The sequence below is a fragment of the Bittarella sp. HCP28S3_D9 genome (assembly GCF_052065655.1).
Classification (GTDB): Bacteria; Bacillota; Clostridia; order Oscillospirales; family Ruminococcaceae; genus Bittarella; species Bittarella massiliensis.
This window is the reverse complement of sequence record NZ_JBQHTP010000005.1, coordinates 1-111,019: the sequence shown is the minus strand read 5'-3', so window position 1 is coordinate 111,019 and position 111,019 is coordinate 1. Positions and strand designations below refer to the sequence as shown.

Here is a 111,019-nt window from a genome sequence, read left to right as displayed (position 1 = left end):
CCCCCCCCAAAACAAACACCCCCCCCCCCCCCCCCCCCCGCCCCCCCCCCCCCCCCCGGGGGGGCGCGGGGGCCCCCTCTTTTGTGGCGGAGAGAAGTCATAAAATATTCAGAAAAAAGGGCGCTGGATGGCGGGGGGATCGTGTATACTGGTAAGCAGAGAAGAGAGAGGGGGAAGAGAGGATGGAGCACAGAGAGGCAAGGCGGATGGTCCGCAAGGCGCTGCCCAACCTGCTCATCGTGTTGGCGGGGGTGCTGCTCTACGCCTTTTTCTCCCACTTTGGGGAGATCTCGCGGGCCGCTGGGGCGGCGCTGGGGCTGCTGGCCCCCTTTTTGGCGGCCTTTGGCATCGCCTATTTGCTGGCCAAGCCCCTCGGGTGGATCGAGCGGCGCTGGCTCTGCGGCGTCAAGAGCCCCCGCGCCCGCCGCATTGCGGCGGTGGGGATCGTCTACCTGCTCTTTCTGGGGCTGATCGCCGCCCTGGTCGCCCTGCTCATCCCCCAGCTCGTCGCCAGCATCCGCAGCCTCATCGCCCAGAGCGGCGGCCTCATCGACCAGGGGAGCGCCTTTTTGCAGCGGGCGCTGGCCGAATACGGCATCGGCCCGGACCGGATCGCCGGCGTCCTCCAGTCCTGGGAGGGGATCTGGGACAAGGCCATCGCCTTTTTGCAGGCCGCCCTGCCCAAACTGGTGGGCTGGTCGATGTCGGTGGGGGGCTTTTTGGTCAAGGCCCTGCTGGCGCTGGTGGCCTCGGTCTACCTGCTCTACAACAAAGAGCGGTTTTGCTCCCAGTGCAAGCGGGTCCTCTACGCCCTCTTTTCGCGGCGGCGGGTGGACGGCGCGCTGCGGGTGGGGGCGCTGGCCCACCGCACCTTCGGCGGCTTTCTCACCGGGCAGATCGCCGACTCGCTGCTGGTGGGGGTGCTCTGCTTCATCGGCACCTCCCTGCTCAAAATCCCCTACGCGCCGCTGGTGAGCGCGGTGGTGGGCTGCACCAACGTCATCCCGGTGTTCGGCCCCTTTTTGGGTGGGGTGCCCTCGGGGCTCATCATCCTCATCGCCGACCCGGTCAAGTGCCTGTGGTTTGTCCTCTTCATCCTCTGCCTGCAGCAGATCGACGGCAACTTCATCTGCCCCCGCATCCTGGGCCAGTCCATCGGCCTCTCCCCCTTCTGGGTGATGCTGTCCATCGTGGTGGGCGGCGGCCTCTTCGGCCCCCTGGGGATGTTTCTGGCCGTGCCCACCTTCTCGGTGCTCTACACCCTCTTTGGCGAGTTTGTCGGCCGGCGGCTGCGGCGCCGGGGCCTCGCCCCCGCGGGGGAGGGGGGCATGCCGCCCCCTCTCGAGGGAAGGGCCGAGTGACCGTCCCCGCCGTGCGGGTCGCCCCCTTGCAGAGGGGCGGCCCGCTTTTTTTGCGCCGGTTGACAGGGGGGCGGGCAGCTTGTAAACTAACAGAGAAAGGGGCGCGTTCGGCCGGTGCGGGCCGCGCCGAAAGCGCCTTGACAAAAGGGCCGTGCGGGCCCGGTACAGAAGGGGCGTTTTGCAGTGGAGAGAGAGCGGGTCTGGCTGTTGGATTCCACCATGCGCGACGGCGCGCAGGGGAAGAACATCTCCTTTTCGGTGGAGGACAAGGTGGAGATCTTGCGGGCCTTGGACCGGCAGGGGATCCCCTATATCGAGGCGGGGAACCCCTCCTCCGGGCCCAAGGACCTGCTCTTTTTTGAGCGGGCGCGGCAGGTCCCCCTGGAGCACAGCAAGCTGGTGGCCTTTGGCGCCACCTGCCGCAAATTCCTCGCCCCGCAGGAGGACCGGGGGATCGCCGCCCTCTGCGAGGCGGGGACTCCGGCGGTCTGCATCTTCGGCAAGAGCTGGGACCTCCACGTGAAGGACGTGCTCAAGACCACCCTGGAGGAAAACCTGCGGATGATCGGGGAGACCGTCGCCTACCTAAAGGGGCAGGGGAAAGAGGTCCTCTACGACGCCGAGCACTTCTTCGACGGCTACCGCCAAAACCCCCGCTACGCCATGGAGACCGTCCGCGCCGCCCGGGACGCCGGGGCCGACTGGGTCGTCCTCTGCGACACCAACGGGGCCACCCTCCCCAGCGAGGTCCGCCGGGCGACCCAGCAGGTCTGCCGGGAGCTGGGCTGCCCGGTGGGCATCCACTGCCACAACGACATCGGCTGCGCCGTGGCGGCCAGCCTGGCGGCGGTGGAGGGCGGGGCGCGGATGGTGCAGGGCACCTATGTGGGCTTTGGCGAGCGCTGCGGCAACGCCAACCTCTCGACGGTGCTCCCCACCCTGCAACTGAAGATGGGCTACCCCTGCGTGGAGAGGGAGCAGATGGCCCGCCTGACCAAGACCGCCCGCATCATCTCCGACGTGGCCAACCTCACCCTGCCCGACAGCATGCCCTATGTGGGGGGCGGCGCCTTCTCCCACAAGGCGGGGATGCACGTGGACGCCGTGCACAAGAACAGTCGTACCTTTGAGCACATCTCCCCCGACCTGGTGGGAAACAAGCGCCACATCCTCATCAGCGAGGTGGGGGGGAAGGCGGTGCTCTACCACAGCATCCGCAAGGTCGACCCCACCATGCCCCCCGACGCCCCCGAGATCACCGAGGTGCTGGAGGACGTGAAGGCCAGGGAGCTGCGGGGCTACCAGTACGAGTCGGCCGAGGCCAGCTTGCAGGTGCTGATCCTCAAGCACCTGGGGATGCACCGCCCCCACTTCAAGTTGGAGCTCTACCGCATCTTCAGCGAACAGGAGTCGGGGGTGTTCAGCACCTCCTCGGCCATCTGCAAGGTGCGGGTGGGGGACCAGTACGAGATGACCGCCGACGAGGGGCGGGGCCCGGTCAACGCCCTGGACAACGCCGTGCGCAAGGCGGTGACCCGGTTTTACCCCGCCATCGCCCGGGTGCGGCTGACCGACTACAAGGTGCGGGTGGTGGAGCAGAGCGCCAACTCGGCCTCCCGGGTGCGGGTGCTCATCGAGTCCACCGACGGCGAAAACGTCTGGACCACGGTGGGGGTCTCCCACGACATCATCCGCGCCTCCCTGCGCGCCCAGGTGGATTCGCTGGAGTACAAGCTCCTCCGGGACGACGGCATCCTGTGACCCCCCATCCGCCCCCTAAAACTGGAAAAAATGCACAGAATTTGAGCGATTGTTTGCGCCCTCTGGTGGAATTGCCAAAAACAGAGGGCGCCTCTGTTTTTCTGTTGACTTTAGCGTGCTACTATGCTACTATGATGAAGCAACAAGGCGGAGACGCCGACACGATGAAAACCAATAGGGGGAATCACAGATGAAACAGATGGATCGAGTGAAGCAAATTTTGGGCATCGCCCTGGCGGCGCTGATGGCGCTGGCCACCTTTACCGGCTGCGGCGCAGCGGCAGCCGACGCCTCTTCCAATGGAGAGGGGCAGGATCTGCTGGCCCAGATCAAAGCCAAGGGCAAGATCGTTGTGGGAATGAACGCGGAATTCGCCCCCTATGAATTCCACGCCATCGTGGACGGCAAGGACACGGTCTCCGGGTTTGACGTCGAGCTGGCAAAGGCCATCGCCAGCGACCTGGGCGTCGAGCTGGAAATCAAGGAGATGGAGTTTGAGGGGCTCATCAGCGCCCTCAACGCCGGGCAGTGCGACGTGCTGATCTCCGGCCTCGCCACCACCGAGAAGCGCCGCCAGCAGGTGGACTTCTCCGACCCCTACTACACCGGCAAAAACCTCCTCTTGATGAACAAGAAAAACACCGCGGGGATGGACAGCGTGGCCGAGTTGGCCGACAACAAGATCGGCATTCAGATGTCCTCCACCCAGCAGGTGTACGCCCAGAACAACTTGGAGCCCCAGGGCACCCAGGTGACCTACATCGGCAGCATGAACACCCTGCTCATGTCCCTCAAGGCCGGGCAGATCGACGGCATCGTCACCGACGACACGGTCTGCCGCACCATGGTCATCTCCAACCCGGACCTGGTCATCAACCAGAACTGCACCTTCCCCAGCGAAAACCCCGGCGAGGACTCCACCGCCGTGGCCATCCCCAAGGGGGAGAGCAGCCTGACAGCCGAAATCAACAAGACCATCGCCCGCCTGAAAGCCGACGGACAGATGGAGAAGCTGGTGGACGAGGCCTGTGCCCTGGCGGCGCAGAACGCCGGCAGCGAGGAATAGCACCCCACACCGCAGAGCAAAAACGGGCGAGCAAAGCCGCCCGTTTTCCTTTGCCGGGATCCCGGCCGGCCCGGCCGGATGCAAACGGGCCAGCGACCGGCCCCCGCCCCGGCGGGAGGGGGCCAGAGAGGAAGATGTCACCGTGAATTTCAGTTTTTGGAGCGGGTACAAGGCCAGCTACTTTTCCAGCCTCTGGATGACTTTGAAGCTCTCCCTTGTCTCGATCCTCTTCGCCACCCTGCTGGGGGTGCTGCTCTATTTTCTCAAGACCTCCCGGCTGGGGTATAAAAAACTTCGCCCCCTGTCCCTTCTCGCCTCGGCCTTTATCGAGGTGATGCGCTGCGTGCCCATGCTGCTTTTGATGATCATCGTCTACTCGGGCAGCAAAATCGCCCTGGGCTTCAACTTCACCTCCTTTCAGGCGGCGGTGATCGCCATTGTCATGAACGCCAGCGTCTACATCTGCGAGGTGGTCCGCGCCGGGATCGAGGCGGTGGACCGGGGCCAGATGGAGGCCGCCCGCAGCCTGGGGATGAGCCGCCGCAAGGCCATGTGGCTGGTGGTGATGCCCCAGGCGGTCAAGAACATCCTGCCGGCCATCGGCAACGAGTTCGTGGGGGTCATCAAAAACTCCTCCATGGCCTCGGTCATCGGGGTGGCGGAGCTGCTCTTCACCTCGAAAAACATCTCCGGCGCCACCTTCCTGCCCCTGGAACCCCTGCTGGTGGCCGCCGCCTTCTACTTCGTTTTGACCTTTACCCTGGGGCGGCTGATGCTCTGGGTGGAGAGGAGGTACAAAGTCAGTGATAACCGTTAAAGATCTGTACAAATCCTTCGGCGAAAACGGGGTGCTCAAGGGCATCTCGGAAACGGTGGAAAAGGGCGAGGTGGTGGTGGTCATCGGCCCCTCTGGCTCGGGCAAATCCACCTTTCTGCGCTGCCTCAACCTGTTGGAGCGGCCCACCTCGGGGACCATTGTCTTTGAGGGGCAGGAGATCACCGGCAAGCGCTTTGACGAGGACAAACTGCGGGAGAAGATGGGGATGGTCTTTCAGCAGTTCAACCTCTTCCCCCACAAGACGGTGCTGCAAAACGTGACCATGGCCCCCATCAAGGTCAAGGGCCAGAAGCCGGAAGCCGCCCGGAAGCGGGGGCTGGAACTGCTGGAGATGGTGGGCCTTTCGGACAAGGCCGACAGCTACCCGAACTCCCTCTCGGGCGGGCAGAAACAGCGGGTGGCCATCGCCCGCGCCCTGGCCATGGACCCGGACGTGATGCTCTTTGACGAGCCCACCTCGGCCCTGGACCCCGAGATGGTGGGGGAGGTGCTGGCGGTGATGAAGCAGCTGGCCCAGGGGGGGATGACCATGGTGGTGGTCACCCACGAGATGGGCTTTGCCCGGGAGATGGGGGACCGCATCCTCTTCATGGACGACGGGGTCATCGTGGAGCAGGGCAGCCCGGAGGAGCTCTTCGGCAACCCCCAAAACCCCCGCACCGTCGACTTCCTCTCCAAGGTGCTTTGAGCGGGGGAGGGGCAAAAAAGAAATTGACAAACCCCAACCGGTGGGGTATGATGAAGTCGCTATCAAAAACAAATAGTCAAACGGGGGGCTGGCGTAAACCGGCTGAGATTGGGCAGTGACCTGCCCTGACCCGCGAACCTGTACGGATAATGCCGGCGTAGGGATTTGTCAGCAAGGGAACAGACTGCCAAGGCTGTACGGGTGCGCGCCCGTGCAGCCTTTTTTGCGCTGCGATGAGAGAAGGAGGAAGAAAAAATGAGTGAAAAACAGCCGGAGTGCAGCATTGCCATCCAGGTCCTGCCCAAGGTGGAGGGCGAGGAGGTCATCCGCGTGGTGGACGAGGTCATCGCCTACCTGAAATCCAGCGGTCTGCCGGTCTTTGTGGGCCCCTTTGAGACCACGGTGGAGGGCCCCTTTGACCAGTTGATGGAGATGGTCAAGGAGTGCCAGAAGATCTGTATCCGCGCCGGCGCGCCGGGGGTCAGCTCCTACGTGAAGATCGCCTACAATCCGAGTGTGGGGGTGTGGTCCATTGACAAAAAGGTCACGAAGCATCACCAGTAAACTCTACCCCTTTGCCCTCATCGCCCTGCTGCTGGCGATCTGGAGCGGCATCTCCTACTTCGGCGTCCTGCCGGGGTATATGCTGCCCTCCCCCTGGGCGGTGGCGCGGGCCTTTGTCAAGGACTTCGGGCTCTTGATGGACCACGCCCGCATCTCCCTCTGGGAGTCCTTTCTGGGGCTGTTTTGCAGCACCGCCCTGGCCTTTGTGCTGGCGGTGCTGATGGACCGCTTCCTCTTTTTGCACCGCTCGGTCTACCCGCTGCTGGTGCTCACCCAGACGGTGCCCTCCATCGCCATCGCCCCGCTGCTGGTGCTCTGGTTTGGCTACGGCCTCACCCCCAAGGTGCTGCTGATCGTCATCGTCTGCTTTTTCCCCACGGTCATCGGGCTGCTCTCGGGCTTTGCCGCGGTGGACCGGGACGTGATCCGCCTCTTCACCTCCATGGGGGCCTCCAAGTGGCAGATCCTGTGGCAGGTGAAGATCCCCTCGGCGCTGCCCCACTTCTTCTCGGGCTTTCGCATCGCCGCCTCCTACTCCATTGTGGGCGCGGTGGTGGCCGAGTGGCTGGGGGGCGAAGGGGGCCTGGGCGTCTACATGACCCGGGTGCGCAAGTCCTATGCCTTTGACAAGATGTTCGCCGTCATCTTTTTGGTGAGCATCATCAGCCTGCTGCTGCTCAAGCTTGTGGGCTGGGCGGAGAAGAAGGCAATGCCCTACAACCAAAAACAGAAGTCTTGAAAATCGAGGAGAAAAGAAGAGATGAAGATGAAAAAGTGCTTGGCTGTCCTGCTGGCCCTCACCCTGTGCGCCCTGCCCCTGAGCGGGTGCAAAAAGGGCGACTCCGGCGAAAAAGACGGCCTGACCGACATCACCGTGGTGCTGGACTGGGTGCCCAACACCAACCACACCGGCATGTACGTGGCCCTGGAAAAGGGCTATTATGAGGAGGCGGGGCTCAAGGTGCACATCCAGCAGCCCCCCGAGGACGGCGCCCTCTCCCTGCTGGCCGGCGGCAAGGCCCAGTTCGCCGTCAGCGTGCAGGAGCAGATCGCCGCCGCCCTCGCCTCGGACAGCCCGCTGCCGGTGACCGCCGTGGCCTCTATCATCGACCACAACACCTCCGGCATCATCTCCCTGAAGGAGACCGGCATCCGCTCCCCCAAAGACCTGGAGGGCAAGCGCTACGCCGCCTGGGACAGCCCCTTTGAAAAGGCCACCCTCACCGACATCATGTCCGCCGACGGGGGGGACTACGACAAGGTGAAGATGATCCCCAACAGCGCCACCGACCTGATCACCGCCCTGAACACCGACATCGACGCCGCCTGGATCTTTTACGCCTGGGACGGGGTCGCCTGCAAGGTCAAGGGGATGGACTTTGACTACATGAACATGAAGGACCTGAACCCTGTCTTTGACGAGTACACCCCCCTCCTGGCCTCCAGCAACGCCTTTTTGCAGGAGCACCCCGACCAGGCCCGGGCCTTCTTGGCCGCCACCGCCAAGGGGTACCAGTACGCCATGGAAAACCCGGAGGACGCCGCCAAGATCCTGGTCAAGCACGCCCCCGAGATCGACGAGGCGATCGCCGTCGAGAGCCAGAAGTGGCTGGCCGACCAGTACCAGGGCGACAAGCCCCACTGGGGCACCTTTGACCCAACGCGCTGGGGGAACTTCTTCAAGTGGATGGAGGAGAAGGGCCTGGTGGACAGGGACATCAGCACCGAGGGCTTTACCAACGACTACCTGCCCGCCCAGTGAGGGGAAACGCCATGTCTTTTTTTACCGCCGAAAAAATCACCAAGTCCTATGACGGGCGCACTATCATCCGCGACATCGACCTGCGGGTGGAGGAGGGGGAGATCGTCTGCCTGCTGGGGGTCAGCGGGATCGGCAAGACCACCCTCTTCAACGTCCTCTCCGGGCTGGAGCCGGCCGACAGCGGCCGGGTGACCCTGGACGGGGCCGACATCACCGGCCGCACCGGGGTGGTCAGCTACATGCAGCAAAAGGACCTGCTGCTCCCCTTCAAGACGGTGCTGCAAAACGTCTGCGTCCCCCTGCGGCTGCAGGGGGTGGGGCGCAAGGAGGCCCGGGAGCGGGTGCGCCCCTACTTTGCGCAGTTCGGCCTGGCGGGGTGCGAGGACCAGTACCCCAACCAGCTTTCGGGGGGGATGCGGCAGCGGGCCGCCTTCCTGCGCGCCTACCTCTTTTCCAGCAAGATGATGCTGCTGGACGAGCCCTTTGGCGCCCTGGACGCCATCACCAAGTCGCAGATCCACAGCTGGTACCTGCAGGTGATGGAGGCCGTTCGCTCCTCCACCCTCTTCATCACCCACGACATCGACGAGGCGATCCTCCTCTCCAACCGCATCTACATCCTCACCGGCGCCCCCGGGGAGATCGGGCTGGAGCTGCCGGTGCACTGCAGCGGCAGGCGGGACGCCGACTTTCCCCTCACCGACGAGTTCCGGGAGACCAAGCTGCGCATCCTCCACTTCATCCGCCAGTCGGTGGAGGTGGAGTAAAGGGCAGCCCGTTCGCCTTCCCACATCGACAGCCCGCCCGGATGGCGGGCTGTTTTTGGTTGCAATTTTGGCGGCCCCTTTCCGGGGAGGGCCAGAGGACCTTTGCACCAGGCTTCCCGAGAGGGAAGGGCGCGAAAGGCGCAACGAGCAAGGCGATTTTGGAGATGGATGGCAAAAAATAGTCGCCCAGACGACCGGTTTGCCGATGGCGGTGCGGGTCGTCCGGTCCTGAAATTTCGGTGTCCCTTGCGGAACGAAACCCGCATGATGTCCTTTTAGGGCCGGCGCATCCCCCCGTTCAACGGGCGGCTTTGATTGCCCGCGCCGCCCTCCACTCCCCTTTTATGGGCCCTTTTCCCGGCGGCAGGGAGGGGGCCCCGCGGAGAGCGCCTTTCACCGGTTGGGAAAAAGTGAAAATTTTACCGCTTTCCACCTTTAAAATCCATCGGGAATGGAGTATAATAGGCCCATCGAAAAAGGAAAGAAAAGGAGGATCTTGCAAGTGAAACAGACCTTTATCACCGGCGGCAACATCGTGGATGTGGAGGCCGGAACGGTTCTCACCGGCAGCAGCATTTTGGTGGAGGACGGGCTCATCAAAGAGGTGGGTGTCCTACAGGCCCCCGAGGGGGCGGAGGTGATCGACCTCAAGGGCGCCACCGTCCTGCCGGGGCTCTTCAACTGCCATACCCACATGAACCTGGCGCCGGTGGCCAACCCCACCTACACCGAGACCGACGCCCAGGTCACCATGTTCTCCCTGGAGCAGCTGAAGATGCACATCCAGTCGGGGGTGACCTTCATCCGAGATGTGGGCGGCATCCACTACATCGACGTGGACATCCGCGACGAGGCCAAGGCCGGCAAGATCCTCGCCCCGGACATGCAGGTCTCGGGCAAGTGCATCTGCATGACCGGCGGGCACGGCTGGTCCATGGGGCGGGAGGCCGACGGTCCCGACGACTGCCGCAAGGCCGCCAGAGAGCAGCTCAAGGCGGGGGCCGACTGGGTCAAGGTGATGGCCACCGGCGGCGTCATGACCAAAGGGGTGGAGCCGGGGTCCCCCCAGCTGGGCGAGGACGAGCTGCGGGCCGCCATTGAGGAGGCCCACAAGGTGGGGGCCAAGACCTGTACCCACGCCCAGGGGATGACCGGCATCAAAAACGCCCTGCGGGCGGGGGTCGACTCCATCGAGCACGGCTTTTTTATGGACGACTGGTGCTTTGACTACATGAAGGAGCACGGCGTCTACTACGTGCCCACCCTGGCGGCGGTGCACTGGATCGTGGTCAAGGGCACCGAGGCGGGCATTGCCGACTACGTGGTGCGCAAGGCCGAAAACGCGGTGGAGGCCCACCTGGACACCTTCCGCCGCGCCCACGAGGCCGGGGTCAAGATCGCCCTGGGCACCGATGCGGGCACCCCCTTCAACAGCCACGCCATGACCGCCTACGAGATGGTGCTGATGGTGAAGGCGGGCATGACCCCCATGGAGGCCATCCGCACCGGCACCATCAACGCCGCCGAGCTCTGCTCGGTGGAGGACAGCTTGGGCAGCATCGCCCCGGGCAAAAAGGCCCACCTGGCGGTCTTTGCCGAGAACCCGGTGGAAAACATCGAGGCCGCCCTCAACTGTGTGATGACCATCAAAAACGGCGAGGTCGTCTACCGGGCGTAGGACCCTCTTGTAAAGAGCGCCAAAAGGCCTGGAAAACCAAACGGTTTTCCAGGCCTTTTTTGCCCGTTTTGCCCGCCGCGGGAGAGGGGGGCGGTTACAGCCACTCGCCCCAGTGCCTGACATAGAGCCGCTTGACCAGCTGGGAGGCCACGCAGTAGCCGCCCAGCAGCAGGGCCAGACAGGGGAGGAAGGCCAGGGGCAGGGGGCGCAGGTCGATGGCTGCAGCCGCCGGCCCAAAGCCCAGAAAGAGGGCCACGGCCCCCACCACCCCGGTGGAGAGGGCCAGGGGCAGGGCGGCCCTGCTCTGCACAAAGGGGATGCGGGCGGTGCGGATCATGTGCACCACCGCGATCTGCGACAGGGTGCCGAAGACAAAGCAGCCGCACTGAAAGAGGGGGGCCAAACCCGCTGTATTCGCCCCCAGCCAGAACCAGAGCATCAGGTAGAGGGCGATGTCGAATAGCGAGCTGAGGGGCCCCATGATCAGCATGAAGCGCTGGATGGTGCCGGTCTCCCAGCGGCGGGGGGAGCGGAGGTAGGCGGCGTCCACCCGGTCGAAGGGGATGCCCAGCTGGGCGAAGTCGCAGAGGAGGTTTTGGATGAGGATGTGCACCGGCAACAGGGGGAGGAAGGGGAGAAAGAGGCTGGCCACCATCACCGAAATCATGTTGCCGAAGTTGCCGCTGGCGGCCATCTTGATGTATTTGACGATGTTGCCGAAGGTGCGACGCCCCTCCAGCACCCCCTCTTCCAAGACCATCAGGTCCTTTTTCAGCAGGATGATGTCGGCGGTCTCCTTGGCGATGTCCACGGCGCTGTCCACCGAGATGCCCACGTCCGCCTGGCGCATGGCCGGGGCGTCGTTGATGCCGTCGCCCATGTAGCCCACCGTGTGCCCGGCGCGCTGAAAGGCCTCCACCACCCGGCTCTTCTGCAGGGGGGAGAGCTTGGAGAAGAGCTGGCAGCGCTGCACGGCCTCGCCCAGGGCGCTGTCGTCCATCTCCTCCACCTGGGCGCCGGTGAGCCGGTGACCGGTGTCGATGCCCACCTTGCCGCAGACCTTGACGGCCACCCCCTCGCTGTCCCCGGTGAGGACCACCGTGCGCACCCCGTGTTGGCGCAGGGCGGCGACAGCGGCCCCGCTGCTCTCCTTGGGCGGGTCGAGAAAGCCGATGAAGCCCAGCAGCACCATCTCCCGCTCGTCGGCCACCGAGAAGTTTTCGGCCGCCGGGAGCTCGTTTTTCTGGGCGACGGCGATCATCCGCAGCCCCTCGGCGCTGTGGGCGGCGCAGAGGGCGAGGGCCGCCTGCCGCACGTCGGGGGTCAGGGGCAAAATGGCCCCGTCCAGCTCGGCGAAGGCGCAAATCGAGAGCACCTCCTCCACCGCCCCCTTGGTGATGAGCTGCCGCTTGCCGCTGCCGTCGGACAGCACCACGCTCATCCGCCGGCGGCTGAAGTCAAAGGGAATCTCGTCCACCCGGGTGTAGCCCTCCAGCAGCGGGGGGAGGCCGTTTTCCCCGGCGCGGCCGATGATGGCCAGGTCGATGAGGTTTTTGAGCCCGGTCTGAAAGGCGCTGTTGAGGTAGGCGTGGCGGAGGATGCGCAGGTCGTCCCCGCCCCGCACGTCCATGTACTTTTCCAGCACGATCCGGTCCTCGGTGAGGGTGCCGGTCTTGTCGGTGCAGAGCACATCCATCTCGCCGAAGGTCTGGATCGAGCTGAGGGTCTTGACGATGGTCTGGTGTTTGGACATGGCCACCGCCCCCTTGGCCAGGGTGGAGGTCATGATCATGGGCAGCATTTCGGGGGTGAGACCCACGGCGATGGTGACGGCGAAGAGGAGGGCGCCGCCCCAGTCCCCCTTGGTGAAGCCGTTGACCAGAAAGATGACCGGCACCATCGCCAACATGAAGCGGATGAGCAGCCGGCTGACCCCGTCCACCCCCCGCTCAAAGCTGTTTTTGGCCCGGTCGCCCGACAGGCTCTGGGCCATGGAGCCGAAGTAGGTGTCGTTCCCGGTGGCCACCACCAGGGCGGTGGCGCTGCCGCTGATCATGTTGGAGCCCATAAAGCCCAGGTCCCCCAGATCGGTGAGGGCCCCCTCTTCGCCCCCGGGCAGCTGGGCGAACTTCTCCACCGGGGCCGATTCCCCGGTGAGGGCCGCCTGGGAGAGAAAGGCGTCCTTGGCGGCGAGGAAGCGGACGTCCCCGGGGATGATGTCCCCCGCCGAGAGGCGGACCACGTCCCCCGGCACCACCTGGTCGATGGGGATGGAGCGGGTCTCGCCCTCCCGCACCACGTCGACTTGGTTGGAGATCATCGACTGCAGGGCGGCCGCGGCCTTGCCCGAGCGCTCGCCCTGCACAAAGGAGACCAGGCCCGACAGCCCCACCAGGGCCAGCACGATGACGACGGTGGTGACGTCGCCGCTCTGGGAGAGAAGGACGTCGGTGACAAAGGTGATGGCCGCCACCAGCAGTAAAACCAGGTTAAAGGGGTTGACAAAGGCCTGCCCCAGCCGGTAGAGAAGGCCGTGGCGCGCCTCGCTGCGAATGCGGTTGGGGCCGCACTCCTCCAATCTCTCGGCGGCGGCAGCGGCCGAGAGGCCGCGGGGGCCGCTGCCCTGCAATTGCAGGGCCTCCTCCCCGGTGCAGCGGGCGTAGGGGCGCAGCAGCTCCTCGCTGGCCCGGCGTTTTTGAATGGCGCGGTTGGAACCGGCGCCGCTGTGTCTTTGCAGAAACATCTTGCATCATCCTCTCCATTCCAGTGTTGCCAAAAATGCAGAGCTGGATGAACAGGACCGGACGAAACTGTCTCTTTTTTTCGCCGCCTGGGCGACGGACTGCGCGCCCCCTACCGAAAGCGAGAGGGGAGAGGCCGCGCAGCGGCGCACAGGGCGATCCACCCCGGAGGGCAGTCGGGTCCGGCCGATTTGTCCCTCCACCTTCGAACGCGCATCCTCTCACCTCCCGATGTACACAGTGTATGGGGGCGCCTGTCTCTGCGCCCCCGTTTGGCCCTCCCATTATACGGCCGTCAGGGGGTGGGAACAAGGGCCAATTGCCACGAAGATAGGGGTGTGCCCGGGCGAAATTTTGGGCATTTGGGGCAGGAAAGCGCCCTCTGCCTTGGGGCGGCTGCGGGAAAAAAGACGGTTGACAACCGCTGTCGGGAAGGGTAAACTAAAAACAAAGTTACACAATGCTAACCGTTGGGCGCGGCGCGCTGCAAAGGGGAGAGAGGGTGGCCGCAAAGACCCGGGCAAAGGGGCTGTGCGGGGCGCAGCTGACGGCGGCAAGGCTGCGCTACCCACTCATTTTTAAAAAGAGGGCGGGCGGCTGCGCTCGGCCGACCGGGCGCGGCGGCTGGGGGTTACTCGGGCCAGCGTCGAACGGATGCTGCCGGCCCTGACGGCAGACGATCTGGTGACCCAGCGGGAGGGGTGGCCGTGCCTGACCCCCGCCGGAGGGCAGGCGGCCCGGGCACAGGCGGCGCGCTACTGACAGGTGGGGGAGTGCCTCTGCCGCCTCCCCGACCTCCTGCCCCAGGCGGTGCTGGCCCTCGGGCTGGACAGCCGCTGAAGCCCAGCTGTTGACTGGCACGCGCCGCCGACCTGTGGTACACTAGAAGAAAATTGGGAGAGAGGAGGGGAGAGCGATGCGGGCTTTTTTGTCCCCCGCCAAGCAGATGCGCCCCTACACCCGCCCCGACGCGGTCCTGCGCGCCCCCCGCTTTGCCGCCGACGCTGCGCAGCTGGCGGGGCAGCTGCGGGAGTTGGCCCCCTGGCAGCTGGAGAGTTTGATGAAGATCAGCCCCAAGCTGGGGCTGCAGGCCTTTTCCCTCTACCAGGAGTTTGGGGTGGAGCGGCCCCTGGCCCCCGCCCTCTACGCCTATGTGGGGCTGCAGTACAAGTACCTGGCCCCCGAGGACTTTACGGGCGAGGAGCTGGCCTTTGCCGACGCCTGCCTGCGCATCGGCAGCGGCCTCTACGGCCTGCTGGCCCCCTGTGACGGGGTGTCCCCCTACCGGCTAGAGATGGGCTGCAAGCTGGCGGTGGGGGAGAGCCGCGACCTCTACGCCCACTGGGGCGACCGGCTGGCAAAGGCCCTCTTTGAGGGGGGCGAGCCGGTGCTCAACCTGGCATCGGGGGAGTACGCCCGCGCTATTGCCCCCCACCTGGGCGGCGGGGAGGAGTGGATCACCTGCCGGTTTTTGGTGCGCCGGGGGCGGGCGCTCAAGTGCCTCCCCACCGAGGCGAAGATGGCCCGGGGGCGGATGGCGCGCTACCTGGTCAAGCACCGGGTGACAGACCCGCGCGCCGTCCGGGATTTCTGCGAGGACGGCTACCAGTTCTTGCCCCGTCTGTCGGGGGAGAGGACCTACACCTTTGCCAAGGGGCTGTAAAAAAGGGCTGGACCCGCATGGGTCCAGTCCTTTTTCTCATTTCTCGCCGGCCATCCCCTCGTCGGGGGAGGGCTCCTCCTGGGGGAGGAGGCGGCGCAGGGTGGCCAGATAGGTGGGGATGATCAGGGCGCAGGAGCCCAGCCAGGCCAGGGGGGAGGCCAGGCAGACGCCGGCGTAGCCGATGAACCGGGCCAGCACCAGGGCGGCGGCCACCCGCATCACCAGCTCAAAAACGCCGGCCACCATGGGGACCATGGCCCGCCCCATCCCCTGGATGGTGTTGCGGTAGACAAAGACGCAGCCCAGCAAAAAGTAGAAGACGGAGACCAAGTTGAGATAGGTCTGGGCCTGGGTGAAGACGGTGGGGTCGGCCTCCCCCACAAACAGCCGCACCAGCGGGTGCCCCAGGCCGATGACCAGCCCCGCCCCGGCCAGGGAGAACGCCAGGGAGAGAAGGGTGGACTTGCGCACCCCATCCCGGATGCGGCGGTACTTTCCGGCGCCGTAGTTCTGGGCGGAAAAGGTGGCGATGGCCACCCCGATGGAGGCCAGGGGCTGGGTGGCCAGCTGGTCGATCTTCGAGGCGGCGGTAAAGGCCGCCACTGTAGTGGAGCCAAATCCGTTGAGCACCCCCTGCACCACGATGCTGCCCACGGCGATGATGCAAAACTGAAAGGCCATGGGGGTGGCGATGCGCAGGTGCTCCCAGGCAAAGCGGCCGCGCCAGGCCCAGTCCTCCCGGTGCAGCCGCAGGATGGCAAAGCGCCGAAAGATGTAGAGCAGGCAGAGCAGCCCGGAGAGGACCTGGGCGATGACGGTGGCCCAGGCGGCCCCGGACACCCCCATGCCGAAGTTGACGATGAAGACGATGTCCAGCACCACGTTGCAGACCGAGGCGATGATGAGGAAGAACAGCGGGGTGCGGCTGTCCCCCAGGGCCCGGATGACGCTGGAGAGGAGGTTGAAAAAGAGGGAGGCGAAGATGCCAGCGAAGATCACCGACAGGTAGCGGTAGGCGTCGTCGATGATGTCGGCGGGGGTGTTCATCCCCTCCAGCAGGGGGCGGGCGGCCAGCAGGCTGACGGCGGTGAGCAGCAGGGTGAACCCGGCGCTGAGGAGGATGGAGGTGGTGAAGGAGCGGCGGACCCCCGCGGCGTCCTGCGCGCCGAAGCGCTGGGCGGTGATGACCGCCAGCCCCCCGGCCAGGCCCTGGGCAAACCCCAGCACCAAGAACATGATGGAGCCGGTGGCCCCCACCGCGGCCAGCGCGTTCACCCCCAGGGTGCGCCCCACGATGATGGTGTCGGCCATGTTGTAAAACTGTTGAAACAAGTTTCCGATGAGGAGGGGAAAAGAGAAGGTGAGCAGCAGGCGGATGGGGCTGCCCTGGGTCATGTCGCGGGTCACGGCGATCATCCTTTCTTGACGGTTCCGGGGGAACCGGTTTTTTAATAACTCTTCTATCGTATTCCTTTTTAGCGCCAGGTCAAGGCGACAGAGAGATTTTGGGAAAAACTGTGCATCTGTCCAATTGTGGGGGGAGAGGTACAGAGTTTTTGGGGAAGAGTTGGAGAAAGCCAACCCCTATCGACGGGCTTCGTCCCCCTTTGCGCCCGGGGAACCGGACGCAAAGGGGGAAAAACCGCTTTACAAAGCGAAAAATTTGCCTTTTTTTCAAAAAATGGTATACTGAATACACGATATCACCGGCAGTCTTGCCTTTATACATAGTATTGTTTTGTCGACGATCCCTGCCGCCGGTTTATAAATGAGACGACTATTTGGAGAGAAGGAGCCAACACCATGCCTGCAAAAGAGACAAGCTTGAAACTGACCGCCACCAAGGTCTACACCATTTCCGCCAAGGACAGCACCAAAGTGATCGAGGCCGCCGGCGAGGGCCGCGAGGCCATCTACCTGGCCGAGGCGGGCGCCGCCAAGGAGCAGCAGTGGCAGTTTAAAAAAGAGGGGCGCTTTTACAAGATCCTCAACAAGGGCACCGGCAAGTGCCTGGACGTAGAGATGGGCGGCACCGACAACGGCACCCGCCTGCACCAGTGGGAGTTCGCCGGCGGCGACAACCAGCTCTGGTTTTTAGAGGAGATCGGCGAGAACCTGGTGCGCATCAAATCCAAGCAGACCGGCAAGTGCCTCGACATCGTCGACATGGCCAAGTGCGACGGCGCCCAGCTGCAGATCTGGGACGACGTGGCCGGCGACAACCAGGCCTGGCTGATCACCGACGTGACCCCGGCCAAAAAGACGGTGACCCGCACCTCCAAGACCGCTTCTAAGACGGCTGCCAAAAAGCCCGCCGCCAAGAAGGCACCGGCCAAGAAACCGGCTGCCAAGAAGCCCGCCGCCAAAAAGGCGGCCCCCAAAACCGAAGAGAAGTAGCGCTTTTCACACCGCGACAAAAGGCGGGGAGGCCCATTGGGCCTCCCCGCCTTTTTCGCGCAGTGGACGCGCTAGCGGTCCATCAGCTTCTCTGCGTACTGGCGCAGCTCCTCCTGCGAGGAAAACTCGACTCCCGTCTGCTTGATGGTCTCCTGAATCAGTTTGGGCAGGCCGGCAAAGTAGCCGTCCTCGCTCAGGTGTGCGGTAAACTCGTTCATCTCCCGATCCTCCTTGTCAAATGGCGCTGTACTGCTAGTCTGCGCCGGCGGCCGCCGGGTTATTCCGGCGGCCTTTCTCTTTGTGCATACCCCCTGCAAAAAATTGCCATACTCAAGGCAGCAAAACGAGAGGGGGCTTCTTTTTTGAAGCTGCAAGACAGCAAGACAAAAGAACATTTGATGCGCGCCTTTGACGGCGAGTGCCAGGCCCGCACCCGCTATCTGCTGGCGGCCGACGGGGCCGAGAGGGAGGGCTGCCTGACCGTCTGCCGGACCTTCCGCCAGACGGCAAAAGAGGAGGAGGCCCACGCCCGCGCCTTTTACCGGCTGCTGGCCCCGTTGGCGGGCAGCCAGATCGAGTTCACCGCCGCCTACCCGGTGCACAGCGGCGACCTGGGCGCCTCCCTGCGGGACGCGCAGGAGGACGAGTACCGGGAGTGGGAGCTCTACGCCGCCCTCTCCCAAATCGCCCGGGACGAGGGCTTTTTGCAGGCGGTGGCCCTCTTTCTGGCGGTCTCCTCGGTGGAGAAGACCCACGGGGACCGCTTTGGGCAGTTGGCGGCCCAGGTCGAGGGGGGGACCCTCCTGCGGGCGCGGGAGGCGCGCGGCTGGCGCTGCCAGCGCTGCGGCTTCCCCGCCTACGACTGCGCCCCGCCCCAAAACTGCCCCCTCTGCGGCGGCGAGCAGGGGGGATTTGCGCGCTCCGGCGGGGGAGAGGGCTGACTTGGCGACTTAGACGGGGGAGAAAAAAGGGGCCGCGCCCTGCGGCGCGGCCCCTTTGCGGGTGTACTAGCGGATCTCGATTTGGTGGGACGGGGGAGTGATGGTGGGCTCTTTGGGCAGGGTGACGGTCAGCACCCCGCTCTTGTACTCGGCGTCGATGCCGTCGGCCTGGATGCCGGCGACGCTGAAACTCCTGGTGTAGGAGCCGCTTCTGCGCTCCCGCCGCAGGTAGTTGCCGTGGCGGTCCTCCTTGGACTCGTCGTGCTGGGCGGTGATGGTCAGGGTGTCGCCCTTGAGGTCCACCTTGATGTCCTTTTTCTCAAACCCCGGCAGGTCGGCTTTCAAAACGTATTTGTCCGGCTTTTCGATGATGTCGGTGCGAAACTGGGAAAAGTCGCTGCCGAAATCGCCAAACAGCTGCTTTTCCAATTTGTCCAGCTCGTGGAACGGGTTGTTGCGGATGGTCCCAAAAGGCATGAGTTCAAACATTGTCGATTCCTCCATTTCTCATTCTCTGCTGTGAACGGGTTTTCGGACTCCATTTGCGGGGTCACATTCGATTGTGTCCCATTGGAAATCCCCTCTTTCTCTTCCTTACAACTGCAGTATACTGCGCATTTGTGACAAATCAAGGGATGAAATATGAATAATTTTAAAATGATTAGCAATCAAAATAATAGAGTGCTAAAATTTGAAAAAGGGGTGGGTGTATTGTGAAACGCCGGTTTGTGGCCCTGCTGTTCTGCGCCTTCTCCCCCTTCCTCCTCACCGGTGGCAGCGGGGCGGGGGGCGCGCTGACCGCCCGCCCCTGTGCGGCCGTCTCCGCCCATCTTCCCGCGATGGAGGAGGGGGGCCCCGCCACCCCCTTTGCGGCGGAGGAACTGGGGGAATTCACCCTCTGCGCCTACTGTACCGAGCGCTACGCGCACATCTGCGGCGGCTCGGACACCACCCGCAGCGGCGACCCGGTCTGCGCGGGGGTGACGGTGGCGGTGGACCCCGAAGTCATCCCCCTGGGCTCCACCCTCTACATTGAGGGGATCGGCTTTCGCAAGGCGCAGGACACCGGCAGCGCCATCCGCGGCCAGACCATCGACCTGGCGGTGGGCCGGCACAGCGACGCCCTCTCGTTCGGGGTGCAGCACCGCCGGGTCTGGCTGGTGCAGTGACCCCTTTTCAAAGCCTGCCGGTTGTGGTATGCTTTGAAAAAAAGAGAAGAGGGGGACGCGCGATGCGCCGCCAACTGGACATCAACCCCAAGGCGTTTGGGAATATTTTAAACGGCTCAAAGGAGTTTGAGCTGCGGCTGTACGACCGGGAGACCTGGGATCTGCAGCTGGGGGACGAGATCGTATTCACCGACTTTGCCGACCGCAGCCGCCGGCTGGTGGTGCGGGTGGAGGGGCTGCTGCGCTACCCCACCTTTCGCGCCCTCTTTTCCGACCTGGAATACGGCCGCTGCGGCCCGGCGGACAGCTTGGAAAGGAAGATGGCGGGCATCTACCAGTACTACACCCCCGCCCAGGAAGAGGCGGCCGGGGTGGTGGCCATCAAGATGCGGCTGCTGGAGCAGCTGTAAGGCATAAAAACAAAAAAAGCAGAGGCGCCCGCTGGGGGCGGCTCTGCTTTTTATCTGCAAAAATTTACAGCAGTTTGGTGGGCTCCCCCTCCTCGGGGTAGAGCAGGGCGGTCAGCCCGTCCAGGTAAAAGACCACGTACTCGGGGTTTTCGGGGGTGCCGTAGATGGCGTCCAGGGCGGGGTCGGCGACAAACATGGCCTCTTTGGCGGCCTTGTCGTCTACAAAGACGGCCTTTCCGCACAGGCGCAGCCACTCCTCCCCCTTGAGGGCGCAGATCTCGCATTTGGGATTGGCCGCCAGCTGGCGGTACACGGCTTTGGTGTTCTCGGTGCAGAAAAACAGCTTTCCCTCAAACTCCATCACCGAGCCGAAGGGCCGCACCCGGGGCTGGCCGCCGTCGTCGGTGGCCAGGAAGAAAGCGCCGGCATCTTGCAGGAAAGAGACGATTTCACGCATAGAAAGACCTCCCAAATTTTGTGTTGGCAATCTCTGCCACACCCCTATGGTACACGGTTTGGACGGTTTTTGCAAGGGCCCTTAAAAGCTGGTTTTTCCCTCGGCGATCTGCTGGACAAAGGCGGCCATCTCCTGCTTGGAGCCAATTTGGTGGGTGTGCTCGACGATTTGGCGCTTGGCCGCCTCCGGCAGGGAGCCAAAGCGCTCCATGGCGGGGAAGTTGCGGGCCAGGGCCATTCCCAGTCCCTCCGGCAGTTCGGCGAGGGGGTCGGTGTTTCTCTTGATTTCAGACATCTGCAAAACGCCTCCTTTTTATATAGGGAAAGTATGGGCCTCTGGCGGCATTTTTATGCCCCCGCCTTGACGGGGCGCGCCCTGCCGTGATACAATAAACCGCTTTGCGTGATTGCAAAAGACCAGGCGGGCCTGCGGGCCGCGCAGAAAGGACAATGCACTGTGAAACCCATTTCGTTTTGCCCCCACGTGGGCTGCTGGGACAGCATTGCCCACCGCTTTCCCCGCAGGCCGCCCCCGCAGGGAGCCGCCGCGCTGCGGTGAGCGACCGCCCCTTTCGCAGCGACCGGCCGTTTCCATCGGCGGCAAATTGTGCAAAAGGATGATGGTTTACAATGACCTGGTTTTGGTTTTCTATGTTGGCGCTGCTCGGGTGGAGCGGCTCCGACCTCTTTAGCAAAATGGGCTCCAAGCCCTCTGACAAGTACAGCCACTGGAAGATGGTGATGGCCGTGGGGCTGGTGATGGGCGTCCACGCCCTCTACCTGCTGTTCACCGGCACCCCCTTTTCGCCGCGGGACATCATCACCTACCTGCCCGCCAGCTTCCTCTACATTCTGGCCATGATCTTTGGCTATGTGGGGCTGCGCTACATCGAGCTGTCCATCTCCAGCCCCATCTGCAACTCCTCTGGGGCGGTGGCGGCCCTCCTCTGCTTTGTCTTCTTAAAGCAGACCATGAACGGCATCCAGTTCTTCGCCGTCTTTCTCATCTGCCTGGCGGTCTTCCTCTTGAGCCTGCTCGAAAAGCGGCGGGACGACCAGTTGCGGCGGGAGGCGGCCCTCTCGCCGGACAAGAAGTACACCCGCAGCATCATCGCCGTCCTCTTCCCCATCCTCTACTGCGTCATCGACGGCCTGGGCACCTTTGCCGACGCTCTGCTGCTGGACACCGTGATCGCCGAGGAGCAGGCCAACATGGCCTACGAGTTCACCTTCCTCTTCCTGGCAGTCTGCGCCTTCATCTACGTGGTGCTCATCAAAAAGCAGAAGCTGGTGGTCTGGGATGAAAAGCCCAAGATGGCCGCCGCCCTCTGCGAGACGGTGGGGCAGTACTTCTACGTCTTCGCCATCGGCGCCAACCCCATCATCGCCGCGCCGGTCATCAGCAGCTACTGCCTGCTCAGCGTGGTCTGGAGCCGGATCTTCCTCAAGGAAAAGCTCACGGCCAAACACTACGCCCTCATCGCCATGGCGGGGGTGGGGATGGCGATCCTCGGCTTCTTCGACGCCTGATCGGCTGCGCCCTCTACTCCCCCTCAAAATGGGGGCACAGCGAATCAAAAGCACCCGGCAGGGAAATATCCCGCCGGGTGCTTTTTTTCGGCCAGAGGGCTGTTTTAGGGGCGTTTACTCGCGGCGCTCGCCGTAGTCCACCTGGTACCCCCGGTCCACCGTGATGACGGCGTTGTAGCGGGGGTCGACTTCCCGCAGCTGCGCCTCGATCTGGGTGCAGAGGTCGTGGTTTTTCACCGGGCAGTCCACCGGCACCATCACGTCGAAGATCAGGTTGCTGTGGGTCTCGCCCAGCACCGCGCGAAAGTCGTGGATGCTCAAGTCAGGGCGGACGCGCTGCACGCACTCCAGCACCGTCTGCCGCAGGGCGTTGACGGTGTCGTTGTTGGTGACGATGGGGTCCATGTGGATGACCATCTGGATCCCCATCTCCTGGGCCAGGTCTTTTTCGATGTTGTCGATGAGGTCGTGGCTCTGCAGGATGTCGGCGGAGCTGTCCACCTCGGCGTGGAGGGAGGCGAAAGTCCGCCCTGGGCCGTAGTTGTGCACCATCAGGTCGTGGATGCCCAGCACCTGCGGGTGGGAGAGGACCTTGCGGGAGATCTCGCTCACCAGGGCGCTGTCGGGGGCCTGCCCCAGCAGGGGGCCCAGGGTGTCCTTGGCCACCCCGTACCCGGAAAAGAGGATGAAGGCCGCCACCGCCAGCCCCATGTACCCGTCCAGGTTCAGGGGGGTCAGCAGGGAGACCACCGCCGCCGTCAACACCGCCGAGGTGGCGACCACGTCGTTGAGGCTGTCCTGTGCGGTGGCGAGGATGGTGGTGGAGGAGATGGCCCTGCCGATGCGCCGGTTGAAGGACCACAGCCACACCTTGCAGGCGATGGAGCCGGCCAGCACCGCCAGCGTCACCGCCGAAGTCTCCACCGGGGCGGGGTGGAGGACTTTGTCCAGCGAGGTGCGCCCCAGTTCAAAGCCCAGCAGCAAGATCAAAAAGGCGATGATGAGCCCGGCCACATACTCGGTGCGGCCGTGGCCGAAGGGGTGGTCCCGGTCCGCCGGTTTTTCGGAGATCTTAAAGCCCAGCAGGCTGATGATGGAACTGCCCGCGTCGGAGAGGTTGTTCACCGCGTCCGCCACGATGGAGACGCTTCCCGCCAGGGTGCCCACCACCAACTTGGCGGCGAAGAGCAGGACATTGGCAGCGATGCCCACCGCGCCGGAGAGGGTGCCATAGCGGGCCCGGACCCGGGTGTCCCCCACCTGTTCGCAGTCTCGCACAAAGGCCTTGACCAGCAGAGAGGCCATATCACTGCCCCCTTTCTAAAAAATTGGCGCCAAAAAGGCCGGGGAGGTACGCCCCCTCGCCCCCTTTGTGCGCTTTGGTGCCGGAGATAAAAATACCCATTTATTTTACCGCATCTGGCGACAGAAAACAAGGTGCTTCTCTTGAAGATGCCCGCTTGCAATCGCCTCCTCCCCGCGCTGCCGGCGCGACGAGAAGGGATGGGTGCAACCTGTTTGCGTGAGCGGGGGCGGGCGCATCCCCCTGGACGCAGGTGCGCGGCCGGGGCTGGGCCGCCCCGTGGCGTGGGCAGGGCCTGCGCGGGGAGAGGGGGAACGGGCAACAGCTGGGCGTGCGCCCGGTTGCGGGGACTAAAAAAGCCCCGGACGACCCCTTCGTCCGGGAACTTTTACACGGGCCATTTAGCGCTGCGCCTTGGGCGGGGGAGCGGGGTGCTGTTGCAGAAAGGCCTTGGCCTGCTCGGGGTCGTCAAAGGGCTCCACATCCTCCCCCAAAAGGTAGGCAGCGGCGTCGTTCCACTCCTGCAGGGAGTGGGTGTGGGCGGGCACCCGCGCGACGGCCTCCGGCAAAAATGTCCGCAGGTCCGCCCGGCGCAGGTCGGACAGATAGGTGCAGTGAAGGCTGTCCGCCAGCTCTTCCAACAGGTCTTTCGGCAAAGTCGTCCCCTCCCTCTGCTGCTCGATATAGCAGATAATTTCTTTCGCTGCCAGTATAATGGGAAATGTGTAAAAGGCGCTTCAAAAGGCCTGTTTTCCTGTAAAAGTTGACATTTTTTAGGCTCTGTTTCAGGAACCTTTTTCCGCGTGAGAAGCGGGTTTGGCCAGTTGCGGCGCGAAAGGTAAAGTCTACCATTTCTTTTTATAAAAATTTCCAACGGGCCGCATCTCTTCAGTGTTCCCGGGTCCAGCGCAGAAAGGTGTCCTGGGAGACGCCGAGGCGCTTGGCCGCTTCGCGGGAGCTGATGGCGCCGCCCTGCCACTGCCGCTTGAGCAGGGGAAATTCGGGCGGGATGGGCTTTCGCGGGCGGCCAAAGGCGACCCCCTTGCGCTTGGCCGCGTCGATCCCCTCCCGCTGCCGCTGGCGGATGTTCTCCCGCTCGGTCTGGGCCACGTAGGAGAGGATCTGCAACACCAAATCGGAGATGAAGACGCCGGTCAGGTCCCGGTCGCCCTGTCGGGTGTTGAGCAGGGGCATGTCCAGCACGGCGATGTCCACCTGTTTGCGCTTGGTGATCTCCCGCCACTGCTGGATGATCTCGTCGTAGTTGCGCCCCAGACGGTCGATGGACTTGATCACCAAGAGATCGCCGGGTTTGAGCCGGCGCATCAACCGCTGGTAGCTGGGGCGGTCAAAGTCCTTGCCGCTTTGCTTGTCGGTGTAGATGTGGGTCTTCGGCACGCCGAACTCCTGCATGGCGATCAGCTGCCGGTCTTCGTTTTGGTCGCGGGAGGAGACCCGCACATAGGCGAATGTACTCATTTTTATTACCTCCTAGTAGATAGTCTTTCCTTAAGCATCATACAGGAGATAGAAGCCGTGCAGACCCCTTTTTTCGACAAGTTTCACGATTTGTGAAAACCGCGAAGGCTTTTCCACCGCCCCGCAATAAAAGGAAAATTTTAGGTAAAAAAATCGCCCCTCCGACAGTGCGGAGAGGCGATTTTTAATGGGAGGCCGTTGTTATTTGGGCGAGCGCTCCATAGCGCGCATCACCAGGGAGACAAACTTCTCCCGGTCGGCGTTCAGGGCGACCGCACAGTTCTTGCGGGCCTTTTTGTCGCGGGTATTCACGTCGCAGATGGTCATGCCGTCGGCAAAGCCGCCGGAGAAGTCCACGTCCACATAGAGCTGGCGCACGTCTTTGAGGACGGTGGGGTCGATGACCGCGGCCACGGCCAGGGCGTCGTGGATGGGACCCCAGTCGTCCTGCTCCATGGGCTGAAAGACCCGGTAGCCCTTGATGCGGTAGCGGGCAAACTCCGAGGTGGCCTTGGAGGCGCGGGTGTTCATGGCGTCGAGCTGGTCGCACTCGCCCAGGGAGATGCAGGCGCGGTGGGTGGCGTCCAGGGGCACCAGGGTGATCTTGGCGCCGCAGTCCAGCACGATCTTGGCGGCTTCGGGGTCGATCCAGATGTTGAACTCGGCGGCGGGGGTGATGTTGCCGTACTCGTAGGCGCCGCCCATGATGACGATCTCTTTGATCTTCTCCACGATCTCGGGCTGGATGCGGATGGCGGCGGCGATGTTGGTCAGCGGCCCCACCGGGATCAGGGTGATGTCCCCGTCCGAGGCCATCAGGGTGTCCACCAGCCAGCTGACGGCGTTTTGCCGCTGGGGCTGGATGGTGGCGGCGGGCAGGTAGTCCAGGTAGTCGCTGTGGACGTTCTCCTCCGGGTCCTCCTGGCCGGTGAAGGGCATGTGGGGCCGGCGGCCAGGGGTCAGGGAGCTGACCAGGGGCAGGTGGCAGCCCTTGAAGACCGGCACGTCGCTGCCCAGGTACTCCACCACCCGCAGGGTGTTTTCGGTGGTCATCTCGATGCAGCGGTTGCCGTTGACGGTGCAGATGCCCAGCACCTCCAGCTCGGGGGAGAGCAGGGCGGTCATGATGGCGACGGCGTCGTCGCTGCCGGTATCCACGTCTAAAATGACTTTTTTCTTGTCCATTGGCTCGATTCCTCCAGTAGTGGGGGAAGCCTGCGCCGCCCCCCTCTTTTTTTACCAGTGTAGCGCCAAATTTGCCCTTTGCCAAGGACAGATGTCTCCCAAAAAAAGGCAGCTGTGGACGGGCAGATCGAAAGAAAGTCGTCAAGTATTTTTTCGGGAGATGGTGTATACTCTAGTAAATGAGAGCAGTTGTGAGAGGAAGTGTGAAATTGCCGCCATCCACCGTCCGGCGAAGGCCGCCGCTGAAAAAGGTTTCCCGCCCTTGCCCGTGCCCTCGCCCTCGCCCGCGCGGGCGGGACAGGCACCTCCCTTTGCGCCCCATCCTCTTTGGGCTGCTGGCGGTGCTGTTGGGGGGGCTGCTCATCCTCTCCCGCTGCCGGTACCGACAGCCGGTGGAGCCCTCCCGGGCCCAGACCATCGCCGGCATCCCGGTGACCGAGGAATTTATCCCCGAGGGGAACGCCGGCCGCCCGGGCATCAAGCGGGAGATCAAGTGGGTGGTCATCCACGAGACGGCCAACCACTCAGAGGGGGCGGACGCCCAGCGCCACAGCGAGTACATACAGAAAAAGTCGGTGGAGAGCACCCTCTCCTGGCACTACACGGTGGACGACCACCAGATCTACCACCACCTGCCGGACGACGAGGTGGGCTGGCACGCCGGCGACAAGCTGACCGCCGGCGGGGGGAACCAGTGCGGCATCGGGGTGGAGATCTGTGTCAACGACGACGGCGACTACGCCCAGGCGGTGGACAACGCCGCCAAGCTCACCGCCTACCTGCTGGACTACTACGGCCTGGGGATCGAGAACATCAAGCAGCACCACGACTTTATGGAGAAAAACTGCCCCCAAATCATGCGGGACACCGGTGGCTGGGAGGCCTTTTTGCAGAAGGTGGAGGGCTACCGGGCGGGATGACAACCCCCGCCCTCTGTGCTATAATAAATAGAAAAGCAGCCGCGCTTCGGGGAGCCTGCAAGGACTTCTGTGCAACCTGACAGGGCGGACGCCCCTCCCCCGATCGGGGGGAGAGATGTGGAAAAATTTGAGAATCGCCGCCGGGGACGGATGAGCCGGGCGGCCCAAAAAGGAGAGGACCGCAAAATGGGTCTGGATCTGCAAAACGAACGCAATTTGACCATGCTCACCGACTTTTACGAGCTGACCATGTCCAACGGCTATCTGGAGAGCGGGATGGACGACAAGATCGGCGTCTTTGACATGTTCTTCCGCAAGATCCCCGACGGGGGCGGCTACGCCATCTTCGCCGGGCTGGAGCAGCTAGTGGAGTACATGAACAACCTCCGCTTCACCCAGGAGGATGTGGACTACCTGCGGGGCAAGCACATCTTCAGCGAGGCGTTCCTCGACTACCTGCTGCACTTTCGCTTCACCTGCGACGTCTGGGCCGCCAAGGAGGGGGAGCCGGTCTTCCCCGGCGAGCCGGTGGTCATTGTGCGGGGCCCGGTGATCCAGGCCCAGCTGGTGGAGACCATGGTCCTGCTGACTGTCAACCACCAGTCGCTGCTGGCCACCAAGGCCAACCGGGTGGTGCGGGCCGCCGACGGGCGGCCGGTGATGGAGTTTGGCTCCCGCCGCGCCCAGAGCTACGACGGCGCCATTTTGGGGGCGCGGGCGGCCTATATCGGCGGCTGCGCCGCCACCGCCTGCACCATTGCCGACCGGGACTATCACATCCCCGCCACCGGCACCATGGCCCACAGCTGGGTGCAGATGTTCGACTCGGAGTACGAGGCGTTCAAGACCTACGCCGAGATCTACCCCGACAGCTGCACCCTGCTGGTGGACACCTACAACGTCATCAAATCGGGCATCCCCAACGCCATCAAGGTCTTTAACGAGGTGGTCATCCCCCGGGGCTACCGGCCGGCGGGCATCCGCATCGACTCGGGCGACATCGCCTACCTCTCGAAAAAGGCCCGCAAAATGCTCGACGAGGCCGGTCTCACCGACTGCAAGATCGTGGCCAGCAACTCGCTGGACGAGTACATCATCCGCGACCTGATCACCCAGGGGGCCAAGGTGGACTCCTTCGGGGTGGGGGAGAACCTCATCACCAGCAAGTCCGACCCGGTGTTCGGCGGGGTCTACAAGCTGGTCGCCATCCAGGAGGGGGAGCACTACATCCCCAAAATCAAGATCTCCGAGACGGTGGAGAAGATCACCAACCCCGGCTTCAAGCAGGTCTGGCGCTTTTTTGACAAGGACACCCACCAGGCCATCGCCGACTATGTGACCGAGTACGGCGAGGAGGTGGACACCTCGAAGCCCATCACCATCTTCGACCCCAACGCCACCTGGAAAAAGCAGACCCTTGAGAACGTCTACGCGGTGCCGGTGTTGGAACAGGTCTTTGCCGGTGGCAAGTCCCTCTACACCCCCCTCTCCCTGCAGCAGCTGCAAAACTACTGTCTGGAGCAGGTGGACCACCTCTGGGAAGAGGTCAAGCGCTTTGAAAACCCCCACCGCTACTACGTCGATCTCTCCCCCAGACTGTGGCAGATGAAGCGCGACCTGCTCGAAAAGGTCAACACCTTCTAAATAAAAGCCGTTTAGCCAATGAAAAGAGCCCGCCGGAGCAAGTCGTTCCGGCGGGCTCTTTTTTTAGTTGTCAGCAGGGGGGAGAAGCGACTCGAAGGCCGCCGTCGGCAGGGGCGGGGCGTAGAGGTAGCCCTGGATCAGGTCGCAGCCCGCCTCCCAGAGAAAGGCCGCCTGCCCCTCTTCCTCGATCCCCTCGGCCACCGACTCGATGTCCAGCGCTCTGGCCAGAGAGAGGATGGCGCGAACCACCGCCTGGGAGCGGGGGGAGTCCAGACTGCCGACGAAAAACTGCCGGTCCAGCTTGAGGGCGTCCACCGGCAGGTCCTTGAGCAGACCCAGGGAGGAGTAGCCCGCCCCGAAGTCGTCCAGCGAACAGCGCATCCCCAGCTGGTGGATGTGCCCGATCAGCTCCCGCGACTTCCCGATTTCCCGGGTGGTGAAGAGGACATTTTCCGTCAGCTCCAGTTCGAGCCGGCGGGCGTCGGCGCCGGTGCGCTGCAGGATGTCGCGGTAGCTGTCCAAAAAGTGGGCGGTCTTCAGGTGCTGGCGGGAGACGTTGACCGATATCGGCACCTCTGCCAGCCCTTGCTCCGCCCACTTTTTGAGCAGCAGGCAGACCTTTTCAAAGACCAGCAGGTCCAGCTGGCGGATCAGCCCGGTGCGCTCGCAGAGGGGGATGAATTCGCCCGGGGGGATCAACCCCCGCCCCGGGTGGACCCAGCGCACCAGGGCCTCGGCCCCTGCCACCTCGGCGCGGCCGTCCCTCTGCCGGTATTTGGGCTGCAGGTAGATGCAGAACTCTTCTCTGGCAAAGGCCTGTTCCAGCTCCTTCAGGCGCTCGATCTCCTCCTCCTGGCGGGCGGCAAAGGCGCCGTCGAAGAGGGCGGCGCTGCTGGGGTACTCCTCGGCCACGGTCCTGCGGGCCAGATTTGCCCGGCGCTCGGCAGCCCCCAAATCAGGGGCGGAGGGGTTGACAAAACAGCCGCCCTGGCTCACCCGCAGGCGGCCCACGGCGGTGTCGATGGCCCCCAGCCGGGCGGAGAAGCCCTCCATCCTGGCAGCCAGCTGCTCCTGGGGGCCGCGCGTCAACAGGTAGAAGGTGTCCCCTTCGCCGCGGGCCGCCAACTCGCCCTCGCCCAGCTGCTGCAAAAGGGCGCGGTGCACCTGGCGGAGGAGGTCGTCGCCGCTCTCCTCGCCCTTGACCTCGTTGACCAGGCGAAAGTCCTTTAAGTTCAGGGCGATCACCGCCCAGCCCTCCGCCGGGCGCTGGCGGACGAGCCGCTCCCCCTCCCAGAGGAAGCGGGCGTTGTTGTACCCCCCGGTGACCGGGTCGGAAAAGGCGATCCGCCTCATCTGGGCGCGCGCCCGGCCCTGGTAGATGATCCCGACCGCGCTCAACAGCGCCAGCAGGGCGGCTGCGCCCACGGCAAAGCCGATGGCCTGCTGGGCGTGGAGGTCCACCTCCGCGGCGATGAGGTCGCGGGGGATGAGGGTGGCCACATACAGCTCGTAATCGCCGATGGGCCGGTAGTCCAGCCAAATCTCCTCCCCGTCGGCGGTGGAGAGGAGGGCGTTGCCCGCCCGGCCCTGCTGCAGGTCCTCCTGCATCTCCTGCACCCACCCCTCTGTCTCGGAGTAGTGGGTGGCGCCGATGGAGGCGGAAAAGGGCCGCTGGACGGGGGAGACAAGGACGGTCCCATCGCTGTCGAGGACGCAGGTACTCCCCTGCCCGTCAAAGCAGTCGTTGTCGACGAGGAGACGCATCTTTGCGTCCGATTTGACGCCGGCCAACACCCCTGTGACCTGCCCGCCGCGGGTGAGGGGGACCAGGTAGAGAAAGCCGTCCTTTTCCGGGAGGGGACAGAAGGTGCGCGCGCCGTTTAGCGCCGACTGAAAGGCGGGCAGTTCGCCCAGGTCGACGGCGTGAGCTTCGGCGAAAGGGGAGTCGCCCGCGGGGCCGACCACCGCCAATTGGTCAAATTTTGCAAGCGAGGCGCGGGCGGGCAGCCCCTCGGGGGAGAGGACGCCCGCCACCAAGTCCTCGGCGGTGAGGACGAGCTGGCCCATGATGGCGTCGATGCGCGAGCGGATGAGTTGAGCGGACTGGTTGGAGACATCCGCCAGGTACTGCTGGGTGCGGCGGTCGACGGCCTGCCGCAGTGCCACCGCGTTCCAGACGGCAATTGTCCCCACCCCTGCCAAGAGGGCGGCCGCCGCGATCAGCGCCCACCGGCGCACCCCCTGCGCGCGTTGTTTTTTCTGTCCCTGCACAGCGCTCCTCCTCTCGGCTGCAGAACGGAAGATGGCTTCGTTAGGCGATAAAAGCAAAAGCCTTTATGTGTACGTACACAGAATGATAGAACCGTTTCTACCATTCTAGCAAAGAGGGGGGTATAAAACAAGAACATATTTGTATACGTATCCATATAGCTGGGACTTTTTTTGTGCTATACTAAAAGGGAAATACCGGGAGGGGAGGAAGAGGCTGTGAACGGGAAAACGACGCTGTTCGCCTACCTGCACGGGGCGCTTGTGGGGGAGATCGAGACCGGCCGCATCCGCTGTGGGGAATCGCTGCCGTCGGCCAAAAAGCTCTGCGAGCGCTACCGCGTGGGCATCCGCACGGTGCGGGACGTGTTGGCCGCCCTGCGCGAAGAGGGCTATATCAAGACCGAGGAGCGCCGCTGCGCGGTGGTGATTTACAGAGAGGATGTCAGCCGGGAAAACCAGCGGGCCATCTGCGCCCTGTTGGCGCGGCGCTCCTCGGTGATGGAGATGTACCAGACGCTGGCCGTCCTGGCCCCGCCCATCTTTTCCTTTGGGGCGCGCTGCTGCGGCGAGCGGGTGTTGCGGCAGCTGCAGCGGGGCTATCAAAAGGCGGGCGCCGACTCCCCCAAGGAGAACTGGCGGGCCTCCTCTGCGGCGCTGCACCGGCTGCTCGCCCACTGCGGCAGCCCCCTTTTGGGGGAGCTCTATTCCAGCATGGAGCTGTACACCCAGGTGCCGGTCTTTGAGGGGTACCAAAACCCCTATTTAGAGGCCATTCGCCACGACCCAGCCGGGTTTTCCACAGCCCTTGCCGCCCTGGCGGAGGGGCCGCCGGAGCGGGTGGAGCAGTGCTTTGCCCAGATGTACCAAAACGTCGGGGTGCAGGTGGGGCAGTACTTGCAGGACCTGGCGGCCGACTACCCCCAGGTGGAGGAGGACCCAGCCAGCGCCTTTCGCTGGGATGCGGAGAAGGGACGGGTCTACACCTACACCGAGATCGGGCGGGACCTGCTGGACGGCATCCGCGCCGGGATCTATCCCGACGGCGGCTTTCTGCCCTCGGCCGCCGTCTTGGCGCAGCGCTATGGCGTCTCCCTCTCCACCCTCCGCCAGGCGCTGGAGATGCTGCGCCAGCTGGGGCTGGTGGAGGTGTACAACGGCCGGGGCACCCAGGTCACCCTGGGGCGGATGCAGTTGAGCGAGGAGAGCATCTGCCAGGCGGGCAACCGGCGGGACGCCCTCCTCTACCTGCAGGGGATGCAGTTCATGGTGCTGGTGCTGCCCCGGGTGGCCCACCTGGCCTTTCCCCACGTGGAGAGGGAGGTGGCCCAGCGGGTGACAGAGGCGGCCAAAGGGGGAGGGAAGAGCCCCCTGGCCCCCCTGATCGCCGCGGTCATCGAAGCCGTTCCCCTGGCCTCCCTGCGGCAGATTGTGGAGCAGACCAACCGGCTGCTCCAGCGGGGCGCCTTTCTGTTCTACCTGCAGGGGCGGCGGGCGCAGCGCAATATACGGGCTGCCTTTCACACCTGTGTCGAGGCGGCGGACGCCCTGCAGGCGGGGGACGAGGCGGTGTTCGTCCAGAAGCTGACAGACAGTTATCGCTTGATCCTCGAACGGGCCCGGCAGCGGTTCATCGAGGCGGGCCTTCCGGGCGCCGCCGAGATCGTCCTGCCCTGAAGCGGCGGCAAAAAAAGAGAGGCGGCGTCGGCCACCTCTCTTTTTTCGTGTGATCTGCCGCTCACAGCTGCAAAATCATCAGTTTTTCGGCGCAGAAGCTGCCGTCGCGAAAGCGAAAGGACCGCTCCCTCAGGCCGTAGTCCTCAAAGCCAAAGCGCTCGTACAGGGCGCTAGCCCGCCGGTTTTCGGCCACCACCTCCAGCTCGATCTGCAGGTAGCCGGCGGCGCGGGCGGCTGCGATGACGACCGGCAGCAGGGCAGAGCCGATGCCCTGCCCCCAAAACGCCTCCTTGACCGAAATGCCGAATTCCGCCCGGTGGCGGTACTTGTCCAGCCGGGCGACGGGGGCGAGGCCGGCGTTGGCGGCCAGTTCGCCCTCCACAAAAGCGGCCGCCATCAGGGCGAGGGGGTCCTCCCCCTGCCGGCGCAGGAGGGCGGCCTCCTCCGCGATGGTCTGGGTGATCTCGTCGGGGTAGCGGGCCATGAACCCGGTCTCCGCCGACGTCTGGCGGAGGTGGGCCAGCACGGCCGCGGCGTCCTCCGCCTGGGGGGAGCGCAGCTGGCACTCCCGGCCGTCTTTTAGAAAAATCGTCTGCGGGGCGATGAGCACGGCTTTCTACCTCCTCAAAAAGGGAATGTTGGGCCATAGACCGTCGATCGGGGCGGGCGAGCCTTCCTCCGCGCGCCGTGAGGACTACGCGGCGAAGGGAAGCTCCCCTTTCCGAGGAGCGTGTTTTTGCCGGTACAAAAAGACGCCCCTGCGGGCGGCAGGGACGCTTTGAAGCAGATTCAGCAGAGGGGCTGGCGGAGGGAGGCCGCCAACAGGTCTTTGGCGGCTGCCACGCTGGAGCAGGACTCGGCCGTTCCCAGCAGGTAGGCGAGGGCGTCGTTCCACTCGTCGAGGGGATAGCGGTCGTCCGGGATCTGCAGCAGGTAGGGAATGACCTGTTGCCTGGTGGCACCTCGCCGCAGTTCAGACAGGTAGGTGCCGCAAAACTCCGCAGCGGTGTCCAAAAGCCCCATCGACGCCATTTGCCAACGCCTCCTTCAAGATGTTTTTTCCAGTACAGGAACAATTGCCCTGTAATAAAATGCGATTTTATCCACTCTAAAAAGTATATACCACTATTAAATCACAAGTTTTAGTAATTGTAAAGAGTATCTCTTTTCCAATTGGGTTAACAACTTGCCGCCATTTCGATACCCTGTTAAAGAAGGAGTGATAAGGTGGAGAAGGTAGATTACGCCGGCCTCGGCAGGCGCATCCGCTATTTCAGAAAGCGGCGGGGGCTGACCCAGGAGGAGCTGGCCAACCTGGTGGAGTTGACTCAGAAACACATCAGCAATATCGAGTGCGCCCACTCCATCCCCACACTTCAGACCTTTGTCAAAATCAGCAACTGCCTGCAGGTGCCGCCAGACCTGCTGTTGGGCGATTCTCTGGCCTTTTCTTACCCCGGCCGGGCGGAGGAGGTGGCCTCCCTCATCCGAAGTTGTTCCCGCCGCCAGTTGGCGGAGGTGGAGCAGTACATCTTCTACATCCTCCAAAAATGACAGGGCAAAGAAAAAAGCCCCTCTCCGACCCGCTGTGGGGAGAGGGGCTTTTTTGTGTGTCACCCGCCGCCGATCTTCACTGGCAAAACACCGGCTTTACCGGCGACGGCGCAGGATCGCCGCCGCGCCGCCCGCCAGCAGAAGGGCGGTGAGGAGGGGCAGGGGCGTGCTGTCCCCGGTATAGGGGCTCCCGCCGCCGGCAGAGGGGGTGGGAGGAGTGGGGGCAGGCGTCGGCTGCTGTTCGCGCGCCTGAAAGGTCACCGCCACCCGGGCCCCTTCCCTGCCCACCGTCACCCGCAGTTGCAGACCGTCTTCCCCCGCCAGGGTCTGTCCGTCAAGCTTCCAGCTCTCCAACTGGTAGCCGGCGGCGGGCAGAGCGGTGAAAAGCACCGCCGTCCCCTCGGGGAGGGAGACACCGCTCTCCACCGGCTGGCCGTCAGCGGCGGCGGTGAGCCGCCCGTTGGTGGGCTGTTCAAAGAGGAGGGCGCCCTCGGCGGGAGGGGTCTCCTCCGCCTTTTGGGCCAACACGTAGTAGCTGAAGTGGTCGGTCTCAAAACAGGCAAACCCGTCTTTGACCTCAACGGGGTAGGGGACCCGCGCGCCGGTGGGTTCGACCCGGTAGACTGCCAGGCGGTCGGCGTCGTACCCGTCGGGGATGGGGATGCGCACCGACACCTTGCCCGACGGCTGGATCTTGCTGCCGTCGCAGAGGAGGGAGATGTTAAAGGCGGTGTATCGGTCGGCCACCTCGTCGAGGGCGCTCTGCACCAGCGGCCAGTCCTCCGCCTCTTCTTGCAGCCGTTCGGCCTGCAGGGTCACCGCCGAGGGGGAGACCCCTTCGGGGATGGCCGCGGGTGGGCAGTGAAGCTGCACTTCGGTGCCGGTGTCCTTTAAGTCCAGGGGCTGCTTGGCAAAGGTGATCACCAGCTGGGTGTCGGCGCGCAACTGGGAGAGGGAGAAGTGGTTCCCCTCGAAGGGCACCGGCTCGCCGTCGGCAGTGACCGATTGCAGCGCCCACCCGTCGGCGGGCTGGGCGGTGTAGGTGATGGACTGGTTCCAGCCCACCGTCTGCACCCCGGCAGGGAAGAGGGTCCCCTCTCCCACAACCTGGGCGGTGAGGTGTAGGTCGGGGGCGTGAACGGCCCAGACGGCCTCCTCGCCCGGCCGGTAGTCGGCCGGCCCCTCTTCGGCAAAGGCAAACCACCCCTGCTGCGGCGCGTCGCCCTGGTAGGTGATGGCCGCGTCCCCGTCGGTCCAGCCGCCTTTAAGGGTGACCGCCGCCGCCCCGGAGGGGGCGGGCTCCCAGCTCTGGCCGACGGTGAGGGGGGCGGACAGGGTCAAATCGGTGACGCCGGAGATGGCATCGACAGAGACGGCGGCCCCCTCGATGGAGAGGGAGGCGCGCCCGGTGGCGACGGCGGTGCCCGTCTCCTCCACATAGCCCTGGGCGTAGATGGCGCCCCCGTCGGGGAAGGTGATGCCGTCGACGATGCGCACGTCGGCGTTCTCGCACTGCACTGCCGCCACCCCGTCGCCGCTGTAACAGCCGCCGCTCACCAGCTGGCGAACGGTGCAGTGTTGCAGGGTGACCGAGGTGTTGCCCGCTGAGACGCTCTTGCTGGAGAGGCCCAGGGGCCCGCCAATGGCGGCGGTGATGGTGCTGTTTCGGATGTCCAACTTGGCGGTGCCGGAGATGTCCACCGAGCCGCCCCCGTTGAAGAGAAAGCCGCCGCCGAGGATGTTGCCGCCGTAGTCCCCGTTGTAGAGGGGGAAGTCGCTGTCGGAGATGGTGACCGAGGTGTTTTGGGAGCGGGCCGAGGCGGTGGCCGTGTCGCAGTGGCCGCCGCCGTAGACGTCCCCGTGGAGGGTGGAGTTCCGAATGGTGATGGAGACCTGGCCGGCGTCGGCGTTGCAGTCGCTGTCCGACGCCATCCCGCCGCCCATGATCTCCCGCTCCGGCAGGTCGGTGCCGAGGATCTCGATTTTGACCGAACCCACCGACACGTCCGCCCCCTGCACATTGGCATAGCCGCCGCCCCAGAGGTAGTCGTCGCTGTGAAAGACGGTGTCGGCATGGTCAAAGGTGACGGCGGCCTGGCCGGTGACCCGGGCCTCGCCCCCAGGCTGGTCTGCCGTTCCCCCGCCCAGCAGCCAGCCGATGCTGCCGCCGCGCACCGTGACCTCGGTGGAGGGGACGGTGTGGTCGAGCCCGCCGCCATAGAGGTAGCGGACCTTGGCGCGGTTGACCGTCAGGGGAACGCCGTTGGCAAAGAAGCGATATGCCCCCAGGGTATGGTTTTGCCCGTCGCCGCTGTCCAGGGTGAGGGAGGTGATCCCCCGGTCGGCGGGGACCACCAGGTCCCCCTCTTCCCCCAAGTCCTCACTCAGCAGCAGGGTCAAATCCCCCGTGTTTTCGCCGAGGGAGGCGAAGGCCTCGCCCACGGTGGGGAAATCGCCCCCCGCCCCGATGTGTAGGACACTCGTCCCCTGGGCAAAGGGGACGGCGGCCAGCATGGCGACAGCCAGCAGCAGGGAGAGGGCCCAGCAACCCAATCGCTTGTTCACAGCAGTTACCTCGCGGCAGAGAAACCTGCCTCTTTCTGTGCGGTCACGCACATTTTTCCTTGTATATATTTGTGACTTTATTATATGCCTTGTGATAACTTTTTGTCAAACCTTTTCGACAGGGGACGGAGGGAGGCACGCTGGGGGGCGACAGAGACACGATGAGTGGCAGCAGAGGGCACATCGGCTGGCAGAAGGGAGAGCGCCGGGAGGCAAAAGAGGATATGCCGAGCGGCAAGGGAACTCACTGGGCGGAGGAAGAGGGCGAGGGAAGGGGGGGACACGCCAGGCAGCAGTGGAGGACACGATGAGCGGAGATAGAGAGCGCGCTGGGAGGCGACAGAGACACGATGAGTGGCGGCAGAGGGCACATCGGCTGGCAGAAGGGAGAGCGCCGGGAGGCCAAAGAGGACATGCCGAATGGCAAGGGAACTCACTGGGCGGAGGAGGGGGGCGAGAGATGGAGGGGACACGCCAGGCAGCGGAGGAGGAGATGTCGGACGGTGGAATGGGACCCGCCGGCAGGAGAAGGGGAGAGGGCCCACCGCCGCCTTTTGGGACGGGTTTTCGGGGCAAAAAAGGACGCCCCCTCTGACCTTGTCGGAGGGGGCGTCTGCCTTGCTGAAAAACCTTACTTGGTGCCAAAGATCCGGTCGCCGGCGTCGCCGAGGCCGGGGACGATGTAGCTGTTTTCGTTGAGGCGCTCGTCCAGGGCGCCCACGTAGATCTCCACGTCGGGGTGGGCCTCCTGCAGGGCGGCAAGCCCTTCCGGCGCGGCGATGACGCACATAAACTTGACCGAGCGGGGGCCGTACTTCTTCACCAGGTTGATGGCGTCGATGGCCGAGCCGCCGGTGGCCAGCATCGGGTCGAGGACGATCACGTCCCGCTCGCTGATGTCGGTGGGCATCTTGCAGTAGTACTCCACCGGCTTGAGGGTCTCGGGGTCGCGGTAGAGGCCCACGTGGCCGATCTTGGCCGAGGGGACCATGTTGAGGATGCCGTCAACCATCCCCAGGCCGGCCCGGAGAATGGGGACAAAGGCGATTTTCCGCCCGGCGATGATGTGGGCCTTGGCGGTGGCAATGGGGGTCTCGATCTCCACGGCCTTCAGGGGCAGGTCGCGGGTGGCCTCGTAACACATGAGCATGGCGATCTCGCTGATGAGCTCGCGAAACTCCTTGGTGCTGGTGTTCTTGTCCCGCAGCAGGGAAATCTTGTGCTGGATCAGGGGGTGGTCCATGATGAACGGTTCTTTTGCCATTTGAAGATCCTCCTTGTATTTATCCCAGAGGCGGCTTGCGGGGGCTGCCCGGCCGCCGGATGTGCGTCGGTGCAAAGGGAGGGTGGGAAAGGGGGGCTGTCAGCAGCCTCCGCCTTCCCACCCTCTCAGGGCCTATTGTTTTTTCTTGTCCAGCTCGGTGAGCATGTCGACCCGGCGCTGGTGGCGGCCGCCCTCATAGGCGGTGTCGAGAAACACGTCGACCAGCTCGCAGGCCAGGCCGGAGGAAATGACCCGTCCCCCCATGCACAGCACGTTGGCGTCGTTGTGCATGCGGGTGTACTTGGCGCTGTAATAGTCGGAGCAGCAGGCCGCCCGGATGCCGGGGGTCTTGTTGGCGGCAATGGAGATGCCGATGCCGGTGCCGCAGAACAGCAGGCCCATCTCGCATTCGCCGGAGGTGATGTGGGCGCAGGTCTCGCTGGCGATCACCGGGTAGTCCACGCTCTCCCCGTTGCAGCCGCAGTCGATGTACTCGACGCCGCGCTCGTCCAAATGCTTTTTGACTTCTTCTTTCAGGGCGTATCCGCCGTGATCGCAACCGATGGCTAACATATTCACATTCCTCCGTTTAGTCTCTGCCGCTCCTGCCGCTCGCGCTGGGCCTGGGAGAGGCGTATGTAGTGCAGGGCCAGCGCCGCCCCGTCCCCCGCCCGCCGCCGGTTTTCCGGCGCGGCGGCACAGGCGGCCACGGCGCTTCCCCTGGTGGAAAGCAGGTGGGGGGGCGCCAGGCACACCCACACGTTTCCATTGTGAATAGTATAGCACATCCGGCCGCCGTCTCCAAGTAGGAAAATGGGCATTTTTTCGTCGCTGCAAAACCGCAGCGCCTCCTCGGCGGCCACCGCCTCGTCCTCGCTCACCCGCTTCAGCGCGCCGCTGCCGTCGGCGAGAAAGGTGGCGGTGTAGACCTGGTTTCGCCGGGCGTCCATACAGGGGACCACATAGCCCCGCCCGTGGGCCAGGTTGTAGGCGGTCGCCTCCAGGGTGGAGACCCCCACGCAGGGCAGCCCGGCCCCGGCGCAGAGGCCCTTGATGGCCGCCGCGCCGATGCGCAGCCCGGTAAAGCTGCCCGGCCCGTGGGTCACCGCCAGCAGATCGACCGATCCCAGGTCGATCTTGGCCGCCTGGAGCATCCCGTCGATCATGGGCAGCAGGGTCTCGCTGTGGGTCAGTTTGGTGTTGACAAAGCTCTCGGCCAGGATGACCCCCTCCTCCACCACTGCGCAGGAGGCGGATCTGGCCGAACAGTCCAGTCCCAAGATCCGCATCAGCTCTCCCTCCTCTTGTCGATTTGCAGGTTTTCCACCGTGATCCGCCGGCAGTCTTCCCCCTCCGGCTCGATGGTCACGGTGATGGTCTCTGGGGGGAGGACGGCCTCCACGTTCTCGCTCCACTCCACCGCCAGGATGCTGTCCCCCCGCTCCAGGTAGTCGAAAAAGCCGGTGGTCTCCACGTCGTCGATGTCCAGCACCCGGTACATGTCAAAGTGGTAGAGGTTGACCGGCCCCCGGTACTCGTTGACGATGGCGAAGGTGGGGGAGCTGATCTCCCCGCGCACCCCCAGCCCGGCGGCCAGTCCCCGGGTGAAGGCGGTCTTGCCCGCCCCCATCCCGCCCCGGTAGGCCACCACGTCCCCCGGGCGGAGGTGGGCGGCCAGCCGGGCGGCAAAGGCCTCGGTCTCGGCCACGCTGTGGGAAAGGTAGGATGTCATCTGCGCGTTTCCCTCCTTAAAATAGGCCGGTGATCCGGCCGTCCTCGTCGATGTCGATCTGGCAGGCGGCGGGCCGTGGCGGCAGCCCGGGCATGGTCATGATGTCCCCGGCCAGGGCCACCAGGAACCCCGCACCCGAGGAGAGGCGCACCTCTTTGACCTGCAGGGTGAAGTCCCGGGGCCGCCCCAGCTTTTTGGGGTCGTCCGAGAGGGAGTACTGGGTCTTGGCGATGCAGACGGGCAGGTCGTCCCGCCCCAGCCGCTCGATCTGGCGCATCTGCTGCCGGGCGGCGGAGGTGTACTCCACCCCGGCGGCGCCGTAGATTTCCCGGGCGATGGCGCCGATCTTCTCCTCAATGGGGAGGGCCGCGTCATAGAGGGGGGCAAACCGCCCCGGCTCCTCGCAGGCCCGGCAGACCAGCTGTGCCAGCTCCACCCCGCCCGCGCCGCCCTGAGAGAAGACGTCCGACAGGGCGTAGGGCACCCCCATCTCGTCGAGACAGCGGGCCACCTCGGCCACCTCGCTGTCAAAGTCGCCGGCAAAGTGGTTGATGGCCGCCACCACCGGCACCCCGTACTTGCGCATGTTTTCCAGGTGGGCCTGCAAGTTGGGCAGCCCCGCCCGCACCGCGCCCGGGTCTTCCAGGGCCAGATCGCCCTTTTTCACCCCGCCGTTGTACTTGAGGGCCCGCACCGTGGCCACCACCACGATGGCGCTGGGGGCCAGGCCCGCGGCCCGGCACTTGATGTCCAAAAACTTCTCGGCCCCCAGGTCGGAGCCAAAGCCCGCCTCGGTGATGCAGTAGTCCCCCAGCTTGAGGGCCAGGCGGGTGGCCCGCACCGAGTTGCAGCCGTGGGCGATGTTGGCAAAGGGCCCCCCGTGGAGGATGGCGGGGCTGCCCTCCAGCGTCTGTACCAGGTTGGGGTTGATGGCGTCTTTGAGCAGGCAGGTCACCGCGCCGCTGATTTCCAGGTCCCGCACGTACACCGGCTCTTTTTCATAGGTGTAGCCCACCAGGATCCGGCCGATGCGCTCTTTCAGATCCTTCAGGTCGTCGGCCAGGCAGAGGATGGCCATAATCTCGCTGGCCACTGAGATGAGGAACCCGTCCTGCCGGGGCACCCCCGACAGGGGGCCGCCCAGCCCCACCACGATGTTTCGCAGGGCGCGGTCGTTCATGTCCATGGCCCGCTTGAAGGTGATGCGCCGGGGGTCGATCCCCAGGGGGTTGCCCTGCTGAATGTGGTTGTCCACCGCCGCGCAGATCAGGTTGTTGGCCGCGGTGATGGCGTGCATGTCGCCGGTGAAGTGGAGGTTGATGTCCTCCATCGGCACCACCTGGGCATAGCCGCCCCCGGCGGCCCCGCCCTTCACCCCGAACACCGGGCCCAGAGAGGGTTCCCGCAGGGCGATGACGCAGTTTTTGCCCAGCTTCTGCATGGCCTCGCCCAGCCCTACGGTGGTGGTGGTCTTTCCCTCCCCCGCGGGGGTGGGGTTGATGGCGGTCACCAGCACCAGCTTGCCGTCGGGCCGGTCGCGCAGCCGGTCGATCAGGGGTTGGCCCAACTTGGCCTTGTAGTGGCCGTAGGGCTCCAGCTCCTCCTCCTTGATGCCCAGTTCCCCGGCTAGCCGGACAATGGGCTTCATCTCGCATTCCAGGGCGATCTCGATGTCGCTTTTCACAGTGCGTTTCCCCCTTCTCACCCGCCCGGCTCCCACCGGCAGGGCGGCAAATCTTCATAAAGTATACCACAATTCCGCCTTGAATAAAACGGCGCAGTAGTATACAATATACCAAATAGCGGCCACGGCTTGGGCCGCCCTCTTTTTGTAGCTCCCGCCGGGGTGTGCCCGGCGATTTGACCGCCCTCTCTGCACCGTCTTTCAATATAAAGGAGCCCTGCTTTGAAAAAAGTGATTCGCTCGGTCCACCAGTACATCAAGGACACCGACAAAATACTCTGGCTGCTCTGCATCGCCTGCAGCGCCATGTCTGTGATCACCCTCTGCTCGCAGATGTTTTACGGCTTCATCACCAGCAAGGTGGTCATCACCCAGTCCCTGGCCACCGGCATCGGCATTGTCATGGCCATCATCATCTCCAAGATGGACTACCACATCGGTGCCACCTTTTGGAAGTGGCACGTCGTCCTCTGTGTGGGGCTGGTGCTGGCCACCTTTATCTTCGGCATCCAAAACCCCGGTGCCGACGACAAGGCCTGGCTGCCCCTGCCCTTTGGCATGACCCTGCAGCCCACCGAGCTGCTCAAGCTCTCCTTCATCTTCACCTTCGGGATGCACCTGGAGTCGGTGGGGGAGAACATCAACCAGTACAAAAATGTCCTCCTGCTCTGCCTGCACGGGATCGCCCCGGTGGGGCTGGTGGTGCTGCAGGGGGACGACGGCACCGCCCTCTCCTTTGTGGTGATTTTTTTGGCCATGCTCTTTTCCGCAGGCATCTCCTGGCGGTATGTGGCGGCCGGCTTTGTGGCCGCGGGGGTGGGCATCCCCATCCTCTGGAACTTCGTCATGAGCGAGAACCAGAAACAGCGATTTCTCATCCTGGCCGACCTGTCGGCCGACGCCAAGAACATCGGCTACCAGCAGTCCCAGGGGCTCATCGCCATCGGCACCGGGCAGACCTTTGGCACCGGGCTCTTCTCAAACGTCGTCCCGCGGGAGGTGCCCTACGCCCGCAACGACTTCATCTTCTCCTACATCGGGCAGACCCTGGGCTTTGTCGGCTGCCTGCTAGTGATCGCGGTGCTGCTGGCGGTCACCGGCAAGGTGCTGGCCACCGCCGGCCGCAGCGCCGACCGGCTGGGCTACTTCCTCTGCGTGGGGATCTTCGCCATCCTCCTCTTTCAGATCCTCGCCAACATCGGCATGTGCCTGGGGATCATGCCGGTCATCGGCCTCACCCTGCCGTTTCTCTCGGCCGGCGGCACCTCGGTCATCATGCTCTACATGGCCATCGGGCTGGTGCTCAGCGTCTATATGAACAACAAGCAAGAAATCTTTTCCTAATGGGACAGGGTTCGACGGCCTTTGTACAAGCTGTCAGAATTTTAAAGAAAAGTTTTGACAAATCGCCCAAAGCTGTGCTATGCTGGTATCAGCAATCAACCACGTTCGTACCGAAAAAGGGATGTGAGCGGGGGCCGCAGCGCCCCCTTCGCAGAGTGCCGACACGGGCCGTGTCGGCGCTCTTTTTGTGGGCATTTGGCGGCTTTGCCGCCGCGCTGCCAGGTGGGGATGTGGTGTAAGACCAAGCGGGTGGCGGGCCCCTTTGCGGCCCCCGCCCCAGACCGGCGAGCAGGGGAACTGCCCCGCCCGCCAGCAGAAAGGAACCACATGAACGAGATCCCCTTTGACCAACTGGGCCTCACCCCCGAACTCCTCCGCGCCGTGGAGGAGATGGGCTTCACCACCGCCACCGACATCCAGAGCGGCACCATCCCCCTCATCCGCGAGGGGAAGGACGTCATCGGCCGCTCCCAGACCGGCACCGGCAAGACCGCGGCCTTCGCCATCCCCGCCATCGAGATGATCGAAAAGCTCGACAGCCGCCACCAGGTGCAGGTGCTGCTGCTCTGCCCCACCCGCGAGCTGGCCATGCAGGCCGCCGAGGAGGTGCAGAAGCTCTCCAAATACCGCAGCGGGGTCAAGACGGTGGCCGTCTACGGCGGCGCGCCCATCGACCGGCAGATCGCCCGCCTGGGCCAGGGCGCCAACTTCGTTATCGGCACCCCCGGCCGGGTGATGGACCACATCCGCCGCAAGACCCTCAAACTGGACACCCTTAAGCTGGTGATCCTCGACGAGGCCGACGAGATGCTCAACATGGGCTTTCGGGAGGACATCGAGACCATCCTCTCCTTCGCGCCGGAGGAGCGCCAGACCGTCCTCTTCTCGGCCACCATGCCCCCGGCCATCCTCGCCATCACCAAGCAGTACCAAAGAGAGCCCGAGATGGTGCAGATCAACCGCCAGCAGGTGACCATCGACGCCATCGAGCAGGCCTCGTTCGAGGTGCCCATGGGCCGCAAGATGGACGCCCTCAACCTGGTTTTGCGGGCCTACGCCCCCAAGTCGGCCATCGTCTTTTGCAACACCAAGAGCATGGTCGACGAGCTCACCGCCTACCTGAACGACCACGGCTTCTCCGCCGCCGGCCTGCACGGCGACATGAAGCAGAGTCAGCGCACCCAGGTGATGGACGGGTTCAAGCGCCGCAAGACCGCCCTTTTGGTGGCCACCGATGTGGCCGCCCGCGGCATCGACGTGGACGACCTGGACATGGTGCTCAACTACGACATCCCCCAGAACAGCGAGTACTACGTCCACCGCATCGGCCGCACCGGCCGCGCCGGGAAAGAGGGCAGGGCCTTTACCCTGGTCTCGGGCCGCAAACAGGTCTGGCAGCTGCGGGACATCGCCCGCCAGACCCGCTCCACCATCGAGCCCCGCCCCATCCCCACCCCGGAGGAGATCGCCGAGACCCGCCGCGCCCGCGCCTTTGAGAAGATGTTGCAGAAGCTGCGCGCCGCCGAGGTCTACCGCTACGCCGACATGGCCCAGGAGCTCTGCGACGAGGGCTTCTCCATGGACCAGGTGGCGGCCATGGCCCTGGAGATGCTCTTCGGCAAGGAAAAACACCTTATCCCCCAGATGGTCAAGACCCCCGTGCGGGGGGAGCGGCTGCCCCGGGGTGCGGGGGTGCGCATCGGCCTGAGCATCGGCCGAGAGCAGCACATCGCCCCCAACTTCATCGTCGGCGCCATTGCCGAGCGCACCGACATCACCGGCCGCGAGATCGGCAAGATCGAGATCTACGACCGCAAGACGGTGGTGGAGCTGCCCGCCGACAAGGCGGAGGAGGCCATTCGCGCCATCGACGGCACCAAGATCGCCGGGCGGATCGTCAAGGCCTTCCCCTACACCCCGAAGGAGGGCGAGTTTGCAGCCCCCCGCCCCCGCGGACCCCGCCCCTACCGGGCCGACAAGGACCGCCCCCGCCGCCCCGGCCGCTTCCCCAAGCCGGGCAAGAAACCCTTCTAACACCAAATCGCAAAGAGGCCGGATGCACCAGTGGCATCCGGCCTCTTTTTTGGTTGCGGCCCTATATCGCTTTGGCAAAGAAAATCTCCAGCGCCTCGCCGGGCAGCAAGAGGGCGCCGGCACCGGTGTAGCCGCGGCGGCGGTGGAGGCACTGCGCCCCCTCGCTGGAGAGGGGGAAGGTGGACGCCCGGCCTCTTTCATCTGTTCCTCTCAGCAGGCGAGCAGCGCCGTTCCGACCCTGCGGCCTCGCCACCACAGACAACAGGTTCAAAAAGGGGGTGTTGTCCCAAAGGAGGTCCCCCCGCGGCCAGCCGGCGATCTCGCCGCCCTCCCGGGCAGCCATCGCCCGCCCCAGGGCAAGCAGCATTTTCAGTTCTCCCCGTTCGACGTGCCGGTCACAGGAGGGGAGAGGGGGGCTTTTCCCTCCCGATATGCCAGTTGCGGAGGGAGAGAAAAGGGGAGGGGCCGCCTACCTGTCCGCCCCGACTTCCGTGTGCGCGTTCTCCTCAAGTATCCAGTGCCAGGCGCAATTCCTCCGCCATCTGGATGGCCGTCACCCTCCAAGACCGGCAGCGTCTTTCGTTCCCCCTGCCCAATGCGCCGGTCGCGGGAGGGGAGAGGGGGGCTTTTCCCTCCCGATATGCCAGTTGCGGAGGGAGAGAAAAGGGGAGGGGGCCGCCTACCCTTCCTCTCCGACCTCCACGTGCAGGTTCTCCTCAAGTATCCAGTGCCGGGCGCAGTCTCTCCGCCACCTGGGTGGCCATCACCCGCCCCAAGGCCGGGTAAAGTTTTCCTGCCCTCCAGGCGACCGTCGCCCGCCCCAGCGTCAGCAACGTCTTAAGCTTCCCCGAACCGATGTGGCGGTCACGGGAAGGGAGAATGAAGATTCTCCTCGCACGGGCATCCCGACTTCGATTGTGTGCTTTCTCCTTCAAAGGCCCATGGCTAGGCGGCAGTGGTTTTCCATCTCCAGACAGCCACCGCCCGCCCCAAGACCGGCGGCGTCTCCAGTTCCACCTGTTCAATCTGCCGGACGCAGGAAGGGAGAAAGGGCGCTCCCTCTCCCCCTATTCAGCGCGCCGTTTGCAGGAGGCAAGGAAGGGGGAGTCCCCCTACCCAATATGTCCGGTCGCGGGAAGAGAGAAAGAAAAATCCCCCCCGCCCGCTCCAAACCCCATCCGTGTTCCCCCTTAAAGCCCCAGGGCCAGCCGGTATTCCCCCACCACCAGGGCGGCGTTCTCCGCCACCGGGGCGGTGCCGTCGGTGCGCAGGACCGGGCAGGGCGGGGTGGCCGCCCACGCCTCGTGCACCCGCAGGCAGGGGGAGCCGTCGCTGTCATAGCGGGCCACATTGTCGAGAAAGCGCTGGTGCTCTTCAAACATGTCGCCCCCCGGGCAGGATGCGCGCCCCAAAGAGGGCCAGTTCCCGCCGGTGGGCCCGCTCCACCCGCACCGGGGCCGGGGCGGTGTTGAGCACAGCCAGGTCAAACAGGGGTACAAAGGGCTGGTTGTAGCTGTCCATCGAGCCCGAAATCACAAAGTGGGGGTGCTGGGAGAGGTCGCCCATCAGCAGGGCGATCCGCTCCTCCCGCGGGCGGGTGCGGGTAAAGGGCACCTCGGTGTCCCACCGCCAGAGGTAGTCGTCCAAGTCAAAGTGTGCAAACCCCAGCTGGGCGGCCACTGCCCGGCCCAGGGTGGTGGTCCCCGAGCCGGGGGAGCCGAATACGATGATGCCCCTTGCCATCTGTCTCTCCTCCTCATTTCCGGGTCGCCGGGGGCGGCCGGTGCTGCTGCCAGTATAGCACATCCGCCGCCCCGGTCATAGACTGGCCGGAAAGGAGGGGAGCATGTATGCAACCCGTGACAGACGACATCCACTACACCGAGGGGTTTGCCGACCCGTCCCCCTGGCCCGACCTGGAGATCTGCGCCCCCAACAGCCGCTGGGCGTCCCTCCTGGCCGAGGACTACGCCGGGGCCGCCGGGGAACTGACCGCCTCGCTGCAATATATCTACCATCACGCCGCCGCCAAGGACTGCCCCGACATCTCCCGCGCGCTGGAGAAAATTTCCATTATTGAAATGATGCACATGGAGAAGTTGGCCGGGGCCATCCGCGCCCTGGGGGGCGACCCGACCTACTGCGCCGGCGGCCGCCCCTGGTGCGCCGCGGAGGTGCAGTACGGCGGCAGCCTGGGGGAGTACCTCCACGCCGACCTGGTCGGCGAGTACGCCGCTATCCGGAATTACCGCCGCCACATTGCCCAAATCGGCGACGAGAGCGTCTGCAGACTGCTGGCGCGCATCGTCAAGGACGAGGAGGTACACCTTCGCGTCTTTCGCCAGCTCATCGAGAAGTACGGCCTCTGATTGGCGCGCAAAAAAAGAGAGGGGAGAGGGCCCGCGGGCCCTCCCCCTCTCTTTTGGCTTGCACACCCCGACACAGGGTGCAAAGGTCAAATGAATTTGTCCAGTTCCGCCTCCACCTGGGGCATCTTCTTCACCTTGGGGGCGCGGATCGGCTTGCCCCGGGCAATCACCATCGCCACCTCCCGCAGGGCGGTCAGATCTTCCAGCGGGTTTTTCGCGGTGACGATCATGTCGGCGCACTTGCCCGGCTCCAGGGTGCCCAGGCGGTCCCCCAGCCCCGCCAGCTCGGCGTTTTTCTTGGTGGCGGTGGAGAGGGCGAAGGCCTTCGACACCCCGCAGTACTTGTGAAAGTAGTTGACTTCCCGCCACATGTCGTAGTGGGTGATGTAGGGGCAGCCGGTGTCGGTGCCCAGCCCCACCGGGATACCGGCCTTCAGGCAGGCGCGGGCGCACTCCACGATCCCCTCAAAGACCACCGCGCCGTTGTACTGCTCCATCTCCGACACCCCGCTCACTGCCCGGTCGAAGAGGGCGTAGGGCAGCGCGGGGGAGAGGGTCGCGATCTGGCAGGCCCCCCGCTCTTTGAAGAGAGCGAGGATCGCCTCGTCCGGCTTGGCCCCGTGCTCGATGGTGTCCACCCCGTTTTCCAGGGCCACCCGCACCCCCTCGGGGCTCTCCACGTGGGCGGCCACCTTCAGGCCGTGGCGGTGCGCCTCGTCGCAGGCGGCCTTCACGTATTCCGGCGGCATCTTCAGCTCCCCCGGCTCGCCCTTCTTTTTGGCGTCCAGCACCCCGCCGGTGATCATCAGCTTGATGATGTCTGGCTTTTCGGCGGCGATTTTTGCCACGTAGTCCCGCGCCTCGTCGGCGCTGTGGGCCTCGTAGGCCAGCGACCCGGCCATGTGCCCCCCCGGCACCGAGACCGCCATGTTGGCCGCCAGGATGCGGGGCCCCACGATTTCCCCCGCGTCGATGCGGTCGCGGATGGCGCTGTCGCAGTCCAGCACCCCGCCCATGGTGCGGATGGTGGTCACCCCGCTCATGAGCTGGGTGCGGGCATAGCCCTCGCACATCTTCCGCAGCACCGCCTTCATCAGCCCGTTGCTGGTCATCAGCTTCACCATCTTCACGTTGTCCTGCTGCTTCTTTTTGGGCTTGCCGTTGGCCGGCAGGTGCACGTGCATGTTGATGAGCCCCGGCATCAGGTACTGCCCCGCCAGGTCAATTATCTCATACCCGGTCAGCTCGCCCCCCTCCGGCTCGATGGCGGCGATCATCTCGCCGTCGGTCTTGACCACCAGCCCCGCCTGGGGCTCCATCTCCTCGCTGCCGTCCAGCAGGATACCGCCTGTGTACGCGTATTTCATCTGCCTGTGCTCCTCTCTCCCGGGGCGGGACACTGTGTCCGCCCCTAGTCCTCCAAACAGGCCCGCAGCCGGGCCACCAGTTTCGCCTTTTCCTCCGGCGGCAGGAAGGCCGCCTCGGCGCTGTTGATGTTCATCAAAATCAAGTCCCGGTCGCAAAAGCCCATCTGGCGGCAGTACTCGTACTCCCGCTCCAAGCTGGTGCCCAGCACCGTCAGGTTGTCGGTATTCACCGTCACCTTTACCCCCTGGTCGTAGAGCACCTTCAGCGGGTGCCGTCCGTCCTCCGGCAGGTCGTAGGAGATGATGCTGCTCACCGGGCACATCTCCAGCGTCACCCCGCGGGCCTTGACGATTTCCGCCAAGTCGGGCCGCTGGGCCACCTGGTAGCCGTGGCCGATGCGGGGGGTGCCAAAGGGCAGGCACTGGGGCACCTCGAATTCCGAGTGGCAGGTGGCCGGCACCCCCAGCTCCCGCGCCAGATCGAAGATATCGGCGTAGTCGGCCAGGTGCTCCTCGTACCCCGCCAGATCGACCCCCACCACCTTGCTGCCCGCGGCGATGAACTCGGCCGCCAGCCGCACCGTCTCCAGGTTTTCATCCCGGTTTGCCTCGGCCGGCTCCAATTTCCCCATGGCGCACAGCAAAATGCCCACCGCGATTTCCGGGCAGGCGGCCTCTCCGTCGGCCACCCCCTGCAGCACCGCCTCGATGGCGTCGCGCTGGGTCAGCCCCTTTTCCAGGTGAAACTGGGGGGCGAAGCGCAGTTCGGCGTAGCAGACCCCCTCGCCCGCCAGCCGGGCAATCAGGTCGGCCGTCACCTGGCGCAGGGCGGGGGCGGTCTGCATCACCGCCAGGGGCAGGTCGAACTCCTTGAAATCGGTGCCGTTCTCCCCGGGCTGGATGACCATCCGCCGGGTGACCTCCTCCAAAGTCAGCTCCCCCTCGGGCAGGCCCTGGTCCTTGGCCAGCTGCCAGGCGGTGGCCGGCGGGACCGAGCCGTCGATGTGCAGGTGCAGTTCAATTTTGGGAAAGGTTTTCAATTCGTCGTCCTCCTTGCGCGGGCGGGGGCCCGCCGATTGGTCTGTCCTGAATTCATGCTACCCCCCTTGGCTGGTTTTGTCAACGAGTCGTTTGAGGGGATGTTGGCTTATTTTTCCTCTATTTTTGACAAGATTTTCTGAAATTGCTAAACTGACAGCATAGTTTTTTGCCTTCTGCTCCGTGCGGCGGGACGATTTCCCGCCCGGCGGCCCGCTCACAGACAGGGGCAAAAGAGAATACGCGATTGGGGGAAACAGGACAATGGACGACAAGATCAGCCTTCTCATTGTAGAGGACGAACCCGCAGAGCAGGCGGCTTTTGCGGAGTGTTTGCAAAACGAGCGCCAGATCGAGCTGGTGGGCATCACCGGCAGCGAGACAGAGGCGCTGGCCCTGGTGGACAGCCACCGGCCCGACGTGGTGGTCCTCGACTTGGAGCTGCAGGAGGGCGACGGCCTGAACCTGACGCCCGTTCTCACCGACCCGAGCCGGTCCTACTCCCCCTATGTCCTGGTGACCACCCGGACAGAAAACCGCCACACCCTCGACATGCTGCGGGACGCCGGGGTCGGCTTTATCTACGACAAGAATATCGACCGCTACGGCCCCGACCAGGTGCTGCGCGGCGTCAAGCGGATGGGCGGCTTTCTCAAGGGCCGCCGCCTGGGCCGGTCGGGGGAGTCCGCCGCTTCCCAGTCGGCGAAGGAGCTGCGCCAAAAGCGGCTGCTGGAAGAGCTCAACTGCGAGATGGAGGACATGGGCCTTCGCCGGAGGCAGAAGAGCTGTCGCTGCCTGGTGTGGGCGGTCTACTGCCAGTTGGAGAGCGGGGAGCCCCTCTCCCTCACCAAGGAGCTCTACCCCATGGTGGCGCAGCAGCTGCACTGCAAGCCGGAAAATGTGGAGCGCAACATCCGCTCCGCCATCCACAAGGTGTGGGACGTGAGCAACCGCAATCTCGATTTGGTGTACGAGCGATTTCCCCGCCTGGTCGATGAGAATGGCGACTACCCCACCAACGGCGAACTGATCGAGGCCTTTGTGGTGCGGATGCGGCGCAAGCACGCGCGGTAAAAAATGTCGCTTTGTGGAGAAAATGCCCTTCTTTGCCACTTGCTGGGTGTCAAGCGCCCCCACTTGGCGGGGGTAATATAGACGCAAACGGCGGGCGGGAAAAGGTGGGGAAGGCCTGCTCCCCGCCCGCCGGGACAATGCTCTGTGCCGGCCTGTGTGCGCAGAGCAGAAGGCCGCCCGCGGGGCTCTGGTGGGGAGGAGGGGCAGCTTCATCTGTCCGCCCTTTTCTCGGGAGAAGGGGGGCGCACGGCTGTTCTTTGCGGGGGCCGCGCCGCCCCCTCCTCGCCGGAGGGCCCCCATCCCGCTCCATAGACGGTTTGACCCCCGCGAACGCGCGGAAAACAGGCCGCCTGCAGAGGGGCGAGAGACCGGGAAAGGGGAAAAACTCCCCTCCCTCCCCAGGGGCAAAGAAATTGCCCTTGCAGGGAGGGGGGGAGTCCCCATCTCTCCGTCAGGGGGCCTTCGTTTGCTGCCCCACAGGCCATTTTTGGGGGAGAAGACCGACTGCGGTGCGGAGAAGGGGGAGATGGATTTTGATTGGGAGGAGGAAGGGCTTTATCCGCCTGCCCTTTTCTCGGGAGAAGGGGGGCGCACGGCTGTTCTTTGCGGGGGCCGCGCCGCCCCCTCCCCGCCGGAGGGCCCCATCCCGCTCCATAGACGGTTTGGCCCCTGTGAACGCGCGGGAAACAGGCCGCCTGCGGAGCGGCGGGAGACCGGGAAAGAGGAAAAGCCTCCCCTCCCTCCCCAGGGGCAAAGAAATTGCCCTTGCAGGGAGAGGGGGAGCCCCCGTCCTCTCCGTCAGGGAGCCTTCGTTTGCCGTCTTATAGGCCATTTTGGGGGAGCATGCGGGTCGAGGAAGGGGGAGATGGGGCTCTGATGGGGAGGAGGGACAGCTTCATCTGTTCGCCTTTTTCTCGGGAGAAGGGGGGCGCACGGCTGTTCTTTGCAGGGGCCGCGCCGTTCCCCTCCCCGCCAGAGGGCCCCCATCCCGCTCCATTGACGGTTTGACCCCCGCGAACGCGCGGGAAACAGGCCGCCTGCGGAGCGGCGGGAGACCGGGAAAGAGAAAAAGCCTCCCCTCCCTTCCCAGGGGCAAAGAAATTGCCCTTGCAGGGAGGGGGAGAGCCCCCTTCCCCCCTTCCCAGGGAACCTTCGTTTGCTGCCCCACAGGCCATTTTTGGGGGAGAAGGCCGACTGCGGTGCGGAGAAGGGGGAGATGGATTTTGATTGGGAGGAGGGAGGGCTTTATCCGCCTGCCCTTTTCTCGGGAGAAGGACAGCACGCGGCTGCTCTAAACGAATGGGGTCGCGCCGCCCCTTCCCCACTGGAGGGCCCCCGTCCCCCCCTTTGTCGGGGAGCCCCTATTGCCGCTCCATAGACGGTTTGACCCCCGCGAACGCGCGGGAAACAGGCCGCCTGCAGAGGGGCGGGGGACTGGAAGGGAGCCCCCCGCCCCCGGTTGGAAACCCCTTTATCCGCCACCCCACAGACCATATCTATGAGTGCACGGGGAGAGAATAGCCGCTGTCTGTGGGCAAGGGCGATATTGTTGGGGAAAAGGGGGTATCGGCTCTGTTCCCATGGACGCCGCTGGGCCGACAGAGCTGTCCATCCCACCCCGCATACCGGCTGGATGCCGCGGACATGGGGCAGGATTAGGCGCGCCTGCCGCCCCCCGTTTGCGGCAAAGAGGAGAAGGGACACACAGGTTGCAAACCCGCCCTGCGGGGCGCTGCAAGAGAGGAAAACAAGAAACGGAGAGAGGAAACGATGGAGAAAAAGACGAGGCTTATGATCGTGGAGGACGAGGTCGAGGAGCAAAACGCCTTTGTCGAATACCTGAAGGGACAGGAGGAAATCGACCTGGTGGGGGTCACCGGCAGCGCCGCCGAGGCGCTCAAGTGGAATGACCGCTACCGCCCTGACGTGGTGATACTGGACTTGGAGTTGAGCGAGGGGGAGGGCAGCGGGCTGGATCTGGCCCCCGCTCTCGCCGCACCTGAGCGGCCCCACAACCCCTACGTCATGGTGACGACCAAGGTCACCGACAAGAGCACCCAGGCCTATCTGCGAAACTACGTCGGCTTCATCTACGAAAAGCGGCTGCAAAACTATGGCCCCGAGCAGGTCATCGGCACAGTCAAGCGGATGGGCAGCTTTTTGCGCGGCCAGCGGCTGCGGCGGGGCGGCAGTCTGCCGGCCATGCCCGCCCCGGGGGCGGAGGAGTCCCTGGAGGAGCGGCTGCTCGACGAGATTTTTCGCGAGCTGGAGTGCATGGGGCTGCGCCGCGGGCTGATGGCCGCCCGGTGCACGGCCTGGGCCACCCTCTTTCACTACAAGTACAAGGGGGACGACAAGCAGCTTTTCACCAAAAACCTCTACCCGGACGTGGGCGAGCAGGTGGGCTGCAAGTGGCGCAGTGTGGAGCGCAATATTCGCAACGCCATCAAAATTGCCTGGATGCCCGCCAACTATGAGCAGACCAGCGCCCGCTTTCCCCACTTGGTGAAGGCCAACGGGACCATTCCGACAAATGCCCAATTTTTGGATGCGTTTGTCGCCCGGCTGCGAGAGCGCCACTGACAGGGCGCAGATGGACAGGTTCAAAAAACAGCAGAAAAGCATCTCTTTTTAAAGAGGCTTAATACCCACAAGGGGCTGCGGAGGGAGTTGTCTCTCTCCACAGCCCCTTGTATTTGCTCTCAAGCGAATACTCGTTTCAGGTTATAAAATCACGTCTGCCAGCAGAGAATCTTTCGACAAAAAGTGCGTCGAGGAGCAGTTAACAAAAAGTTTACAATCAAGCCATTTCCCGCTTTTCACTCATTTTGGTTTCGTCACATATCGACATGAGACGACATATCCGGCCGACCTATATCGAAGTCGGCGCCCTTCTAACCGTGATAGATTGCGCGTGGAGAGTCTCCAAGCGAAAACGGAAGAAGGGAGGGCGTGACTGTGAGCTTTTGGGAAGCGTTCTTGGACTGGATCAAGTGGTGGCACTAATAGTCGGTGCGAGTGGGGGAAAAGGGGATGAATCAATCCCCTTTTTCTCATAAGTTTTCGCTATGATAGGCATGATGATGCCCCTATATAATTTTGAAAGAGGAGAAAGAAATCATGCTGAAATTCATTCTAGCGATTAAATTTGCCACCGTTTTCGCACAAACCAATCTGTTGTACTACGAACTTGAAAAGATAGCCATAACCAGACGACGAAAAATTGTTGAGACCATCGTCATTTCTTTGGTTTCCACATCGGCGATTGCATTGATTGGAGATTTTGCCCTGTCGTCTCTAGTTGGTTTAGCGTTTGTTGTACTAATTAGCATTTACCATTCTCGTACAAAGCATCGGACAATCATAACATCAATTTTCAGTATTTTTGCTTTATACGCTGCTGCTATCGTTTTTAGTGCTTTGGCTAGTGATGTCATCATGGTAGTTTTATTCTTTACACAGTCCGGATACCATAAAGAGCATGCAGCCGTATGTGCAATTATTCTTCGTGTTAGCATGTTTCTAGTTATTTTGAGATTGAGTTTTCCCAGAACTTCCAACAAGAAAGCATACTTGAAGCCGTTATCAAAATACTTTAATGCAGTTTCAGCAGGAGTTTGCATTACAATCTTTTCGATGATTGCTATTGTGAAGATGGACCATGCCATTTTAGCAGAATATGCGGAAGGCTTTATCTTGGGATATGCTATTCTCATAATGGCAATTATGGTTGTTAAGATGGCGGAAACAAAAGAAAGCGAAATCAACAAGGAGCTAGAGCGCCGCGAAGCTGTGCACAGAGACCATCAAGAAAAGGAGATTCTCCCGGCCATCAGTGTCAGCTTTGTCAAAATGAGGATGGCGCTCAGCGAGTACAACACCGAACTCGCCGAGAGCTTTGCGCCCGACGAGACCGAGATATTGCAGCTGGCCGGCGAGCGGGCCGAAGAGATCCGCGACAGGCTCATCAACGGCTATGTGCCGCCGGAAACCGGCAGCTCCACCCTCAACAACACCCTGCAAACGCATGCGGCAATGGCTGCCAAAGACCACGTCTTTTATCGGGTCGTCGTCTTTACGACAGTCGAGCCCCTGCTGCGGTTTATGAAGTTGCGCGAGGTGGTCCGCCTGGTGGGCGACCTCTCGAGAAATGCCATCCGCGCGGCCGCCGCTGCCGCCAACGGTCACGGCGCGGTAGAGGTCTACCTCGGTCTCAACGAGTATGGGGACTATGAAATCTGCATCTACGACAACGGCCCGGATTTTCCGCCGCACATCCTGGCGGCCCTGGGAGAGTACGGCAACACCACCAAGGGCAAAGACCATGGATTTGGTCTGGCGGATACGCTCAAGCTCCTTGACGACTACGGCGGTGACTTCCGCGTGGAAAAGTTGGAGGGCGACCCGGAGTTCACCAAGTGCGTTCGGGTCACCCTTCCGAAAAAGTGTTTTCAGAAAAAGAGCAGGGGTGGAGCGGTTCTGGCGATCAAGTAGACGCGTCTTGCCACCCGGGCGCATCTCGGCCCAGCGGCCCGCCCTTCGGCGAAGACCGGGCGGCCAATGACAACCAGGGGGAAGGGGATAGATACCCCGCCCCACAAAAACAAAGAGGAAGTGCAAGCGATATGAAGATCTACACGGTAAACCAGACGGAAATTTGTATAGAGGGCATCACCCGCGCCACCTACGGCCTGACAGGACAGACAGTGGAGATCCGCGATATTTCCCTCGAGCGCCAAAAGGTCGAGGCGTTGGCCGAACAGTGCAACCGCCTGGATGTAAGCGAATGCCACCTGCGCGACATCGTGGAGGACTTCTATGGTTTGCCCCTCTAGTAAAGGGGCTTTTTTTATTGGAAAACGCGCCAAAAGGGCGTGAAAAGGAGAGAGTTCTCCACTTTGTCCCCCCACCGCGCGGCCCCGCGGCGGGGGAGAGGAGCGCAGGCCCGCCTGTTTTTCCATTTCTGTTAGGGCCCTTCGACCTGTGAAAAGCGAAGACCCGGGAGAGGCGCGTATGCCCTCTACCGGGTCTTTCCTTTCCCCTGCGGCAGCTGTTTGCGCGCCTGCGCCATCCCCTTTTCCCGCGCCCGCCGGCGTGGCCTGTCCCTCTCTTTTCCCGCCCCTTGTCGCCGCGTGCGCCCTGCTTTTTCCCGCCCGTTTTCCCGCGGGGGGAGAGGGGGGATGCCGGTGCCCCCGCCCGCTGGCAAGCGTTAAGGGGCGACGTTTTGCGCCGTGTGAAAGGCGGGGGAAAAGCCGCCACTGTTCGGACAGGGAAAAGAGGGGGGAGCACACCGCCCACATGCTGCCCTGTTTCCCCCCACAAAAAAACCGGGAGAGGCGCGCAACGGCCCTCCCGGCCCCGTATTTCCCCCACTGGAGCTGTTTGTGCGCCTGTGCCCTCTCCCTCTTTTCTCTCTGCCCATTCCCACTGTGAGGGGAGAAAAAGGAGTGTGTGGGGGGCGGTCCAAGGGATCTCTGGCCTTCCGATTTGGTTGCCTTTGTCCTGCCTGGAGCCGCCCTCTTTTGGCAGCTGGCGCAGAAGAGGAAAATTGGCCCTGTTCGCTTCTCCTGTTTGCCTCCCCTTTTTTCCATCCAGTCCCCTACAAGAGGGGGATGGGTAGAAAAGGGCGCGGATGAAGCGCCCTCGGCAAGGCGGTCTGTTTTGCCAGAAGGGGGCGAAATTGCATTATGAGCGGCAGGGAGAGAACGAGTGCCTGTTCGGGCGGAGATGGGGACAGAGGAAGAGAACGATGGAGAGTATCCGGCCGCAAAGGCCCTCGGCAAGGCGGCCTGTTTCCGGCCCGCTCTCGCCTCTCCTCTTCGCGCGTGCAGTGGGCGGGGGGAGAAGCCGCCCCTCGCTCGGCCGGGGGAGAAGAGGCAGCTGTGCTGGCGTCGGGCGCTCGGCGGAACAAGCCCCCCTGCCCGAACGGGGGAGGAGGGGTCTGCTCCCCCTGCCCGAACGGGGGAAGAGGGGTCTGCTCCCCCTGCCCGAACGGGGGAAGAGGGGTCTGCTCCCCCTGCCCGAACAGGGGAGGAGGTGGCCTGCTCTCCCTGCCTAAAAAAGAGGGCCCGGAAAGGGGGAATCCCCCCTCCCGGGCCTCTTGCTCTCTCTATCGCACGAACCAGCGGTTGCCGCAGTTTTGGCAGACCGCCTCGGTGTGCACTGTATTTTTGACTTTTTGGTTGGTCACCGCGGGGATGATGAGGATCAGTCCAAAGGTGCAGATGGCCAGCAAAATCCAGAAAAACCAGCCGATGCACCCCCGGTTCTTGATGGTGGTGTGGTTGACGGCTTGCACGGTGACGCGCTCGCTCCCACAGCGGGGACAGTACACGATGGCTCCCTCCTTCTTCATCGTCCTCCCGGCGGCCCTGCGCCCTCGACCGGGTGCCTTCACACTAGCACAGCGCCGGAGAAAATGCAAGGGCGGCGGCCGCGTTTTGCCCCCTCCGCGAAAATGTTCACAATTTGTACATTGATTTGCTGGCGGTTGTGCGCTATCCTGTTTTTAGCACTCGTGTACAAGGAGTGCTAATTTTGCGAGAGGTGATTGAGACCATGGCAAAAAAACAGTTTAAGGCCGAGTCCAAGCGGCTCCTCGACTTGATGATCCACTCCATCTACTCCAACCGGGAAATCTTTCTGCGGGAGCTCGTCTCCAACGCGTCCGACGCGATCGACAAGCTGTGCTACCGCAGCCTGACCGACGAGGGGGTCGGCCTCTCCCGGGGGGATTTTGAGATCCGCATCACCCCCGACAGGGAGGGGCGCACCCTCACCGTGTCCGACAACGGCATCGGCATGGACAAAAAGTCCCTGGAGGAAAACCTGGGCACCATCGCCCGCAGCGGCTCGCTGCAGTTCAAGCAGGACATCGCGGGGCAGGAGGGGGCCGACGACACCGACATCATCGGCCAGTTCGGCGTGGGCTTCTACTCGGCCTTTATCGTCAGCGACAAGGTCACCGTCATCTCCCGCGCCTACGGCGAGGAGACCGGCTACAAGTGGCAGTCCTCCGGCGCCGACGGCTACACCATTGTCGAGTGTGAGCGCTCCGCCCCCGGCACCGACGTCATCATGCACCTGAAGCCCGACACCGAGGACGAGCAGTTCGGCGAGTTTTTGGAGGAGTACCGCCTGCGCCAGCTGGTGAAAAAGTACTCCGACTACATCCGCTGGCCCATCAAGATGCTCTGCCACAAGACCCGCCCGGTGGAAAAGCCCGAGGGGGAGGAGGCCGACGACCAGGCCCCGGCCTACGAGAGCTACGAGGAGGACGAGACCCTCAACAGCATGGTCCCCATCTGGCACAAGCCCAAGAGCGAGGTCGGCGAGGAGGACTACGCCAACTTCTACAAGGAGAAGTTCGGCGACTACCAGGACCCGCTCAAGAGCATCCGCGTCAGCGCCGAGGGGCTGACCGCCTCCTACGAGGCGCTGCTCTTTATCCCCGCCCGCACCCCCTACAACTACTATTCGGCCGACTATGAGAAGGGGCTGCAGCTCTACTCCAGCGGGGTGCTCATTATGGAGAAGTGCGCCGACTTGCTGCCCGAGCACTTCCGCTTTGTGCAGGGGGTGGTGGACAGCCAGGACATCTCGCTGAACATTTCCCGGGAAATGCTGCAACAGGACCGCCAGGTGCGCACCATTGCCCAGAGCTTGGAGAAGAAGATCAAGCGGGAGCTGTCCAAGCTGATGGAGGAGGACCGGGAGAAGTACGAGGCCTTCTTCGCCCAGTTCGGCCTGCAACTCAAATACGGGGTGGTGGGCGAGTACGGCGCCCACAAGGACCTGCTGGCCGACCTGCTGCTGTTCTACTCCTCCACCGAGGGCAAGCCGGTCACCCTCAAAGAGTACGTCTCCCGGATGAAGGAGGGGCAGGAGCACATCTACTACGCCTGCGCCGACTCGGTGGAGAAGGCCGCCAACCTGCCCCAGACCGAGTATGTGCGGAACAAGGGGTGGGAGGTGCTCTACCTCACCGACGAGGTGGACGAGTTTGTGATGCAGATCCTCCACGAGCAGGACGGGCACGAGCTCAAGAGCGTCAGCGACGCCGACACCGTCAGCGAGGAGGAGAAGAAGGCCGCCGAGGAGGAGACCAAGGCCCACGGCGAGCTGCTGGACTTCCTCAAAGAGGCGCTCAAGGACAAGGTCAGCGACGTGCGCATCTCCCCCAAACTGGGTAGCCACCCGGTGAGCCTCACCAGCGAGGGCGGCGTCACCCTGGAGATGGAGAAGTACTTCGCCCAGATGAAGATGGACGAGGCGCCCAAGGCCCAGCGGGTGCTGGAGCTGGGGGCCAGCCACCCCGTCTTCGCCAAGTTGGAGGCGGCCTACAAGGGCGACCGGGAGCGCGCCGAAAAGCTGGCGCTGCTGCTCTACGAGCAGGCCTCCCTGATTGCCGGGTTCCCGGTGGAAAACCCCACCGCCTACACCGATTTGGTCTGCGAACTGCTGTAACTTATAATAGAAGAGAGCCGATTGGCCGGACAGCGCCCACAGGGCCTGCCCGGCCAATTGCTTTTCCGCCGCCTTTGTGTTACCATGGGCCCAAAAGAAAAGGGGATGGGGCCTGTGAAGCGGGGCGATTGTGTCGTGCATTGTGTGCTCTTGCGGGGAGATCGTGTGCTCCACCACACAAGGACAGCCCGCAAGGGGGTCCGCAGAGAGGGGGGAGAGGGATGATGGCCGATCATTTTCCCCAGGCGGCCCGAGAGGTGATGGAGGACCGCTTTGGGCGGGACACCGTCCTCTCCCTGGCGACGGTGGGGGAGGGGGGCCCCGCGGTGCGGCTGGTCAACGCCTATTACGAGGATGGGGCCTTTTATGTGATTACCCACGCCCTCTCCGGCAAGGTGCGCCAAATCGAGAGAGACCCCGCCGTTGCCGTCTGCGGCCAGTGGTTCACCGCCCGCGGCAGGGGGGAAAACCTGGGCTGGCTGGGCAGGGGGGAGAATGCGGCGCTGGCCGCCCGGCTGCGCCGTGTCTTTGCGGACTGGTACCAAAACGGACACATCGACGAGGGCGACCCCAACAGCTGTATCCTGTGCATCCGGCTGGACAGCGGGGTGCTGATGAGCCACGGGACCCGCTACGACATTGATTTTGCAGCCGCTCGGGCGGCCAAAGAGAGGGGATCGAAGAGATGAAGCGCACAATGATGCAGGTGTATGTCAAGGGGAGCGACGAGGCCGTGCCCTTTTACCAGCGGGCCTTTGACGCGGAGCTGATCAGCAGCTATCAAAACGGGGACGGCACCTATTACCACTCGGAACTGGCCTTTGAGGGCCAGGTGTTGGCGGTGGCGGAGCGCAATTCCGCCTATGCCATTGCGGGGGAGGAGGCCGTCACCGGCAATGTGATGCAGTTTTGCCTCGACTACGGCGAGGGCGGGGAGGAGCGGGTCACAAGGGCCTACGACACCCTGCGGGAGGGGGCGACCCTCCTCATCCCCCTGGGGCCCTGCGAGTACAGCCCCCTGATGGCCGACCTCATCGACCGCTACGGCGTTCGCTGGTGCCTGTTTGTGTAAGAGAAGCCCCCTGCAAAAGAGAGAGCGGGGGGGGACCTAAAGTGATTGGGGACCCCGCCCGCTTTCCTGCGGTTTTGCCCTATCTTCTGCGGCTCCCCATGCCGACGGCGCCCAACACGGTGACGCCGATGCCGCACAGGGCGGTGCAGATGCCCAGCACAAAGGCCACCACTGAAAGTCCCTTTCTCATTCTTTTTCACCCCCTTGACCGGCCGCCCGACGGGGGGCCAGGTTGTACTGATAAAAGGTGTCGAAAGCCCCCATCAAGGGGCCGGAACGGCGGTCGTCGCGGCGCAGGTACCAGTGGGCCAACACCCCCACAAAGAGCAGGGTGCCGACCATGCAGACGATCATGTCCTGCATGGTGTCGCCCACCCCGGTGCTGAGAACAAGCTGCGGGTCGGAGCCGTCGATGCAGCTGACGGTGTACTCGCCGATCTCCCACAGGCCCGCCACCGCCATGCTCACCGCGAAGACGAAGAGACAGCACAGCGGCCCGTCCTTTTGGTCGATTTCCCGCCCGGGCTTGAAAAAGTAGAAGCAGCAGAGGGCGAGAAAGGCGACGAACACCCCCGACAGGGTGTGCATGGCCTTGTCGTAGTGGGGGATGTTGTAGTGGGTGATGGTGATGCCGATGGTGTGGGCCAAAAAGATGAACAGGTAGACCCAGAAGTTGAGCTGGTGGCAGGTCTTGAGCCGGAAGATGCGAAAGACGAGGGTGGGCAGCAGGAGCAGTGGCAGCCCCAGCAGCGACTTTTGAAAGAGGTAGCTGTCCCCGTCGCGCAGCAGGTAGGTAAAGGCAAACCCCAGGTGCAGCGCCACGATCGCCGCCACAAAGATGCGGTTGACGAGGGCAAAGGTCTGTTCGCGCTTGCGCAAAAAATCCCAACCTTTTCGTGTGAGTTTTGGCCGCCGGGCGGCGGCATTTCCCATTCAGTATAGCAGGGAACGGGGGAAAATCCACTGGGATTTTGTAAATTTTCCCGGCCGGGGAGGATGGGAAGGGGCAGAGTGCCTCGAAGGCACTGCGGGACGCGCGGTCTGGAAAAAGGGGTCGGCGCGGATCGATGGGGGCGGCAAACGCATCCGACCTCGATTGTGCAGTCCCCGAGAAAAAGGGCGGGGGGACCTGCCGGTCCGCCCCGCCCGATTGGCTTATCTATCTAGTCGCCAAAGCTGATGCCCAGGGCCCTGGCGGCGGAAATCTCCTCGCAGTCCACCGGCACGGTCTTGAGCTTGCCGGCCACCTCGCTCAGGGGGACCGGCACCACCTTGCCGTCTTGCAGCCCCACCATGTTGCCGTACTTCTTTTCAATGATCAGTCGGCCCGCCGCCGCGCCAAAGCGGGTCGAGAGCACCTTGTCGTAGGCGCAAGGGCTGCCGCCGCGCTGGAAGTGGCCGGGGATGGTGACCCGGATCTCCTGCCCGGTGCGCTCTTCCAGTTCCCGCGCCAGCCGGTAGGAGACGGAGGGGTCGCTCATCTGGGCGCGGGCGGCCTTGAACTCCTTCTTCGAGAGCTTGGCCTCCTCCTTGGAGAGGGCGCCCTCGGCCACCGCGAGGATGGAAAAGCGCTTGCCCGCCTGGTTGCGCCGCTCGATGACCTTGGCGATCTTGTCCACGCTGTATGGAATTTCGGGCAGCAAGATGACGTCGGCCCCGCCGGCGATCCCCGCGTAGAGGGTCAGCCAGCCCACCTTGTGGCCCATGACCTCGACGATGAAGACCCGCCCGTGGGAGGTGGCGGTGGTGTGGATACAGTCGAGCACGTTGGTGGCGATCTCCATGGCGCTGTGAAAGCCAAAGGTCATCTCGGTGCCCCAGAGGTCGTTGTCGATGGTCTTGGGCAGGGTGACCACGTTGAGCCCCTCCTCCGAGAGGAGGTTGGCGCTCTTGTGGGTGCCGTTGCCGCCCAGGATGACCAGGCAATCCAGCTTCATCTCCTTGTAGGTCTCTTTCATGCGGGCGACCTTGTCCACGTCGTTCTCCACCACCCGCATCCGCTTGAAGGGCTGGCGGGAGGTGCCGAGGATGGTGCCCCCCTGCACCAGGATGCCCGAGAAGTCGGAGGGTTTCATCAGGTGGTAGTCGCCCTCGATCAGGCCGCGGTAGCCGTCGCGGATGCCGTAGATCTCCACCTCTTTGCCGTACTCCTCGTACAGGGTCTTGGCGACCCCGCGCAGGGCGGCGTTGAGCCCCTGGCAATCCCCGCCAGAGGTGAGCATGCCGATTCGTTTCACGTTCCTTGCCCCTTTCCGTCCGCCCGGCTCTCCCGGCCCGCCGGGCGCAGTTTACTATAAATCCAGTATAGGGCAATTTTTCCCAAAAGGCAACGAAAATACCCGGTTGCGGCCAATCAAAGGGGGGCTTTGTGGGGTTTTCACAAAATCGGGCGGGGGGCTTTGTCGCCGTTTCCCACAGGGGCGGGGCAAGGCGGGGAAGGGGCGCGTCATTTTTCTTGCTTGTCTGCCAAAAATATGGTATAACCAGTGTTCAGATGGTGCGCGCAGGCGCGGCAAGGGGGAGAGCACATGCGGTTGACCGAGGGGGAGATGCCCCAGTTCACAGAGCTGCTGCTGGAAATATCCGGCGGCCTGTTGGCCTACGGGGCCGAGGTCTACCGGGTGGAGGAGTCGCTTCAGTACATCGGCGCGGCCTATGGCCTGGCGGGGGCCGATGTGTTTGCCATCCCCTCCCACGTCATCCTCACCCTGCGGCTGGCGGACGGCAGCGCCCACACCCAGAGCAAGCGGATTTTTGACCGGGCCACCGACCTGGACAAGGTGGACCGGCTGAACGCCCTCTGCCGCCGCATCTGCCGCGACCGGCCCGGCTGCGCCGAGATCCGGCGGGAGCTGGACGAGCTGCGCGCCCGCCCCACCTACCCCCTGCTCTGGCAGGTGGCGGGCTACGGGGTGGCGGCCTGCGCCTTCGCCCTCTTCTTCGGCGGCTCGCCCTGGGACGCGGCCTGTGCCTTCTTTGTGGGTGCGCCGCTGAAGCTCTTGAGCGAGGGGATGCGGCGGCTGCGGGGCAACGCCTTTTTCAGCAACCTGGTCTGCGCCCTCTTCGGGGCCGCCTCGGCCCACCTGCTGGCCCTGGCCTTCCCCGCCCTGCACCCGGACGCCATCATCATCGGGATGCTGATGACCCTGGTGCCGGGGATCGTGTTCACCAACGCCATGCGCGATTTTATGGCCGGCGACTGCATCGCCGGGATGATCAAGCTGACCGAGGCCATCCTCATCGGGGCGGGGATCGCGGTGGGGGTCTCGGTCTCGCTGGCCGTATTGCGGCCTCTGTTGGGGGTGGCGGCGTGAACGGGAGCTATCTGCAGTGCCTATACGTGTTCATCGCCTGTTTGGGCTTTGGGGTGATTTTCAACCTGCGGGGGAAAAACCTCTTTTTGGCAGCCCTGGGGGCCACTTTGGGCTGGTTTGTCTACCTGCTGTGCACCGGGGCGGGGATGGACGACACCCTCTGCTACTTTGTGGCCACGGTGGCCATCGCCCTCTATTCCGAGGGGATGGCGCGGTTGCACAAGTCGCCGGTGACCATCTACCTGGTGGTCTCCTTCCTCCCCCTGGTGCCGGGCAGCAAAATCTACTACACCATGGAGTACGGGATGGCGGGGGACACCGCCCGCTTTTTGCAGACCGGGCTGGAGACCTGCAAGATCGCCGGGGCCATTGTCGCGGGCATCGCCCTGGTATCCTCGGTGGCGCGGCTGACCACCTCGTTTTGGCGGGGGTGGCGGCGGAGGCGGGGCCAGCCGGCCCAACCCCGCTAGAGAGGGGGGAGAGCGGGTGCAGCAGCTGATTTACCGGATGCCCCGGCGGGGGGCACAGCCCCAAAAGGCCGCCCCCAAACGGCGGGTGGGACCTGCTTTTGCCGCCCTTTCGGCCCTCTATGTCGCGGCCCTCTGGCTGCTCTTCTGCGCCGGGGAGGGGGCCTTTTGCCGCTGGACAAAGGGGCTGGCCGCCACCTGGGGGGAGGGGTCGGCCCTGGGCGGGCTCTTGGCCGGGGTGCCGGCGGTGCTGGGGGCCCTGGCGCTGGGGGGCTATCTCCTCTTTTCCCTGCTGGTGCTGGCGGGGCATCCCCGCGCCCACCGCTGGCTGCAGGGGGTGGGCGCGGCCCTCTGCCTGCTGGGGGGCTGCGCCCTCCTGCCCTTTGGAGCGGGCGGCGGACGGGCCCTCTTTCTCCCGCTGGTGCAGAGTGGGGTGCTCCTCTGCTTTTTGGGCAGTTACGCCCACATTGCCCGCAAGAAGAGCCGCCGCGCCGCCCGGGGCCGCTGATGGGGTCGGATGCGGGGTCGGATACAACAGAAAAAGGGGCGGGGAAGCCAAACGGCTTCCCCGCCCCTTTGCAGTCTGTGTCCCTACAATTCTTTTTTGATTTTTTCCAGGGCGGCCTTTTCCAGCCGCGAGATCTGCGCCTGGGAGATGCCGATCTCCTCGGCCACCTCCATCTGGGTCTTGCCCCCCAAGAACCGCAGCGAGATGATTTTCTTCTCCCGCTCGCTCAAAGCCTGAATGGCCGAGCGCATCGAGATCTCGCTCTGCCAGTCGGCGGCGTCGCTGTAGTCCCCCACCTGGTCGATGACGAAGAGCATGTCCCCCCCGTCCTGATACATGGGCTCGTAGAGGGAGACCGGGTCGACGATGGCCTCCAGGGCGATGACCACGTCGCTGACCTCCATCCCCAGGGCGGCCGCCAACTCGGTGGTGGTGGGCTCCCGCCGGTGTTCCGCGATAAAGGCCTCCTTGGCCTTCATGGCCTTGTAGGCCACATCCCGCAGCGAGCGGGAGACCCGGATGGGGTTGTTGTCCCGCAGGTAGCGGCGGATCTCGCCGATGATCATCGGCACCGCATAGGTGGAAAAGCGCACCTGATGGCTGGTGTCGAAGTTGTCGATGGCCTTGATCAGGCCGATGCAGCCCACCTGAAAGAGGTCGTCCAGGTTTTCCCCCCGGCTGGAGAAGCGCTTGATGACGCTGAGCACCAGCCGCAGGTTGCCCGAAATCAACTGTTCCCGGGCCGATTGGGAGCCGCTCTCCCGATAGCGGCGGATCAGCTCTTGGTTTTCCGCCTCCTTGAGGACCTTCAACTGCGCGGTGTTGACCCCGCAGATTTCCACTTTGCCACTGTACAAAATGCCCACACGCCCTTTTCTCTTTACGTACAGTGACAGTATGGGCCCGCAAACTCGCCCCCATGCGCCGGGGCGGGTTGGGAAAGGTTGACAGGGGAAGAGGGCGGCGCGCGTATCGGAAGCAGCGCTGCCAAACGCGGTAGAAAATGCTCAAGCAAACGAAAAAACGGGGGACACCACGAGCTTGCGATCCGGTGCAACAACTGCCCAGACGAGGGGAGCTCGAAGAAGATACAGGAACGAATTGTCCAACCGCGCAGTCAGGTGGACATTGTGGAGGAATTGTGCAGAAATCGAAAAGAGGTGCTGGACAAAATAGAGCTGCTGCATTTGTGAAAATCCTGGGCGCAGGCGGTACAGGGAGGGTGAGGTGCCTTCTAATCTCTGCCGGTAACGGGGCTGATTTCGAGGTCGCAAACAGTCCGGCACTGTCGGAGAGATCGCCCCCATTTGGCAATCGAGGCGGCGCAGAGCGAGAAAAAGCCACCGCAGAAATTCTCCGCGGTGGCTTTTGCGTGAATCTCTCTACTCCCCGAATACCTGCTTTTTGTAGCGCAGGCCGGTGGGAGTGGTGGCGACGCCGCCCTTGGCGGTCTCCCGCAGGGCCTCGGGGAGCATCCGCCCCACCTTGTACATGGCGCTGACCACCTCGTCAAAGGGGATCATGGAGCGGATCCCCGCCATCACCAGGTCGGCCGAGAGGAGGGCGTTGGCCACCCCCGAGGCATTGCGCTTGGCGCAGGGGATCTCCACCAGGCCGGCCACCGGGTCGCAGACCAGGCCCATCACGTTTTTCAGGGCGATGGCCGCCGCGTCCAGGCACTGCTGGGGGCTGCCGCCCTGCATCTCGGCCAGGGCGGCGGCCGCCATGGCGGAGGCGGAGCCGCACTCGGCCTGGCAGCCCCCCTCGGCCCCCGAGACGGTGGCGTTTTTGGAGATGATCATCCCGATGTAGGCGGCGGTGGCAAAGCTCTCCAGCAGGGCCTCCTCGCTCGCGTCCAGCGTCTCGGCGGCGGCGAAGAGGGCGCCGGGGACGATGCCGCAGCTGCCGGCGGTGGGGCAGGCCACGATGGGGCCCATGGAGGTGTTGACCTCAAAGCAGGAGAGGGCGTAACTCATGGCCCGGGCCACCGTGTCCCCGCTCAGGGGGGAGCCCTCGCCGCTGTACCGGTAGAGGCGGCTGGCGTCCCCCCCGGTGAGCCCACTGACCGAGGGCACGGGGTTGTGCAGGGTGGAGTGGCAGGCGGAGTACATGACGTTGCGCCGCTTTTTCAGCCGCTTGAAGACCTCCTCCCGGCTGCACTCGCTCACCTGCATCTCGTGGCTGACGGCCACGTCGCAGATGCGCAGGTCATTCTTCTGGCAGTGATCGGCCAGTTCAAAGCCGTATTTGAACATCGCTTGCGCCCTCCCTTAAAAGCTCTTGATGGCCAGCACGTCCACCATCTTGTCGATGGCGCGGATGCGCTGGATGATCTCTTCGTCCACCGGGCTGTCCACCTCGATGATGGCGGTGGCCAGCTTGCCCTTCTGGCTGCGGGAGAGGTTGATGGAGACGATGTTGATCCCCGCGTCGGAGATGGCCGAGACCACGTTTTTGATGACCCCCACCTTGTCCTGGTGCTTGGTGACGATGGCCGCGTACTCGCCCGAGATGCTGGTGGCAAAGCCGCCGATGTCCACGATCCGCACCTCGCCGCCGCCCACCGAACAGCCGGTGAGACTGTGCTCCACCCCCTGGTCGTCGGTGAGGACGACCTTGACGGTGTTGGGGTGCACCTCGCCCAGGTCGGTGGGGACAAATTCCACGGCGATCCCCCGGCTCTCACAGATGTCCAGGGCGTTTTTGATGTCGGGGTCGTAGGTCTGCATCCCCAGGATGCCGGCGGCCAGGGCCCGGTCGGAGCCGTGGCCCTTGTAGGTCTGGGCAAAGGAGCCGTGCAGGTAGAACACCGCCTTGCGGATGTGCTGGCAGAGCATGCCGGCGGCCCGGCCGATGCGCAGGGCCCCCGCCGTGTGTGAGCTGGAGGGGCCGATCATCACCGGCCCCAGCACGTCAAAGAGGCTGGAGGAGGAAGAACTCATAGAGATACCGCCTTTCTCATGTCTGGCGGGCCGGTCCGCCCGCCGCAAAAAAGGGGCGCACGCCGCGCCCGGAAACCACCTTTATTATGGGGCAAAGGGCGCGGGAAAGTCAATTGCCCACCCGCCAAAAACAGCCCCCAAAAACTGTTCATAGCGCGCGGACAACCCCGGATGCTGTCTTTTTTGCAGGAAGGGGACGGGCTTTGTCGAATAGAGCGGGCGCGGGGGGGCATACACTGTGGGGAGAGACCGCGCACCGAGACGGTTTGCGCGGGGGAGGAGGAGACCGGCGATGGTGAGCAGTTTTTACGATCTGCGAGACAAGGACGTGGTCAACATTAAAGATGGGGTCAAACTGGGCGAGGTGTGCGATCTGGAGTTTGACGGCGAGAGCGCCCGGATCACCGCCATCGTCCTCTTCGGCAAACTGAAGTTCTTCGGGCTGTTGGGCCGAGAGCCCGACATCGTGATCAAGTGGGAGGAGATCCAGACCATCGGCAAGGACACCGTGCTGGTGGACTACCTGGAAAAGCCCGAGATCCGCAAGAAAAAAGGGGCCCTGCTGGACAAATTTTTTGGCTAGATGGGCTTGTCACCTGCCGGAGGGTATGCTATAATACTTCGGTAAAACACACGCTGGGCCTGTGCGGAAGGTTGCGGGGAACGACCCCGTGAGACCGCGCCATAAACCCGGCGGAGGAAACAAAACCTAGGAGGAAAGAAATCATGGCAGTAGTATCTATGAAACAGCTTTTGGAGGCCGGTGTTCACTTCGGCCACCAGACCAGAAGATGGAACCCCAAAATGGCTCCCTACATCTTCACCGAGAGAAACGGCATCTACATCATCGACCTGCAGAAGACCGTCAAAAAGCTCGACGACGCCTACAACTTTGTCCGCAGCGTCGCCGAAGAGGGCAAGTCCGTCCTGTTTGTCGGCACCAAGAAGCAGGCCCAGGAGTCTGTGAAGGACGAGGCCACCCGTGCGGGCTGCCACTACGTCAACGCCCGTTGGCTGGGCGGCATGCTGACCAACTTCCGCACCATCCGCAAGCGCATCGACCGGCTGTACCAGCTCAACAAGATGAAAGAGGACGGCACCTTTGACCTGCTGCCCAAGAAAGAGGTCACCAAGCTCAACCTCGAAATCGAGAAGCTGGAGAAGTTCCTGGGCGGCGTCAAGACCATGGACCGGCTGCCCGGCGCCCTGTTCATCGTCGATCCCCGCAAGGAGAAGATCGCCGTGGCCGAGGCCAAGAAGCTGCACATCCCCATCGTTGCCATCGTCGACACCAACTGCGACCCCGACGACATCGACTACATCATCCCCGGCAACGACGACGCCATCCGCGCGGTGAAACTGATTTCCGGCGCCATGGCCAACGCCTACCTGGAAGGCCGTCAGGGCGAGCAGATGGAAGAGGCCGCCGAGGCCGAGGAAGCCGCTGAGTAGTCAGCCCCCATACGCCGAAAAATGCCCGCGCAGGTTGCACGGGCATTTGTGCGATATATTCGCCCCACAAACGAGCATATTTGATAATTCGCATATAGGAGGAAGTACAATGGCATTTACTGCAAAAGATGTAAAAGAGCTGCGCGAGAAGACCGGATGCGGCATGATGGACTGCAAGAAGGCCCTCACCGAGGCCGACGGCGACATGGAGAAGGCCGTCGAGCTGCTGCGCGAAAAGGGCCTGGCCGCCGCCGCCAAGAAATCCAGCCGGGTCGCCGCCGACGGGCTGGTCTACGCCTATGTCGACGAGGCCGCCAAGGTGGGCGCCCTGGTCGAGGTCAACAGCGAGACCGACTTCGTGGCCAAGAACGCCGACTTCAAGGACTTCGTGGACACCTGCGCCAAGACCGTCATCAAGGAGGCCCCCGCCGACGTGGCCGCCCTGCTGGCCTGCAAAGCCGCCGGCAGCGAGGACACCGTCGAGGCCCTGCTGCGCGACAAGATCCTCACCATCGGCGAGAACCTGATCGTCCGCCGCTTCGCCCGCTTTGAGGGCGAGGTCGTCACCTACATCCACGGCGGCGGCACCCACGGCGTCATGGTGCTCTTCGACACCGACGTGGCCGGCAAAGAGGGCTTTGCCGCCTACGGCAAGGACGTGGCCATGCAGATCGCCGCGGCCAACCCCACCTATGTCTCCAAGGACGAGGTCCCCTCCGACGAGATCGAGAAGGAGAAGGAGATCCTCCGGGTGCAGGCTCTCAACGAGGGCAAACCCGAGGCCATCGTCGACAAGATGGTCAACGGCCGCATCAACAAGTACTACAAAGAGGTCTGCCTGCTGGAGCAGCCCTTTGTCAAGGACCAGGACCTGACCGTCGCCAAGTACACCGCTCAGGTGGCAAAAGAGCTGGGCGGCAACATCTCCATCGTCAAGTTCGCCCGCTTTGAAAAGGGCGAGGGCATCGAGAAGAGAGAGGACGATCTGGCTGCCGAAGTCGCCAAGATGGTGAAATAAGCGGGACCGACCGTTTCAAGAGGGCCCGGGGCAACCTGCCCCGGGCCCTCTTTGCGCGCCGGGACGCAGGTGGGGGAGAGGGGACGGATGGGGTGTAACCGTGTGCGGATTGAAATGCAGGCGCCCTCCTTCTGGTGGACAAACCGCGTCAAACCGCGTCAGATCGCACCCAGCGCGGGCGCGTGGATTGCAATAAATTGATAAAGAGAAGGTGGTTTGGTGGTCAACGGTCGCACCCCGTGCGGGCACTGGGATTTGAATGACTGCCGCGGCGAGGTCAAAGAACTCGCGGCACCGTCGCACCCTGCGCGGGGACGTGGATTGAAATGCCGCGAGGATTGGCGGACGCGAAAGCCCCCCTGGGCCGCCCCCGCATGGATGCGTGGGTGAAAGTCTGCTTTTCGCCGTTTTGTCGAGTCTGCTCTGGAGTCGTCCCCACGCGGGAGCACAGTTTGAAATGCAGGAGCGATTCCGCATTTCTGGAGTATATCGCCCCTCACGCAGAGCGAGTGGACTGAAATCCGCCCGGCGGGGAGCCTCCGAAGTGTTGGCCTGGCCTCGCTCCCACACGGGGGACATGAACCGAAATGGTTGCAGCCACGGCCAGGTCCTGACATCAGAAGGGATCCCCCAAGCAGGTGTGTGGATTGAAATGCCGAAAATGGAAAGCGCGCCGGGCAGCGGGAAGGCCGTCTCCTGCGCGGGTGCGCAAATCGAAATTTGCAAAACAACAAAATCGGTGTGAAGGCCATCCCGTCCTCCCCCGAGTGGGGAGAGAAATTGCAGCGATGTCATCGAGCCCCATGCCTGTACTGTCCTTGTCGCCTACATGGATGCGCAAATCAAAATCGCCACGGGAAGGGGTGCGGCCAGGCCTATGGCGCCACACTCTGTGCGGGTTTTGCCGGCCGCGAAACCGCGGGGGAGGGGGGATGCGGGGCAAGGCAGGGCAAGGTAAGGTAAGACACCTGCTTTAAGCGCTGCGGCGAGGGGCCGCCCGTTCAAGAGGGGCGGTGCAGGCCGGCCGCGCAGGGGACTGTCTTTTCGCAATTTGGGAGACAACTCCAGAGAGGGCGGGGAGTGCGCACCACCCTGCAACCGCTTGCCGTAAAAATTTCGCCCGGTTTTTTGTGCGCTGCGACGAGGGCTTTTGTATTGACAAGCCCCGCCCTTTGCTTTACTCTGAAAACAGGTGAAAAATGTCCCAGACACCCCTTGCCCATTGCGGTGGAATTTGGTTCCGCCGCTCTTTTTAAGGAGGAAAAAAGTATGCATCAGTACAGCCAATACCCCGACGAGAGCCTCTACATTGCCGGCCCCGAGTGCTTCTACACCGGCGGTTCCAACTCCCTGGCGGCCATGCGCAAAGAGTCCGAGTTCTACGGCTTCCAGGTGGCCCTGCCCAACGACAAGAAGCTCGATTGGTCGGACACCGAGCCCCGCGACAACGCCCGCTCTATCTTCCAAAACTGCGCCGACAGCATGGCCGTCTCCACCGCCATCCTCGCCGATTTGGAGTCCTTCCGCGGCACCGAGCCCGACGGCGGCACCATCTACGAGATCGGCATGGCCTATGCCCGCGGCCTGCGCTGCTACGCCTACACCCGGGACCTGCGCCCGGTGGTGCACAAGTACCAGAGAGCGGCCCTGAAGGAGGACGGCAAGGTCTACGACCTGGACGGCCGGGTCCTCCCCCACATGGACATCCCCTTTGCCCCCTGCATCGTCGGCTCCTGCAAAATCGTCGAGGGCAAGTACACCGACTGCCTGAAGGCCCTGCGCACCGACCTGGACGAGGAGCGCAAGCATAAGGCCAAACGCCAGACCCCCGCTGTGGACCACAGCGCCGAAGTCACCCTGGAAAAGGGCGACAAGCCGGTCGTCTACCTGGCCGGACCCGAGCGGTACGACCCCGACGCCGCCGAGAAGTACGCCGCCATGAAGAAGCTCTGCGAGGAGCGGGGCCTGGTGGCCATCACCCCCCTCGACGCCGCCCCCGGCGTGGCCGAAGTGGAGTCCGACGACCCCTACACCAAGGCCTACAACCTCTTTGACCGCTGGCAGCAGCACGTGCGCAACTGCGACATCATCATCGCCGACCTGAGCGACTACCACGGCTTTGAGCCCAACAGCGACGTGGCCTTTGAGTGCGGCATGGCCTGGCAGCTGGGCAAAAAGTGCTTTGCCTACATGCACGACGCCACCTGGATGCGCCAGCGCATCGCCCACTACGGCGAGGACAAGGACAACCGCGACATCTACGGCAACGACGTGGAGAACTTCAACTACCCGGTCAACCTGATGTTCTCCGGCTCGATGCCCGTCTACGGCGGCAAGTTTGAAGAGATCATCGACCAGGTGATGGAAGAGCTGAACAAGTAGCACATATCCTCCCGGGCCCCCTCTGCAAAGAGGGGGCCCTTTTTTGTTGCCCAGGGCGAGGGGAAACGGCTGCTTTTTAAATGGGGGGCGGAAGGTGCTCTGTCGGAGGGGAAAACGGACGGCCCTCCCCTCTTCTGTGCAGGGGTAAAAAAGGGGCAGTGGACCCCCTGCCACACGCTGGATAGGCTCCTAGCCCCCTCTGCGCGTGGGCGGGGATGGGGGCTTGGTCATAAGGGAAGATGCTGCCCGTTGGCGGACTGTTTCCCCCTTTTTATGCGTGGGGCAGTCGGAAGGGGATTGCCCTCTGCGCCGCTGAAAATCCTTCTGTTTCGCCACATGGGGATAGAATCGGGCTGCGACGGGGGCCGCTTGTTGACGGGTAGGTGGTTCCTCTTTTTTGTGTGGAGGAAAGGGCGAAGAGGGAATTGCGCTCTTTGCAACGGAAAATCGTTCCCTCTACACGGGCAAAGAGCGCGAAAGCGCTGCCCGCGGAGAGATACGGCGTTCTCTCTTCTCCACACGGGTCGAAAAAGAAGATAAAAGCAGCCGCTGTTGTCGATTGGGCCGTCTTCCCCTCCCTGCGCAGGGGGAGGGGAAAGGGCTGAAAAGGCATCGCCGCCTTGTACCGGCGGGCAGATCCCCTTTTCCCTCTGCACAGGGGCGAAGAGCGGACAAGAGAAGGGAAGGGCACCGCTGCCTGCTGGCAGATGGACGGTTTTCCTCTTTCTGCGGGGGGAAGGGGGGAGCCCCATCGACATTGCTGGGCAGGCTGCGTCTCCTTTCCACACAGGGCTGGGAAAGGGGGCAACGGCGCTGCCACCGCCCGGCAGATGGGCCCTTTTGGCAGGGGGGGCGAGGAGGGACTGCGAAGAGCGCCGCCACCCGTCAAATGGCCCGCCTGCTCCCGCTTGCACAGGGGGGCTGGTTTGTGAAGGGGCCACCGGCTGTCGGGCAGGCCTTCCACTCCCTGTGAAAGGGCGAGGGGGCCCCTTCCCCCCGCAAAAAAAGCCGCCCCGCCCCGGCTGCGCTGGCATATCCGGCCAAGCCGCCCAATAGAATGGAAGTAAAGCATTGACTTTAGGAGGTTTTTCGCTATGGAGCTCAAAAAGGCCACCCGTTCCTACCAGCTCAGCCAAGTGATATTGGATAAAACATTTGAACAGACCGTGGAGAGCGAGTTCATCCTGCCCGACTATCTGGCCGAAATTGTCCGGATCGTCAAGTGCATGGGCACCCCCCACATCGTCTCCAAGCAGAAGGCGGACCAGAAGATCATCCTCGACGGCTACGTCCACTTCCACCTGCTCTACACCTCGGAGGACGGCGCCAAGCTCTACAGCTTCGAGCAGTCCATCCCCTTCACCAAACAGATCGACGCCAAGGTGGCGGTGGAGGACGCGCTGGTGGAGACTGCCGTCAAGGGCGAGTACATCAACTGCCGGGCCACCAACCCCCGCGCCATCTCGGTGCGCAGCTCGGTCTCCATCCGCGTCAAGGCGGTGGGGAAGGCCGAGCAGACCGTCCTCTCGGACGTCAGCGGCATGGGGGTGCAGATGAAGAAGGAGCGCTTCTCCGCCACCGTCCCCGCCGCCTCGGGGCAGAAGGCCTTCAGCCTGGAGGACGAGACCGACCTGTCCCTCTCCAGCCCGCCGGAGGCGGTGTTGGGGGTGGACAGCTACCTCTCCATCGACGACTACAAGGTGATCACCGGCAAGGTCATCCTCAAGGGCGAGTGCCGCAACCACGTCAGCTACCTGCTGCAGAACAACCAGGTGGAGAGCGCCGACTACACCATCCCCGTCAGCCAGATCGTGGACATCGACAACTGCAGCGCCGACATGGCCTTCTCGGTGCGGGCGGCGGTCCTGGACTGCAAGGCGGAGCTCAAACAGAACATCGAGGGGGAGAACACCGTCCTCTCCACCCAGATGGTCTGCGAGGCCTCGGTGGTCTGTTACCGGCAAGAGGAGATCGAGACCATCCGCGACCTCTTCTCAACCACCTTTGAGAGCGAGTACAAGACCCGGCCCTTCACCGCCAGTTCGGTGTCCATCCTCCCCAAGCAGGCCTTCACCGTCACCCGCCAGGTCAAGCTGGACGGCCCGGCCCTGACCACCGTCTACGACGTCTGGGGGGAGGTCAACCTCCTCACCCAGAAGATGGAGGAGGGGGTGCTGGTGGCCGCCGGCAACGTCAAGGCCACCGTCATTGGGGCCGACGGGGAGGGGACCCTCCACTTTTCTGAAAAGAACGTGGACTTCGAGACCCGCATCCCCGCCCCCGGGGACGGCCAGAACCAGACGGCCGACCTGACCGTCAAGCTGGCCGGCAGCAGCGCCTCCCTCGCCCCGGACGGCGGGGCCGAACTCCGCTTTGATTTAGAGGGGGAGGCGGTGCTCACCTCCACCTTCACCGGCAACGTGGTGGAGGACCTGTCGGTGGACGAGGAGTCGCCCAAGGAGACCGACAAGAACATCGCCCTCACCATCTACTACTGCGACAGGGGGGAGGACGTCTGGCAGATCGCCAAGCGCTACAACACCTCGGTGGAGGGAATCGTGCAGGAAAACAGCCTGGAGGGAGACACCGTGCCCGAAAAGCGGACGCTGCTCATCCCGATCGTGTCCGAATAGGAAAGTGGGGGTAAAAAAATGAACGACATCTATCAAGACATCGCCCGCCGCACAGGGGGTTGCATCTACGTGGGGGTGGTGGGCCCGGTGCGCACCGGCAAATCCACCTTCATCAAGCGGATGATGGAGACCATGGTCATCCCCAACATCGGCGACGACGCCATCCGCCAGCGGGCGGTGGACGAACTGCCCCAGTCGGCGGCCGGCAAGATGATCATGACCACCGAGCCCAAGTTCATCCCCGAGGAGCCGGTGGAGGTGCTGCTGGACGGCGGCTCCCACTTCAAGGTGCGGATGGTGGACAGCGTGGGCTTTGTGGTGCAGTCGAGCATCGGCTACACCGACGGCGAGGGCTCCCGGCTGGTGGATTCCCCCTGGTCGGACACCCCCATGCCCTTTGAGAAGGCCGCCGAGATCGGCACCGAAAAGGTCATTCAGGAGCACGCCACCGTGGGGGTGGTGGTGACCACCGACGGCTCCATCTGCGAGATCCCCCGCGAGGACTACGCCGAGGCCGAGACCCGGGTCATCAAGGAGCTCAAGGAGCTGGGCAAACCCTTTGTGGTCATCCTCAACTCGGCCCACCCGGGGGACGAGCGCACCCTCCACCTGCGCGACTACCTGCAGGAGCGCCACCAGGTGCCGGTGCTCCCCCTCAACTGCCTGGAGCTGTCGGCCGCCGACATCACCGGCGTCCTCAAGGGGCTGCTGCACGAGTTCCCGGTCAAGGAGATCTCCATCCAGATGCCCCGCTGGATCAATACCCTGGAGAAGGACCACTGGCTCAAGTCGGCGGTCTTCGGCAAGATCACCGAGCTCTTCGGCGAGGTGGACCGCATCTCCCAAATCGACGAGACGGCCCAAAAGCTCTACGACTGCCCCCAGATCTCCAACGTCAACGTCAAGTCCATCGACCTGGGCACCGGCGCGGCCAGCCTGAACATCGGCCTGGAGAGCGATCTGTTCTACAAGATCATCGCCGAGAACACCGGGCTGGACCTAAACGACGAGTCCGATTTGATGCCCTGCATCGTCTCCCTGGCCAAGGCCAAGGCCGAGTACGACAAGATCAAGGACGCCATGGCCGAGGTGGAGGCCACCGGCTACGGCATCGTCATGCCCACCATCGACGAGCTCTCGCTGGAGGAGCCGGAGATCGTCAAGCAGGGTGGGCGCTACGGGGTCCGCCTCAAGGCGTCGGCCCCCTCCATCCACATGATGAAGGCCAACATCACCACCGAGGTCTCGCCCATCGTCGGCAGCGAGAAGCAGTCGGAGGAGCTGGTGATGTACCTGCTCAAGGAGTTCGAGGAGAGCCCGGGCAAGATCTGGGAGTCCAACATCTTCGGCAAGAGCCTGCACGACCTGGTCAACGAGGGGCTGCACAACAAGCTCTATCGGATGCCCATGGACGCCCGCACCAAGATCCAGGAGACGGTGGAGCGGGTCATCAACGAGGGCTGCTCGGGGCTCATCTGCATCATCATCTAGAGGGCCCCAGGGACGTGAAAAACGGGTGGCCGTGAGGGCGCCGGGCGCGGGTAGACCGCTCCGGCGCCCTCTCTTTTTGCCCAGCCGCCGGCACAGGGGGAGGGGCAGATCCCCTCCCTTCTCCATAAAACGGGGATGCGTTTTGGTCAAAACGCTCGATTGACAACCCCACCGCCGGGACAGTATGATACAATTGTAGTTTTTTGTCGGGAGGTGTCGAGCGTGGAAAGGGAACGCAAACGGCGGGGGCTGAGCATCAAGTACAAGGTCTTTTTATTGGCTTTTTGCCTGCCCGCCTCGGTTGCCATGTTGGCGGTCTGGGCCCTTTTCGGCAACGCCCAGCACGCCCTGGAGGCCACCCTCTTTGAGATGCAGGAGAGCGCCAGCGAACAGCTGGCCCAGTCGGTGGCCAGCTACTGCCAGGCCCCCGACCGGCTTCTGCCCGGGCTGGCCGACCACAGCGCCCTCATCGCCTAGCTGGTGGTGGCGGCCGACCAGATGGACCAGCAGACCCAGAGAGAGGTGCGGCTGAAGCTGCTGGACCGCTGGAGCAACCAGTCCAGCGGGGCGGCGGCCGCCGACCCCAACTCGGCCGTCTCCTACATCGGCAGCACCTACAGCTTTGCCATCAACGCCTATGTGGTGGGCTTCAACGGGCTGTCGGCCAACACCCTGGCGGCCGATCACTACCAGCTCGACTCGCTGCGGGGGGAGAGCTGGTTTCAGGAGATGGTGGCCGCCGACGGGGCCGTCTGCACCAGCGGCACCTATAAAGACGAGAGCGGCGGCGGGGTCTTTCGCTACTACCTCTTCAAGGGGCGGCTGGTCAAGGACCACATCACCGGCGAGCCGGTGGGGGTGGTCTTCTTCAAGATCAGCGAGGCCAAGTACGCCGAGGCCATGGGCTCGGCCCACAACCAGAACCGCCAGGCCTATATCCTGGACGGGGAGGACCGGGTGATCTCCAGCTGGTACAAGCCCGACATCGGCCAGCGCCTGGGGGAGCTGCAGGGCTGGACCGGGGAGAGCGTCAAGGAGGAGGGGTACGGCGTGGCCCGCACCGCCGCCGGGGACGAGGTGATGGTGGTGCGCGTGCCGGTGGAGGGAACGGGCTTCACCTTTGTGGAGCTGATCCCCCTCTCCCAGCTGGTGGGGCCGGTGCGCTCCCTGCGCTTTTACGCCTTTTTGCTGCTGGGGGCCATCGTCCTCCTCATCGCCCTGGCCGACCTCCTCTTCACCCGCTGGATGACCAGCCCCATCCTGGCCCTCAAGGGGACCATGGACCGCTTCTCCCAGGGGGAGCTGGACGTTCGCGTCCAGACCGACCGGGGGGACGAATTGGGGCAGCTGGCCCTCTCCTTTGACCACATGGCCCAGCGCACCCAGTCCCTCATCCGCTCCATCGAGGACAAGGAGCGGCTCAAGCGCAAGGCCGAGCTGGACTTTTTGCAGGCCCAGATCAACCCCCACTTCATCTACAACACCCTCTCCTCGGTCCGCTTCATGGTGGCCATGGGCAAAAACGACGAGGCCGAGGAGATGCTCATCCGCTTTGTGAAGATGATGCGCTATATCACCGACAAGACCGACAAGCTGGTCCCCCTGACAGAGGAGGTGGAGCAGATCCAAAACTACGCCGAGATCCTCCGCTACCGCTACCCGGACAGCTTTTCCATCGCCTACGACATCGACCCGGCGGCGGGGGCGCGGCAGATCCCCTCCTTCATCCTGCAGCCCACCATCGAAAACGCCGTCTACCACAACCTGCAGACCGGCGGCCCGCCCTGCAAGATCCGGGTGCGGGCCCGCTACCGGGCGGGGGTGCTGCGCATCACCGTCACCGACAACGGCCAGGGCATCGACAAGGAGCGGCTGCAGCGCATCAAGAGCTTCTCCATCAAGATGGACGACAGCGTGGGCATCGCCAACATCCACAGCCGGCTGGAGCTGGTCTACGGCAGCGGCAGCTATTTGAAGGTGCGCTCCCAAAAGGGGCTGGGGACCAGCGTGCTCTACCACATCGAAGAGGGGGAGGGACCCGCGTGAAGATTTTGATTGCCGACGACGAAGCGCCCATCCGCGACTGGTTTGACTATGTGCTCACCCAGAAGGTCCCCGGGCTGAAGGCCCAGGTCGAGACCGCCGCCGGCGGGCTGGAGGCGCTGGAGAAGATGGAGAGAGACCCGCCGGACGTGGTCTTTGCCGACATCAAGATGCCCGGGCTCGACGGCATCGGCCTCATCGAGCGGGCCAAGGAGCGCTTTCCCCGCACCGTCTTTGTCATCCTCACCAACCACGCCGAGTTCACCTTTGCCAAGCGGGCGGTGGGGCTGGGGGTCTACGACTACCTGCTCAAGAGCGAGATCACCGCCGAGAAGGTGGCCCAGACCCTGGCGGACATCCAGAAGAGCTTCTTCACCGCCGCCCCCCGGCCCGCTGGGGAGGCGCTCGAGCGCATCGAGGAGCCGGAGGGGGTGGACTGGTCCGCCCTGGCACGCCGCCTGGGGGCGGACGGGTCCGGCCGCTACCGGGCGGTGGCGGTGCGGGGGACAGACAGGGGGGCGGCGCTGCAGCGGCAGCTGCCAGACACCCCCCTGACCCCCGTCCTCTGGGGGGAGTGCTGGGAGGCCCTCCTCCCCGCGGCGGCGGCCGGGTTTTCCGGGTGGGAGCCCCCCTTCGCCGCCGGCCTCTCGGCCCCTCACGCCGGGGCGGAGGGGCTGCAGGACGCCCTGCGGGAGGCCGCTCTGGCCCTGGACATGGCCTTTCTCAGCGGCCGCCCCGGCCTCTACCGATTCGGCGATTCCCAGGAGCCGCCCCAGTTGAGCGGCGCCCTGCACGCCCTGCGCAAGCGGCTCTCCACCGAGATCGCCTACGGGGGCGTCTCCGCCATCCGGAGCGACCTGTCCCAGTTCCTCACCCGCTGCGCCCAGGCGGGCCCGGCCCGGGTGGACTGGGTGCGCAAAAACAGCCACCGGCTGCTGGCGCAGATGGAGGACCGCTACCTGCAGGAGCTGCGGGAGATCGAGCCCGACGCCCGCCGGGTGGGCAAACCGGTGCGCTCGCTGGGGGACTTTCGCGCCCAGATGGAGGAGATGCTCGCCGCCGTGGAGGAGCGGCAGGGGGAGCGGGACGCCCCCGCCATCGACACCGCCGTGCGCTATATCGAGCGCCACTACGGCGACTGCGCCCTCTCCCTGACCAAGCTCGCCGGCAGCGTCCACCTCTCGCCCGAGTACTTCTGCCGCCTCTTCAAGCAAAAGACAGGGGTCAGCTACAGCACCTATCTCACCACCTACCGCCTCACCCGGGCCAGGGAGCTCATCTGCACCACCGACTTGAAGATGGCCGAGGTGGCCCGGCAGGTGGGGTATGAAAACCCCAGCTACTTCTCCCGCCTCTACAAAAAGCACATGGGCCTCTCCCCCGAGCAGGAGCGGCGGGCCGCCCCGCCGGCGGGTCAAAATTGAAACAGAATGTCAAAATCGTACAAGCTGACAGATTCCCCCCTTTGGGAATCTGTCAATTTTTTATGCTTTGGTGGCAAAATCCTCCATCGACAGGGGAAGCGACAAAATCTTACAATAGAGACAGGCAAGAAACGGCAGGGGAGAGAGCATCCCCGCCAACCAAACAAGCAAAGGAGCGAGAAGGAATGAAACGAGAAGGCAAAAAGCGGCTGTTGGCCCTCCTGCTGGCCGGCGCCATGGCCCTGTCCCTCACCGCCTGCGGCGGGGGGGACGACAAGGGAGACAGCGGCAGCGACAAGCCCGGCAAAAACATCAAGGTCGGGCTGGTCATCGGCCCCAACGGCCTGGGCGACAAGAACATGAACGACATGGCCTACGAGGGGCTGGTCAAGGCCCAGGAGGAGCTGGGCATCACCATGGACTACGCCTCCCCCGCCTCCAAGAGCGACTACGACCAGGTGCAGCGGATGTACGCCGAGAGCGGCGAGTACGACCTGATCGTCCTGGTGGGGGTCGACCAGAAAGACGGCATCACCAAGGTCGCGGCCGAGTTCCCCGACCAGAAGTTCAGTTGGCTCGACGGCACCATCGAGCTGCCCAACGTCAACTCCATCTCCACCATCTGGCCCCAGCAGACCTTCCTCTGCGGCTGCCTGGCGGGGCTTGCCACCAACAGCGACATGCCCCTGGCCAACAAGGACAAGAGCGTGGTCGGCTGCCTGCTGGGCGAAGAGCAGCCCTTCCTGGTGGAGGGTACCGTGGGCTTTGAGGCGGGGGTGCGCTACACCAACCCCAACGCCACCGTCCTGCAGGCCACCGTCGGCTCCTTCACCGACCCCGGCAAGGCCAAGGAGATGGCCCTGACCATGTACGACAAGGGCGCCGACTTCATCCAGCACATCGCCGGCGGCTCCGGCCTGGGCGTCTTCAACGCCGCGGTCGAGGCCAACCGCTACGCCTTCGGCGTGGGCTCCAACCAAAATGATGTCGAGCCCGACCACATCGTCGCAACCTCCCTGAAAGACGTGCGCAACATCATCTACGGCGAGGTCAAAAAACTCATCGATGGCACCTGGAAGCCCGGCCTGAGCGAGATCGGCATCATCGGCGGCGGCACCGGCTACACCACCGAGGGCTCCAACATCAAGGTCCCCCAGGAGATCATCGACCAGGTCGACGCCATCAAAAAGCAGATGGAAGAGGGCAAGCTGATCCCTCCAGGGCAGAAGTCCGAGCTGGAAAACTGGCTGAAGCAGAACGTCTATCAGCCCGCCAAGTGAGATTTGACACCTGATTGAGCAGACGGGGCTGCGGCGGCGCGAGTACCGCGCGGCCCCGATCTGTGTGAGAGAGAGGGAGTGAGCGAGGGTTGTGCCAGTACGACATTGAAATGACCCACATCACCAAACAGTACCCCCTGGTGCTCGCCGTCGACGACGTGAGTTTCCGGGTCCGCCGGGGCGAGGTCCACGCCCTGGTGGGTGAAAACGGGGCGGGCAAGACCACCCTGATGAAGATCCTCTACGGCATGACCTCCAAAAACGGGGGGGAGATCGCCATCGGCGGCAAGCCGGTCAACTTCAAAAAGCCGGGCGACGCCATCGCCGCCGGCATCGGCATGGTCCACCAGCACTTTCAGCTGACCCCAGTGCTCTCGGTGGCCGAAAACGTGGTGGTGGGGGAGGAGCGCCAGTCCTGGTGGAACTTCAACCGCAAAAAGGCCATTGCCGCGGTCAACGAGATCATCCGTGAATACGGCTTCAAGATCGACGCCGGCAAGCGGGTGGGCGACCTGTCGGTGGGGGAGCAGCAGCGGGTGGAGATCATCAAGGCCCTCTACCGGGGGGCGCAGATCCTCATCCTCGACGAGCCCACCGCCGTCCTCACCCCGCAGGAGGTGGACGAGCTCTTCAAGGTCATCGACCGGATGCGCTCGCTGGGCAAGACGGTCATCATCATCACCCACAAGCTCAAAGAGGCCATCGCCATCTCCGACGCCGCGTCGGTGATGCGCGATGGGAAGATGGTCAAGGCCGACGTCCCCATCGCCGAGTGCTCCACCGACCTGCTGGCCAAGTGGATGGTGGGGCGGGACATCGAGCTGGACAGCACCCGCCGCGCCCAGCAGTTCGGCGAGACGGTGCTGGAGGTCAAGGGCCTCTGCTGTTCCGACCGGCACGGCCCGGTGCTCAAGGACATCGACCTGCGCATCCGCGCCGGCGAGATCCTGGGCATCGCCGGGGTCGAGGGCAACGGCCAGACCGAGCTCATCGAGGCCCTCACCGGCCTGCGCACCCCCGAGAGCGGCCAGGTGCTGCTGCGGGGCGAACCCCTGACCGGCGGCTCCCTGCACTTTCTGCAAAAGGGGGTGGGCCACGTCCCCGAGGACCGGCTGGCCCGGGGCCTCATCAAGGATTTGAACATCCGCGAGAACCTGATTTTGGGCTACCAGTGGAGCGACCGCTTCGCCGGGCGCTTCTTCCTCAAGATGAACGACATCACCGAGTTCTCCCGCAAGGTCATCAAGGAGTACCGCATCAAGGCCCCCAGCGAGAAGGCCTTTATCGGCGCCCTCTCCGGCGGCAACCAGCAAAAGGTCATCATCGGCCGGGTGTTTGAGGAAAACCCCCAGGTCATCATCGTCGCCCAGCCCACCCGCGGGGTGGACATCGGCGCCATGGAGTACATCCACGAGGTGCTGCTGAACCTGCGGGACGCGGGGGCGGCCATCCTCCTCATCTCGGCGGATCTGGACGAGGTGCGCCGCCTGTCGGACACCCTGGCCGTCCTCTACGAGGGGGAGATCGTCGCCGAGACCCCGGCGGACACCCTCAGCGAACAGGAGATCGGCATGTACATGCTCAGCGGAAAAATGGACGGAGAGGAGGTGCTGGCAGATGGGAAAACCGCTTAACAGATCAAAGCTGGCCCACTCGGCCAACACAGCCATTCAGTCGGTGGGGGCCCTGCTCATCGCCCTGATTTTGGGGGCGGTCATCCTGCTGCTCACCGGCGCCAACCCCCTGGGGGCCTATGGGGCCATCCTCAAGGGCTCGGTGGGGAGCGTGTCGGCCTTTGTCAACACCCTGATCCAGACCACCCCCCTGATGTTCACCGGCCTCTCCTACCTCTTTGCGGCAAAGGCGGGGCTGGTCAACCTGGGGATGGAGGGGCAGATGCTCTTCGGGGCTATGGGCGCGGCGATCGCCGGCGCCTGGGACCTGGGGCTGCCCAAGTTCATCCACCTGCCCCTGGCCATCCTGGTGGGGGTGCTAGCTGGCGGCCTCTACGGCCTGCTGGCGGGGCTGCTCAAGGCCAAGTTCGGGGCCAACGAGTACATCGTCACCCTGATGCTCAACTACGTGGCGACCCTCCTCATGAGCTACCTGGCCAACGGCCCCCTGCGGCCCGAGACCGAGCTCAACGGGGCCACCGCCCCGGTGCTGGAGACCGCCCTGTTCACCAAACTGGTCAAAAACCGGGGCCTGACGGCGGCCCTCTTCATCGCCGTCACCCTCTCGGTGCTGGTGCACTTCTTCCTCGACCGCACCAAGCCCGGCTTTGAGATCCGGGCGGTGGGCCGGGGGCGGCTGGCCTCCGAGACGGCGGGGATCAACATCGCCCGCACCACCATGCTCACCATGTTCATCAGCGGCGGCCTGGCGGCCATGGCCGGGGTCAGCATGGCGCTGGGGGTCAACGGCCGCTACATCGAGGGCTTCTCCCCCGGATACGGCTTCAACGGCATCGCCGTCTCCTCCCTGGCCTCCGGCAACCCCCTGATGGTGGGGGTCTCGGCCCTGGTCTTTGGCGCCCTGCGCGCCGGGGCCATGGTGCTGAACATGACCCAGCGCATCCGCCCCGAATTCGCGGACATGATCCAGGCCCTGGTGGTCATCTTTGTGGCCATGCCCGCCCTCTTCCAGGTCGTTAAGACCCGCGCCAAGAAACCGGACACCGAACCCGCCAAGGCGGCGGACAAAAAGGAGGCGAATTGACCATGGGATTCAGTGCAGTCTCTCTCATCGTCTCCACCCTGCGGATGTCCATCCCCCTGCTCATCGCCGGGATGGGCGCAGTCTACGCCTCCCGCAGCGGGATGATGGCCATGGGGGTGGAGAGCATGATGCTCTTCGGCGCCTTCGGCGGCGTCTTTACCTCCTACTTCACCGGCAACGTGCTGCTGGGCTTTCTCACCGGCATGGTCTGCGGCGCGGCCGTGGGGCTCCTCTTTGGGCTGCTCACCGTCCGCTTCCGGCTCAACCAGGTCATCGCCGGGGTGGGGCTCAACCTCTTCATGGGGGCCATCACCACCGTGCTGATGGAGGTGGTCTGGAAATCCAGCGGCAACTCCCCCCAGGTGGCCAGCCTCACCCAGGCGGTGCGGGTGCCCCTCCTGTCGGACATCCCGGTGGTGGGGACCATCTTCTCCTCCCTCTCCGTCAACTTCTACATCGCCCTGGTGCTGCTGGTGATCACCCAGTACGTGGTCTTTCACACCCCCTTCGGCCTGCGGCTGCGGATGGTGGGCGAAAACCCCACCGCCGCCAACACCCTGGGCATCCCGGTGCGGGGGTACAAGTACACCGCCATGCTCATCTGCGGCGGCTGCGCCGGGCTGGCGGGGGCCTACCTCTCGCTGGACCAGCTGAACATGTTCGTGCAGGAGATGACCGCCGGGCGGGGCTTCATCGTCCTGGTGATGATGGCCCTGGGCAAGTACACCCCGGTGGGCACCGTCCTCGCCGCCCTCCTCTTCGGCTTTGCCGACGCCCTGCAGATCAACCTCCAGCAGGCCTTCGACGTCCCCTCCCAGCTGGTGCAGATGATGCCCTACATCGTCACCATCCTGGTGTTGACCTTCGGCATCAAGCACGTCAAGGGCCCCGCCGGCACTGGCAAGCTGCCGGAAGAATAGAGAACATCCACCCCACACTTGCAAAGGAGCGTGTTTTACAATGGCCTACCTCACCGACTTTATGGAGCGAATCACCGAACTGACCGACATCGAAACCACCAGCTGCCAGTACCCCGACCTGGCCGTCCTCCCCGACGGCCGCCTGGCCGCCTGCTGGCAGCGCTATCACAACAAGCACGACGACATCGTGGCCGCCTTCCTCTCCCGCGAGGGGGAGATCCTCTCCCAGGCGGTGGTCTCGGGGGAGGGGCAGGCCTTCCGCCCCCGGCTCTACGTCCTGAACGGGACGGTCTGGGTCATCTGGTCCGAGTCCTCCGCCGGCAACTGGAAGCTGCTGGCCCGCGCCTTCGGCGAGGAGCTGGGGGCGCCCATCCTCCTCTCCCGCTCCAGCGGCGCCTTCTACCCCTCGGTCACCGACGACGGCCAAAACCTCTACGTGGCCTGGTGCGAGCAGCAGCACGGCGACAGCCACATCTGCTGCCTGCGCTTTGACGGCAGCGCCGCCGCCGAGACCTGGCGGGTCTCCTCCAGCGAGCAGGCCTACCGCCCGGCCGTGGCCTTTGGCGGCGACGGGGTGCTCTACCTGGCCTACGACGTCTTCGACGGCAGCCAGTACCTGCAGGTCGCCCGCGCCTACGCCGGCGGCGCCTGGGGGGAGGAGGCGGTGATCTCCAACGCCCCCGACTGGGCCTCCGACGCCACCGCCGTGTCCACCGACAGCGGGGCCACCGTGGTCTGGCACGGGGTCGGCCCCAGGGGGGAGACCAACTACTACACCTGCGACCTGACCCTGGCGGGCGGCAAGATCGCCGCCGACTGCCGGCAGCTCTCCCACATGCGGGTCTGGTTTGCCTCCGCCTCCCTCTGCCGCAACCGCAAGGGCACCCAGCTGCTGGCCCAGGCCCTGAGCATGCGCTGCTTCCTCATGCGCTGGCGGCAGGAGGACGGCGGCTGGTCGGTGCCGGTGGCCATGGTGCGCGACGAGGCCTCCAACTGCCCGATCCGCCCCCGCGCCTGCGTGGACGAGGAGGACAACATCTTCATCCTCTACCAGCACTCGGCTGGCAACGGCCACCAGGAGCGCTACTCCTCCATCAAGTTCCTCTCCACCACTCTGGCGGAGCTGCAGGCCCACGACGACAGCGCCGCCGAGAAGGAAATCGACAGCTTCACCAAACCCATCCCCGGCGACAAGGCCCTCGACCGCATCGACGAGGACGAGAAGCGCCGCTGGCTGGACGAGAACGGCTACCTGGGACTGGACCTGAAGTTCGGCGACATCCACGGACAGAGCGGGATGTCCGACGCCTCGGGCCAGATCGACCAGTACTACAACTACGCCAAGGCCGTGCCCAAGCTGGACTTCACCGCCCTCACCGACCACGACATGTTCCCCGACGTCATCACCGAGTCGGAGTGGGAGTACATGCGCACCTCGGCCAACGAGTTCAACAAGGACGGCGAGCTCACCACCCTGCTGGCCTACGAGTGGACCTCCAACGAGCTGCACTACGACTTCGGCCACAAAAACGTCTACTACCGCACCGGCGAGGGGGAGCTCTTCCGCGCCTGTGACCCCGAGGGGATGACCCCCGACCGGCTCTTCGCCAGCATCAAAAAGTACGGGGCCCTCTGCATCCCCCACCACCCGGCCGCCATCTGGTCGGCCGTCAGCGCCGCCACCGACTGGGCCTTCCACGATCCGGAGGTGCAGCGGGCGGTGGAGATCTTCTCCCGCCACGCCCCCTTTGAAAAGGACGGCACCGAGTCCATCTACACCAAGAACAACCCCCGCCAGAAGGGCAAGTACGTGCAGGACGCCCTGGCCCGCGGCTACCGGCTGGGCTTCACCGCCGGCAGCGACTCCCACCAGCTCGAGCACGGGGTGGAGGGGGGCATCGTGGCCGCCTTTGTCCCCGGCCTCACCCGCGAGACCCTCTTTGACGCCATCTACAACCGCTTCACCTACGCCACCACCGGCGCGGGCATCCTCCTCTCCTGCAAGGTGAACGGCGCCCGCATGGGCAGCGAGATCACCGCCCTGCCCGGCGGCAAGGCCACCCTTGAGGTGGACGTACTGGGCACCGGGGAGCTGGAGCGGGTCGAGGTGGTCAAGGACAACGGGGAGATCTACGCCCCCGCCGTCTCGGGCAACCGCTGCCGCTTCACCTGGGCCGACGAGGACCTGACCGCCGGCACCCACTTCTACTACCTGCGCGTCACCCAGAAAGACCAGCACCAGGCCTGGAGTTCCCCCATCTGGGTGGACGTCCAGTAGCCCTCTCCCCCTTTCAGGCGGCCCCATCGCCACGGGGCCGCCACCCCCGCCCGGGAGCGGGGAAAAGCGGATAACAGCCTCCTCTTTCCTTGGGAGCCGGCCGGCCTTGCAGCCCTTGCTGCGGGACCGGCCGGTTTCCCTTTTCGGCCCCTGTCTGGGAGGGATTTCCCCGCCTTTCAACATCTGGAAAGGGGGGGCGCCCTTTCTTACATCTTTCTTAAATCGCCTTTGAAAACTCCCCAAATTCCGCGCCGCTGTGGGGTGAGAAATTGGGGGGTACTGTCAAACTTCCGCCCCTTTCGACAAGAACGGTTGACCGCCGGTCAGCAAAGGTCTATGATTGATGGTGTTATACAAAGCAAACTCTGCAAATTGGGTCATCTGTACAAAATTTTCGGACGGGGGAGGGGTGGCGATGACTGTGACAGAGGTCCCGAGGGACCAAAAGCGCGCCCGCATCGAGGCGGCGGCCACCGCCCTCTTTCTGCAAAAGGGGGTGGCCCAAACCAGCGTCGGCGAGATCGCCCGGGCCGCCAGCGTGGCCAAGGGCACCTTTTACCTCTACTTCAAGGACAAGCAGGCCCTGGTGGACAAGGTGGTGGCCGAAAAGGGGGGCGAGACCCTCTGCCGGGCCGTCGAGCGCACCCGCCAGGCCGGCTGTGTCGACCGCCCGGCCGCGGCCGCCCACTTCTGCGAGTGCCTCATCGACTTTTACGCCGAAAACCCGCCGATCCTCCGCTTCATCGTCCGGGGCGGCCCCGGCGCCGAGCTGCACCACAGGGAGCTGCTGGCCCCGCTGGAAGAGCTGCTGGCCCTGCCGGGGGAGAGCGCAGAGCAGTCGCGCAACCGGCTTATGGTGATGCTGGACTTTTTGGTCACCGCCTGCTACCGCTCCATCGTCGAGGGGCAGCCGGCCGCCATCGAGGTCATCAAACCCCTTCTTTTGCAGACAGTGGCCGGCATATACAGATAGTGGGATCTTGCGCCCCGACGGGGCCGAACCGAGAAAATAGGGGAAAGGCAGAAAAAAGGAGAACGGGATGAGCTATAAACTGGGACTGGACGTGGGCTCCACCACCATCAAGGCGGTGGTCCTGGACGACCGAGACGAGATCGTATACAAGAGCTATGAGCGCCACCTCTCCCGGGTGCGGGAACTGGCGCTGCAGAAGATAGAGGAGCTGGGCGAATTGCTGCGGGGCCACCGCATCAAGGTGGCGGTCACCGGTTCGGCCGGCCTGGGGGTCGCCAAGGAGAGCGGCCTCGACTTCGTGCAGGAGGTGTACGCCACCGCCGGCGCGGTCAAGCGCTTTGTCCCCCAGACCGACGTGGTCATCGAGCTGGGCGGGGAGGACGCGAAGATCATCTTTTTGAAGGGCGCTTTGGAGGAGCGGATGAACTCCACCTGTGCCGGGGGCACCGGCGCCTTCATCGACCAGATGGCCACCCTCCTGGACGTGGACCTGGCCACCCTCGATGAATTGAGCCTGCGCCACGAGAAGATCTACCCCATCGCCTCCCGCTGCGGGGTGTTTGCCAAGACCGACATCCAGCCCCTCATCAACCAGGGGGCCGACAAGGAGAACATCGCCGCCAGCATCTTTCAGGCGGTGGTGGACCAGACCATCGCCGGGCTGGCCCAGGGCCGCGCCATCGAGGGAAATGTCCTCTTTTTGGGCGGGCCCCTCTCCTTCCTCAAGGGGCTGCAGGCCCGCTTCATCGAGACGTTGGAGTTGGACGAGCGCTCGGCCAACTTCCACCCCCTGGCCCCCTACTTCGTGGCCCTGGGGGCCGCCTGTTACGCCGGCGGCCTCAACGAGGAGCACGACTATGAGGAGCTGCTCGGCACCTTCCGCCACGTCCTCGAGATCCCCCACGCCCCCCAGGGGCTTGCCCCCCTCTTTCGCGACCGGGCGGAGTACGACCAGTTTTGCGCCCGCCACGCCCAGAACGACGTCCCCCAGCGCCCGCTGGCGGACTACAGCGGCCCGGCCTGGCTGGGGGTCGACGCCGGCAGCACCACCACCAAGATGGTGCTCATCGACGGGTCGTGCAACATCCTGTACAGCCACTACGTCAACAACCTGGGCAACCCCATCTCCGCCGTCAAGGAGCAGCTGGAGCAGATCAGGGCCCAGTCGGGCGAGCGGGTGAAGATCGTCGGCAGCGCCGTCACCGGCTACGGGGAGGACCTGATCAAAAGCGCCTTCCACCTGGACTTCGGCCTGGTGGAGACCATGGCCCACTTCACCGCGGCCAAGCACTTTCAACCCCAGGTGGACTTCATCATCGACATCGGCGGGCAGGACATGAAGTGCTTTCAAATCAAGGACAACGCCATCGACAATATCGTCCTCAACGAGGCCTGCTCCTCGGGCTGCGGCTCCTTCATCGAGACCTTTGCCAAGTCCCTGGGCTACCCCATCGACGAGTTCGCCAAGCTGGGCCTCCTGGCCGAGCACCCGGTGGACCTGGGCACCCGCTGCACCGTGTTCATGAACTCCTCGGTCAAGCAGGCCCAGAAAAACGGGGCCACGGTGGGGGACATCTCTGCCGGGCTGGCCGTCAGCGTGGTGAAAAACGCCCTCTACAAGGTCATTCGCGCCCGCAGTGCCGACGACATCGGCAAGAACGTGGTGGTGCAGGGCGGCACCTTCCTCAACGACTCGGTGCTGCGCAGCTTTGAGATGGAGCTGGGCCGCCCGGTGGTGCGCCCGGCCATCGCCGGGCTGATGGGCGCCTTTGGCGCGGCCCTCTACGCCCGCTCCCTCCAGCCGGAGGGGGAGAGCCGGGTCCTCACCGCCGCCGAACTGGCGGCCTTCACCCACCAGTCCAAGGCGGTCAACTGCGGGCTCTGCACCAACCACTGCAACCTGACCATCAACACCTTTGGCGACGGCTCCCGCCACATCGCCGGCAACCGCTGCGAGCGCCCGGTGACCGGCAAGGCCGGGGGCGGCGAGCTGCCCGACATGGTGGAGTGGAAGTACGAAAAGCTCACCCACCTGCCCAGCGAGCCGGGCCCCCGGGGGGACATCGGCCTGCCCCTGGCCCTGAACATGTACGAAAACCTGCCCTTTTGGCACGCCTTCTTCACCGAACTGGGCTTCCGGGTGGTGGTGTCGGGCCGCTCCAGCAAGGGGGTCTATCTCAAGGGGCAGAACACCATCCCCTCCGACACCGTCTGTTACCCGGCCAAGCTGGTGCACGGCCACATCAAGCTGCTGCTGGAGCAGGGGGTGCAGACCATCTTCTACCCCTGTTTGAGCTACAACTTCAACGAGGAGATCTCCGACAACTGCTACAACTGCCCGGTGGTGGCCTACTACCCCGAGGTGGTCAAGGGCAACATGGACCTGGGGGGCTGCCAGTTCATCTACCCCTACATCAGCCTCAACGACCGCAAGGTCTTTGAGAAGAAGATCACCGGCTACCTCAACGAGTACGGCTTTGCCCTGCGCCGGGGCGAGGTGTCCCGCGCCGCCGAGCGGGCCTACCAGGCCTACGCCGACTACCGCCGCGAGGTGAAGGAGGAGGGGGCGCGCGCCCTGGCCTACGCCAAGGAGCACGGCTGCAAGACGGTGATTTTGGCCGGGCGGCCCTACCACATCGACCCCGAGATCAACCACGGCATCCACAAGCTGCTGCGCTCGCTGGGGTTTGTGGTGGTCACCGAGGACGGGGTCTCCTGGATGACGGGGTATGAAAAGCGCACCGTCCTCAACCAGTGGACCTACCACGCCAGAATGTACAACGCCGCCCGCTATGCGGGGCAGGCCGAGAACACCGAGCTCATTCAGTTGGTGAGTTTCGGCTGCGGCCTCGACGCCATCACCACCGACGAGATGCGCGACATCCTCCGCGGGTGCGGCAAGATATACACCCAAATCAAAATCGACGAAGTAGACAACCTGGGCGCCATCAAAATTCGCATTCGCAGCCTGTTGGCGGCCATGGAGGAAAGGGAGAGACAGCAACATGCCGCCAATTGAAAAACCCCCCGTCTTTACGCCGGAGATGCGCGAAAACTACACCATCCTCATCCCCGGCATGCTGCCCATCCACTTTCGGATGCTCGAAAAGATCCTCATCAGAAACGGCTACAAGGTGAAGATCCTCACCACCATCGGCCGCCAAATCGTGGATGAGGGGCTCAAAAACGTTCACAACGACACCTGTTACCCCGCGCTGCTGGTCATCGGCCAGTTGATTTCCGCCCTCAAGAGCGGCGCGTACGACCCCCACAAGACCGCCCTCCTCATCACCCAGACCGGGGGCGGGTGCCGGGCGTCCAACTACCTCTCGCTGCTGCGCAAGGCCCTGCGCCAGTCGGGTTACGGCTACGTGCCGGTGATCTCGCTGAACTTCTCCAACCTGGAAAAGCAGCCTGGCTTCACCTTCACCCCCGGCATGCTGGTGCAGGCCATGTACGCCATCATCTACGGCGACATGCTCATGTGGCTGAAAAACCAGTGCAAGCCCTACGAGATCATCAAGGGCAGCACCGACGCGGTGGTGGAGCGCTGGACCGACGCCCTCTGCGAGCAGTTTGAGTCAAAGGCCTTTTTGCAGGTGCAGAAAAACTACCGGGCCATCCTGGAGGACTTCTCCGCCATCCAGCGCCACCGGGAGAAGAAGATCAAGGTGGGGATCGTCGGCGAGATCTACATGAAGTACGCCCCCCTGGGCAACAACAACCTGGAGCAGTTTCTCATCGACGAGGGGGCCGAGCCGGTCCTCTCCGGGCTGCTGGACTTCTGCATGTACTGCATCCAAAACAACATCATCGACAACGACCTCTACGGCAAGGCCTTCAAGCACCGGGCGGTCAACGCCTTTTTGCTGCGCTACTTCCAGCGCTGGCAGAACAAGATGATCCGGGCCATCGCCAAACACGGCGAGTTCCGGGCCCCCACCAGCTTCAGCGAACTCAAACACCTGGTGGACGGGGTCATCGGCACCGGCGCCAAGATGGGGGAGGGGTGGCTGCTCACCAGCGAGATGGTGGAGCACATCCACAGCGGGGTGGACAACATCGTCTGCACCCAGCCCCTGTTCTGCCTGCCCAACCACATCGTCGCCAAGGGGATGATGCGCAAAATCAAGGACCGCTACCCCCAGGCCAACATCGTGGCGGTGGACTACGACCCCAGCGCCACCTCGGTCAACCAGGAAAACCGCCTCAAGCTGATGCTCTCCAACGCCCGGCTGGCCGAGGAGTTCGGCCTCTCCGCCGAGGCGGAGAAGGCCCCGGCCGCGCCGGAGGGGGAGACCCAGCGGGAGACAGTCACCCTTTAGCAGGGACCCAATCCAATAAAAAAGGCGGCGAGTGAAGATGGTCACCACCCTTTGCACCTGGTTTTTGTACCTGGTTTTTTACAGCTTTGTGGGCTGGCTCTGCGAGACGGTCTACTGCTCCATCGGCCAGCGCAAGCTGGCGGACAGGGGCTTTCTCAACGGGCCGGTCTGCCCCATCTACGGCTTTGGGGCCCTGGGCGTCGTGCTGCTGCTGCGGCCGGTGCAGCAGAGCCCGGCGGCGGTCTTTGTGCTGGGGATGGTGCTCACCAGCGCCCTGGAATACCTGACCAGCTATGTGATGGAGAAGCTCTTCTCCGCCAAGTGGTGGGACTACTCGGCGCGCAGGTTCAACCTGAACGGCCGGGTCTGTCTGCGCAACTCCCTCCTCTTCGGGGTGATGGCGGTGGCCATGCTCTACCTGCTGCACCCGGCGGTGGAGCGGCTGTTTGACCGCATCCCCCCCTGGGCCAAGCTGACGGTCACCCTGGTGCTGCTGGCGGTCTTTGCCGCCGACCTGATCGTGTCGGTCCGCGCCGCCCTGGGCATCGACCGGCAGCTGCAGGCCCTCAACGCCCTGGCCGAGGAGATGAAGGCCCGGCTGGACGCCGCCGGCTGGTACAACGGCGAGGGGATCAAGGCCCGCCTCGACCGGCTGCTGGAGGAGGCCCACTCCGCCAAGGCCGACGACGCCCGCCTGCGGGTGAGGGAGCTGCTGCAAAAGTACAGGGAGGAGTCCCAGCGCCACCGCCTCTTTCAGCGGCGGCTGACCAAGGCCTTCCCCAATATGCGCTCCACCCGCTATGAGAGCCACCTGCAGCAGATCAAGGAGAGCCTGCGCGCCCACTGCTCGACCTGGGAGAGCTGGCTGGAAGGGCTGCAGCAGCGCACCGAAGAGGGGGCCCAGCGCCTCAAGGAGGACATTGAAAAGCGGGTCTCCCCCCCCCGGGCCCACGACAACAGACATAAAGCGGGCCCCCCGCCCATTTGGCCCGGGGCCCCTCTCTTGTGTGCGGACAGGGGTCACTGGGGGGTGTAGGTCCCGCCGCCGGGGCTGCGGATGACGGCGCTGTTTAGATAGAGGAAGAGGCTGTCGCCGCACTCGTTTGCGTTGAAAGTGAGGTCGATGTGCCCCTTGCCCAGATGGGATTGGCTGTCATCGAAGAAGCAGGCGTAGTAGGGGGCCCCGTCTTCCGGCAGCTTGCCCTCCTCCCCCAGGTCAAAGGCGCAGAGGCTGCGGATGTCGCCGTAGGGGGTGTCGGTGGAGAGGGTCACCTGAATGCGGCCTGTGTTGTTCTGCTGGATCTGCTCTACCGTCACCGGCACGCCGCAGAGGTCAAAGGTCTTGTTCACTGTGGCCGCCTTTCCCTCGGCGGGGATCGCGATCTCCAGGCAGTCCTCTTTGGTGGGCAGCTCCTCGGGGGAGCGGGACGGCATTTCCCGGCCGACGTACAGGTCGAGGGCGTTGAAGGAGAATGTGTGGACGCGCGCCTCCTCGGCCAGCGGCTCTTCGGGCCGGTAGAGGAAGGCGCCGTCGTCCCCGATCAGGGGGCGGGCGTAGGCCGTGCTGTCCACCCGGTTGCCCTCGCTGTCCTCCACCGAGAACCAGGTGATGCCAAAGTTTACCGAGCAGGTTTCCGCCGACAGCCCCTTGACAGTCGGGATCAGGGCAATGGCGTCCCCCTTTTCGGTCAACTGCATCAGTTGGAAGGAGAGGTTGTCGCTCCCCTCGTAGGAAATCTTCTCGGCGCTCACGGCGACGGCGGGCTGCAGGGCGGCGCGCAACCGGCTGTCCCCGATTTGCAGGGCGATCTCGTCCGCCTCTCCCTCCACCTTGCAGGAGAAGGCAAAGGAGACGGTGAAGTTTGCCAGCGCGTCCTCCTCCCCGGACCGGTGGGGACTGGAGGCCCCCAGGTGTTCCGGCAGGTAGGTGAGGGGGTAAGATGTTTCCCCGACTTGCAGGGTGGCCTTGAGGGTGGTCAGGTACTGGTTCCAGACGCCCTCCGCCCCCTCGCTGAGTTCGGCTTTTACCTCTCTGGACGGCAGGTGCTCCAGGGAGAGCCAGAGGGTGCCGTCCTCCTTCTGCACCGCCTGAAGCAGCCGGTAGGTGCCGCCGCTGCCGTCGGGCGCCTCCACCGGGTCGACGCAGAGGCGGTAGCTTGCCGGCGGGGTCTCCATCGCCCAGCTCTCGCCGGAGACAAAGTAGCGGTAGGCCCGCTGCGCAAAGGCCACCACGCTCTGGTAGTTGACGGCCCCCAACAGCAGCACAAAGGCGGCGGCAACGGCTGCGCCCCGGCGCCAGACCCGCCGCCGGGGCGGCTTTGCGTCAAACAGGCTGCCGCTGACGGCGAGGAGGGTCTCCTCGTCCAGCAGGTCGGCCAGCCGTCTGTCAAATCTCTCTTCATTCATGGGTGTGCTCCCCCTCTCGTTCCTCCAACAGTGGTTTCAATTTGTCCCGCAGCCGCGATACCCGGGTGGTGACGGCGTTCTGGCTGATGCCGAAGAAACGGGCCATCTCCCGGGTGGAGTAGCCGTAGACAAAGCGCATGGCAAACAGCTGCTTCTCCGGCTCGCTCAGGGCCAGCACCGCCCCGTTCAGCCGCTCGCGCAGTTCCAGCGAGGCGGCCCAGTCGGGGGCAGACGGCCCCTCCGGCGCGGCCACCGGCACCTCGTCCCTGCGGGCGGCAAGGCGGCCCAGCGCCTGGCTGCGGGCGATGAGGGCCACATAGCTCTTCATGCTGCCCCGGCTGCTGTCGTACTTTTCGGGCGCGCACAGCACCCGGGCCATGGCGTCGCTGGCCACCTCTTCGGCGTCCCTGGCGTCCTTTAGGATGCGCAGGGCCACCGTGTAGGCCAGGCGCTGATACTGCCGAAAAAAGCGCTGGTGCTGCTGGGCCTGCTCGCACAGGGCTTGACTGGTATCCATCTCGCAGGGCCCTCCTTCTGTTTTTTTGTTATAAAAAGGCCTTTTCACCCAATAGTACCGCCGGGAGAGGGGGATCGTTACGGCGGCGCTGTATTTTTTTGCAGAAAAGGGGGCGAGGGCAAGGGTGAGGGCAAGGGAAAGGGAGAGAGCGAGGGTAAGGGAGAGAGCGAGGGCAAGGGAGAGGGCAAAGGCAAGGGGGAAGGGGGAAAAAGAGGGCGGGCGCTCTCGCTTGGAGCGCCCGCCCGTGCGGCGGAAAGATTAGAGGCCCTGCACCCAGACCCGGTTGACCGCCCCGCCGGCGGCAAAGGAGAAGGTGTACATACACCCGCCGACGGTGTACTGGCTAGGGGATGGGCCCTCTCCGCTGGTCACGGAGCCGGCCTTTTCTTTCAGCAGGGACGCCACCTCCTCGGCATTCTGCCCGGTGAAGTCGACGCCGCCGATCGCCACCTGGGGTTTGGCGTTCTCTGGCGCCTCCACGTCGGCGGGACAGGGGCCGTAAAAGACCTCGAAGCTCTTGACCCGCGCTTCCAGGGTGGGCAGTTCGCCGTTGCCGGTGTTGGCGCAGCCCAGCCGGGCCACCACCTGGCCGTCCCTGCCCATGTAGACCGGCAGCAGGGCGCTGCTGGCGTCCATCCGGTCCTCTTCGCTCAGGGGCTGGGTGAAGTCGGGGGAGAGGGAGAGGTCATACCCCTGCTCCCGCACCTCCAAGAGGATGGTGCGGCCCAGGTAGAAGTTCGCCTCCTCCACCCGCACCAGGGGGGTCCTGGTCTCCTTCACCCCCTCGTCCAGGTAGCCGGTGGCCTCCTTGCCGCAGCCGGTCAGGGCAATGGCAAGGGCAAGGACAAAGCACCCTGCGGCGAGCAGGGCCACCGCCCGCCGGAAAAGGGGGTGTGCAAACCGCTTTTTCATCCTGTCGTCCCTCCTTTTTGGTTGGGTTTGGTTCAGACAGCACCCACTTCCACAATCGAGAGCAGGTCGGTGTCGCGGTCGTAGTGGAAAAAGTAGTGGCAGCGGCCGACGGGGTAGCCGTTGCTGAGGACCTTGCCGGTGAGCAGGTCGGTATCCCCGCCGATGACGACGTCCCCGCTGTCCTCATTGGCCTTGTCGGCCATGATGGCGTCGACCCCGTCCAGGGTCAGGCCGGTGAAGTCGACCCCGCCGATTGCCACGTGGGGCTGGATGTTCTCGGGCACCTCTTCGCTGTGGTGGGGGCTGTAGAAGACCGCGGCCGAGACCACCCGCGCCTCGAGCAGGGGGATCTCGCCGCTGCTGTCGGTGAGACAGGAGAGCTTGGCCACCACCTTGCCCCCCTTGCCCATGTAGACGTCGGGCACTGGGGCCCCTGCGTCCACCCGGTCGCCGGGCTCCAGGAGGGCGGCAAAGTCGGGGGAGGTGGAGAGGTCGTACCCCTGCTCCTGCAACTCCAGCAGGATGGTGCTCTTGAAGGCGATCTCCGCCCCGTCGATGCGCACCTGGGCGCTGCCGGCGTCCTTGGCGGTCTCGTCCAGTTTGCCGGTGACCTCCTTCTGGCCGCAGCCGGTCAGGGCAAGGACCATCCAGGCCGCCAGGGTGGCGGCCAGCCCTCTCCTCCAAACGGTTTGGTGTCTGCGCGTCATGACCATCACTCCTTTCGCAAAGGGGGCCAAAAGGCCGGGTCCTTCCTTTATTTTCATTATAGCACCACAAAAAGGGGGCAAAAGGTAACAAGTGGTTAAAAAATGGATACAATACGGTTACAATCTGTACAGGGTGACGGATGCGACGGGGGAGAGGGCAGTCCGATCCCCTCTTTTTTCTTGACGGGCAGGCGGTTTTGCCGTACACTAAAGGGGCTTTCAACACCGAAACAGCAGGGGGATCTGACGTATGCTCTTGGTCGTGGACATCGGCAATACCAACATGGAGTTTGGCATCTTCGAGGGGGAGAAGTTGGCGCACACCTTCCGCCTCTCCACCAACAAGGCCGTCACCTCCGACGAGCTGGGCCTCTTTGTGACCCAGTTTTTCTTCCTGCGGGGGCTCGACCGGCACCGGGTGGAGGACATCGTCATCAGCTCGGTGGTCCCCCAGCTCAACTACACCGTCATCAACTCCATCAAAAAGTACTTCGACAAGCCCCCCCTGCTGGTGGGGGAGAACCTGCCGGTGGAGATCGACAACCGCTACGGCAACCCCGGCGAGGTGGGGGCCGACCGGCTGGTGACCGCGGTGGCCGCCTACCACAAATACGGCGGCCCCCTCATCGTGGTGGATTTCGGCACCGCCACCACCTTCGACGTGGTCACTTCCGACGGGGCCTACCTGGGGGGGGCCATCTTCCCCGGGCTCAAGGTCTCGATGGACGCCCTGGTGGAGCGGGCGGCCAAGCTGCCCCGGGTGGAGATCGTCCCCCCCGAGCAGGCCATCGGCACCTCCACCGTCGCCAGCATGCAGAGCGGCATCATCTACGGCTATGCCGGCGCGGTGGACAACATCGTCCAGAAGCTGGAGGAACAGTTGGGGCAGAAGGCCCGGGTGGTGGCCACCGGCGGGCTGGCCAAAACGGTGAGCCAGGCCTACCGGGGGTTCACCGCCATCGACAAGACCCTGATCCTCGACGGCATCAAGGTCCTCTACGACCGCCGGAAGGCGGGGGCGTAGAAGGACCTGTCTGCCGAGCAAAAAGGCGCTGCGGAGATTTGTCCGCAGCGCCTTTTTTGATTTGTGCCGATGCCCGGCCGGGCGGTGGGGCCGGTGGCCAGGCCGCCGGTCAGGCCATCTGCCAGAAGGGCAGTTTGGCCCCCAGGACGCGGGACGCCCAGACAAGAAGAGGGGGCGCCGGTCATCTCCACGCCGCAACGGCGCCGAAGGTGCCCGAGGACCCGCCCGGCGATGGACCGCTGCTGGCCAGGCCGCCGGGGGGATGTCTCCGGCTGACCTTTTGAGGGCGCTGTGAGCGAAGGGGGGGGAGACCATCCCCGAGACGGCCCAATCGCTGCCGGATACCCCGCATTCATCCGCGCGTCGGCGGTGGCCGGGGAAGGCGGCTGCCAGGGCACAGGCAAGGGCAAGAGCGAGGATAGAAGGCGATGGGCGGGGACAAAGAAATAGGAGCCCCCTCGCGCGGCCGAAGCGGCCGCCCAAAGTCCTTCAGAGCGGGCGGAGGGGAAGGCGGGCGAGACGCATGGCGGCGAAGGCCCCCTCTCCCACATTGTCCGGGTGGACCGAGGGCCGAAGCGGAAAGAGGGGCGCCGCCCGCAGGCAGCGCCCCTCTCTCGGTGGCAAGGTGGGTGGGGGAAGGGGACTAGACCCGCTTCACGCCCAGCTCCACCGCCTCGCCGTTGATGTCCCAGGACTTGGCGTACCCCTCGGGCTCGCCGCAGGCAAAGCCGTCGGCCAGCACGTCGGAGGCGATCTCGTCCCAGTTTTTGCGGGCGATGTCGGCCAGCTTCTCGCTGCCCTTCAGGGTGACGGTGATGTGGTCCATCACGTTGAAGTCGGCCTCTTTGCGCATGGTCTGCAGCTTGCTCACCAGCTCCCTGACATACCCTTCCTCGATGAGTGCGGGGGTGAGGGCGGTGTCGATGGCCACGGTGATGCCGCCGTCCTGCACGGTATAAAAGCCCTCGGTCTGCTTGGTCTCGATGAGCAGGTCATCGGCGGTGAGGGCGACCTCCCCGTCAGCCAGGGCCAGCTTCAGCTCGCCCTTGGCGTCCAGCTCGGCCTTGGCGGCGGAGCCGTCCAGCCCGGCCAGGGCGGTGCGGATCTCGCCCAGCTTCTTGCCGTATTTGGGGCCCAGGGTCTTGAGCTGGGGCTTGAAGGTGTAGGAGGTGAAGCGGCTGGCGTCCTCCACAAAGGTGACGGCCTTCAAGTTGAGCTCCTCCTCCACGATCTGGCGGTAGTACTCCTCCAGCGCGGCCGGGGCCTGCACGAACATGTTTTGCAGGGGCTGCCGGTTTTTGATGGCGGCGCCGTTGCGGGCCGAGCGGCCCAGCACCACGATCTGCAGCACCAGGTCCATGTTGCGTTCCAACTCGCTGTCGATGAGGGAGCCGTCCACCGCCGGGAAGTCGCAGAGGTGGATGCTCTCGGGGGCCGAGCGGTCCACGGTGCGCACCAGGTTTTGGTAGATCTCCTCGGTGATGAAGGGGACCATGGGGGCGGCCGCCTTGCAGCAGTTCACCAGGGCGGTGTAGAGGGTCATGTAGGCGTTCACCTTGTCCTGCCCCATCCCCACGGCCCAGAAGCGCTCTCTGCTGCGGCGGACATACCAGTTGCTCATGTCGTCCACAAACTCCTGCAGGGCGCGGGCGGCCTCGGGGATGCGGTAGTTTTGCAGGCTCTCGTCCACGGTGCGGATCATGGTGTTGAGTTTGGAGAGCAGCCAGCGGTCCATCACCGAGAGCTTTTCGGGCTCCAGCTCGTGCTGGGTGGGGTCGAACTGGTCGATGTCGGCGTAGAGGACGAAGAAGGCGTAGGTGTTCCAGAGGGTGCCCATGAACTTGCGCTGCCCCTCCCGCACGGCCTTGCCGTGGAAGCGGTTGGGCAGCCAGGGGGCGGAGTTCGAGTAGAAGTACCAGCGGATGGCGTCGGCCCCGTAGGTCTCCAGCGCGTCGAAGGGGTCCACCGCGTTGCCCTTGGACTTGGACATCTTCTGGCCGTTTTCGTCCTGCACATGGCCCAGGACGATGACGTTTTTGTAGGGGGCCTTGTTGAACACCAGGGTGGAGATGGCCAGCAGGGAGTAGAACCACCCGCGGGTCTGGTCCACCGCCTCGGAGATGAAGTCGGCGGGGAACTGCTGCTCGAACAGCTCCTTGTTCTCAAACGGGTAGTGGTGCTGGGCAAAGGGCATGGAGCCGGAGTCGAACCAGCAGTCGATGACCTCGGGCACCCGCTTCATCTGCCCACCGCAGTGGGGGCAGGTGATGGTGACCGCGTCGATGTAGGGGCGGTGCAGCTCGATGTCCTCCGGGCAGTTGGGGGAGAGGCTTTGCAGCTCCTCAATGCTGCCGACGGCGTGCCGGTGGCCGCACTCGCACTCCCAGATGTTGAGGGGGGTGCCCCAGTAGCGGTTGCGGCTGATGCCCCAGTCCTGCACGTTTTCCAGCCAGTCGCCGAAGCGGCCCTTGCCGATGGACTCGGGGATCCAGTTGATGGTGTCGTTGTTGCGGATCAAGTCGTCCTTGACGGCGGTCATCTTGATGAACCAGGAGTCGCGGGCGTAGTAGATGAGGGGGGTGTCGCAGCGCCAGCAGTGAGGATAGCTGTGCTCAAAGGTGGGGGCGGAGAAGAGAAGGCCCCGCTCCTCCAGGTTTTTGAGGACCTCTTTGTCGGCGTCCTTGCAGAACATCCCCGGCCAGAGGGTCTCCTTGGTCATCTGGCCCTTGCCGTCCACCAGCTGCACAAAGGGCAGGCCGTACTTGCGGCCCACGTTGGCGTCGTCCTCGCCGAAGGCGGGGGCGATGTGGACGATGCCGGTGCCGTCGGTGAGGGTGACGTAGCCGTCACAGGTGACGTACCAGCACTTCTCTTTGGGCTGCACAAAGGCAAAGAGGGGCTCGTACTCCTTGTACTCCAGCTCCCGGCCGGTGAAGTGCTCGAGCACGGTGTAGCCCTGCTCGCCCAGCACGCTCTCACAGAGGGCGGCGGCCAGGTAGTAGCGCTCCCCCCCGCTCTCCACCTTGACGTAGTCCTCGTCGGGGTGGACGCAGAGGGCCACGTTGGAGGGGAGGGTCCAGGGGGTGGTGGTCCAGGCCAGGATATAGGCGTCCTCCCCCTTGGCCTTGAACTTGGCGATGGCCGAGCGCTCCTTCACGTCCTTGTAGCCCTGGGCCACCTCGTGGGAGGAGAGGGGGGTGCCGCAGCGGGGGCAGTAGGGGACGATCTTAAAGCCCTTGTAGAGCAGCCCCTTCTCCCAAATCTGCTTGAGGGCCCACCACTCGGACTCGATGAAGTTGTTGTCGTAGGTGACGTAGGGGTGCTCCATGTCGGCCCAGAAGCCGACGGTGGCGGAGAAGTCCTCCCACATCCCCTTGTACTTCCAGACGCTCTCCTTGCAGCGCTTGAGGAAGGGCTCGAGGCCGTACTCCTCGATCTGCTCCTTGCCGTCCAGGCCCAGCTCCTTTTCCACCTCCAGCTCCACCGGCAGGCCGTGGGTGTCCCAGCCGGCCTTGCGGGGGACCATGTAGCCCTTCATGGTGCGGTAGCGGGGGATCATGTCCTTGATGACCCGGGTCAACACGTGGCCGATGTGGGGCTTGCCGTTGGCGGTGGGGGGGCCGTCGTAGAAGGTGTAGGTCTCGCCCTCCTTGCGGCTGTCGACGCTCTTTTCAAAGATGTGTTCCCTTTCCCAGAACTGCTCGACGTCCTTCTCCCGCTCCACAAAGTTGAGATCTGTGGGCACCTTGTTGTACATCTTTCTAAAACCTCCAATGCTTTCTTTCGTGCGCTGCGAAAGGTGAATCTATGGAAACGCGCAAACCGACAAAAAAGCCCCCGCCCTGCAAAACAGGACGAAGGCCGAATGCGCTTCGCTGTACCACCTATTGCAACATACCAACATATGCGTTCCCGATAACGGCGGAAAACCGGCGAAGCCTACTCGGTCGCCCTTTCAGCTTGCAACTCTAGAGGGATGTTCCGAGAGAAACGACTGGCGCCGGGCTCCCACTCCCCCCGGCTCGCTGTGGCGTTTGTTTCAAACGTACTGTCTCTATCATCGTCTTTGGCTATTTCTCCTACATTGTAATACAGCGGGGCGGAAACGTCAAACCCCTTTTGTGAAAAAAGGGGAAAAAGGCGGTGTTTTTTTGGCTGGATGGCTAAAATACATGAAAAGGGGCCCCACAGGGGCCCAAAAAAGGGGGAGACGGCGTGAACAGACGGGTGGTTCTCTACATCGGCATGAGTTTGGACGGGTATATCGCCGACCGGGCTGGAGGGGTGGGCTGGATGGCGGGGGACGGGTCGCAGCCCGGGTGCGGGGGCAGCTACCCCGATTTTTACAGAGGGGTGGGCGCGGTGGTGATGGGGGGCCGCACCCACCGCCAAATTGTGGAGGAGCTCTCCCCCGGGCGGTGGCCCTACCCGGAGAAGGTGTGCTTCGTGCTCACCCGCCGGCCGCGGGCGGCAGAGGGGGAGGTGACCTTCACCGACGAACCCCCGGCCCAGCTGATCCAGCGGCTGCGGCGGCGGGGGGATGGGGACATCTGGGTCTGTGGCGGGGCCGACCTGGCCCGCCAACTGGCGGCGGCGGACTGCATTGACCGCTACTGCATCTCGGTGCTGCCGATTTTGCTGGGGGAGGGGATTTCCCTCTTTGGCGGGCTGGGGGTCGAGCGCCCGCTGCGGCTGGTGTCGGCCGAGCGGTACAATGGCATCGTCGACCTGGTGTACGAGCGGCGGGGAGAGGCGGCTCTTTTATAGGGGATGACAAAAAATGGGGCCCCATTTCGGCACTCTGTCGAAAAAACCGTTTTGATATTGGCGGGGCCGTCAATTGACAGGGAGACAGCCGGGCTGTTACTCTGGGACTGGACGACGAGACGGCCCGCCGCGGCGGGCGGACGAAAACAAGGGAGGCATTTTTTATGAGAAGACCCCGCCTGTACATCACCGGCCCCCAGTGCTTTTACCCCGGGGGCGAGCACCAGCTGCTCACCATGAAATACCTGGCCGAGGAATACGGCTTTGAGGTCACCAACATCAAGGAGAAGATGGGCTTTGACGACTGCGACCCGGCCACCGGCAGGCAGCCCCTGCGCAAGCTCACCCCCGACTACCTGGACGACTGCGACATCGTGGTGGGGGACGTGAACTTCTTTCGCGGCGGCGAGCCGGAGAGCGGCACCATCTTTGAGCTGGGGGTCGGCTTTGCCCGGGGCAAAAAGCTCTACAGCTTCACCCGCGACCGGCGGGATGTGATCCACCGCTACCCGGTGGGCCAGCTCTGCCCCGACGGGAAGATCCTCGACGAGCACGGGATGGGCTACGCCACCGCCCACACCGCCGGCAACCTGATGTACATGGTCCCCTCAAAGATCGTGGAGGGCGATTTTGAGGACTGCCTCAAGACCATTGTCATGGACCTGATCGAAGAGGCCAAGGACCGCGGCCAGCGCATCGTCCCCCGGCAGGACCTGCGCGCCAAGTCCACCTGGCCCCTGGGGGAGCTGCCCCGGGCCTACCTGGCCGGGTTCGAGTGCTTCCTCTTAAACGCCAGGGAGGTGGGCGACCGGATGAAGGCCTTTGCCCTGGACCACGGGGTGGAGGGCATCTTCCCCCCCGACGAGGCCCCCGGCCTCAAAGAGCCCGAGGACATGAGAGACGTCTACACCCGCTCGGCCTTCTACTTTGACCGCGATCAGCTGCACATCCGCAACAGCAACATGGTCATCGCCAACCTCAACCCCTATCACGGCCACGAGCCCGACAGCGGCACCGTCTTCGAGAGCGGGATGAGCTTTGGCCTGGGCTACCGCTGCTACTGCTTCCTCTCGGACGGGCGGGAGCTCATAGAGAAGGTGCCCTGCAACCTGGGGGAGGACGGCATCTACCGGGACATCGAGGGGTACCGGGTGGAGAACTGCGGCCAGCCCCTGGCCTCCATCATCGCCTCCAACATGACAGTGGTGGTGGGCGGCTTTAAAGACGCCATCCTAAAGGTGGAAGAGGACACCAAGCGGCTGAAGAGAGGGGAGTAGAGCGCGGTGGCCCGGGAGATGCGCCGACAGCGGCAGCCCCTTTCCAGAGAGGGCTGCGAGGCCGTTTTGCGCCGGGGTGCTGGCGAGGGAGGACGGCTACCCCTACGCCGTGCCCCTGAGCGATGTCTTTGACGGGGGACGAGTTTTCTTTCACTGCGCCCCGGTCTGACAGAAGCTGGACGCCATTGCCGGGGAGGAGCGGGTCTCCTTTTGCGCCATCGACCAGGACCGGGGGGTGCCCCAGGGGTACACCACCTGTTTTCGCAGCGCCGTCGCCTTTGGCGGGGCGCGGGTGCTGCGGGAGGAGGGGGAGAAGCGGGTCGCCCTGGAACAGCTGGCGGCCGAGTATTCCCCCCAACGGCCGGAGGGCTGCCGGCGGGAGATCGAGCAGCTCTTCGACCGGGTCTGCGCGGTGAAACTGCGCGTCGAGCGGCTGAGCGGGAAGGAAGCCATCGAACTGGCAGAAGGGCGCTGAGAGAGAGCGGGAGAGCGGATGGCTCTCCCGCTCTTCTTTTCGTAGGGGAGAAGGGGAGACCGGCGGCCGGAAGCCTTCCTGTTGGAGGGAGACGGCTTTCTGTTCGCTGCCCTCTGCGGAAGAGAGGCTTGACCCCGCCGCCCTCGGGACGGGGGCAGGGCGGCCTGCGGGTTTGGGCTGGGAGGGTTGCGCTCTAGGGAATGGCCCCCTCCTGGCCGGACGCTGGCGGGGAGAGGGGGAGGACAGGCTGGAACATTTACAGGCGCTGGGGAGAGGGAGTCTTGTCCCGCTGCTCCTTGCGGGGGAGAGGGCTGCTCCCGCCCCGCCGCCCTCGGGACAGGGGCAGGGCGGCCTGTGGGTTTGGGCCGAGTGGGGTGGGCTCTGGGGAATGGCCCTCTCCTGGCCCGACGTTGGCGGGGAGAGGGGGGAGGACAGGCTGGAACATTTACAGGCGCTGGGAGAGGGAGCCTTGTCCTGCTGCTCCTTGCGGGGGAGAGGGCTGTTCCCGCCCAGCCGCCCTCGGGACGGGGGAAGGAGCCGTCCGCACGCCCTGGGGGGAGGCGTGCGTTTGGAGGAAAGAGGGCCTCTAGCCCGATTTTGGGGAGGAGAGGGGGACGAACAGACAAAGTCTCTACAGGTATCGGGGGAAAGGACTTGGTCCACTGCCCCCTGCGAGGGGCGGGGTCGGCCCCGCCGTTTTCTCGGGACGGGGAATGGGCGGTCTGCACACCTCGGAGTGGGGGGGTGGCGTTTTGAGGGAAGGGGTTCCTCCCCGCCGGACTTCGGCGCGGGGAGCGATAAATCGTCGAGGTCGTTACAGGCGCTGGGGGAAAGAGGTCTTGTCCCGCTGCCCTCTGCGGGGGAGGAAGCCGCCCCCACCGCCTTTGGGGCGGAGGGACGGGGCGTCTACGCGCTCTGGGGCGGGAGGGGCGCGTTGAGGCAAAGGGTCCCTCCTGGCTAGAGATTGGCGGGGAGAGGGGGAGAAAAGGGTGAAGCCACCACTGCTCCGCCGCCCTCGGGGCGGGGGAAAGGGTGGCCGCGCGACCCGCAAGGGAAGGGGTGAGAAGAGCCCCTTCCCGCCGGCCGTCGACGATGTGAGGGGCGAACGGGCGGGGATCGCTGCGGGCGCCGGAGGAGAGGAGTCCCGGGCGGCGGCAGGGAGCTGGGTAGAAAATCTTGACATATTTGGGTTAGATGGTAGAATGGTTGATAGTGTTTAGTAAGATTTTCCATTCGCGCTTTAAAATAAAAATGATGCCGCTTTTTTTAGTTGATTTGCGAAAAGCAAATCAACTTTTTTGTCTTTAATGCCCATTTTTTTCACAGAACGAAAAACCTTACTTTTCCAGCGCCCATCCACACGGAGCTGAAGAAGGAGATGTGAAAAGCATGCGATTGCGGCACAAAAGGGGCGCCAGGTGGGGCGGCCGAGTGATGGCCCTGCTCTTGGCGACGGCGATTTTCGCCGGCAACCTATTGACGGGATTTGCACAGGAGGGCCCGGCCACCGAGACCGGCGCATACACGGGGGCATCCGCGGGAGTGGAAGCGCCCCCTTCCGACCCGGCGGCCGAGGAGCTGGCGGCGCTTGAAGAGGAGATCGCCGCCCTGCCCGCTCCCGACCAACTGACCAGCGACAGCGAACGCCAGGTCTACGACCGGCTGATGGCGCTGGTGGAGCGGCTGGAGGCGCTGCCCGAGGCACAGAGGGACAAATTGAGCCAGCCGGCGCAGCAGAAGTTGGACGAGCTGTGCGACCACTTTGCGGCCCAGACGGAGCCGCTGGCGGTAAACGGTGTGATCGGCACCCCCAACAGCGCCACCTATGTGCAAAATGCCATGGACGACGTGACCCTGGTGGGGCCCTATCAGTTCAACATTGCGGGCAACAGCAACACCCAGGGCAAGTACAACAACGTCAACAACTTCGCCGTCTCCCTGCACGGCGACACGGCCGGCGAGAACGCCGCCGGCTACGCCCTGCCCAACGCCGTGGGGGGAAAGCTGGCGGCAAACAACAAAAATTCCAGCACCGCCGTGCTGGAAAAACGGGGGGAGAACACCAAGGTCGTCAAGGCCTACCTGCTGGTGTGCGCCACCCAGACCGCCACCTCTGTCAACAATAGGGCGGCGCCCCTGTCCCAGTACGGGATGTGCCTGAAGGGGCCCAAGGGGGCCATCAACCGGTACTACCCCAGCAAGATTTACTACGACAACGACAACTGCCGCACCTCCTGCTACTTTGACGTGACCGATTTTGTCAAGGCCCAGGGATACGGCACCTATGCGGGCATCAACATCCCCTACACCAACATGAATGCCGGGATATGGAACAACGGTGCGGATTTATTCGGGGCCTGGAAGCTGATCGTGGTGGAGGAGGACCCCGCCCTGCCGCTGCGGATGATGAAGCTGAAGCTGGGCGGCGAGTCGGTCGTCAACGGCGCCACCACCACCGTGACCATTCAGGGCAACGGCCTGGTCATCAAGGGCGGCGGCAAGGTCAAGCCCAGCGGCGAACTCCTGGTCTCGATGGACGGCTACGACATCGGCGACAGCAGCCAGACCCTGCGCTACTACACCGACAAAGACGGCACCCAGAAAAAGATCTCCCAGCCGCCGCTGCGGGGCGCCGACTACTTCTTCTCGGCCCAGATCAGCAAATTGGGAAAGGCGCTGACCACCAACCCCGGGCCGGCCTACGCCTATGCCCTGAACAGCCAGAGTTACCTGTCTGTGGCCCAGGTGAACGGCGGCAGTCCATTCACCCTGTACAACACCGATTTCTCCACCATGAAGATCAACGACAGCCAAAACGCTGGGGGGATGAACCTGCAGGGCGGCGAAAAGACGGTGTCCATGCTGGCCAACACCAGCAGCGCCCCCACCCTCTTGAGCGCGCTGGGGCTGGCGGTGGACATTGTGGTGCCCGAATTCACCACCGGCCTGACGGTCACCAACCTGACCCAGCACTACGCCACCAGCGACGCGGGGTACGACCCCCACAGCGACTACGCCCAGCCCGGCGACCGGCTGCGCGCCAGCGTCGTCTGCGGCAACACCTCGACTTCCAGCAAGAACATCGGCATCAAAAACGCCGTGCTCACGGTGGAGGTGCCGGCCTTTATGGATGTGGATGCCAGCACCATCTCGGCCTACTACGTGACGCCCACCGGCGGGAAGACGGCGCTGACCGGCTCGGTGTCGGGGAACAAGGTCGTCTTTAAAAACAGCGCCGGCACCTCGGTGGTCAGCGGCGGCCAGTTCGAGGTGTCCTTTGAGGGGACCGCCCGGGGCAGCCGCACCTACACAGCCTACGCCAACAAGGCCTGGATCGAGGGGACCTTTGTCGACGACTCGGGCAACCACTACCCCTCCTTCCTCATCGACAACATGGGCATCGCCTATGCGGAGACGGCCTCGGACATCCTGCGCTTTCCGGTCTCCTTTACAAAGGACGGCGAGGGGACGGTCGGCGGCGCCGGCCGCTACCCCTATGACGGGTCGGCCCAGCTCACCTGGCAGCCGGCGGCCGACCACTACACCCGGCTGCTGCTCATCGACGGCCAGGTGCGGGACGACCTGGTGCTCGGCGGGAGGCACAGCCTGCCCATTGACAGCCGGGCCCACGAGGCGTTTGCCGCCTTTACGGTGGGCGAGCGCCCTGTCAAGGACAACTACCTCGTCGCCACGGCCGGCGACAGCCACGTGACCCTCACCCCCAGCAGCATCGTGGAGGCGGGGGCGGACCACACTGTCTCCTGGTCGGCAGAGGCGGGATACAGCGTCAGCGAGGTGCTGGTGGACGGCTACGCCTACCCGGTGTCGGACAGCGACTCCATCGCCTTTAAGGGGGTGGCGGCCGACCACACCGTGGAGGTGCGGACGGTGAGCCAGTACGCCTACGTGCAGACCATTGTGCGGGGCCCGGGGGAGATCACCCCCTCTGTCTCGGTGCGCAAGGGGGAGGATTACACCGTCCGCTGGAACGCCACCGGCAGCGGGATCCTGTCCCAGATCACCGTCAACGGCATCACGGTGTACGACGAGCACACCAGCGCCGACGCGCCGCCGGTGGAGCGGCTGTTTGCCGACATCCAGCAAAACCAGATCGTGGAGGTCATCTACCGCGAGCCGGATGCGGTCCCCCTGGACCAATTGCTGCTCAACACCCAGATCTTGGGCGGGCCCGGCAGCATCACCCCCTCCAAGGTGGTCAACCCCAGCGATTCGGCCACTGTCGAGTGGACGCCCGGCAGCGGCCACACCGTGCAAAAGGTGCTCTGCTACCGCGGCCCGATCGTGACCCAGCTGCCGGTGAGCGACAACCGGGTGACGCTGACGAACATCACCGAGGACTGCATGGTACAGGTGTTTTTACAGAGGGACGACGCCCCCGCGGCCGACGAGCTGTACCGCATTGAGACGGCGCTCACCGGGGGACCGGGAAGCATCACCCACAGCCAGCTGGACATCCAGCGGGGGGAGGAGCGGACCATCACCTGGTCGGCCAACCCGGGCTACCGGGTGACGGCAGTCGTCGTGGACGGGGAGACCCGGGACGACCTGTTGCGCGCCGGCAGCTTCACCTTTGCCGACATCGACCGCGACCACTACCTGTTCGTGCAGGTGCAGGCGGAGGGGACCCCGACCGAAGACGAGGCGTTTTACCGGGTGGACACCGCCAGTGTGGGCGGGGGCAGCGTGAGCGCCTCGGCCCGGGTGGAACCCGGCGCCGACCACACTGTCACCTGGCAGCCCGCCGACGGGGAGTCGGTGCTGCGGGTCACGGTGGACGGCATCGAGCGGCCCGACCTGGTGGCCGCCGGGCAGGTCAGCTTCACCGACATCGCTCAAAACCACCGGGTGTCGGTGGTCTTTACCCAGGGCGCCGTCGAGCCGCCCGCCCCCGAGGACAGCCTGTGGGTGCGCACCGACCTCTACGGCGGGCCGGGGACCATCACCGGCTCCAGCGCGGTTGAGAGCGGGGACAGCTACCCGGTCGCCTGGACGGCGGCCGCAGGCTATCGGGTCAAGACCGTGCTGGTGGACGGCCGGGCGATGGACGCCCTGCTGGACCAGGGCGGCTACACCTTCGCCGACATCGCCGAGGACCACCACATCGTGGTGATTTTGGAGGCGCAGCCCGCCGACGAGGAGAAGGACAGGACCCTCTTCACCATCTACACGGAGATCGTGGGGGAGGGGGAGATCACCCCCACGGCGACCCTCTCCCGCGGGGCGGACCACCAGGTGAACTGGTCGGCCGCCGCCGGCTGGGTCGTGGACCGGGTGTACGTGGACGGCGTTGAGCAGACCGACGCCGTGGCCCAGAGCGGACGGATGGACTTCACCACCATTGCCGGGGACCACCGTGTCAAGGTGGTGCTGCGGCGGGATGGCGAGACCGCCCCCGACCCGGTCGACAGCCTCTACCGGGTGGAGACGGCGATCACCGGCGGCATCGGCACCATCACCCCCACGACCCACTACGCCGCCGGGGCGGACGCCCAGGTGGAGTGGGTGGTGGACGCCCGCTACACCGTCGCCCGGGTGTATGTGGACGGGCAGCTGCGCGGGGATTTAAGCGGCCGCGACAGGGTGGCCTTCCTCCAGTTGGAGGGAAATCACCGGGTGGAGGTCGTGCTGATCCCCCTGCGACCCGCCGAGCGGGAGATCGTCAAGGCGGCGGCCAACCTGACCCACCCCGACGGCCCCAACACGGTGGGAGACAGGGTGCAGTACACCCTGACTGCCAGGAACAAGACCGCCCACTCCCAGTGGGACAACGTGGTCCTCTCCGACCGGCTGCCCGCCAGCCTGACCATCGATTTGGACAGCGTAGGGCTGGTGGGGCCGGACGGCGCCCCCTGCCCCGACGCGGACCAGCGGGTCGCCTTTGACGAGGCCACCAACACGCTGACGGTGCGGGCCGGCACCCTCCTCGCCGAGCAGACCTTCACGGTGACCTTTGTGGCCACCGTCAACGAAAAGGCCGTCTCCCCCACAGGGGGGGTCAGCATCCGCAACATGGCCCTCGTCCAGGGCACCGACGCCGACGGCGAGCCGGTGGAGGACGTTTGGAGCGAAGGGGTGACGCCCGGCGACGAGGAGACGGTGCTGCCCCTGGCCCCCGACCCCTACATCGAAAAGACTGCCCAGCGGCTGACCGGTGAGGGCGAGGTGCTCTATGTGGGCGACGCGGTCGGCTACCGGATCGCCGTCGGCAACCGGAAGGCGGGGTCCCTGTGGGCCGATGTCCGGGTGCGGGACCGGCTGCCCGCCGGGTTGACCCCCGACCTGGACACCCTCTGTGTGGTCGGGCCGGACGGCGTTCGGCGCGCCCCCGCCGACTACAGCTACGACGAAAAGGCGCACACCCTGACGGTGTGTCTGGGCGACCTCTACGGCGGGGAGGAGTATGTCGTCGAGTTCGAGGCCACCCTCAACGAGAAGGCCCTCACCGAGGGCATCGGCAACACGGCCACGGCGGTGGGATATCCCCCCGACGACCGGCCGGAGGAGCCCCCCGCCGCAGGGGACCGGTGGCCGGAGGGCGGCGGCGCCATCGGCGTTGACACCCCCGACCCGGTCTACCCCGACGGCTACACCAAAAACAGCGAGGTGGCGCGGCGCGACAGCGGCGAGGACACCGCCAACACCGGCGACGAGCGGCGGTGGGGCGCACTGCTCCTCTGCCTGGGCGCGCTGGGAGGCGTGGTAACGCTGCAGTGGCGGCGGGAGCGGACGCGCGGGTAGGACCTGCGCGGATGAGGCGAAGTGCAAATGCCCAAAAGACAGCCGCTGTAATCTGGCCAACCTATCGCAGATGGGAAGCAGTTTGGGCGAAGGCTGTGTTCACCTCACCCCTTTAGAGGGGGATAAAAAGCCGCTTTAAACGCCTTTTGTAAGGAAAAGTGGGGGGGGGGGGGTTG

The 111,019-nt window shown here is 64.3% G+C and carries 91 protein-coding genes and 1 riboswitch; of the genes, 56 read left to right on the top strand and 35 right to left on the bottom strand.

Going from position 1 to position 111,019, the window contains the following annotated elements; all coding sequences use genetic code 11:
• Nucleotides 1-182: 182 nt before the first annotated feature.
• From ACTNAU_RS04775 to ACTNAU_RS04730, 10 genes are all read left to right on the top strand, one after another.
• Nucleotides 183-1,361, top strand: a complete 1,179-nt coding sequence (locus ACTNAU_RS04775) for an AI-2E family transporter (protein ID WP_441097728.1) — start codon at nucleotides 183-185, stop codon at nucleotides 1,359-1,361.
• 183 nt (nucleotides 1,362-1,544) lie between these two features.
• Nucleotides 1,545-3,122 (top strand): citramalate synthase, encoded by a 1,578-nt coding sequence (gene cimA, locus ACTNAU_RS04770; RefSeq protein ID WP_441097727.1) that lies wholly within the window; start codon nucleotides 1,545-1,547, stop codon nucleotides 3,120-3,122.
• 190 nt (nucleotides 3,123-3,312) lie between these two features.
• Nucleotides 3,313-4,188 carry a transporter substrate-binding domain-containing protein gene (locus tag ACTNAU_RS04765; RefSeq protein ID WP_441097726.1) on the top strand — a complete coding sequence of 292 codons (876 nt, stop codon included), beginning with the start codon at nucleotides 3,313-3,315 and terminating at the stop codon, nucleotides 4,186-4,188.
• A 142-nt stretch (nucleotides 4,189-4,330) separates the two neighbouring features.
• Nucleotides 4,331-5,005, top strand: coding sequence for an amino acid ABC transporter permease (locus tag ACTNAU_RS04760; protein WP_256135898.1), 675 nt, complete (start codon nucleotides 4,331-4,333; stop codon nucleotides 5,003-5,005).
• The gene (locus ACTNAU_RS04755; RefSeq protein ID WP_216401600.1) at nucleotides 4,992-5,714 is read left to right on the top strand and encodes an amino acid ABC transporter ATP-binding protein; all 723 of its coding nucleotides are present in this window, start codon (nucleotides 4,992-4,994) and stop codon (nucleotides 5,712-5,714) included. The genes ACTNAU_RS04760 and ACTNAU_RS04755 overlap by 14 nt, the downstream gene beginning before the upstream one ends.
• Nucleotides 5,715-5,785: 71 nt before the next feature.
• Nucleotides 5,786-5,895, top strand: a riboswitch (TPP riboswitch).
• Nucleotides 5,896-5,969: 74 nt separating this feature from the next.
• The gene (locus tag ACTNAU_RS04750; protein WP_021659402.1) at nucleotides 5,970-6,278 is read left to right on the top strand and encodes a thiamine-binding protein; all 309 of its coding nucleotides are present in this window, start codon (nucleotides 5,970-5,972) and stop codon (nucleotides 6,276-6,278) included.
• The gene (locus ACTNAU_RS04745; protein ID WP_044992507.1) at nucleotides 6,247-7,017 is read left to right on the top strand and encodes an ABC transporter permease; all 771 of its coding nucleotides are present in this window, start codon (nucleotides 6,247-6,249) and stop codon (nucleotides 7,015-7,017) included. The genes ACTNAU_RS04750 and ACTNAU_RS04745 overlap by 32 nt, the downstream gene beginning before the upstream one ends.
• Before the next feature lie 21 nt (nucleotides 7,018-7,038).
• Complete coding sequence (locus ACTNAU_RS04740; protein WP_441097725.1) at nucleotides 7,039-8,040, top strand: ABC transporter substrate-binding protein; 1,002 nt, start codon at nucleotides 7,039-7,041, stop codon at nucleotides 8,038-8,040.
• An 11-nt stretch (nucleotides 8,041-8,051) separates the two neighbouring features.
• Nucleotides 8,052-8,807 carry an ABC transporter ATP-binding protein gene (locus ACTNAU_RS04735; RefSeq protein ID WP_441097724.1) on the top strand — a complete coding sequence of 252 codons (756 nt, stop codon included), beginning with the start codon at nucleotides 8,052-8,054 and terminating at the stop codon, nucleotides 8,805-8,807.
• Nucleotides 8,808-9,309: 502 nt separating this feature from the next.
• Nucleotides 9,310-10,485 (top strand): amidohydrolase family protein, encoded by a 1,176-nt coding sequence (locus tag ACTNAU_RS04730; protein ID WP_441097723.1) that lies wholly within the window; start codon nucleotides 9,310-9,312, stop codon nucleotides 10,483-10,485.
• Between the two features lie 94 nt (nucleotides 10,486-10,579).
• On the opposite strand, the gene mgtA is transcribed toward ACTNAU_RS04730, so the two are convergent.
• Entirely contained in the window at nucleotides 10,580-13,228 is a 2,649-nt protein-coding gene (gene mgtA / locus ACTNAU_RS04725; RefSeq protein WP_441097722.1) for a magnesium-translocating P-type ATPase, read from the bottom strand.
• A 914-nt stretch (nucleotides 13,229-14,142) separates the two neighbouring features.
• Between mgtA and ACTNAU_RS04720 the strand changes: the two genes are divergently transcribed.
• On the top strand, nucleotides 14,143-14,889 hold the full coding sequence (locus ACTNAU_RS04720) for a YaaA family protein (RefSeq protein WP_216401606.1): 747 nt from the start codon (nucleotides 14,143-14,145) through the stop codon (nucleotides 14,887-14,889).
• Between the two features lie 36 nt (nucleotides 14,890-14,925).
• On the opposite strand, the gene ACTNAU_RS04715 is transcribed toward ACTNAU_RS04720, so the two are convergent.
• A complete protein-coding gene (locus tag ACTNAU_RS04715) occupies nucleotides 14,926-16,305 on the bottom strand; it encodes an MATE family efflux transporter (protein ID WP_441097721.1) in 1,380 nt (459 codons plus the stop codon).
• A gap of 387 nt (nucleotides 16,306-16,692) precedes the next feature.
• Here ACTNAU_RS04715 and ACTNAU_RS04710 point away from each other — a divergent pair, with 387 nt between their 5' ends.
• The gene (locus tag ACTNAU_RS04710; protein WP_021659391.1) at nucleotides 16,693-17,286 is read left to right on the top strand and encodes an RICIN domain-containing protein; all 594 of its coding nucleotides are present in this window, start codon (nucleotides 16,693-16,695) and stop codon (nucleotides 17,284-17,286) included.
• Nucleotides 17,287-17,357: 71 nt separating this feature from the next.
• Here ACTNAU_RS04710 and ACTNAU_RS04705 read toward each other — a convergent pair whose 3' ends face one another.
• Nucleotides 17,358-17,504 carry a hypothetical protein gene (locus tag ACTNAU_RS04705; RefSeq protein WP_441097720.1) on the bottom strand — a complete coding sequence of 49 codons (147 nt, stop codon included), beginning with the start codon at nucleotides 17,502-17,504 and terminating at the stop codon, nucleotides 17,358-17,360.
• A gap of 144 nt (nucleotides 17,505-17,648) precedes the next feature.
• On the opposite strand from ACTNAU_RS04705, the gene ACTNAU_RS04700 reads away from it, so the two are divergent.
• Entirely contained in the window at nucleotides 17,649-18,227 is a 579-nt protein-coding gene (locus tag ACTNAU_RS04700) for a rubrerythrin family protein (RefSeq protein WP_441097719.1), read from the top strand.
• Nucleotides 18,228-18,293: 66 nt separating this feature from the next.
• Here ACTNAU_RS04700 and ACTNAU_RS04695 read toward each other — a convergent pair whose 3' ends face one another.
• Complete coding sequence (locus ACTNAU_RS04695) at nucleotides 18,294-18,716, bottom strand: Hsp20/alpha crystallin family protein (protein WP_044992501.1); 423 nt, start codon at nucleotides 18,714-18,716, stop codon at nucleotides 18,294-18,296.
• A 224-nt stretch (nucleotides 18,717-18,940) separates the two neighbouring features.
• Between ACTNAU_RS04695 and ACTNAU_RS04690 the strand changes: the two genes are divergently transcribed.
• Both ACTNAU_RS04690 and ACTNAU_RS04685 read left to right on the top strand, forming a co-directional pair.
• Nucleotides 18,941-19,396: a 3D domain-containing protein gene (locus tag ACTNAU_RS04690; RefSeq protein ID WP_216401609.1), complete on the top strand. Its 456-nt coding sequence runs from the start codon at nucleotides 18,941-18,943 to the stop codon at nucleotides 19,394-19,396.
• A 62-nt stretch (nucleotides 19,397-19,458) separates the two neighbouring features.
• Complete coding sequence (locus ACTNAU_RS04685) at nucleotides 19,459-19,806, top strand: ASCH domain-containing protein (RefSeq protein WP_185916123.1); 348 nt, start codon at nucleotides 19,459-19,461, stop codon at nucleotides 19,804-19,806.
• 64 nt (nucleotides 19,807-19,870) lie between these two features.
• On the opposite strand, the gene ACTNAU_RS04680 is transcribed toward ACTNAU_RS04685, so the two are convergent.
• Together ACTNAU_RS04680 and ACTNAU_RS04675 are read right to left on the bottom strand one after the other, a co-directional pair.
• On the bottom strand, nucleotides 19,871-20,263 hold the full coding sequence (locus ACTNAU_RS04680) for a pyridoxamine 5'-phosphate oxidase family protein (protein WP_185916124.1): 393 nt from the start codon (nucleotides 20,261-20,263) through the stop codon (nucleotides 19,871-19,873).
• An 81-nt stretch (nucleotides 20,264-20,344) separates the two neighbouring features.
• Nucleotides 20,345-20,557 (bottom strand): hypothetical protein, encoded by a 213-nt coding sequence (locus tag ACTNAU_RS04675; RefSeq protein WP_185916125.1) that lies wholly within the window; start codon nucleotides 20,555-20,557, stop codon nucleotides 20,345-20,347.
• 335 nt (nucleotides 20,558-20,892) lie between these two features.
• Between ACTNAU_RS04675 and ACTNAU_RS04670 the strand changes: the two genes are divergently transcribed.
• Complete coding sequence (locus tag ACTNAU_RS04670; RefSeq protein WP_185916126.1) at nucleotides 20,893-21,792, top strand: EamA family transporter; 900 nt, start codon at nucleotides 20,893-20,895, stop codon at nucleotides 21,790-21,792.
• Nucleotides 21,793-21,906: 114 nt separating this feature from the next.
• Here the strand turns inward: ACTNAU_RS04670 and ACTNAU_RS04665 are convergent, their stop codons facing one another.
• The 4 genes from ACTNAU_RS04665 to ACTNAU_RS04650 all read right to left on the bottom strand — a co-directional run bounded on the left by ACTNAU_RS04665 (nucleotide 21,907) and on the right by ACTNAU_RS04650 (nucleotide 25,759).
• Nucleotides 21,907-23,097: a cation diffusion facilitator family transporter gene (locus ACTNAU_RS04665; RefSeq protein WP_441097718.1), complete on the bottom strand. Its 1,191-nt coding sequence runs from the start codon at nucleotides 23,095-23,097 to the stop codon at nucleotides 21,907-21,909.
• 399 nt (nucleotides 23,098-23,496) lie between these two features.
• Nucleotides 23,497-23,751, bottom strand: a complete 255-nt coding sequence (locus tag ACTNAU_RS04660; protein ID WP_185916128.1) for a hypothetical protein — start codon at nucleotides 23,749-23,751, stop codon at nucleotides 23,497-23,499.
• A gap of 232 nt (nucleotides 23,752-23,983) precedes the next feature.
• Nucleotides 23,984-24,574: a recombinase family protein gene (locus ACTNAU_RS04655; RefSeq protein ID WP_216401613.1), complete on the bottom strand. Its 591-nt coding sequence runs from the start codon at nucleotides 24,572-24,574 to the stop codon at nucleotides 23,984-23,986.
• Between the two features lie 201 nt (nucleotides 24,575-24,775).
• The gene (locus ACTNAU_RS04650; RefSeq protein WP_185916129.1) at nucleotides 24,776-25,759 is read right to left on the bottom strand and encodes a nucleoside hydrolase; all 984 of its coding nucleotides are present in this window, start codon (nucleotides 25,757-25,759) and stop codon (nucleotides 24,776-24,778) included.
• Between the two features lie 311 nt (nucleotides 25,760-26,070).
• On the opposite strand from ACTNAU_RS04650, the gene ACTNAU_RS04645 reads away from it, so the two are divergent.
• Entirely contained in the window at nucleotides 26,071-26,679 is a 609-nt protein-coding gene (locus tag ACTNAU_RS04645) for a peptidoglycan recognition protein family protein (protein WP_441097717.1), read from the top strand.
• Nucleotides 26,680-26,865: 186 nt separating this feature from the next.
• Nucleotides 26,866-28,323: a nicotinate phosphoribosyltransferase gene (locus ACTNAU_RS04640; RefSeq protein WP_441097730.1), complete on the top strand. Its 1,458-nt coding sequence runs from the start codon at nucleotides 26,866-26,868 to the stop codon at nucleotides 28,321-28,323.
• Nucleotides 28,324-28,386: 63 nt separating this feature from the next.
• On the opposite strand, the gene ACTNAU_RS04635 is transcribed toward ACTNAU_RS04640, so the two are convergent.
• Complete coding sequence (locus ACTNAU_RS04635) at nucleotides 28,387-30,594, bottom strand: putative bifunctional diguanylate cyclase/phosphodiesterase (RefSeq protein ID WP_441097716.1); 2,208 nt, start codon at nucleotides 30,592-30,594, stop codon at nucleotides 28,387-28,389.
• Between the two features lie 216 nt (nucleotides 30,595-30,810).
• Between ACTNAU_RS04635 and ACTNAU_RS04630 the strand changes: the two genes are divergently transcribed.
• A complete protein-coding gene (locus ACTNAU_RS04630; protein ID WP_441097715.1) occupies nucleotides 30,811-32,268 on the top strand; it encodes a GntR family transcriptional regulator in 1,458 nt (485 codons plus the stop codon).
• A gap of 61 nt (nucleotides 32,269-32,329) precedes the next feature.
• On the opposite strand, the gene ACTNAU_RS04625 is transcribed toward ACTNAU_RS04630, so the two are convergent.
• Together ACTNAU_RS04625 and ACTNAU_RS04620 are read right to left on the bottom strand one after the other, a co-directional pair.
• On the bottom strand, nucleotides 32,330-32,878 hold the full coding sequence (locus ACTNAU_RS04625) for an N-acetyltransferase family protein (RefSeq protein ID WP_441097714.1): 549 nt from the start codon (nucleotides 32,876-32,878) through the stop codon (nucleotides 32,330-32,332).
• A gap of 179 nt (nucleotides 32,879-33,057) precedes the next feature.
• On the bottom strand, nucleotides 33,058-33,300 hold the full coding sequence (locus tag ACTNAU_RS04620; RefSeq protein ID WP_441097713.1) for a hypothetical protein: 243 nt from the start codon (nucleotides 33,298-33,300) through the stop codon (nucleotides 33,058-33,060).
• Between the two features lie 195 nt (nucleotides 33,301-33,495).
• On the opposite strand from ACTNAU_RS04620, the gene ACTNAU_RS04615 reads away from it, so the two are divergent.
• A complete protein-coding gene (locus ACTNAU_RS04615; protein ID WP_021659367.1) occupies nucleotides 33,496-33,822 on the top strand; it encodes a helix-turn-helix domain-containing protein in 327 nt (108 codons plus the stop codon).
• Nucleotides 33,823-33,918: 96 nt separating this feature from the next.
• On the opposite strand, the gene ACTNAU_RS04610 is transcribed toward ACTNAU_RS04615, so the two are convergent.
• The 6 genes from ACTNAU_RS04610 to ACTNAU_RS04585 form a co-directional block, all read right to left on the bottom strand.
• A complete protein-coding gene (locus ACTNAU_RS04610) occupies nucleotides 33,919-36,387 on the bottom strand; it encodes an InlB B-repeat-containing protein (RefSeq protein WP_441097712.1) in 2,469 nt (822 codons plus the stop codon).
• 631 nt (nucleotides 36,388-37,018) lie between these two features.
• Nucleotides 37,019-37,651, bottom strand: coding sequence for a uracil phosphoribosyltransferase (gene upp, locus ACTNAU_RS04605; RefSeq protein ID WP_021659362.1), 633 nt, complete (start codon nucleotides 37,649-37,651; stop codon nucleotides 37,019-37,021).
• Between the two features lie 132 nt (nucleotides 37,652-37,783).
• Nucleotides 37,784-38,224, bottom strand: a complete 441-nt coding sequence (gene rpiB, locus ACTNAU_RS04600) for a ribose 5-phosphate isomerase B (protein ID WP_059005327.1) — start codon at nucleotides 38,222-38,224, stop codon at nucleotides 37,784-37,786.
• Between the two features lie 2 nt (nucleotides 38,225-38,226).
• Entirely contained in the window at nucleotides 38,227-38,940 is a 714-nt protein-coding gene (tsaB, locus tag ACTNAU_RS04595) for a tRNA (adenosine(37)-N6)-threonylcarbamoyltransferase complex dimerization subunit type 1 TsaB (protein ID WP_441097711.1), read from the bottom strand.
• The gene (gene tsaE / locus ACTNAU_RS04590; RefSeq protein ID WP_059005324.1) at nucleotides 38,940-39,383 is read right to left on the bottom strand and encodes a tRNA (adenosine(37)-N6)-threonylcarbamoyltransferase complex ATPase subunit type 1 TsaE; all 444 of its coding nucleotides are present in this window, start codon (nucleotides 39,381-39,383) and stop codon (nucleotides 38,940-38,942) included. The genes tsaB and tsaE overlap by 1 nt, the downstream gene beginning before the upstream one ends.
• Nucleotides 39,384-39,399: 16 nt before the next feature.
• Nucleotides 39,400-41,067, bottom strand: a complete 1,668-nt coding sequence (locus ACTNAU_RS04585) for a formate--tetrahydrofolate ligase (protein ID WP_441097710.1) — start codon at nucleotides 41,065-41,067, stop codon at nucleotides 39,400-39,402.
• 231 nt (nucleotides 41,068-41,298) lie between these two features.
• Here ACTNAU_RS04585 and ACTNAU_RS04580 point away from each other — a divergent pair, with 231 nt between their 5' ends.
• Together ACTNAU_RS04580 and ACTNAU_RS04575 are read left to right on the top strand one after the other, a co-directional pair.
• The gene (locus ACTNAU_RS04580; RefSeq protein WP_021659356.1) at nucleotides 41,299-42,411 is read left to right on the top strand and encodes an FtsW/RodA/SpoVE family cell cycle protein; all 1,113 of its coding nucleotides are present in this window, start codon (nucleotides 41,299-41,301) and stop codon (nucleotides 42,409-42,411) included.
• Between the two features lie 327 nt (nucleotides 42,412-42,738).
• Entirely contained in the window at nucleotides 42,739-44,445 is a 1,707-nt protein-coding gene (locus tag ACTNAU_RS04575) for a DEAD/DEAH box helicase (protein ID WP_185916139.1), read from the top strand.
• Nucleotides 44,446-44,506: 61 nt separating this feature from the next.
• On the opposite strand, the gene ACTNAU_RS04570 is transcribed toward ACTNAU_RS04575, so the two are convergent.
• From ACTNAU_RS04570 to ACTNAU_RS04560, 3 genes are all read right to left on the bottom strand, one after another.
• Nucleotides 44,507-44,812, bottom strand: a complete 306-nt coding sequence (locus tag ACTNAU_RS04570) for a hypothetical protein (RefSeq protein ID WP_441097709.1) — start codon at nucleotides 44,810-44,812, stop codon at nucleotides 44,507-44,509.
• 823 nt (nucleotides 44,813-45,635) lie between these two features.
• On the bottom strand, nucleotides 45,636-45,827 hold the full coding sequence (locus ACTNAU_RS04565; protein ID WP_441097708.1) for a hypothetical protein: 192 nt from the start codon (nucleotides 45,825-45,827) through the stop codon (nucleotides 45,636-45,638).
• Nucleotides 45,820-46,188, bottom strand: coding sequence for a hypothetical protein (locus ACTNAU_RS04560; protein WP_441097707.1), 369 nt, complete (start codon nucleotides 46,186-46,188; stop codon nucleotides 45,820-45,822). Before ACTNAU_RS04560 ends, ACTNAU_RS04565 begins: the two co-directional genes overlap by 8 nt.
• A 107-nt stretch (nucleotides 46,189-46,295) precedes the next feature.
• Here ACTNAU_RS04560 and ACTNAU_RS04555 point away from each other — a divergent pair, with 107 nt between their 5' ends.
• Nucleotides 46,296-46,814 (top strand): ferritin-like domain-containing protein, encoded by a 519-nt coding sequence (locus ACTNAU_RS04555; protein WP_441097706.1) that lies wholly within the window; start codon nucleotides 46,296-46,298, stop codon nucleotides 46,812-46,814.
• Nucleotides 46,815-46,900: 86 nt separating this feature from the next.
• On the opposite strand, the gene ACTNAU_RS04550 is transcribed toward ACTNAU_RS04555, so the two are convergent.
• Together ACTNAU_RS04550 and ACTNAU_RS04545 are read right to left on the bottom strand one after the other, a co-directional pair.
• Complete coding sequence (locus ACTNAU_RS04550; protein WP_216401624.1) at nucleotides 46,901-48,181, bottom strand: metal-dependent hydrolase family protein; 1,281 nt, start codon at nucleotides 48,179-48,181, stop codon at nucleotides 46,901-46,903.
• Nucleotides 48,182-48,225: 44 nt separating this feature from the next.
• Nucleotides 48,226-49,221, bottom strand: coding sequence for an adenosine deaminase family protein (locus tag ACTNAU_RS04545; protein ID WP_185916144.1), 996 nt, complete (start codon nucleotides 49,219-49,221; stop codon nucleotides 48,226-48,228).
• Between the two features lie 262 nt (nucleotides 49,222-49,483).
• Between ACTNAU_RS04545 and ACTNAU_RS04540 the strand changes: the two genes are divergently transcribed.
• The 4 genes from ACTNAU_RS04540 to ACTNAU_RS04525 all read left to right on the top strand — a co-directional run bounded on the left by ACTNAU_RS04540 (nucleotide 49,484) and on the right by ACTNAU_RS04525 (nucleotide 55,128).
• Nucleotides 49,484-50,293 carry a sporulation initiation factor Spo0A C-terminal domain-containing protein gene (locus ACTNAU_RS04540; RefSeq protein ID WP_256135874.1) on the top strand — a complete coding sequence of 270 codons (810 nt, stop codon included), beginning with the start codon at nucleotides 49,484-49,486 and terminating at the stop codon, nucleotides 50,291-50,293.
• Nucleotides 50,294-52,063: 1,770 nt separating this feature from the next.
• Nucleotides 52,064-52,876: a sporulation initiation factor Spo0A C-terminal domain-containing protein gene (locus ACTNAU_RS04535; protein WP_185916146.1), complete on the top strand. Its 813-nt coding sequence runs from the start codon at nucleotides 52,064-52,066 to the stop codon at nucleotides 52,874-52,876.
• A gap of 537 nt (nucleotides 52,877-53,413) precedes the next feature.
• Nucleotides 53,414-54,787 carry an ATP-binding protein gene (locus tag ACTNAU_RS04530; RefSeq protein ID WP_441097705.1) on the top strand — a complete coding sequence of 458 codons (1,374 nt, stop codon included), beginning with the start codon at nucleotides 53,414-53,416 and terminating at the stop codon, nucleotides 54,785-54,787.
• Between the two features lie 131 nt (nucleotides 54,788-54,918).
• On the top strand, nucleotides 54,919-55,128 hold the full coding sequence (locus ACTNAU_RS04525) for a DUF6514 family protein (protein WP_216401628.1): 210 nt from the start codon (nucleotides 54,919-54,921) through the stop codon (nucleotides 55,126-55,128).
• 1,274 nt (nucleotides 55,129-56,402) lie between these two features.
• Here the strand turns inward: ACTNAU_RS04525 and ACTNAU_RS04520 are convergent.
• Complete coding sequence (locus ACTNAU_RS04520; protein ID WP_185916149.1) at nucleotides 56,403-56,648, bottom strand: LITAF-like zinc ribbon domain-containing protein; 246 nt, start codon at nucleotides 56,646-56,648, stop codon at nucleotides 56,403-56,405.
• A 203-nt stretch (nucleotides 56,649-56,851) separates the two neighbouring features.
• Between ACTNAU_RS04520 and htpG the strand changes: the two genes are divergently transcribed.
• The 3 genes from htpG (at nucleotide 56,852) to ACTNAU_RS04505 (ending at nucleotide 59,831) form a co-directional block, all read left to right on the top strand.
• A complete protein-coding gene (htpG, locus tag ACTNAU_RS04515) occupies nucleotides 56,852-58,759 on the top strand; it encodes a molecular chaperone HtpG (protein WP_441097704.1) in 1,908 nt (635 codons plus the stop codon).
• A gap of 221 nt (nucleotides 58,760-58,980) precedes the next feature.
• Nucleotides 58,981-59,448 carry a pyridoxamine 5'-phosphate oxidase family protein gene (locus tag ACTNAU_RS04510; protein WP_441097703.1) on the top strand — a complete coding sequence of 156 codons (468 nt, stop codon included), beginning with the start codon at nucleotides 58,981-58,983 and terminating at the stop codon, nucleotides 59,446-59,448.
• On the top strand, nucleotides 59,445-59,831 hold the full coding sequence (locus tag ACTNAU_RS04505; RefSeq protein WP_185916151.1) for a VOC family protein: 387 nt from the start codon (nucleotides 59,445-59,447) through the stop codon (nucleotides 59,829-59,831). Before ACTNAU_RS04510 ends, ACTNAU_RS04505 begins: the two co-directional genes overlap by 4 nt.
• 186 nt (nucleotides 59,832-60,017) lie before the next feature.
• On the opposite strand, the gene ACTNAU_RS04500 is transcribed toward ACTNAU_RS04505, so the two are convergent.
• A complete protein-coding gene (locus ACTNAU_RS04500) occupies nucleotides 60,018-60,710 on the bottom strand; it encodes a hypothetical protein (protein WP_441097702.1) in 693 nt (230 codons plus the stop codon).
• A 284-nt stretch (nucleotides 60,711-60,994) separates the two neighbouring features.
• Nucleotides 60,995-62,068 carry a 6-phosphofructokinase gene (locus tag ACTNAU_RS04495; protein ID WP_185916153.1) on the bottom strand — a complete coding sequence of 358 codons (1,074 nt, stop codon included), beginning with the start codon at nucleotides 62,066-62,068 and terminating at the stop codon, nucleotides 60,995-60,997.
• A 291-nt stretch (nucleotides 62,069-62,359) separates the two neighbouring features.
• On the opposite strand from ACTNAU_RS04495, the gene ACTNAU_RS04490 reads away from it, so the two are divergent.
• The 3 genes from ACTNAU_RS04490 to ACTNAU_RS04480 are packed head-to-tail and all read left to right on the top strand — an operon-like array spanning nucleotide 62,360 to nucleotide 64,120.
• Nucleotides 62,360-63,145, top strand: a complete 786-nt coding sequence (locus tag ACTNAU_RS04490; RefSeq protein ID WP_441097701.1) for a threonine/serine exporter family protein — start codon at nucleotides 62,360-62,362, stop codon at nucleotides 63,143-63,145.
• The gene (locus ACTNAU_RS04485) at nucleotides 63,142-63,615 is read left to right on the top strand and encodes a threonine/serine exporter family protein (RefSeq protein ID WP_216401633.1); all 474 of its coding nucleotides are present in this window, start codon (nucleotides 63,142-63,144) and stop codon (nucleotides 63,613-63,615) included. Before ACTNAU_RS04490 ends, ACTNAU_RS04485 begins: the two co-directional genes overlap by 4 nt.
• Before the next feature lie 16 nt (nucleotides 63,616-63,631).
• Entirely contained in the window at nucleotides 63,632-64,120 is a 489-nt protein-coding gene (locus ACTNAU_RS04480; protein WP_441097700.1) for a hypothetical protein, read from the top strand.
• Between the two features lie 83 nt (nucleotides 64,121-64,203).
• Here the strand turns inward: ACTNAU_RS04480 and sigG are convergent, their stop codons facing one another.
• The 3 genes from sigG to sdaAB form a co-directional block, all read right to left on the bottom strand.
• A complete protein-coding gene (sigG, locus tag ACTNAU_RS04475) occupies nucleotides 64,204-64,977 on the bottom strand; it encodes an RNA polymerase sporulation sigma factor SigG (RefSeq protein WP_185916224.1) in 774 nt (257 codons plus the stop codon).
• A gap of 525 nt (nucleotides 64,978-65,502) precedes the next feature.
• On the bottom strand, nucleotides 65,503-66,375 hold the full coding sequence (sdaAA, locus tag ACTNAU_RS04470) for an L-serine ammonia-lyase, iron-sulfur-dependent, subunit alpha (protein ID WP_185916157.1): 873 nt from the start codon (nucleotides 66,373-66,375) through the stop codon (nucleotides 65,503-65,505).
• Nucleotides 66,376-66,390: 15 nt separating this feature from the next.
• Nucleotides 66,391-67,062 carry an L-serine ammonia-lyase, iron-sulfur-dependent subunit beta gene (sdaAB, locus tag ACTNAU_RS04465; RefSeq protein ID WP_059005298.1) on the bottom strand — a complete coding sequence of 224 codons (672 nt, stop codon included), beginning with the start codon at nucleotides 67,060-67,062 and terminating at the stop codon, nucleotides 66,391-66,393.
• Nucleotides 67,063-67,354: 292 nt separating this feature from the next.
• Here sdaAB and ACTNAU_RS04460 point away from each other — a divergent pair, with 292 nt between their 5' ends.
• From ACTNAU_RS04460 to ACTNAU_RS04375, 18 genes are all read left to right on the top strand, one after another.
• Nucleotides 67,355-67,645 carry a YlmC/YmxH family sporulation protein gene (locus ACTNAU_RS04460; RefSeq protein WP_441097699.1) on the top strand — a complete coding sequence of 97 codons (291 nt, stop codon included), beginning with the start codon at nucleotides 67,355-67,357 and terminating at the stop codon, nucleotides 67,643-67,645.
• Between the two features lie 143 nt (nucleotides 67,646-67,788).
• A complete protein-coding gene (gene rpsB, locus ACTNAU_RS04455; RefSeq protein ID WP_044992446.1) occupies nucleotides 67,789-68,514 on the top strand; it encodes a 30S ribosomal protein S2 in 726 nt (241 codons plus the stop codon).
• 109 nt (nucleotides 68,515-68,623) lie between these two features.
• On the top strand, nucleotides 68,624-69,532 hold the full coding sequence (gene tsf / locus ACTNAU_RS04450; RefSeq protein WP_185916158.1) for a translation elongation factor Ts: 909 nt from the start codon (nucleotides 68,624-68,626) through the stop codon (nucleotides 69,530-69,532).
• Between the two features lie 1,269 nt (nucleotides 69,533-70,801).
• Entirely contained in the window at nucleotides 70,802-71,914 is a 1,113-nt protein-coding gene (locus ACTNAU_RS04445) for a nucleoside 2-deoxyribosyltransferase (RefSeq protein ID WP_216401635.1), read from the top strand.
• Nucleotides 71,915-73,008: 1,094 nt separating this feature from the next.
• Nucleotides 73,009-74,547, top strand: a complete 1,539-nt coding sequence (locus ACTNAU_RS04440; RefSeq protein ID WP_185916160.1) for a DUF3794 and LysM peptidoglycan-binding domain-containing protein — start codon at nucleotides 73,009-73,011, stop codon at nucleotides 74,545-74,547.
• A gap of 18 nt (nucleotides 74,548-74,565) precedes the next feature.
• Nucleotides 74,566-76,038, top strand: coding sequence for a stage IV sporulation protein A (spoIVA, locus tag ACTNAU_RS04435; protein ID WP_021659300.1), 1,473 nt, complete (start codon nucleotides 74,566-74,568; stop codon nucleotides 76,036-76,038).
• Between the two features lie 222 nt (nucleotides 76,039-76,260).
• Entirely contained in the window at nucleotides 76,261-76,515 is a 255-nt protein-coding gene (locus tag ACTNAU_RS04430; RefSeq protein WP_441097698.1) for a hypothetical protein, read from the top strand.
• Nucleotides 76,516-76,536: 21 nt separating this feature from the next.
• Nucleotides 76,537-78,084 (top strand): cache domain-containing sensor histidine kinase, encoded by a 1,548-nt coding sequence (locus tag ACTNAU_RS04425; protein ID WP_441097697.1) that lies wholly within the window; start codon nucleotides 76,537-76,539, stop codon nucleotides 78,082-78,084.
• Nucleotides 78,081-79,505: a helix-turn-helix domain-containing protein gene (locus tag ACTNAU_RS04420; protein WP_441097696.1), complete on the top strand. Its 1,425-nt coding sequence runs from the start codon at nucleotides 78,081-78,083 to the stop codon at nucleotides 79,503-79,505. The genes ACTNAU_RS04425 and ACTNAU_RS04420 overlap by 4 nt, the downstream gene beginning before the upstream one ends.
• A gap of 185 nt (nucleotides 79,506-79,690) precedes the next feature.
• A complete protein-coding gene (locus tag ACTNAU_RS04415) occupies nucleotides 79,691-80,785 on the top strand; it encodes a BMP family ABC transporter substrate-binding protein (RefSeq protein WP_185916163.1) in 1,095 nt (364 codons plus the stop codon).
• Between the two features lie 89 nt (nucleotides 80,786-80,874).
• A complete protein-coding gene (locus ACTNAU_RS04410) occupies nucleotides 80,875-82,419 on the top strand; it encodes an ABC transporter ATP-binding protein (RefSeq protein ID WP_441097695.1) in 1,545 nt (514 codons plus the stop codon).
• On the top strand, nucleotides 82,403-83,503 hold the full coding sequence (locus tag ACTNAU_RS04405; protein WP_185916164.1) for an ABC transporter permease: 1,101 nt from the start codon (nucleotides 82,403-82,405) through the stop codon (nucleotides 83,501-83,503). The genes ACTNAU_RS04410 and ACTNAU_RS04405 overlap by 17 nt, the downstream gene beginning before the upstream one ends.
• A gap of 2 nt (nucleotides 83,504-83,505) precedes the next feature.
• Nucleotides 83,506-84,423 (top strand): ABC transporter permease, encoded by a 918-nt coding sequence (locus tag ACTNAU_RS04400; RefSeq protein WP_185916165.1) that lies wholly within the window; start codon nucleotides 83,506-83,508, stop codon nucleotides 84,421-84,423.
• 40 nt (nucleotides 84,424-84,463) lie between these two features.
• The gene (locus ACTNAU_RS04395) at nucleotides 84,464-86,701 is read left to right on the top strand and encodes a CehA/McbA family metallohydrolase (RefSeq protein ID WP_441097694.1); all 2,238 of its coding nucleotides are present in this window, start codon (nucleotides 84,464-84,466) and stop codon (nucleotides 86,699-86,701) included.
• 415 nt (nucleotides 86,702-87,116) lie between these two features.
• Nucleotides 87,117-87,674, top strand: a complete 558-nt coding sequence (locus ACTNAU_RS04390; RefSeq protein WP_441097693.1) for a TetR/AcrR family transcriptional regulator — start codon at nucleotides 87,117-87,119, stop codon at nucleotides 87,672-87,674.
• A 67-nt stretch (nucleotides 87,675-87,741) separates the two neighbouring features.
• Nucleotides 87,742-90,693, top strand: coding sequence for an acyl-CoA dehydratase activase-related protein (locus ACTNAU_RS04385; protein ID WP_441097692.1), 2,952 nt, complete (start codon nucleotides 87,742-87,744; stop codon nucleotides 90,691-90,693).
• Complete coding sequence (locus ACTNAU_RS04380) at nucleotides 90,680-91,999, top strand: 2-hydroxyglutaryl-CoA dehydratase (RefSeq protein WP_441097691.1); 1,320 nt, start codon at nucleotides 90,680-90,682, stop codon at nucleotides 91,997-91,999. Before ACTNAU_RS04385 ends, ACTNAU_RS04380 begins: the two co-directional genes overlap by 14 nt.
• Before the next feature lie 37 nt (nucleotides 92,000-92,036).
• Nucleotides 92,037-93,035: a putative ABC transporter permease gene (locus tag ACTNAU_RS04375; protein WP_441097690.1), complete on the top strand. Its 999-nt coding sequence runs from the start codon at nucleotides 92,037-92,039 to the stop codon at nucleotides 93,033-93,035.
• On the opposite strand, the gene ACTNAU_RS04370 is transcribed toward ACTNAU_RS04375, so the two are convergent.
• The 4 genes from ACTNAU_RS04370 to ACTNAU_RS04355 all read right to left on the bottom strand — a co-directional run bounded on the left by ACTNAU_RS04370 (nucleotide 93,020) and on the right by ACTNAU_RS04355 (nucleotide 96,541).
• Nucleotides 93,020-94,405, bottom strand: coding sequence for a hypothetical protein (locus ACTNAU_RS04370; RefSeq protein WP_441097689.1), 1,386 nt, complete (start codon nucleotides 94,403-94,405; stop codon nucleotides 93,020-93,022). The two genes, ACTNAU_RS04375 and ACTNAU_RS04370, sit on opposite strands and share 16 nt — an antisense overlap.
• Nucleotides 94,398-94,922 carry an RNA polymerase sigma factor gene (locus ACTNAU_RS04365; RefSeq protein ID WP_441097688.1) on the bottom strand — a complete coding sequence of 175 codons (525 nt, stop codon included), beginning with the start codon at nucleotides 94,920-94,922 and terminating at the stop codon, nucleotides 94,398-94,400. The genes ACTNAU_RS04370 and ACTNAU_RS04365 overlap by 8 nt, the downstream gene beginning before the upstream one ends.
• A gap of 258 nt (nucleotides 94,923-95,180) precedes the next feature.
• A complete protein-coding gene (locus ACTNAU_RS04360; protein ID WP_441097687.1) occupies nucleotides 95,181-95,834 on the bottom strand; it encodes a hypothetical protein in 654 nt (217 codons plus the stop codon).
• 32 nt (nucleotides 95,835-95,866) lie between these two features.
• A complete protein-coding gene (locus ACTNAU_RS04355; protein WP_441097686.1) occupies nucleotides 95,867-96,541 on the bottom strand; it encodes a hypothetical protein in 675 nt (224 codons plus the stop codon).
• Nucleotides 96,542-96,791: 250 nt separating this feature from the next.
• Between ACTNAU_RS04355 and ACTNAU_RS04350 the strand changes: the two genes are divergently transcribed.
• Entirely contained in the window at nucleotides 96,792-97,565 is a 774-nt protein-coding gene (locus tag ACTNAU_RS04350) for a type III pantothenate kinase (protein ID WP_021658371.1), read from the top strand.
• 643 nt (nucleotides 97,566-98,208) lie between these two features.
• Here the strand turns inward: ACTNAU_RS04350 and ileS are convergent.
• Entirely contained in the window at nucleotides 98,209-101,322 is a 3,114-nt protein-coding gene (gene ileS, locus ACTNAU_RS04345) for an isoleucine--tRNA ligase (protein WP_441097685.1), read from the bottom strand.
• A 458-nt stretch (nucleotides 101,323-101,780) separates the two neighbouring features.
• Here ileS and ACTNAU_RS04340 point away from each other — a divergent pair, with 458 nt between their 5' ends.
• The 4 genes from ACTNAU_RS04340 to ACTNAU_RS04325 all read left to right on the top strand — a co-directional run bounded on the left by ACTNAU_RS04340 (nucleotide 101,781) and on the right by ACTNAU_RS04325 (nucleotide 110,843).
• Complete coding sequence (locus ACTNAU_RS04340) at nucleotides 101,781-102,332, top strand: dihydrofolate reductase family protein (RefSeq protein ID WP_441097684.1); 552 nt, start codon at nucleotides 101,781-101,783, stop codon at nucleotides 102,330-102,332.
• Nucleotides 102,333-102,496: 164 nt separating this feature from the next.
• On the top strand, nucleotides 102,497-103,609 hold the full coding sequence (locus ACTNAU_RS04335) for a nucleoside 2-deoxyribosyltransferase (protein ID WP_441097683.1): 1,113 nt from the start codon (nucleotides 102,497-102,499) through the stop codon (nucleotides 103,607-103,609).
• 235 nt (nucleotides 103,610-103,844) lie between these two features.
• On the top strand, nucleotides 103,845-104,084 hold the full coding sequence (locus tag ACTNAU_RS04330; protein WP_441097682.1) for a pyridoxamine 5'-phosphate oxidase family protein: 240 nt from the start codon (nucleotides 103,845-103,847) through the stop codon (nucleotides 104,082-104,084).
• A 1,434-nt stretch (nucleotides 104,085-105,518) separates the two neighbouring features.
• Nucleotides 105,519-110,843, top strand: a complete 5,325-nt coding sequence (locus ACTNAU_RS04325; RefSeq protein WP_441097729.1) for an isopeptide-forming domain-containing fimbrial protein — start codon at nucleotides 105,519-105,521, stop codon at nucleotides 110,841-110,843.
• Nucleotides 110,844-111,019 lie beyond the last annotated feature (176 nt).

Excerpts from the sequence above, each read along its gene's own strand:
- ACTNAU_RS04750 (WP_021659402.1), top strand. The coding sequence starts at position 5,970 with ATGAGTGAAAAACAGCCGGAGTGCAGCATTGCCATCCAGGTCCTGCCC.
- ACTNAU_RS04550 (WP_216401624.1), bottom strand. The coding sequence starts at position 48,181 with ATGAAATACGCGTACACAGGCGGTATCCTGCTGGACGGCAGCGAGGAG.
- ACTNAU_RS04525 (WP_216401628.1), top strand. The coding sequence starts at position 54,919 with ATGAAGATCTACACGGTAAACCAGACGGAAATTTGTATAGAGGGCATC.
- ACTNAU_RS04650 (WP_185916129.1), bottom strand. The coding sequence starts at position 25,759 with ATGGACAAGAAAAAAGTCATTTTAGACGTGGATACCGGCAGCGACGAC.
- ACTNAU_RS04695 (WP_044992501.1), bottom strand. The coding sequence starts at position 18,716 with ATGTTTGAACTCATGCCTTTTGGGACCATCCGCAACAACCCGTTCCAC.
- ACTNAU_RS04620 (WP_441097713.1), bottom strand. The coding sequence starts at position 33,300 with ATGGCGTCGATGGGGCTTTTGGACACCGCTGCGGAGTTTTGCGGCACC.
- ACTNAU_RS04385 (WP_441097692.1), top strand. The coding sequence starts at position 87,742 with ATGAGCTATAAACTGGGACTGGACGTGGGCTCCACCACCATCAAGGCG.
- ACTNAU_RS04675 (WP_185916125.1), bottom strand. The coding sequence starts at position 20,557 with ATGTCTGAAATCAAGAGAAACACCGACCCCCTCGCCGAACTGCCGGAG.
- ACTNAU_RS04445 (WP_216401635.1), top strand. The coding sequence starts at position 70,802 with ATGCATCAGTACAGCCAATACCCCGACGAGAGCCTCTACATTGCCGGC.
- ileS (WP_441097685.1), bottom strand. The coding sequence starts at position 101,322 with ATGTACAACAAGGTGCCCACAGATCTCAACTTTGTGGAGCGGGAGAAG.
- ACTNAU_RS04665 (WP_441097718.1), bottom strand. The coding sequence starts at position 23,097 with ATGGCCTCTCTGCTGGTCAAGGCCTTTGTGCGAGACTGCGAACAGGTG.
- rpiB (WP_059005327.1), bottom strand. The coding sequence starts at position 38,224 with ATGTTAGCCATCGGTTGCGATCACGGCGGATACGCCCTGAAAGAAGAA.
- ACTNAU_RS04335 (WP_441097683.1), top strand. The coding sequence starts at position 102,497 with ATGAGAAGACCCCGCCTGTACATCACCGGCCCCCAGTGCTTTTACCCC.
- sdaAA (WP_185916157.1), bottom strand. The coding sequence starts at position 66,375 with ATGTTCAAATACGGCTTTGAACTGGCCGATCACTGCCAGAAGAATGAC.
- ACTNAU_RS04705 (WP_441097720.1), bottom strand. The coding sequence starts at position 17,504 with ATGAACGAGTTTACCGCACACCTGAGCGAGGACGGCTACTTTGCCGGC.
- ACTNAU_RS04540 (WP_256135874.1), top strand. The coding sequence starts at position 49,484 with ATGGACGACAAGATCAGCCTTCTCATTGTAGAGGACGAACCCGCAGAG.
- rpsB (WP_044992446.1), top strand. The coding sequence starts at position 67,789 with ATGGCAGTAGTATCTATGAAACAGCTTTTGGAGGCCGGTGTTCACTTC.
- ACTNAU_RS04380 (WP_441097691.1), top strand. The coding sequence starts at position 90,680 with ATGCCGCCAATTGAAAAACCCCCCGTCTTTACGCCGGAGATGCGCGAA.
- mgtA (WP_441097722.1), bottom strand. The coding sequence starts at position 13,228 with ATGTTTCTGCAAAGACACAGCGGCGCCGGTTCCAACCGCGCCATTCAA.
- ACTNAU_RS04425 (WP_441097697.1), top strand. The coding sequence starts at position 76,537 with ATGGACCAGCAGACCCAGAGAGAGGTGCGGCTGAAGCTGCTGGACCGC.
- ACTNAU_RS04765 (WP_441097726.1), top strand. The coding sequence starts at position 3,313 with ATGAAACAGATGGATCGAGTGAAGCAAATTTTGGGCATCGCCCTGGCG.
- ACTNAU_RS04685 (WP_185916123.1), top strand. The coding sequence starts at position 19,459 with ATGCGCCGCCAACTGGACATCAACCCCAAGGCGTTTGGGAATATTTTA.
- ACTNAU_RS04575 (WP_185916139.1), top strand. The coding sequence starts at position 42,739 with ATGAACGAGATCCCCTTTGACCAACTGGGCCTCACCCCCGAACTCCTC.
- ACTNAU_RS04530 (WP_441097705.1), top strand. The coding sequence starts at position 53,414 with ATGCTGAAATTCATTCTAGCGATTAAATTTGCCACCGTTTTCGCACAA.
- spoIVA (WP_021659300.1), top strand. The coding sequence starts at position 74,566 with ATGAACGACATCTATCAAGACATCGCCCGCCGCACAGGGGGTTGCATC.
- ACTNAU_RS04390 (WP_441097693.1), top strand. The coding sequence starts at position 87,117 with ATGACTGTGACAGAGGTCCCGAGGGACCAAAAGCGCGCCCGCATCGAG.
- ACTNAU_RS04715 (WP_441097721.1), bottom strand. The coding sequence starts at position 16,305 with ATGATCGCCGTGACCCGCGACATGACCCAGGGCAGCCCCATCCGCCTG.
- ACTNAU_RS04355 (WP_441097686.1), bottom strand. The coding sequence starts at position 96,541 with ATGACGCGCAGACACCAAACCGTTTGGAGGAGAGGGCTGGCCGCCACC.
- ACTNAU_RS04375 (WP_441097690.1), top strand. The coding sequence starts at position 92,037 with ATGGTCACCACCCTTTGCACCTGGTTTTTGTACCTGGTTTTTTACAGC.
- ACTNAU_RS04565 (WP_441097708.1), bottom strand. The coding sequence starts at position 45,827 with ATGTTTGAAGAGCACCAGCGCTTTCTCGACAATGTGGCCCGCTATGAC.
- ACTNAU_RS04720 (WP_216401606.1), top strand. The coding sequence starts at position 14,143 with ATGCGGGCTTTTTTGTCCCCCGCCAAGCAGATGCGCCCCTACACCCGC.
- tsf (WP_185916158.1), top strand. The coding sequence starts at position 68,624 with ATGGCATTTACTGCAAAAGATGTAAAAGAGCTGCGCGAGAAGACCGGA.
- ACTNAU_RS04360 (WP_441097687.1), bottom strand. The coding sequence starts at position 95,834 with ATGAAAAAGCGGTTTGCACACCCCCTTTTCCGGCGGGCGGTGGCCCTG.
- ACTNAU_RS04400 (WP_185916165.1), top strand. The coding sequence starts at position 83,506 with ATGGGATTCAGTGCAGTCTCTCTCATCGTCTCCACCCTGCGGATGTCC.
- ACTNAU_RS04710 (WP_021659391.1), top strand. The coding sequence starts at position 16,693 with ATGCCTGCAAAAGAGACAAGCTTGAAACTGACCGCCACCAAGGTCTAC.
- ACTNAU_RS04490 (WP_441097701.1), top strand. The coding sequence starts at position 62,360 with ATGCGGTTGACCGAGGGGGAGATGCCCCAGTTCACAGAGCTGCTGCTG.
- ACTNAU_RS04510 (WP_441097703.1), top strand. The coding sequence starts at position 58,981 with ATGATGGCCGATCATTTTCCCCAGGCGGCCCGAGAGGTGATGGAGGAC.
- ACTNAU_RS04370 (WP_441097689.1), bottom strand. The coding sequence starts at position 94,405 with ATGAATGAAGAGAGATTTGACAGACGGCTGGCCGACCTGCTGGACGAG.
- ACTNAU_RS04395 (WP_441097694.1), top strand. The coding sequence starts at position 84,464 with ATGGCCTACCTCACCGACTTTATGGAGCGAATCACCGAACTGACCGAC.
- ACTNAU_RS04520 (WP_185916149.1), bottom strand. The coding sequence starts at position 56,648 with ATGAAGAAGGAGGGAGCCATCGTGTACTGTCCCCGCTGTGGGAGCGAG.
- ACTNAU_RS04555 (WP_441097706.1), top strand. The coding sequence starts at position 46,296 with ATGCAACCCGTGACAGACGACATCCACTACACCGAGGGGTTTGCCGAC.
- ACTNAU_RS04440 (WP_185916160.1), top strand. The coding sequence starts at position 73,009 with ATGGAGCTCAAAAAGGCCACCCGTTCCTACCAGCTCAGCCAAGTGATA.
- ACTNAU_RS04735 (WP_441097724.1), top strand. The coding sequence starts at position 8,052 with ATGTCTTTTTTTACCGCCGAAAAAATCACCAAGTCCTATGACGGGCGC.
- ACTNAU_RS04680 (WP_185916124.1), bottom strand. The coding sequence starts at position 20,263 with ATGCGTGAAATCGTCTCTTTCCTGCAAGATGCCGGCGCTTTCTTCCTG.
- tsaE (WP_059005324.1), bottom strand. The coding sequence starts at position 39,383 with ATGACATCCTACCTTTCCCACAGCGTGGCCGAGACCGAGGCCTTTGCC.
- ACTNAU_RS04460 (WP_441097699.1), top strand. The coding sequence starts at position 67,355 with ATGGTGAGCAGTTTTTACGATCTGCGAGACAAGGACGTGGTCAACATT.
- ACTNAU_RS04670 (WP_185916126.1), top strand. The coding sequence starts at position 20,893 with ATGACCTGGTTTTGGTTTTCTATGTTGGCGCTGCTCGGGTGGAGCGGC.
- ACTNAU_RS04570 (WP_441097709.1), bottom strand. The coding sequence starts at position 44,812 with ATGCTGCTTGCCCTGGGGCGGGCGATGGCTGCCCGGGAGGGCGGCGAG.
- htpG (WP_441097704.1), top strand. The coding sequence starts at position 56,852 with ATGGCAAAAAAACAGTTTAAGGCCGAGTCCAAGCGGCTCCTCGACTTG.
- ACTNAU_RS04775 (WP_441097728.1), top strand. The coding sequence starts at position 183 with ATGGAGCACAGAGAGGCAAGGCGGATGGTCCGCAAGGCGCTGCCCAAC.
- ACTNAU_RS04740 (WP_441097725.1), top strand. The coding sequence starts at position 7,039 with ATGAAGATGAAAAAGTGCTTGGCTGTCCTGCTGGCCCTCACCCTGTGC.
- ACTNAU_RS04505 (WP_185916151.1), top strand. The coding sequence starts at position 59,445 with ATGAAGCGCACAATGATGCAGGTGTATGTCAAGGGGAGCGACGAGGCC.
- ACTNAU_RS04560 (WP_441097707.1), bottom strand. The coding sequence starts at position 46,188 with ATGGCAAGGGGCATCATCGTATTCGGCTCCCCCGGCTCGGGGACCACC.
- upp (WP_021659362.1), bottom strand. The coding sequence starts at position 37,651 with ATGGCAAAAGAACCGTTCATCATGGACCACCCCCTGATCCAGCACAAG.
- ACTNAU_RS04365 (WP_441097688.1), bottom strand. The coding sequence starts at position 94,922 with ATGGATACCAGTCAAGCCCTGTGCGAGCAGGCCCAGCAGCACCAGCGC.
- ACTNAU_RS04325 (WP_441097729.1), top strand. The coding sequence starts at position 105,519 with ATGGCCCTGCTCTTGGCGACGGCGATTTTCGCCGGCAACCTATTGACG.
- ACTNAU_RS04655 (WP_216401613.1), bottom strand. The coding sequence starts at position 24,574 with ATGAGTACATTCGCCTATGTGCGGGTCTCCTCCCGCGACCAAAACGAA.
- tsaB (WP_441097711.1), bottom strand. The coding sequence starts at position 38,940 with ATGCGGATCTTGGGACTGGACTGTTCGGCCAGATCCGCCTCCTGCGCA.
- ACTNAU_RS04535 (WP_185916146.1), top strand. The coding sequence starts at position 52,064 with ATGGAGAAAAAGACGAGGCTTATGATCGTGGAGGACGAGGTCGAGGAG.
- ACTNAU_RS04350 (WP_021658371.1), top strand. The coding sequence starts at position 96,792 with ATGCTCTTGGTCGTGGACATCGGCAATACCAACATGGAGTTTGGCATC.
- ACTNAU_RS04415 (WP_185916163.1), top strand. The coding sequence starts at position 79,691 with ATGAAACGAGAAGGCAAAAAGCGGCTGTTGGCCCTCCTGCTGGCCGGC.
- ACTNAU_RS04640 (WP_441097730.1), top strand. The coding sequence starts at position 26,866 with ATGGGTCTGGATCTGCAAAACGAACGCAATTTGACCATGCTCACCGAC.
- sdaAB (WP_059005298.1), bottom strand. The coding sequence starts at position 67,062 with ATGAGTTCTTCCTCCTCCAGCCTCTTTGACGTGCTGGGGCCGGTGATG.
- ACTNAU_RS04405 (WP_185916164.1), top strand. The coding sequence starts at position 82,403 with ATGGGAAAACCGCTTAACAGATCAAAGCTGGCCCACTCGGCCAACACA.